The sequence below is a fragment of the Sulfitobacter sp. SK025 genome (genome assembly GCF_003352105.1).
GTDB lineage: Bacteria > Pseudomonadota > Alphaproteobacteria > Rhodobacterales > Rhodobacteraceae > Sulfitobacter > Sulfitobacter pontiacus.
Genome location: NZ_CP025808.1, coordinates 1842550 through 1956995 on the forward strand (window position 1 = coordinate 1842550; position 114446 = coordinate 1956995).

Here is a 114446-nt window from a genome sequence, read left to right on the forward strand (position 1 = left end):
TGGGCGCGGCGCAGAGCACCGGGCACGACGGCCTGAACGATGCGGATGATGGCCCAGAGAAAACACAGGAAAACGATCGACAGGATAAGCTGCGGCAGGACGCTCCAGAACCCGATGGCGTAGCCTTCTAGCTGATTGCGCAAAGGGTCGGGGAGGGTGCCCCAAACGGAGCTTAGTGAGTCTAACATGCGGCACTTTCGGTCGTTGCGTTACACGCTAACGCCTAAAAGCAGCGGCAGGTTCCGAGAAAGCGCGCGTCAGTGGGTCGCACTGTTGGAAAACAGGTGGATGACCAGCACGCCGCCGATGATCATCGACAGGCCCACCACGGCGGCGAGGTCCAGCTTTTGTCCGAACACGATATAGCCGATACCCGCGATGCAGACGATGCCAAGGCCCGACCAGATCGCATAGACGATCCCCACGGGCATCACCTTGAGCGTCAGCCCCATCAGGTAGAAAGAAATCGCATAGCAGACAACGACGCCGACTGATGGCCAAAGCCGCGTAAACTGTTGCGAGGCTTGCAAAGCGCTGGTGCCCAACGTCTCGGTCAGGATCGCGATCATCAACCAAACGTAATGCATATCCTGACGCCCCCGTTGCTGCTTTCCGGCCCAGTCCTGAGGCGGTCACGGGCCGGTGTCAAGAGCGGGGCTGGGTGCTATACGCCTGCGGATCAGGTCGCGATATAGCGGTCGCGGCGGTGGTTGAAGGTGATGATCAGGTTCAGCACCAGTGCGCCAAGCAGCGAATAGCCCACGACGGAGGCTGGAAACAGGAACAATGCGACCGAAAAGATTACGGCGTCAGTAATCAGTTGGACCCATCCGGCTTTGAACCCCGTGGTGTCCTGCACCAGCAGTGCCACCACCCCAAGGCCGCCAAGCGACCCGTTGTGGCGGAACATCGCCAGCAGACCCAGACCCACCAGCGCGCCAAAGATCACCGCCGCGAGGGCAGGGCTGAGCGACTGGATCGCGAAACCATAGGGCAGGAATTCGGTCACGACCGACAGCATGGTCACGGAAATCAGCGACTTGATCGTGAACTCGGCCCCAAGCCGTTTATACGCAAGGAAGTAGAACGGCAGGTTGATCAGGAAGAAGACCGTGCCAAAGGAATAGCCTGTCAGATAGGCGATGATCACCGCCAAGCCCGCCGTCTGCCCGGTGATGAGACCGGCAGAGGTCAGCACGAAAATTCCGATACCGCAGAGAAAGACTCCAAGGCTGAGGCCTTGAACATCATCTAGCGAAGAATGGTGGAGGGGATCAGCATATGTCATATCGCCCAGATAGGGCAGCTATGTTGACCTGTCTAGGGGTGCTGCAGTGCAGAATAATATTTTTCCCAATGACATCACGTCACGCAGGGGATCGTGCACAGAAAAAGGGCCACCCGGTGAGAATGGCCCTTATTTTAAGCATCCGGCTTACTGCGCGCCAAGCGCCTTGTTCAGGTTCTCGTCCACCTTTTCAAGGAAGCCCATTGTCGTCAGCCAGCCTTGGTCAGGGCCGACCAACAGCGCGAGGTCCTTGGTCATGAAGCCCGATTCCACAGTATCCACCACGGTTTTCTCGAGCGTCTCTGCAAAGCGTGTCAGCTCGGCGTTGCCATCCAGCTTGCCGCGGTGCTTCAGCCCGCCGGTCCATGCGTAGATCGACGCGATGGAGTTGGTCGAGGTTTCCTCGCCCTTCTGGTGCTGACGATAGTGGCGGGTGACCGTGCCGTGGGCGGCTTCAGCCTCGACCGTCTGGCCATCGGGGGTCATCAGCACGGATGTCATCAGCCCGAGCGAGCCGAACCCCTGCGCGACGGTGTCTGACTGCACGTCGCCGTCATAGTTCTTGCAGGCCCAGACATAGCCGCCGTTCCACTTCATCGCGCAGGCAACCATGTCGTCGATCAGACGGTGTTCATAGGTAATGCCCGCCGCTTTGAATTTATCTTCGAACTCGGTCTCGTAGATGTGCTGGAACAGCTCAAGGAAGCGGCCGTCATACTGTTTGAGGATCGTGTTCTTGGTGCTCAGATACACCGGCCAGCCAAGGTTCAAACCGTAGTTCAGCGAGGCGCGGGCGAAGTCGATGATGGATTTATCAAGGTTGTACATCCCCATCACGACACCGGCATCGGGGGCGTCGAACAGCTCGCGTTCAATCTCTGTCCCGTCTTCGCCGACGAATTTTAGGGTCAGCTTGCCCTTGCCGGGAAATTTGAAATCGGTCGCTTTATACTGGTCGCCATAGGCATGACGGCCCACGACAATCGGCTTGGTCCAGCCGGGCACAAGGCGGGGGACGTTCTTGCAGATGATCGGCTGACGGAAAATCACGCCGCCCAGAATGTTACGGATCGTCCCGTTGGGGGAGCGCCACATCTCTTTCAGGCCGAATTCCTCGACCCGAGCCTCGTCAGGGGTGATGGTCGCGCATTTGACGCCCACGCCGTATTCCTTGATCGCATGGGCCGCGTCTATGGTGATCTGGTCGTTGGTCTCGTCGCGGACCTCCATCCCCAGATCGTAATATTTCAGATCCACATCGAGATAGGGAAGGATCAGCTTTTTCTTAATGAAATCCCACATGATGCGGGTCATCTCATCACCGTCGAGCTCAACGATCGGGTTTTCCACTTTGATCTTGGTCATCATCTGCGGTCCTTTGAAATGATACTGACACCGGCATAGCCTATTCAGGCGTGAATGCATAGTCGGTATGCAATGGTATACTGAAAAGAGTTGCGCGGCTTAGCCCATAGCATCGCGCTGCGACAGGCGTGTGACACGCGTGGTGGGGGATGATGGGTAGAGGGGGCGGGCGGTTAGCCCCGTGCGGCGAACCAAGCAGAGACACGGGCGCGGGCAAACTCCCAAAGACCCGGCGCGCCGGTCTGGATTTTGCTGCCGACCTTTTCCACGAATTGCGCTTCGGTCACGTTGTATTCAACCCAGCTGCCGCCGCCCGCCGCGAGGTTCTGCATCGGGGGCTGGAAGCGGTCCAGCGATTTCGCAAAGCGGGCTGTGGGGGTCTCATTGGCTTCAAACTCTTCCCACGTCGCGCGAAGATCGTCGCGCAAGTCGTTGGGAAGGAGGCCAAAAATACGATCAGCGGCAAGCTGTTCCTGCGCTTCCATATCGGCAGTGTCGTAGCTGCCAAAGATCGGGTTGTCGCCTGCGTCAATCTCTACCAGATCATGCAGGATCAGCATCTTGATCACGCGGGTGATGTCGACATCGGGGCCCGCCTGATCCGCCAGCACCAGCGCATAAAGCGTCAGGTGCCAGCTATGTTCAGCCGAGTTTTCGGCCCGCGACGCATCGCAAAGCAAGGTCCCGCGTGTGACCGACTTGAGCTTGTCCGCTTCGTTCAGAAAGGCGATCTGCTGCTCAAGTCTGGTGGTCATACGTCAGCTTTCCTTTGCACGGTGCGCGGCAAGCGCCTTGGCCATAAAGTCACGCCCCTGTGCGGCGGCAAGCCGCGTGCGGATCGCCGTGACAAAGGCTTCTTCCATCGTCTGCGACGACGCGCCCAGAACAGCAGCGACTTCCATAAAAAGCCGCTCCTGTCCGGTTTCGCGTTGGACCGCCAGACATTCTTCGGCCATTTGGTTGGCCAGTTCGACGACTGTCGGATCCGCCATTAGCGGGTTGTCTCCGTCAGGCGGCGCTTCACGTAGTCTGTGGTAGAGGTGATCAGCGTCTCCATATGCGGCTCTTCAAAGAAGTGGCCGGCACCCTCGATCTCTTGGTGGGTGATGGTGATGCCTTTCTGCTCGTGCAACTTGTTCACGAGGTTCACGGTATCTGCGGGTGGTGCCACACGGTCAGCGGTCCCGTTGATCACCAGACCGGAGGCCGGGCAGGGTGCGAGGAAGCTGAAGTCATACATATTCGCCGGTGGTGCGACAGAGATGAAGCCCGTGATCTCGGGGCGGCGCATCAGCAGCTGCATCCCGATCCATGCGCCAAACGAGAAACCGGCAACCCAGCAATGCTTGGAGTTGTTGTTCATCGATTGCAGGTAATCCAGCGCCGAGGCCGCATCGGAGAGTTCACCGACGCCCTGATCGTATTCACCCTGGCTCCGGCCCACGCCGCGGAAATTGAAGCGCAGAACGGTGAAACCCATATTGTAGAAGGCATAGTGCATATTATACACGACCTTATGGTTCATCGTCCCGCCGAATTGTGGATGCGGGTGGAGCAGAATGGCGATTGGTGCGTCGCGTTCTTTTTGTGGATGGTAGCGGCCTTCGAGGCGGCCTTCGGGTCCGGGAAAAATAACCTCGGGCATGAGCGTCCCTGCTTGGGGTTCTAAGTGCAGCGGAATAGTTGACGAATTCGCTAGGGCAGTTTAGAACGGTTCTAACTTGTGTGATCCCCGTTTCTGGGGGTCAGACTTTGCGTTTAGGCATTTCAGGCGTCGTCGTCAATCAAACAGGCGCTTATGGGGAAGGGAACACTGCGATGAAGCTGTCAACCAAGGGGCGGTATGCGATGGTCGCTTTGGCCGATATAGCGCTTCAGCCTGCGGATCGTCTGGTCAATCTGGGCGATATCGCGGCGCGTCAGTCCATTTCCCTGCCGTACCTAGAGCAGCTTTTCGTCAAGCTACGCCGGGCCGAACTGGTGTCTTCGGTGCGTGGTCCGGGCGGCGGCTACCGCTTGGGGCGGCCTGCGTCGGACATTCGCGTTGTCGATATTCTGGCGGCGGTCGACGAGAAGGTCGATGCGATGCATGTGGGGGCCGGTGCCTCTGGCGGGTCATCGGGCAGCCGGGCGCAGTCGCTGACCAACCGTTTGTGGGAGGGGTTGAGCGCACAGGTCTATGTCTTTCTGCACCAGACGCGGCTGTCAGATGTTGTCGCGAACGAGCTTGCCCCCTGTCCGGCGGTGCCGAACCTCTTTGCCATCGTGGACGAGGCGGATGCGGAATGAGGGACGCTGTCCCTCACACTCCCTGGGATTTAGGACCATTTGGAAGCTGATGTGAGAGTATATCTTGATCATAACGCGACCACGCCCCTGCGGGCAGAGGCGCGCGCGGCCATGCTGGCGGCGATGGATGTGGCGGGCAACCCGTCCAGCGTCCATGCCGAAGGGCGTGCGGCCAAGATGATGGTCGAGAAGGCACGCGGACAGGTGGCGGCTTTGGTCGGCTGCGATGTGTCGGAGGTGATTTTCACGAGCGGTGCCACCGAGGCGATTGCGGGGGTGGTGCAGGACGCGGGCAATGTGGCCGGCGCAGCCGTGGAGCATGAAGCGGTACGCATCTGGTGCCCGGAGGCCGAGCAATTGCCTGTGGATCGCAATGGTCACGTGGATTTGAACGCGCTGCCGGATGGAGCCTTGGCGGGTAAAACGCTCTTTTTGCAACGTGCCAATAGCGAGACAGGGGTGTTGCAGCCGGAAAGCCTGTTGGCCGAGCTGGCGCGTTTGGGCACGTCGCCCGCAAGCGTGTTCCGTGACGCGGTGCAAGCGGCGGGTAAGTTGCCGGATCTGGGGCGCTGGCGCTCGGATGTGGGGCGTCATGCGTCATTGGCTGTCTCGGCGCATAAGCTGGGCGGTCCCAAGGGCATCGGTGCGCTGATCGCGGGGCCCGAATATACGCCCGGATTGATGCAGCCGATGTTGCGCGGGGGCGGGCAGGAATTGGGCCGTCGTGCGGGGACAGAGAACGTCATCGGCATCGCCGGTTTCGGGGCTGCATGCGCTGCCGCAGCGCAGGATTTGGCGGATGGCGTATGGGAACGGGTTGCAGAACTTAGAAATGTTCTAGAGAAGGCTCTTGAGGCTGCGTCAAAGAAGACTATTTTTGTTGGGAAAGACGTGGCGCGTTTGCCGAACACCTCTTGCTTTATCACGCCCGGATGGCGCGGTGAGACGCAGGTGATGCAGATGGACCTTGCGGGCTTTGCGATCAGCGCCGGGTCTGCGTGCTCTAGCGGTAAGGTGGCGACAAGCCGGGTGTTGACGGCGATGGGGTTTGACGACGCTGAGGCATCCTGTGCCGTGCGCGTATCGCTTGGGCCGGACACCACAGAAGAACAGGTCTTGCGTTTTGCAGACGCCTGGACCGCGAAATTGAAGAAACACGAGGCGCGGGCCGCTTGATGCGCGCCGCCAGTTGAAGGATGAAAAGCATGGATAGCACTTTGGTCAAGGACGACCCGAACACCGGCGTTAAAGAGGGCGTTGATCAGGAAACCGTGGATGCCGTGCGCGAAGTCGGCGGTGCCTATAAATACGGGTGGTCCACAGATATCGAGATGGACTATGCCCCCTTGGGTCTGAACGCCGATATCGTCAAGCTGATCTCGGAGAAGAACGAAGAGCCCGAGTGGATGCTGGAATGGCGTCTGGCGGCCTATGAACGCTGGCTGACCAAGAAAGAGCCGAACTGGGCGATGGTCGACTATCCGGAAATCGACTTTCAACAGCAGTATTACTATGCGCGCCCGAAATCGATGGCGGAAAAGCCCAAGAGCCTGGATGATGTAGATCCCAAGCTGCTGGAAACCTACAAGAAGCTGGGTATCCCGTTGAAAGAGCAGGCGATTCTGGCAGGCGTCGAAGGCGCAGAGAAGATGGGCGACGAGCCCCGCAAGGTGGCTGTGGATGCGGTTTTTGACTCTGTTTCGGTCGGGACCACCTTCCAGGACGAGCTGAAAAAGGCGGGCGTGATCTTCTGCTCTATCTCCGAGGCGATCCGCGAGCACCCCGAGTTGGTCAAGAAATACCTTGGTTCGGTCGTGCCGGTGAATGACAACTTCTATGCGACGCTGAACTCGGCCGTCTTCTCTGACGGGTCGTTCGTCTACGTGCCGCCGGGCGTGCGCTGCCCGATGGAGCTGTCGACCTATTTCCGTATCAACGCGGAAAACACCGGCCAATTTGAACGCACGCTGATCATTGCCGACAAGGGGTCCTATGTGTCCTACCTTGAAGGCTGTACCGCGCCGCAGCGCGACGAGAGCCAGTTGCACGCCGCGGTGGTTGAAATCATCATCGAGGAAGACGCCGAGGTGAAATACTCGACCGTTCAGAACTGGTATCCCGGTGATGAAGACGGCAAGGGCGGGATCTACAACTTTGTGACCAAGCGTGCAGATTGCCGCGGCGACCGTGCCAAGGTGATGTGGACGCAGGTCGAAACCGGCTCTGCCGTGACATGGAAATATCCGTCCTGCATCCTGCGCGGCGACGACAGCCAGGGTGAGTTCTATTCCATCGCCATCGCCAACAACATGCAGCAGGCCGACACCGGCACCAAGATGATCCACCTGGGCAAGCGCACCAAATCGCGCATCGTGTCCAAGGGGATTTCGGCGGGCAAGGCGCAGAACACCTATCGCGGCTTGGTGACCATGCACCCCAAAGCCAAGGAATCGCGCAATTATACCCAGTGCGACAGCTTGTTGATCGGCGACAAATGCGGGGCCCACACGGTGCCTTACATCGAGGTCAAGAATAACAGCAGCCGGGTGGAGCATGAGGCGACCACATCTAAGGTAGACGACGATCAGCTGTTCTACTGCCGTTCGCGCGGCATGGACGAGGAAGAGGCGGTTGCCCTGGTCGTGAACGGATTCTGTAAAGACGTGCTTCAGGCGTTGCCGATGGAGTTCGCGATGGAAGCGCAAGCGCTGGTTGCGATCTCGCTTGAAGGGTCCGTGGGGTAATCACGATGATGCGCAAGCTGACATGGAACGTGACCATTGCCGCGCTCGTTTTCTGGGTGCTGATGGCGCTGTTTCGCGGGGGCGGGCTGACGCTCGTCGCCTTCGAGAACACGTTCTTCCAGATGCTGATCTTTGCGATGATCTATGCCGCGATCCGAGTGGCCCTGTTGGTGCTGCGCAAGGGGGATGGCGAATGATCACCGTAGGGACCAAAGGCGCAGCGCTCTGATGCAGGCATCGGCGGACACCACTCCCTTGGGCCTGCACTGGTGGAAGGCGGTCCCGAATTTCGGGGACGCCCTCAGCCCTGTGGTGCTCGCCCATGTCGCGGGTCGGCCGGTGGCGCATGCCGGTGTGCGCAAGGCGGAGGTCTGGGCCATCGGGTCGCTTTTGCAGGTGGTCAAGCGCAACTTTAGCGAGGCACAGGACCACCGTCCGGTGATCTGGGGGGCGGGTCTGTTGCATCCGGTGCAGGGGACGGGGTTTGTCGATCATGTCGATATCGCCTTGGTCCGTGGGCCGATCACTGCCGCGCTGCTGGGGTTGGAACTGTCGGAGTTCGGTGATCCCGGTCTGTTGATCAACGCCGTGTGGCCGCAGGAGCGCGCGCCCAATGGCAAGATAGGCATCGTGCCGCATCATTCGTTGGTGGAGGACCCTGTGTTGCAGGCTCTGATCGCCAGTGACACGCGGTATCAGCTGATTGACCCCCGCGGCGAGGCGCAGGATGTCTGCGCGGCGATTGCTGCGTGTGATCACGTGTTTGCGTCTTCGCTGCACGGGTTGATCGTGGCCGATGCCTATGGTGTGCCCAACAGCTGGCTGGCCCCGATCGGGCAGTCGCGCTTGAAATATCTGGATTATGCGGCCTCGGTCGGCCGGCCCCTGCGGGCCCCTATCAACGTCGAGGACATCCCGACGGCGGTTCTGCCCGACCCGCTGTCACCGCTTTCCTATCAGGCGGGCATAGATGCCTGCCGCACCGCTCTTTATGCCCGTTTTCCCAAAGCCTTACAGGCGGGGAGGGCGGCATGAAATCTTACACCGATGACGGCCCCACGACGGGGTTTTCATTCACTCAATTCACTGTCATTGCAGCGCCAAAGCGCAAGAAAAGGAACCCATCATGCTGAGCATCAAAGGCCTGAAGGTCAAACTGGAAGAAGAAGACAAGCAAATCCTGAAGGGTGTCGATCTGGAAGTCGAAGCCGGTAAGGTCCACGCGATCATGGGGCCGAACGGGTCCGGTAAATCCACGCTGTCCTATGTGCTGTCGGGCAAAGACGGCTACGAGGTCACCGAAGGCTCCGCCCATCTGGGTGACATCGACCTGCTGGACCTTGAGCCGGAAGAGCGTGCCGCCGCTGGCCTGTTCCTCGCCTTTCAGTATCCCGTTGAAATTCCCGGCGTTGGCAACATGACTTTCCTGCGCACCGCTGTGAATGCGCAGCGCAAGGCCCGTGGCGAAGAAGAGATGTCTGCTGCGGAATTCCTCAAGGTTGTGCGCGCCCGCGCCAAAGAGCTGAAGATCGACGCCGACATGCTGAAGCGCCCCGTGAACATGGGCTTCTCGGGTGGTGAGAAGAAGCGTAACGAGATCTTGCAGATGGCGATGCTTGAGCCAAAAATGTGCATCCTCGACGAAACGGACTCCGGTCTGGATGTTGACGCAATGAAACTGGTTGCTGATGGCGTGAACGCGCTGCGCACCGAAGGCCGCGGTTTCCTTGTGATCACCCACTACCAGCGTCTGCTGGACCACATCAAACCCGATGTGGTGCACATCATGGCTGATGGCCGCATCATCAAGACCGGCGGCCCCGAGCTGGCGCTGGAAGTCGAGAACAACGGGTATGCCGACATCCTGTCCGAGGTGGCGTAATGGCCGAAGCAGCGACACAACAAACCCCGACCGAGGCGTTGATCGCCACGTTGGACCTGCCCCAAGGGGGCTGGTCCGATGCGGCGCGCAAGGATGCGTTGTCCCGTCTGCAACAGGCAGGTCTGCCCGAGCGTCGTGACGAATACTGGAAATACACCCGTCCCGATACGCTGACCCAGCCGCAGGCCGTCTCTGCCGCGGTGCACGCGTCCGAAGACGTGGCCCTGTTTGATCAGATCGACCGGCTGAAGCTGGTGTTCGTCGACGGTGTGTTCGATGCCGATGCGTCGGACGATCTGGCGCTTGAAGGCATCACCATCGAACGGCTGGCCCAAGCGGATGCCGATCTGCATTGGGCGCGTGATCTTTATGGGACGCTGGAAAAGAACGGCCAGACACCTGTGGCACGCCCCTTGGCGGCGCTGAACACGGCTTTTGCCGCGGATGGCGTGCTGATCCATGTGACGGGCAAAATCTCCAAGCCGGTGAATATCGTCTATCGCCGGACCTCCGAGACAGCGGATGTCATGCTGCACCACGTCGTCAAGCTGGACGCCGGCGCTGAATTCACGCTGCTGGAGAACGGCCCCGTCGCCGCGCGCTTTAACGGTGTGCTTGAGGTTGAGGTCGCGGATAACGCGTCTTTCCACCATGTGCGCGCCCAAGGCCGCGATCACGAACAACGTGCCGCGACGCATATCTTTACCCGTTTGGGGACTGAGTCCGCGTTCAAATCCTTTACCCTGACCGCCAATGGCGTGATGACGCGCAACGATTGCGTGATCGAGCTGACGGGTGACGATGCTGCCGCCCATGTGGCGGGGGCCTGTGTGGGCGACGGGGGGGATTTCCACCACGACGACACGGTGTTCATCACCCATGATGCGGTGAACTGCGAAAGCCGTCAGGTGTTCAAGAAGGTGCTGCGCAACGGGGCGACCGGTGTGTTCCAAGGGAAGATTCTGGTCAAGGCCGACGCGCAAAAGACCGATGGCTACCAGATCAGCCAGTCGTTGCTGTTGGACGAAGACAGCCAGTTCCTTGCCAAGCCAGAGCTTGAGATCTACGCCGATGACGTGGCCTGTTCGCACGGCTCCACGTCGGGGGCGATCGACGAGGACGCGCTGTTCTATCTACGCTCGCGCGGTGTGCCGCATAACGTCGCGACGGATCTGCTGACCTTGTCCTTCCTGGCCGAGGCCGTGGAAGAGATCGAGGATGAGACCCTGCGCGAAGAGATCACCGCACGGCTTGCCGCGTGGCTTGAGCGGCACGCAGCCTGATGGCGGCGACACGCGATATCGTGGCCAGCTACCGCAACCCCGCCGCCGTTGTGCGGCGGTTGTTGGGGCAGGGCCCGCGGGAGGATCGCAACCTGGTCTATCTGATGGTCGCGTGTCTCATCTTTTTCGTGGCCCAGACCCCGCGTCTGGCCCGCGAAGCCCACGTCAACGGCACCGAGCTTGACATGCTGCTGGGGGCGACCCTGCTGGCATGGCTGTTCATCGCGCCGTTGATTTTCTACATGCTGGCGGCGGGGACGCAGATCATCCTCAAGGTGATGCGCGGCCGCCCCAGCGGCTATAGCACGCGTCTGGCGCTGTTCTGGGCCTTGCTGGCGTCCAGCCCGCTTGTGCTGTTGCACGGTCTGACGGCGGGATTCGTCGGCGAAGGGATCGAATTGCGCATCGTCGGGCTGATCTGGCTTTGCGTATTTTTGTGGTTCTGGATCAGCGGGTTGCTGGTCGCATATCGGACACGCTCATGAATGCCCCTGATATAAGATCGGTTCTGACCGAGCTGGTCGTGCTTAGCCTGCGTGACCCGCGTGCTGCCGCGAACCAGATCATGGGGTGGCGGCTGGGGCGGGACGTGCTGTGGACCGCGCTGGCGCTGGCGGCGGCGATCAATACGTTGATCTTTTCGGTCAGTCTGGTGCTGCAACCGACGCCCGCGATGCCTGCGTTCTTTACCAGCCCGCTGGCGATGTTTGTCCTGCTCTCGGGCGTTTTGGTGATCACGACCCACGGGCTTTACTGGGCCGGGCGTGCGCTTGGAGGCGAAGGCGACTTTGGCGATGTGCTGGCACTGGTGGTGTTCTTGCAGGTCCTGCGCATCATCGCGCAGGTGGCGATTTTCCTGCTGATGTTCATCTCTCCGGGGGTGTCGGTGCTGGCATCCTTGGCGACGGGCCTCATCGGGCTTTGGATATTGGTCAACTTCATCGCCGCCGCCTTTAACTTTACCGGACTGGGCAAGGCTGTCGGCGTTTTGCTGATTTCTATGGCGGCCATCGTTCTGGGGCTCAGCCTGCTTCTCTCTATCGTGGGCGTTGCCGCCCAAGGAGTGCTTCTTGATGTATGACGTAAACACCATCCGCAGCGACTTTCCGATCCTGTCGCGCGAGGTGAACGGCAAGCCGCTGGTCTATCTCGACAATGGGGCCTCGGCCCAAAAGCCGCAGGTCGTGATTGATACGATCAGCCGCTCGTACAGCCATGAATATTCCAATGTTCACCGCGGCTTGCACTATCTTTCTAATCTGGCGACCGATCAGTATGAATCCGTGCGCGGCACTGTGGCACGGTTCCTGAATGCCGGAAACGAGGATCACATCGTCTTTACCTCTGGCACGACAGAGGGGATCAATCTGGTCGCTTACGGTTGGGCCATGCCGAACCTGCAGGCGGGGGACGAGATCATCCTTTCGGTGATGGAGCATCACGCCAATATCGTGCCGTGGCATTTCCTGCGCGAGCGTCAGGGCGTCGTGATCAAATGGGTCGATGTGGACGCCTCTGGCGCGCTTGATCCGCAAGCCGTGATCGACGCCATCACCCCCAAGACCAAGCTCATTGCCGTGACGCAGGTGTCGAATGTTCTGGGCACGGTAGTGGACGTCAAGGCGATCACCGCAGGGGCCCACGCCAAAGGCGTGCCCGTCTTGGTTGACGGGTCGCAGGCGGCGGTGCACATGCCTGTGGACGTGCAGGATATCGGCTGCGATTTCTACGCGATCACGGGTCACAAGCTTTATGGCCCCTCGGGGTCCGGCGCGATCTATATCAACCCCGATCGCATGGCCGAGATGCGCCCGTTTCTGGGCGGCGGCGATATGATCCGCGAGGTCACCAAAGACGGCATCACCTATAACGATGCCCCGATGAAGTTCGAGGCGGGCACCCCCGGCATCGTACAGACCATCGGCATGGGCGTGGCGCTGGATTATATGATGAACATCGGGATGCAGAATATCGCCGCTCATGAAGCATCCTTGCGCGATTATGCCGTGTCGCGCCTGTCGGGGCTGAATTGGGTGCAGGTGCAGGGCACCACGCCGGACAAGGCCGCGATCTTCAGCTTTACGCTGGACGGGGCGGCGCATGCGCATGATATCTCTACCATTCTTGATAAAAAGGGCGTGGCGGTACGTGCGGGTCAGCATTGTTGCGGGCCGCTGATGCAGCACTTGGGCCAGACCGCCACCTGCCGCGCGTCCTTCGGGATGTACAACACCAATGCCGAGATCGACACGCTGATCGAGGCGCTTGAACTGGCGCATGATTTGTTTGCGTGACCCAAGGCTGATTTTGTAATTGCAGGGGGCGGGTAGTCTGGCTATACCGCCCCTAGATGGACCCTTAGCTCAGCTGGATAGAGCGCTGCCCTCCGAAGGCAGAGGCCAGAGGTTCGAATCCTCTAGGGTCCGCCATCTTCCCTTGAAGTAGATATGTTTATGTGGGGCTTCGCCCTCAGGCCTGCACGGCTTCTGGCGTGTCGCCGGTCGTTGCGGAGGTAGGGGTGTCGTCCGTGTTGTCAGCGGCTGACAGGATCACGGCGGGCTGCTGTGCGGCGACGGTGGTGAATTCCATGTGGAAGGTCGTGCCTTCGCCGACTACGCTGTCGTAGAACAATTTTCCCGACATCTGCCGGGCCAGCTGTTGCGAGATATGGAGCCCCAGACCGGACCCCTGTGTCGCATATTGCCCGCCGTTCTTGACCTGTTCAAAGCGGCCAAAGACCTGCCCCTCCATCCCGTCGGGGATGCCGCGGCCGCTGTCCTTGATCGACAGGCGCACATGGCCGTTGCGGATGGATAGGCTGCCTTCAACGGTGCTGCCTTGTTCGGAGAATTTGATGGCGTTGGACACGAGGTTGTCGATGATCTGGCGGAGGGCAAAGGCGTCACCGGTGATCGTCGCGGTTTGATCCCCTTTCGGCAGCACGAGGTCGATCTTCTGCTCGGCGGCGAACATCTTGTTCTCTTCCAGGCTTTCTTTCAGTAGCGCCCCCAGATCGACCGGCAGCGCGTCAAGCGACAGCGCGTCCACGTCGATCTTTTGCGCCAGCAGAATGTTATCGACCAGACGGGACAGGCGCATGCCGTTGCGCTGTGCGATTTCGAGGGGGGAGCGGATGCGCGCGTCGATCTCGCCCAAACGCCCGCTAAGCGCCAACGCCAGCCCGCCCTTGAGCGAGGTAAGCGGCGTGCGCAGCTCGTGGCTGACGACAGAGATAAATTCATCCTTGGCGCGGTTGGCCTCGTCGGCGCGCAGCAGCGCATCTTCGAGGGCGCGGGTGATGACGATACGGTCGGTGATATCGACCAGGGTGATGCTCCACCCCAGAATGGCGCCGTTCGGGTCTAGCGGGCTTTCGATTTCCTGAATACGCGGGTCATAGATGCGCTGTTCGATGGTCAGGGAAGCGTCCGTCGTGCGGGGGCTGCGGGTATCGATCTTGGCCAACAGGGCATCGGCTTCGGCTTTGGACAGGTTGCACAACCCGCTGCGTTTCGCGGCAGAGTTCATCAACGTGACACGGCGGTTGTTGTCGATCAGGATCACCGGTTCGCTGGTCGTGTTGAACAGGATCGACTGCCCGATCGACGCCATATCCATCGTCTTGTTCGTCAGCAGCATGAAGGTAAAGGCCAGGATACCGACGGTGAACATAAAGGCCGTCGGGTCCAGTCCGAAGACGGTGAAGCCGAAAATAACGTAAGCCGCATTGGCAGACAGCGGGGTGATCGTGACCACCGCCAGCATTGCCAGCAGAGGCCAGGCAGAACGGCGGGCGCGGGCAAAGGCCTTGATCAGCGCATAGAAGGTCGCGGCGACGAAAGTATACAGCACGGCCGTGATCGCGAAGAATCCCGGCCCGTGGATATAGGTGATCTGCCGGTCACCGGGCAGGATTGCAGTCTCGGCGGTATAGACCAGCTGGTGCATGCTATTGGTTGCAGCAAAGACAAAGCAGCCCACAGGCACTAGCACCAGCGCGGCCACCACACGCTTTTTCGACAGCCATTCGGCCTGATGCACATAGGCGAAGACAAAGAAGCACCATGCCACAGGTACCAGCGCATTGCCCAGCCACGCGACGATGGCCATGTCAAACTGACAGGCAAAGGAGGGGTTGGAGGCTTCGGCCCCGACGGTGATCAGGGTCCAGATCATGGCGATGAAGGTCAGGCCGTAGAACCGCTTGCCGTGGAAGTGCTGATATTTCAGCATGCAGACCATAACGACCGCGGCGACAGCGCTCACGCTTGCGGCAGCCCAGAACACGGGCTGCATAGCTACACCTTCAAAGCACGTTGTCATTCATTCACCCACGGGCTGCGTCGTTGCAAAGCGATCTAGGCATACGGATGTGTTGAAACTTTGACAGAAGTTAGACAGCAGGCCCGTGCGTTCGGGGCCGTCGTTCTTTGTCAAAGACAATACAAGGCATAGTAAAGCTTTGTGCCGTGATCATGCGTGTGTGGGATGTGGGGTCAAGCGCTGGACGGGTTAAACACTGGCCCGAACGCAAAAGAAATCCCCGCAAAACCGTGGTTTGCGGGGATTTTGATCTTGGGGGTAGGGAGAATCCCCATTACCGGCGGCGGCCACCCTTGCGGCCAGCGCGGCCACGCCCCTCTTGACCGGCCTTGGGCGCGACCTTGTTGAACTTGATCCATTCGGTGCCGTGAGGGTCGCGGTCGAACAGGAAGTTGGCGGCGCGGATCGCCTCCATCTCTTTGCCGGGGGTGGGCTTGGTCGATCCCATCCCGAAGAGCGTTACAAAGGTTTCGTCGTCGATCTCGTCCGGCAGGATGATGCCCGCCGTCACCAGTTCGGCCTTCTTCTCGGCAATCTTGGTCTGGTTCACGGGCAGGGTGATCGGGTTCATGATCGCCGAGGTCATGCCAGCGCCCATTGCCATCGGCAGGAAAGCGTTGTTGATGCCGTGACGGTTGGGCAGGCCAAAACTGATGTTGGAGGCACCACAGGTCGTGTTCACGCCCAGTTCCTCGCGCAGACGGCGCACAAGGGTAAAGACCTGATGCCCCGCCGTCGCCATTGCGCCGATGGGCATGACCAGCGGGTCGACCACGATATCATGGGCCGGAATACCGAAGTCGGCGGCGCGCTCTACGATCTTCTTGGCAACGTCGAAACGCACGTCGGGATCTTCGGAAATGCCCGTGTCGTCGTTCGAGATCGCAACCACCGGCACGTTGTATTTCTTGACCAGTGGCAGCACGAGCTCCAGCCGCTCTTCCTCGCCGGTGACCGAGTTCAGCAGCGGGCGGCCCTCGCAGGCCTCAAGACCCGCTTCCAGCGCACCGGGGACCGAGCTGTCGATGCACAGCGGGATGTCGACGACGTTTTGCACGACGCGGATCAGTTCGGGCATCAGCATCGGTTCGACAAAGTTATTATCCGCATAGCGGGGGTCTTCGGCCATCTTGTTCGAGAAAACGGCACCCGAGTTCACGTCCAGAATATTCGCGCCCGCCGCGGCTTGCGCAATGGCATCCGCCTCGACGCGGCTGAAATCGCCACGCTCCAGCTCTTCGGCGAGGATCTTGCGGCCGGTGGGGTTGATACGTTCCCCGATCACGCAGAAGGGCTCGTCAAAGCCGATGATCGCTGTTTTTGTCTTGGATTCGACGACAGTTCTGGTCATGGTGTTCAGTCTTTCCTTAGACGGAGTTGGCTGGTTGCGCAGCGGGTCCGCCATTTTCAATGGCCCAATTGGCATTCGTCTTGATCCCACCCAGCGGGAAGAAATGCACATGGGTAATGTTGAAATCTGGGTTGGCGGCTTTGTGGGCGGCTTTGTGGGCGGCCAGTTCGGTGATCACATCTGTCGGCTCGTAGGGCAACAGCAGTTTGGTGACATCCATCGCGCGCTTTTGCAGCACCTTCAGCGAAGGGCCGACCCCGCAGGCGATGGCGAATTTGATCAGGGTTTGCAGCTTGGCGGGGCCTGCAATGCCGATGTGGATCGGCAGGTCGATGCCCGCGTGTTTCAGGCTATCGGCCCATTCGATGATCGGCTGCGCCTCGAAAGCGAATTGTGTGGCGATGGCCATCTTCGCGTCCGTCCGTTCGGAGAAACCCTGCTTCCAGCGCAGCGCATCATCCACCCGTAGACGTGATCCATCGGTGTCGATGTCGCGGTTACCCTCGGGGTGGCCCGCGATGTGCAGCCGTTCAAACCCGTGTTTGTCGAACAATCCGGTGTCCATCAACTGCATGGAGTCGCTGAAATCGCCGTGGGGCGTTGTGACGCCACCGGCCAGAAGCAAGGCTTGGCGTACGTCAGCCTCGCCCTGATACATGGCGATCCAGTTTTCCAGCGTGGCACGATCCTTGATGATGCGGGCGGGAAAGTGCGGCATGACCTTGTAGCCGTCGGCATTGAGCCGCGCGGCAGTGGCGACCATGTCTTCGATCGGGGTGCCATCGATATGCGCGATATAGACCCGTGTCCCCTCGGGCAGCAGATCGCGGAAGTCTTCGACCTTTTCCGCCGTGCGGGGCATCACCTCGATCGAGTAGTCGCGCAAAAAACCCGCGACCTCGGGGGTAGGCAGATCGGACACGGGGGCTTCTTTGCGCCGGAAGTTCAAAAGGGACATGAGCATTTCTTTCATGAAGGGATCAACTTTTGCACCGGCAGCGGGCGGTTAGGCCCAGCCGTCATTGGCAATCAGCGTCTTGATGCGGTCACGGTCGAACTCTGCGTCGATGCGCGCGACCTCTGCATCGGCCACGGCGTCGGGTTCGCCGTCGACCGTATAGGGATCGGCCTTGCGCCATTCGGCCAGATAGGCATCGCTGTCATCCGCGCCGATTTTCATCGCGGCACGGTCGATGGCCTGTTCGAACCGTTCAGGCAGCGGACGCTTGGACCCGCGACGGCCTTTGCCGACGATGACCTGCGCAGGAATATCACGCCAATAGACGATGGTAACTTCGGGCATGATTGATTCCTCTGCTGTGCTTGTTTTTCTTAGCGGCTGTTGATCTGTCCCCGTCGCCGTTTTTCGACATTCAGAACGGCGTCTGCGACGTGGTCACATTACAGCGCGCAACCGCGACAGGCGAGGGGGGCGGGGCGTCATAATTCTCAAGATGGTTGTGAGGGCGACTATAAGCTTACGCTGCCGGATCTCTGGTTTCCCGCTTGCCCCTTGCCCGCAGAAACATTACCTTGGGGGCAACTCAATATGAAAGGCGCAATCATGGCGCCACAGCGTCCCAAAGGTGCGGGCGCGCTCGATGTACCGCCGGCTCTGAGCCCCGCGCCAGTTCCGCCCAGATCGACCGAACTTTATGCGGCCCTTGATCTGGGCACAAATAGTTGTCGCATGCTGATCGCACAGCCAAAAGGCAGCGGTTTCCATGTCGTCGATAGCTTCTCGAAGTCTGTCCAGCTTGGGGCAGGGCTTGAGAAAACCGGGCGATTGTCGCGCGGATCGATGACGCGTACCATTCAGGCATTGCGGATCTGCCAGCAAAAGCTGCGCCGTAACAAGGTGCGGCGGATGCGGCTTGTCGCGACCGAGGCGTGCCGCCGTGCCGCCAACGGTGCGGAATTCATGCAGCGTATCCAGCGCGAGACAGGGCTCAAGCTTGATATCATCAAGCCCGAGGAAGAAGCCCAGCTTGCCGTGATTTCCTGCGCGCCGCTGGTGAACCGCAAGACCCACAACCTGCTGGTGGTCGATATCGGTGGCGGCTCGACCGAGCTGGTCTGGATCGACATCTCCAAGGTGCCCAAAGCCGACCGTGCGCAATCCATCATGCGGCTGCATGGCGGGTTCCATCAGGCGAAAACAGATGTGCCCGCCGCGCGTGTGGTCGACTGGATCAGCGTGCCTCTGGGCGTGGCGACCTTGCGCGATCAATTCTCTGATGTTGAAGACGACGCCGCACGCTTTGCCTTGATGAGCTGGTTCTTCGAGGAGAACTTGACCGACTTCACCCCTTATCAATCGATCCAGTCGCAGGACCATTTCCAGATTGTCGGCACCTCGGGCACGGTCACCACTGTTGCTGCCAGCCATTTGGGGCTAAAGCGCTACGACCGGACCAAGGTAGACGGGCTTCGCATGACCTCGGCGCAGATCGACAAGGTGATCCATTCCTATCTCGCGATGGGGCCGGGGGGGCGGCGTGCCGATCCGCGTATCGGGCTGGACCGTCAGGCGTTGATCATGTCAGGAGCCGCGATTTTGCAGGCGTTGATGCGGTGCTGGCCGACGGATAGATTAAGTGTTGCAGACCGTGGTCTGCGCGAGGGGCTGCTCTATGCCCAGATGAGCGCGGATGGCGTTTTGGAAGAAGGATTAGGCTGATGGCGAAAACTCCGACAGGCAAGACGCCCACGGGCGGTGCGTCGGGCGGGAAAACCCCCACTGGCAAGAATACATCAGGGCGCGGCCAGCGTGACCTCAAGGTTAAGGTCAAGTCGGCCCGCGGGCGCAAGCTAAGCTCGACCCGTTGGTTGCAGCGCCAGTTGAACGATCCATATGTCAAACGCGCCAATGCCGAAGGGTATCGCGGGCGCGCGGCGTACAAGATCATGGAGCTTGACGACAAATACCGCTTTCTGGTGCCCGGTGCGCGGGTGGTCGACCTTGGCGCGGCCCCCGGTGGCTGGTGTCAGGTCGCGGTCAAACGCTGTAACGTTCTTGGCGAGAAAAAGGGCAAGAACGTCGGCACGATTCTGGGGATCGACCTGCAAGAGATGGAGCCGATTGCAGGCTGCGAATTGCACCAGCTTGATTTCATGGAAGACGACGCGGACGAGATCGTCAAAGGCTGGCTGGGGGGCAAGGCCGATGTCGTGATGTCCGACATGGCGGCGTCAAGCTCGGGTCACAAACAGACCGACCACAACCGGATCATCGCGCTGTGCGAAGCTGCGGCCTATTTTGCTTTTGACGTGCTTGAGGATGGCGGCACATTTGTCGCGAAAGTGCTGGCCGGCGGCGCGGAGGGCGACTTGCAACAGCTGCTCAAACGTCGGTTTACCAAGGTCGCCAATATCAAACCCCCCGCCAGCCGGTCCGACAGTTCCGAGAAATTCGTGGTCGCCACCGGTTTCAAAGGGGCGCTACCCGAAGACCAGGAGAATCTGTAGGCCCCGCACCGCCTCAAGGCGCGCGGAATTATCAAATGTGATGCGGCAGTTAGACGACTGCCGCATTTTTTTGTGCGGCGGATGCGGTTGCTCTCTTACATATTCGTGAAATGGACCTAAATTGGATCATCGCGCCGCGGCAAAGTTCAATTGCTGCGATAAGAAGCGCTCATAAATCCGTATTTTTCCATCGCAATTTGCGAAAATAGGGCTGGTCGTTTTGGCGTGGCTCATGACATAGTTGCGGCCATGTCTTTGTTCCTGATTATAGCCCTCCCGTTTCTTGGCGCCTTGCTGCCCGGCCTGATGTATCAGGCAGGCCGTCAAAGCTGCTTTTTGGTGACCTTTCTGGTGACGGCCTGCGCCGCGATCGGCCTTGCGACACATGCACCGGCCGTTCTTGCAGGCGAGGTCGTGACCGCCAGCCTCTCGTGGCTGCCGCAGCTGGGGTTGAACGTGAACCTGTTCCTCGACCCGCTGGGGTTGATGTTCGCCGGTCTGATCCTTGGCATCGGGATGCTGATCATCCTTTATGCGCGGTTCTATCTGTCGCGTGACGACAATATGGGCGCGTTCTTCACCTATCTGCTGCTGTTCCAAGGTGCGATGGTCGGGATTGTTCTGTCGGATAACATCTTGATGTTGCTCATTTTCTGGGAGCTGACGTCGCTGTCGTCCTTCCTGCTGATCGGGTTCTGGAAGCATCTGCCCGAAGGGCGTCAAGGCGCGCGTATGGCCCTGACCGTGACGGGGATGGGCGGTCTGGCGATGATCGGTGGCATGCTGCTGCTTGGGCAGATCGTGGGCAGCTATGACCTGACCGTGATCCTTGAGAACCGCGAACTGATCCAAGCGTCTCCGTTGTATCTGCCTGCGCTGATCCTGATCCTGCTGGGCTGCTTCACCAAATCCGCGCAGTTCCCTTTCCACTTCTGGCTGCCGCACGCGATGGCGGCCCCGACGCCGGTGTCGGCCTATCTGCACTCTGCCACGATGGTGAAGGCGGGGCTGTTCCTGATGGCGCGCATGTGGCCGGTACTGTCGGGTACTGAAATCTGGATCGTGCTGGTCTGCTCTGCCGGGTTGATCACGATGGTGCTTGGCGCGCTAATCGCGATTTTCAAAAACGACCTCAAGGCGCTGCTGGCATTTTCCACCGTGTCGCATCTGGGGCTGATCACCTTCCTGCTGGGCACGGGCACCTCCTTTGGCGCGATGGCGGCGGTGTTCCACATTCTGAACCACGCGAGCTTTAAGGCCGCCTTGTTCATGAGCGCGGGCATCGTGGATCACGCGGTGCACACGCGCGATATGACCCGACTGGGGGGCTTGCGCCGTCTGATGCCGATCACCTTCGCGATTGCCACGTTGGCCGCATTGTCGATGGCGGGTATCCCGTTGCTCAACGGGTTCCTGTCCAAAGAGATGATGCTGGAAGAGGCGCTGCACACCACGCTGTTCGGCTCGCCCTATCTGGTGGCGGCAGTGGCGACGCTCGGCGCGCTTTTCTCGGCCGCGTATAGCTTCCGGTTTATTGCGCATACCTTTCTGGGCAAAGAGCGGAACGATTACCCCGCCAAACCCCACGACCCCGAGTTTGGCCTGTGGATTTCACCGGCCTTGTTGATCATCCCCGTGATCGTGATCGGTGTGGCACCGTTCCTGGCGGAACCCTTTGTGCGCACCGTGACCCAAGCGGTCATCGGCTCTGCCGCCGAGATGCCAAGCGCGCATATCAAGCTGTGGCACGGCTTCGTGCCCGCGCTCGGCATGTCGGCGATTGCTGTGGTGGGTGGCTTGCTGCTGCTCGCCGCCTTCGGCCCGTTGGCGCGTCTTTGGGCCGCCACACCGCGCCCCGAGGCCAAGGACATCTTTGACCGTATCATCGCCGCGGCCGTGGGCCTTGCGGGGCTGGTATCGGAGCGTCTGCACAACGGGTCCTTTACCCGCTACGCCGCCGTCTTCGTGACCGCCGTCGTCGCCATCGGGGCGCATGCGTGGTTTACAGGCACCGATGGCGCCCCCGCGCGCGAGATGCTGCCCATCACGCCCGTCGGCTTTGCCGGTTGGCTGATGCTGATGATCGCAACGGGATTCCTCGTGACGGTGCACCGCAACCGTCTGGCGGTCCTGATCCTGATGGGAATCATCGGCTTGATGGTATCGGTCGGGTTCAACTATTTCTCGGCCCCCGATCTGGCGCTCACGCAGATATCGGTCGAGGTGGTGACGATTGTCCTGTTGCTGCTGGCGCTCAACTTCCTGCCCAACAGCACGCCTAAGGAAAGCACCACTCTGCACCGCAGCCGCGATATCGTGGTATCGGTTGTGGCAGGGCTGGCGGCAGCGGGCCTGATCTATTCGATCCTGATGTCGGATTTCCCGATTGCCTCTATCGCTGACTACCACCTTGCCAATTCCTATAAAGGCGGCGGCGGCACCAATGTGGTCAACGTGATCCTCGTTGATTTCCGTGGCTTCGACACCTTTGGCGAGATCATCGTTCTGGGGATCGCCGCGCTGGTCATCTATGCGCTGACAGAGGCGCTGATGTCCGGTCCTGTGCGCGCGCGTCTGCTGAACCGTGGCTATGAGGAAGAGCGCGCGGGCGATGCGCATCCGCTGATGATGGTGGTGCTGACACGCGTGTTGATGCCCATCGTTCTGCTGGTCGGTGTCTATATCTTCCTGCGCGGTCACAACGAACCGGGCGGTGGTTTTGTCGCCGGTCTGGTGGTCGCGATCGCGGTCGTGATGCAATATATGGCCAGCGGCTTTGCCTGGGCGGACAAGCGCCAGCGCTATCATTACCACGGGATCATCGGGGCAGGGGTGCTTTGCGCTGGTCTGACCGGCATTGGTGCGTGGTTTGCCGGTGCGCCGTTCCTGTCCTCTGCCTTTGGCTATTTCCGCATCCCCCCGATGGAGAAATTCGAGCTCGCCACCGCTATGGGCTTTGACCTTGGGGTCTTCCTCGCCGTCGTCGGCGCGGTGATGCTGTCGCTTGAAAGTTTCTCGCGCTTGGGCCGTCGCGCCGGCATCGAGGAAAGCGAACATGCTATGGATATCGACCCGTCACGGGATGAACCGAAAACCGAGACGGAGACCTGATATGGAGCTTTTAGTCGCGTCCGCCATTGGCGTTCTCACCGCTGCCGGGGTCTATCTGATCCTGCGCCTGCGTACCTTTCCCGTGATCATCGGCACCTCGCTGATCAGCTATGCGGTCAATGTGTTCCTGTTCGCCTCGGGGCGGCTGGCGTTGAACGCCCCGCCGATCCTGCGCGACGGGGTCGAGGTCTATACCGATCCGCTGCCCCAAGCGCTGGTGCTGACGGCGATCGTGATCTCCTTTGGGATGACAGCCGTGGTGGTGATGATCGCGGTCGGGTCCTACCTCAGCGCGGGCGATGATCTGGTCAACGAACCCGACACGCTGGCCGGAGCCGATACCGCAGAACCCTCCCCACGCGGAGGAGGCCCGGCATGACCCATTGGCTTATTCTTCCGATCGTTCTGCCAGCCATGCTGGCGGCGTTCATGGTGCTGGCCGCGCGCTACCACCTGCTGATCCAACGGGTGCTGTCCGTTACGGGCACGCTGGGACTGCTGGCACTGGCGCTTGGGCTGTTCTGGCAGGCCTCTGACGGGACGGTCAGCCTGTACCAGCTTGGCAACTGGGCGGCACCTTTCGGTATCGTGCTGGTCGCGGATCGTCTGTCGACGCTCATGGTCCTGCTGACCTGTGTGCTGGCCGTGCCGGTGCTGCTTTATGCGATCGGGTCGGGCTGGGATACCCGCGGGCGGCATTTCCATCCGCTGTTCCAGTTCCAGCTTATGGGGATATTGGGGGCCTTCCTGACCGGCGACGCCTTCAACCTGTTCGTTTTCTTCGAAGTGTTGTTGATCGCCTCTTACGGGTTGATGATCCACGCGGGCGGGCAACGGCGTCTGCGCGCGGGGACGCAATATGTGCTGTATAACCTGCTGGGCTCGACCCTGTTCCTCTTTGCCCTTGGCACGATCTATGCCGAGACAGGCACGCTGAACATGGCCGATCTGGCGATGCGTGTGGCGACGTTGGATGCGGGTGATGGTGCGGGTATCCGCGTTGCTGCCGTGCTGTTGCTGCTGGTCTTTGCGGTCAAGGCCGCGATCTTGCCGCTGCATTTCTGGCTGCCCGCCAGCTATAGCGAGGCACCGGCTCCTGTGGCGGCGCTCTTCGCGATCATGACCAAGGTCGGGGCCTATTGTATCATCCGGTTCTACACGCTGGTTTTCCCCCCCGATCTTGAGATCACGCAGGGGCTGTTTGATGTCTGGCTGATGCCTGCCGCGCTGCTGACCGTCGCACTTGGTATGGCGGGCGTGTTGGGGGCCAAAAGAGCCGACCGCATGGTCGCGTTCTCGGTGATCGGGTCGATGGGCATGCTGCTGGCTGCCGTGTCGGTCTTTACCCCCGCCGGGATTTCCGCCGCCCTTTATTATGCGATCCATTCCACCTTTGCCGCCGCAGCGCTGTTCTTGCTGATCGACGTGATCCGCAGCCGTCGCGGCGCGGCCGAGGTGTCCTTTGTCGATGCGCCGCCGCTGGCAGGTGGGGCGCTTGTCGCGGGTATGTTCTTTGTCGCGGCGATCGCCATGACCGGTCTGCCGCCGCTCTCGGGCTTTCTGGGCAAACTGCTGATCCTTGACGCGGCCCGCAGCGCTGATCTGATGTGGTGGGTCTGGGGTGTGATCCTTGTCGGGTCGCTGATCGCGGTTGTCGGTTTCTCCCGCGCGGGGAGCCAGATTTTCTGGAAAGCGCACCAGTCCGCCCCAGAACCTGCCGAGGGTGATGAGGCACCGGTTGTTGCCGAGGGACAGGGCGTTTTGCCGATGGTGGCCATTGGTGGGCTGCTGGCCCTGCTTGTCGCACTGACCGTTGCGGCGGGGCCCATGACCCGCGTGCTGAATGCGACCGCTGCCCAGCTGTTTAACCCCGAACGCTATCTTACGGTGGTCCTGACCACGCCGGGTAAAAAGATCACGGACCACCACGCAGAGGATGACCACGGCGATGCCGAGGGATCAGCCGATGCGACAGAGGACCACGGCGCAGAGGATGCCGCCGCACCAGAAAAGGATCACTGATATGTTGTCCCGACTGCTTCCGCACCCGATGCTGACGGCGATCCTCGCGATTGCCTGGTGTCTGCTGGTCAATGAAATCAAGCTTGGCACCATTGTCTTTGGTGTCATTCTGGGGCTGCTGATCCCGATTGCCACCGCGGCCTATTGGCCTGACCGCCCGCCGGTCGCGAAACCGGTCAAGCTTCTGGGCTATCTGATCATGGTCATGTGGGATATTCTGGTCGCCAACGTCGTGGTCGCGATGATCGTCCTGTTCAAGTCCAACAAGAACATGCGCCCCGCCTGGGTCGTCATCCCGCTAGAACTTCGCACCCCCGAGGCGATCACCATGCTGGCGGGGACAATTACCCTCACGCCCGGTACGGTGTCGGCGGATGTGTCTGAAGACGGGAAAGCTTTGCTGGTCCATGCGCTGGATGCTGAAAACCCCGACGAGGTGCGTGACGATATCAAACAGCGCTACGAGCGTCGCCTGAAGGAGATTTTCGAATGATTCTGATTGCATTGAACATCGCCTTTGTCGCTGTCGCGGTCTCGCAGCTTCTGGCGATGCTGCGGTTGTTGAAAGGCCCCAATACCGGCGACCGTATCCTGTCGCTGGATACGATGGTGGTGAATGCGATTGCCCTGATCATCCTGCTGGGGATGCGTTTGGGCACCGACATCTATTTTGAAAGTGCGATGATCTTTGCCATGCTTGGCTTTGTGTCGACCGTGGCCATCGCGCGCTTTGTACTGCGAGGTGATATCATTGAGTGATCTACCCCTAATCCCCGAAATCATCATCTCGGCCCTGCTGATCGTGGGCGGGTTCTTTACCCTTGTCGGTTCCATCGGTCTGATCAAGCTGGACAACTGCATGTCCCGTCTGCACGCACCGACCAAAGCCTCGACACTGGGCGTGGGGTCGCTGCTGATGGCGGCGATGATCTATTCCTTCGTCTCCGGCACGGGGTCCCTGCACGAGATTCTGGTAATGGCGTTCTTGTTCGTCACAGCCCCCATCACCGGCAATTTCATCGCCAAGGTGAATTTGCACAGGCTGCATCAGACCAAGGACATGCCGCCAGCGCCCAGTGATCACGTCTGGGGCACATACTCCGACAAATAAGCCAAGCCCGCGCTCCAAAGCGCGGGTTTTTTCTTGGGCGCAAGGTAGGTCGGGCAGGGCGTCTGACGGCGGATCAAAGAAAATTTCAATTTTCCTGCCGATCCATGCAAAACCCCGCTTGACGCCATCGCGAGCAAACCCTATCACCACCAAACGCTTCGACGGCAACGACGAAGCACGCAGTGGGCGGTTGTAGCTCAGTTGGTTAGAGTACCGGCCTGTCACGCCGGGGGTCGCGGGTTCGAGCCCCGTCAACCGCGCCACCGCTGCATTTTATCAGATATTTTGATAACAAGCACACGCCCTTCGGGGCGTGGTTTGCTTGTGCGTTCAGACCCCTGATTGCCGCCACAAGCAGGGGATTTCCGGTGCTGATTCATGCGCAAAATGCCGTGGTGAAAATTTCCAAAATTCTTTGTAGTTTTCTGCGGTTAATCGCTTGACGCTCTGCGCTGGTTATCTTATTCCGCCCTTACTGCGCGGTTGTAGCTCAGCTGGTTAGAGTACCGGCCTGTCACGCCGGGGGTCGCGGGTTCGAGCCCCGTCAACCGCGCCACTTCTCCCTTTTTAGTTCTCTGATTTACCTCGTCCTAAAAAGGGAAAAGCGGGCCGTTAGGCCCGCCCGTTTGCTTACGTCATCGCATCCAGAATACGTGCCCAGCTTCGGATTCCCTTGTGGAAGCTTTCGAGGTCGTATTTCTCGTTCGGGGAGTGGATGGCGTCGTCGTCTTTGCCGAATCCGATCAGCACCGGCGTGGTATCCAGAATTTTCTGGAAATGCCCCGCAATGGGAATCGATCCGCCACAGCCGACATAGGCGGCGGGAACGTTCCATTCATCGGTCAGCGCTTTGCGGGCATCTTCGAATGCGGGGGCAGTGGTCTCGAAGACCGATCCTTGGCTCGACCCGTGGGCGTGGAAAGTCGCTTCGCAGTCCTCGGGCATCATGTCTGTCACCATCTTGCGAAAGCTTTCGCGGATGACATGAGGGGCCTGGGTGCCCACCAGACGGAAGCTGATCTTGGCGTGAGCCTGCGAGGGCAGCACGGTCTTGAAGCCGGCACCTGTGTATCCGCTCCACATGCCGTTGACCTCGCACGTGGGGCGCGACCAGATCATCTCGATCGGCATGCGGTCCTGTTCGCCGGCGGGTTTCGACAGGCCCACATCGCCAAGGAAACTGTCGTGATCAAAGGCAAGCCCTTGCCACTGCGCCTGAATATCGTCGGGCAGTTCTGGTACGCCGTCATAGAAACCGGGCACCGTGATGCGGCCCGTGTCATCGTGCAGGGAGGCGATGACCTTGGATAGGACGCGCGCGGGGTTCATCGACACGCCGCCGTACATGCCAGAGTGCAGGTCAAGATCAGGGCCGGTGATGGTGACCTCTTCGCCCATCAAGCCGCGCAGCATCGTCACGATCGACGGCACCTTGGACTGGAACATGCCCGTGTCGCAGATCATCGCGTAATCGGCGCGCAGCTCGTCTGCATTCTCTTCCATAAAGGGCACCAGCGACGGGGAGCCTGATTCTTCCTCGCCCTCGAAGAAGAAGGTCATGCGGCAGGGAAAATCGCCCTTGACCGCTTTCCACGCGCGCAGTGCCTCGACAAAGGTCATCAGCTGGCCCTTGTCATCTGCGGCACCGCGTCCGCGGATCACACGGCCTTTTGCCGTGTCCTCGACCGCGGGATCAAAGGGATCGCGGTGCCACAGGTTCAGCGGATCGACAGGCTGGACGTCATAGTGACCGTAGAACAGGATATGCGGCTTGTCGGCGGGGCCGTCTACATGGCCCACCACCATCGGGTGACCGGGGGTGGGGCGTTTGGTGGTCTTGATACCGATGCTGTTCAGATCTTCGACCAGCCAATCGGCGGCGCGGTCGCAGTCTTCCTTGAACGCGGGGTCAGTCGAGATGGAGGGGATGCGCAGCAGATCGAGCAGCCGGTCGGTGGCCGCATCCAGATCATGATCGATCCGTGCCAATACGTCGGATAGGGACATGGGGGTAAACCTTTCTGTCAGGGTGAAGATTGCCGCGACCGTATCAGCGCGCTTGGCCGTGTCCAGTGGTCCGCCCGAGCTGGCCGCAGCTTGCGCGCCATACCGCGTGAGAATCGCTTGAGAATCAGGCCTTTGACGCAAGCGGGACAGCGTGCAGGTTTCCGATGCGCGACACCCGAGCGCGATGCGATGCGCCCCGGGCCGGCACCTGCGACAATCGGTTCCTATTAAGGCATTGAATTGAATGGCTCTAAACTATATTCATTCTAAAGCACGAATATGGCGAATGATCCGGTTGCCTTTGCTGGTCCCGCCACCGACGAAGGAGCAAGGCGCAATGGACTATACCAAACAGCTTGATCAGGCGATTGACCGGCTGCACGAGGAAGGTCGCTACCGCACCTTCATCGACATTGAACGCCGCAATGGTCAATTCCCCCACGCTGTCTGGACCCAACCCGACGGGCAAGAGAAGAATATCACCGTCTGGTGCGGGAATGATTACCTCGGGATGGGGCAAAACCCTGTCGTTCTGGCCGCGATGCACGAAGCACTTGATGCGACGGGTGCAGGGTCGGGCGGGACGCGCAATATCTCGGGCACCACGATTTACCACAAACGTCTCGAGGAAGAGCTGTCGGACCTGCACGGCAAGGAAGCCGCCTTGCTGTTCACCAGTGCCTATATCGCCAATGACGCGACGCTCAGCACGCTGCCCAAGTTGTTTCCCGGCCTGATCATCTATTCCGACGAGCTGAACCACGCGTCGATGATCGAAGGGGTCCGCCGCAATGGCGGGGCCAAGCGTATCTTCCGGCATAACGACGTGGACCACCTGCGTGCGCTTATGGCCGCTGATGATCCCGCCGCACCCAAGCTGATCGCCTTTGAATCGATTTACTCGATGGATGGCGATTTCGGCCCGATCGAGGCGATTTGCGACATTGCCGATGAATTCGGCGCGCTGACCTATATCGACGAGGTCCACGCCGTGGGGATGTATGGCCCGCGTGGGGCAGGGGTCGCCGAGCGTGATCGCCTGATGCACCGGCTGGATATCATCAACGGAACGCTTGCCAAGGCCTACGGCGTGATGGGGGGCTATATCGCCGCCTCGGCCAAGATGTGCGACGCCATCCGGTCTTACGCGCCGGGTTTCATCTTTACCACGTCCCTGCCGCCAGCGGTTGCCGCCGGTGCTGCGGCCTCGGTCGCCTACCTCAAGACCGCGCCCGAACTGCGCGAGAAGCACCAGCAGCAGGCCAAAGTGCTGAAACTGCGGCTCAAGGGCTTGGGTCTGCCTATCATTGATCACGGCAGCCATATCGTCCCTGTGATTGTCGGAAACCCCGTACATACCAAGATTTTGTCGGATCGCCTGCTGGAGGATCACGGTATCTATGTGCAGCCGATCAACTTCCCCACCGTGCCCCGCGGGACAGAGCGTTTGCGCTTTACCCCGTCGCCCGTACATGGCCCGTTGGAAATCGAAGGGCTGGTCCACGCGATGGACGCTTTGTGGTCCCATTGTGCGCTGAATCGTGCCGAAATGGCGGGGTGACCCCGAATATTTCGTATAGTCCGTTGATTTATGCTACCGATATCGAAAGAAAAGCTTAATCTCGAATCAACATGTTGTTTCGATTAAGGGCAGCGGGCATAGCTACGGGACATTTTTATGATTGGGCGGTGGTCTTCCAAGTCGGCAGATAACGAGCAAGTTGAAGCCAAAGGTTTCGACGCGTTCGACTTGCGCCTTGGTGACCTGATGCGCGGTGAGCGCGCTACGCTTGGTAAGTCGCTGCTGGATGTCCAACGCGAGCTTCGGATCAAAGCCTCCTACATTGCCGCGATCGAAAACGCCGACCCGGAAGCCTTTGATACACCTGGATTTATTGCCGGTTACGTGCGGTCTTATGCGCGCTATCTGAACATGGACCCGGACAAGGCGTTCGCAGCCTTCTGTGCTGAATCCGGTTTTGCCGTGGCGCATGGCATGTCCTCCAAAGCGTCCGTCGTCAAAAAACCGACCCGCGAAGAGCGTATGACCCGCAATGGCGAGAGCGATATTTTTGCCCGCCCTGCGACGCCCTTCACCCCCGTCGGTGATTCCCTTCTGGCGCGCATAGAGCCCGGTGCTTTGGGTTCGCTACTGGTGCTCGTCGCTTTGATCGGCGGGATTGGCTATGGCGGGTGGAGCGTTCTGCAAGAAGTGCAGCGCGTGCAGGTCTCTCCGGTGGATGAAACGCCTGTTGTGCTGTCTGACCTTGATCCGCTTCAAGGCGCGCTTGCCTCCGCCCCCGAAACGACAGAAGACCCCGATGCGCCGACCGCGATGGCTGTGCCACGTTCCGACGCGCTGGACCGGCTTTATCGCCCTGCCGCACTGGATGTGCCTGTTCTGGTCGCGCGGGATGCGCCGATTTCCTCGATTGATCCGCGCAGTATCGGTAGCTTTGCCTCGACCTCGCCTTCGCCTTCCGTCGGGGATGCGCTGCGCACCGCAGAGAATACCGTGGTCCAACGGGATACGCCCGAGGTACTGCCGGGTGCCGTGCCGCAGGTGGTCGAAGGGCCCGCGCCGCAGTTGCGTATGGTTGCAGCCTATCCATCCTGGGTGCGTGTACGCGCCGCAGATGGCAAGGTTATCTTTGAAGGCATCATGAACAAGGGCGACAGCTGGGATATCCCCGCCACCGAAGAACCCCCGACGCTGCGCACCGGCGAATCCGGCGCGCTGTATTTCGCGATGGACGGACAATACTTCGGGCCTGTTGGCGATCGTGGGGCTGTGACGTCGAACCTGCCGCTGCACCGTCAGGCGCTGGCGGAGCTTTACGAGCCAGCCGTACTGGAAGAGAATTCCGCGCTCGCGACAATGGTGGCCGAGCTGAAGAATGCGGCGACTTCGCCGACGGAATAAGCCGGATACCATTGCAACAACGCGACGGGCTGAATAGGTGTAGGGCGAACCGAACCTGACAGACCCTTCGACTGTTTCATTGCCAAAGGTAGCTTTGCATGTCCCTCAATCACATTCGCCCGTGGCGCAACATTTACCGCCGGAAGTCCCGTCAGATCATGGTGGGGAATGTGCCGGTCGGGGGCGATGCGCCGATCACGGTGCAGACGATGACGAACACGCTGACGACGGATGTCAAAGCGACGATTGCGCAGATTCAGGCTGCTGCCGATGTGGGGGCCGATATCGTGCGTGTGTCGGTGCCGGATGTCGAAAGCTCCAAGGCGCTGAAAGAGATCGTGCGCGAGGTATCGGTGCCGATCGTGGCGGATATCCATTTCCACTACAAACGCGGAATCGAAGCCGCCGAGGCGGGGGCCGCCTGTCTGCGGATCAACCCCGGCAATATCGGCGACGAAAAGCGCGTCAAAGAGGTGATCAAGGCCGCGCGGGACAATAATTGTTCGATCCGCATCGGCGTCAACGCAGGGTCGCTGGAACGCCACCTGCTTGAGAAATACGGCGAGCCATGCCCCGATGCGATGGTCGAAAGCGGGATGGACCACATCAAGATCCTGCAAGACAATGATTTCCACGAATTCAAGATCAGCTGCAAAGCCTCTGACGTCTTTATGGCCGCCGCGGCCTACCAGCAGTTGGCCGAGGCGACGGATGCGCCGATCCACCTTGGCATCACCGAGGCGGGGGGGCTGACCTCTGGCACGATCAAATCGGCCATTGGCCTGGGCAATCTATTGTGGATGGGTATCGGTGACACGATCCGAGTGTCCCTGTCTGCGGACCCCGTGGAAGAGGTCAAGGTTGGCTACGAGATCCTGAAATCCCTTGGCCTGCGTCACCGCGGTGTGAACATCATCAGCTGTCCCAGCTGCGCGCGGCAGGGCTTTGACGTGATCAAGACCGTCGAGGCGCTGGAACAACGGTTGGAGCATATCAAAACCCCGATGAGCCTGAGCATCATCGGTTGCGTCGTCAATGGCCCCGGTGAGGCGCTGATGACGGATGTGGGCTTTACCGGCGGGGGCAACGGGGCGGGCATGGTCTATCTTGCGGGCAAACAAAGCCACAAGCTGGGCAATGACGCGATGATCGATCACATCGTCGAACAGGTTGAAGCTCGCGCCGCCGCCATCGAAGCGGAGACCCAAGCGGCAGAGCAAGCAGCCGAGTGACTTTGCCCCAAGCGGCGCATTTGCCATCGACAGATATTTGCGTATTCCATATCAATAGATATGCCTGATCACGCCGCCAAGACCCCGACATACGCCGAGTTTTTCTGCGGTGGTGGCATGGTGCGCGCGGCCTTGCAGGACCGGTGGGATTGCGTGCTGGCCAATGATATCGATGCGATGAAATGCAAGGTCTATGCCCAGAATTGGGGGCAGGCGGCATTGCATCAGGGCGATATCGCGGCCATGCCCGATGACCTGCTGGCGCGTCAGATCGATATGTATTGGGCGTCGAGCCCTTGTCAGGATTTCAGCCTTGCGGGCAAGGGGCGGGGCCTGGGCGGCGCGCGCAGCGGTGTCTTTGCCCATTGGGCCGACAAGATCGCCACGGCCATAAAAGCAGGCTTTGCGCCGCGTATCATCGCCTTTGAAAACGTCGTCGGGTTGGTGTCGCGCAATGGTGGGGCGGATATGAACACCGTACTCGCGACCTTTGTGCGGCTTGGCTATAAGGTCGGCGCGCTCGAGATCGACGCGCGGCGGTTCCTGCCGCAAAGCCGGCCGCGCCTGTTCGTTGTGTGCGTGCGCGAGGATATCGATATCTCGGGGCTGACGGTGCCAAAACCGTCCCATGTCTTTCACGGCAAGAAGTTGCAGAAGTTCCTGGCCTCTGCGTCGCGTCCTGTGCGGTCGAACTGGGTCTGGTGGAAGCTGGGGGATGCCCCCGCCGACGAACAGGTGCTTGAGCGTGTGCTTGAACGGCGTGCCACCATGCCGTGGTTTAGCGCTGCGGATACCGACCGTCTGCTGACGCTGATGTCGCCCCCCAGCCTTGAACGGTTGCGCGTGGCGCGCAAGGCGGGGCGCACCGTGGTGGGCACGATCTATAAACGCGGGCGCCCCGATGCGGATGGGAATGTGCGCCAACGGGCAGAGCTGCGCACCGACGGGATTGCGGGCTGCTTGCGGACCCCTGCGGGCGGGTCCTCACGGCAGATCCTGATGTTTATCAAGGGCAACCAGACCAAGGCCCGGCTTGTCTCCTCGCGCGAGGTGGCGCGGCTGATGGGGTTGCCGGACAGCTACAAGATGCCCGACACCTACAACAACGCCTACCGCGTGGCGGGGGATGGGGTCGCCGTGCCTGTCGTGCGCTATCTTGACGAGGTGTTGTTCGCGCCCCTACTTGAGCGTCAGTCACTGGGGGCAGTCGCGTGAACGCGGCGCAGGCGTTTCGGGGCAAGGCACTGGCGGCGCTGACCAATCAGATCGGCGTCTATGCGCTTTGTGATCTGGACGGCAATCCGATTTATGTGGGTCAGTCGGTCGATGGAATCCGCACGCGGGTGCGCCGGCATCTGACATCGGCGCGGTCCGACGTGATTGCCAACCGTCAGATCGACGTGTGGGAGATCGCCTTTGTCTGGGCCTGGCCGGTGTCGACGAAGGCAGAGGTCGAACCGCTGGAACGCGCGATCTTTGCCCATTACGACGCTGAATTGCCGCTGATGAACGGCAAGGCGATGGTGGCGGATGCGCCGCTGTTCGACTGGCCGGAAAAGCAAGTGGTGCAGGTCATCGACGAAGAGGAACGACAGTCGCGGTTGACCCCGTCAAACCGGCTGCCGCGCCAGATCAAACAGTATGACTTGCTGGTCGATTATATCCTCAACGTGAAAGAGGCCCCGCATCTCAAGCGGTCGCTTGATGCGCATTTCAAACGCATGGTGCGCTATCATCAGCGGTTTCTTTAAGCGCTACGGGGCCAGATACCGCCGCAGCACGATGTCGGGCATGTGGCCACGCAAGATGCGGTCTGCCATCACGTAGAAGGGAGGATCGGTCATGCCAAGCTGTGCCGCAAGGGCGGCGCTGGCAGGATCGGACATCATGTGATGCGTGAAGATGATGCCATATGCATCTGTTATTGCTTCCAATTCCGCCAGCGCACCGTCACAGTCTGCGCAGTCGTCGCCGGTAAACAACGCAATCGGCGCTCCGGCCAATACTTGATCTGTCAGGGATGCGATAAGCGCGAGATCCGCCTGCGCCTTCTCTTGATAGGCTTCGGCAGCATAGTTGCGGGGGGCCACAGCGGGTGCTGCAAGCTCCGGCTCTGCCAGAAGCAACGCCCGCACTTCTTCCCCCAAGGCGCGCCGTTCTGCATGGGTCAACGCGCCAAAGTCGGTCTGCGCGGCCACCGGGAAGGCCGCCACGCAACAAGCTAATGCCAGTCGCATCTTAACCGCGTTTTTCTTCCAGAATGGCTTTCATCTGGTCGTAAGGCAGATAGCCGCGCAGCAGTTCGTCCTGCATCACAAAGGTCGGTGTGCCGGAAATCTGCAGCGTCTGTGCCAGCGCGCGGGTCTTTTCGATCTCGGCGGTGACTTCGGCACTGTCCATCTTTTCCTGAATGGCCTCGGCATCCAGATCGAAGCTGCTGGCCAAGCGTCCCAGCGACGTCGGGGTGATGTCGCCGTTAAAGCTCATCAAGGCATCATGCACGGATTTATAGGCCTCGTCCCCCGCAACGATCTTGGTTGCGATGGCAAAGCGCGAGGCGACCATGGATTGTTCGCCCAGAATCGGCAGTTCTTTCACGATAAAGCGGATGTTGCCGTCGCCATTGACCAGTTTTTCAACCTCGGAGAACGCTTTTTTGCAGTAGCCGCAGCGGTAGTCCATAAACTCTACGATGGTCATGTCGCCTTCGGGATTGCCACCGACATAGGAATAGCCGTCGTCGAAGATCGCAGCCGCATTGTCGGACACCAGCGTGAAATCCGCCTGCGCCTGTGCTTCGGCCTGACGGGCCTGCAACTGGTTCACCGCTTCCATGATCACTTCGGGGTTTTCCATCAGATAGGCGCGGACCTCGGCGCGGAATTGCGCGCGTTCGGCATCGGTCAGTTCGGTCAGGTCCATCGCATGGGCGGGGGCTGTCAGGGAAAGGGCCACTAGGGCGGGGGCGATCAGCTTTTTCATCAGGGTCACTCGCTTGTTGTTACGCAGGGGTGCAGGCACCGGTTGCAAGGGTGGTGCGCGATTTTGCCAGCGCGCACAAGGGTTGACGGCACCGGCGGGGTGCGGTGAAAGGTCCGGGCTCAACAGTAGGATCAAGCCCATGCGTATTTCAACCCGATCTCAGGTCGATCCCTTTATCGTGATGGATGTGATGCAGGCCGCCGCCGCCGCCGAGGCGGAGGGCCGCCACATCATTCATATGGAGGTCGGCCAACCCGGCACGGGTGCGCCCAAAGGGGCCAGCACCGCATTGACCGCCGCGATGGAGCAGGGCGCGCTTGGTTATACCGTCGCATTGGGGTTGCCTGCGCTGCGCCAGCGGATCGCGCGGATGTACGGGGAATGGTACAATGTCGATCTGGACCCGAACCGCGTGGTCATCACCTCTGGCTCTTCGGGCGGGTTCATCCTGACGTTTACCTCGCTCTTTGACACCGGGGACCGTGTGGGCATCGGGGCACCGGGGTATCCCAGCTACCGCCAGATCCTCAAGGCGCTGGGCCTTGCCCCCGTCGATCTGCCCACCTCGCTTGACAACCGCCTGCAGCCGGTGTCTGCGGATTTCGCGGGCATGGACCTGCAGGGGTTGCTGGTCGCGTCTCCGGGCAACCCGACGGGCACGATGCTGGATCACGCTGCCATGTCCGCGCTGATCGACGCGACGCAAGCGCAGGGGGCATCTTTTATCTCGGACGAGATTTACCACGGCATCGAATACGAGAAAAAGGCCGTGACCGCGCTTGAGATCACCGATGATGTCTATGTCATCAATTCGTTTTCCAAGTATTTCTCTATGACCGGTTGGCGTGTCGGCTGGATGGTTGTGCCAGAGGATCACGTGCGCGTGGTCGAACGGATCGCGCAAAACATGTTCATCTGCGCCCCCCACGCCAGTCAGGTCGCCGCGCTTGCCGCTATGGATTGCACCGATGAGCTTGAGGCGAATATGGATGTCTACCGCGCCAACCGCGCGATGATGATCACCGGCCTGCGCGAGGCGGGCTTCACCCGTTTCGCGCCCCCCGACGGGGCCTTCTATGTCTACGCCGATGTGTCCGAGCTGACGGATGACAGCCGCGCATTGGCGCGGGATATTCTGGACAAGGCGGGTGTGGCCGTGACCCCGGGGCTCGATTTCGATCCGGTGCGCGGGCATCACTGGCTGCGGTTTTCCTATGCGCGCAGCACCCAGGATATTGCCGAAGGGCTGGGGCGGCTCAAGACCTATATGGCGGCCCGCTGAAAGGCTGGCTCGGGTCGCGGCGGGGTGCTATACCTGCCGCAACCACCCCGAGCAGAACGGTGACAGGCATGCGTATTCTTCCCATTATCGCAACGGTTTGCGCGCTGTCCTTGCCAGCGTCCGCGCAGGATCTGACCGCGCTGGCGCGGGTGGACCCTGCCAAAAGCGCCATCTCGGATGGCTGGTTCGGGGGCACGACGCTGACGCTTGGGCTGAGCCAAGGGGTGCCGTTTCGGGTGTTCTTGCTGGATGATCCGGCGCGGCTGGTGGTCGATTTCCGCGAGGCCGACTGGAGCGGTGTGAACACCAAAGACCTGCTGCCTGAACCCGGACGGATTACCGGTCTGCGCTTTGGCCCGTTCCAGCCCGGTTGGTCGCGGCTTGTCGCAGATCTGGCCGAACCGATGATTCCGCGCGAGATCGGGATGCCGGTCAACAAGGGGTCCGGTCACGCCACGCTTGAGATCGCGTTGACATCCGCCAGCCCCGAGGAATTTGCCGCCGCCGCCGGTGCGCCCGTTGATCCGGCGTGGACCATGGCGCTGGCCGCACCGCCCAAGGCGGTTGCCGACCTGAAAGAGGTGCCGTTTCGCGTGGTGCTGGACCCCGGTCACGGGGGCGTTGATCCGGGGGCAGAGACAGATGGTATTCTGGAAAAAGACCTGATGCTGTCCTTTGCCCAAGCCCTGCGCGACACATTGGTCCGCGACGGGATCGATGTGGTGATGACGCGCGACACGGATCATTTCGTCGCGCTTGAAACCCGCGTCGCCATTGCGCATCAGGCCGAAGGCGATCTGTTTATCTCGCTCCATGCGGACAGTTTGCAGCACGGCGGCGCAAAGGGGGCGACGGTCTATACGCTGTCGGACGACGCCAGCGATACTGCCACCGACCATCTGGCGGCACGCCACAACCGCGCCGATATTATCGCAGGGGCCGACCTGACCGGATCGGATGACGAGGTCGCCAGCGTGCTGCTTGATCTTGCCCGCCAAGAGACAGAGCCACGGTCGGTTGCCGCCGCTAAAGTGCTGGTTGAAGGCATGAAAGCCGCCGGCGGTCCGATGAATCGCCACCCGCTGCGCAACGCGGGCTTTTCGGTGTTGAAATCGGCTGACATCCCGTCTGTCCTGATCGAAATCGGCTTCCTCAGCTCGAAGCGTGATCTTGCCAATCTGCGAGACCCGATCTGGCGGGCGGTCATGGTGTCGGCGATTGCGGATTCCATCGCCAAATGGCGCGACGCGGATGCCGCGCTCAAGCCCTTGATTCGCCAATAAACCGCACCCGAACGCCCCTCTAGGTGTTGCGCGGGTTACCGCACAGGGCCACTGCATCGTGTTTTGACGATTCCCGCAGGGTTGCGTATAGACGGGTCACCAACCCTCCTTGCAAGGAACTGCCAGCCGTGTTTCGTTTGATCCTGTCTTTCTTCGGGGGTATTTTTACCACCCTCACCATGAGCATCGGTATGGTCGCGCTGACCATCGGCGCGGTGTTCTGGATGTATGGCCGCGATCTGCCCAGCCACGAATCCCTTGCGCAATACACGCCCCCGACGATCAGCCGGATTTATTCAGGGCAGGGGCGGTTGATCGACGAATTCGCCAAGGAACGCCGCCTGTTCGCGCCGGCCAACACGATCCCGCCGCTGATCAAACAGGCCTTCATCTCGGCCGAGGACAAGAACTTTTATACTCACGAAGGCTATGACCTGCGCGGCATCGGGGCGGCGGCCATAGATGCGGTGCGCACAAGGGGCAAGGACGTGCGCGGTGCATCGACCATCACGCAGCAGGTGATGAAGAACTTTCTTCTGTCCGGCGACCGTCGGGCTGAACGGAAGATCAAGGAAATCATCCTCGCCGCACGGCTTGAGGAAACGCTGCCCAAGGAAAAGATCCTTGAACTTTATCTGAACGAGATCTTCTTGGGCCAGAACTCCTACGGTGTGGCCGCCGCGTCGCAGACCTATTTCAACAAGACATTGGGGGAACTCGCCCCACACGAGGCTGCGTTCCTTGCCTCGCTGCCCAAAGCGCCGTCCGATTATCACCCCGTGCGCCGCAAGGACCGGTTGCTGGCACGCCGGAACTTCGTGCTGCGCGAGATGAAGGAAAACGGCTATATCACCCCCGCCGTCTACGAGACCGAGGTAGCACAGCCGTTACGGTCGGTGCAGAACGGAGACTTTGAAAGCTTCAAGGCCGAACTGCCGCCACGCGATTACTTTACCGATGAAATCCGCCGCCAACTGTCCGAGAACTTTGGCGAGGGCGAATTCTTTACCGGCGGTCTGACCGTCCGTGCCACCATCGACAACGAGATGCAGCCCATTGCCGCACAATCCTTGCAGCAGCAGCTTGAGGAATATGACCGCGGCATCGGTATCTACCGCGGCACCGGCAAGAAGATCGCGCCCGAAAAGCTGACCACCGAGGCGGATTGGCGCGAAGCCCTGTCTGACACCCGCGTGCCCCGCGACGTCGATCTGGAAAACCCGTGGTATCCCGCCGTGGTGCTGAGCCTGACCAATGACGCCGCCCGCATCGGGATCGAAGGCGTGGACGAGGACGCAGACGGTCATTTCATCCCCGCCAAGGATGTCCAGTGGGCGCGCAAACGTCTTGAGAATGGCAAGCTCGGCAACCGTGCCCAGGTGCCCGCTGACCTGCTTGAGGTCGGCGACGTGGTGCTGGTGCGCCGCATGACGGCGGATAGTGACGGGTCGTTCATCCGCTGGACTTTGCGTCAGATTCCGGAAGTGCAGGGCGGCTTTGTCGCGATGGACGTGAACACAGGGCGCGTGATCGCGATGCAGGGCGGGTTCTCCTATCAGGCGTCGGTGTTCAACCGTGCGACGCAGGCGAAACGCCAGCCGGGGTCGAGCTTCAAGCCCTTTGTCTATGCTGCGGCATTGGACAGCGGCTATACCCCTGCGACCATCGTTGTAGACGCCCCGATCGAGATCAACACACCCCAAGGCATGTGGCGGCCGCGAAACTCGTCGAACAAGTTCTACGGGCCGACGCCGCTGCGGACGGGTATCGAACAGTCGCGGAACCTCATGACCATCCGTCTGGCGCAAGAGGTCGGGATGAACACCGTTGGCAACTATGCCGAACGGTTCGGGGTCTATGACAACCTGTCGCCAGTGCTTGCCAACGCGCTTGGTTCGCAGGAAACGACGCTTTACCAGATGGTGTCGGCCTATGCGATGTTCGCCAATGGCGGCGAGCGAGTGCAGCCGACGCTGGTGGACCGTGTGCAGGACCGCTACGGCCGCACTGTCTACAAACATGATCAGCGGATCTGTAACGATTGCCAGCTTGAAACGCTGGCCCCCGGTGTGGGGCCGCGCATCATCTCTAACCGCGAACGGGTGATGGACCCGATCACGGCCTATCAGCTGACATCGATGATGAAGGGCGTCGTGGATCGCGGTACGGCGCGTGGGGCGGTGAACCTGCCCGTGCCAATCGCGGGCAAGACCGGCACCACCAACGATGCCAAAGACGTCTGGTTCGTCGGCTTCTCAAGCAACATCGTGGCGGGCTGCTATATCGGTTTTGACAATCCGCGCTCGCTGGGGCGTCGTGCCTATGGGGCGGGGATGTGTGGTCCTGTGTTCCAGCGGTTCATGAGCGAAGCGATCAAGAAATACGGCGGCGGCCCCTTCGAAGTGCCCCCCGGCGGTCACTTCATCAAGATCGACCGCTTCACCGGTGCGCGTCTGTCTGACAGCGCCGCAGGCCCCAACGTTGTGGCCGAATACTTCCGCGACGGCGAAGAGCCACTGTTCGGGATCACCTTTGATGGCGGCTTTGCGATGGGTGCGGATCTGCCTCTGGTCGAGGAAGCCGGCGGCGGCGCGCGCGAGGTCACAACCTCTACCGGCAAGAAGGCGCGTGTCGGGCCCAAGGCAAGCTTTGGCAGCATCAACTCTGGTGGGTTGTACTAGGCTCGGCCCCATTCTACAGCGCTTGCCCAAGTTGCGGCGCTGGTCTATTTGAAACGCGGCCCCGGCTATTCGGGGCCGCGATCTATTTAAAGGCAGGATACCATGCGCGCAGATGCACAAAATACAGCGGATAAGATCAGCAAATCGCTGGAGCTGTTGGCACAGCGTCTGGACGTCGAAACCGCGCCATACCGTCTGGAAGAATTCAATGCCCGTGTCGAAGACCCCAATCTGTGGGATGATCCCGATGCTGCGCAAAAACTGATGCGCGACCGTCAGGCGCTGGTCGATTCCATCGCCACCTACGAGGGCATCAAACAAGAGCTGGCCGATAACATCGAACTGATCGAATTGGGCGAGATGGAAGGCGACGACGAAGTCATCGCAGAGGCCGAGACCGCGTTGAAAAAGCTGGCCGAGACAGCCGCCCAGAAAGAGCTGGAAGCGCTGTTGAACGGCGAGGCCGACGGGAATGACACCTTCCTTGAAATCAACGCAGGGGCGGGCGGCACCGAAAGCTGTGACTGGGCCAATATCCTGTCGCGCATGTATGTCCGGTGGGCCGAGAAAAAGGGCTATAAGGTCGAGCTACAGTCCGAAAGCCCCGGCGAAGAGGCGGGGATCAAATCGGCGACCTACAAGATCAGCGGCCCGAATGCCTATGGCTGGCTCAAGTCGGAATCCGGTGTGCACCGTCTGGTGCGGATCAGCCCCTTTGACAGCGCCGCCAAACGGCACACGTCCTTTACCTCTATCTGGGTGTATCCGGTGGTGGACGACAACATTGAAATCGACATCAACCCCAGCGACATCCGCATCGACACCTATCGGTCCTCGGGCGCCGGTGGTCAGCACGTGAACACCACCGACTCGGCCGTGCGGATCACGCACCATCCTACCGGCATCGTCGTGACCAGCTCTGAGAAATCGCAGCACCAGAACCGCGACATCGCGATGAAGGCGCTGAAATCGCGGCTGTATCAGATGGAGCTGGACCGCCGCAACGCGGCCATCAACGAAGCCCATGAAAACAAGGGCGATGCGGGTTGGGGCAACCAGATCCGGTCCTACGTCTTGCAGCCGTACCAGATGGTCAAAGATCTGCGCACCAACTTTGAAACCTCGGATACCAAAGGGGTGCTGGATGGCGACCTTGACGGGTTGATGGGCGCCGCGCTGGCGCTTGCCGTGTCGGGCAAGACCCGCGCCGAGGCGCAAGAAGGCTAAGGCCAAATATCAGGCAACGACGCGCGGGTGGCCTTGTCTCGTGCAGCAGTTTTGCCGGTGCCTCTTGCATACCCCTGCCGCCTTCCGTTCTATGACCCCGAACGGAGGGCTCGGCCATGAACATACTAGACATCGGGGCCTTGGCCCAAGCGGAGGCTTTGGCGAACGGCAGCCTTACGGCGCGTGCTTTGATGGAGGCCACGCTAGAGCGTATCGACGCCGTGAACGGCGCGGTCAATGCCATCGTCGCGCTGCGCCCGCGCGCGGAGCTTCTGGCCGAAGCCGATAGGGCCGATGCCACACCTCGGGTCGGATGGCTGCACGGTATTCCCATTGCGATCAAGGATTTATCTGATGCCAAGGGCTTGCCAACAGCCAAGGGATCACCGTTGTTTGCCGGTACGATTGCCCAGAAGGACAGCGTCTTTGTCGCCCGCATCCGCGCGGCTGGGGCAATCATCATCGGTAAAACCAACACGCCTGAATTCGGCTTGGGCAGCCATACGTTTAATCCCGTCTATGGCCCGACGCGGAACCCCTATGACCACACACGTTCGGCTGGCGGGTCTTCGGGCGGGGCGGCGGCTGCCTTGGCGACGGGGATGCTGAGCATCGCGGACGGGTCCGACATGATGGGCAGCCTGCGCAACCCCGCGGGCTGGAACAACGTCTACGGCATGCGCCCCAGCTGGGGCACAGTACCGGCAGAGCCAGAGGGCGATTTGTTCCTGCATCAGCTGAGCATGGCAGGCCCGATGGCGCGCTGCCCCCGTGATCTGGCGGCCTTACTGGACACGATGACCGGAGAGGACCCCAAACAACCCCTCGGCCTGTCACCCGCGCCGAGCTTGCCGCAGATGGACACCCCGTCGCCCGCGCGCCGTATCGGGTGGCTGGGCGATTGGGGCGGGGCCTTTGCCTATGAAGACGGGATCGAGGACGTGAGCAAAGCGGCCCTGGATCAACTGGCCGCACTGGGGCATCAGGTGACCGCTGTGCCAGCCCCCTTTGACGCAGACGCGATGTGGGACAGCTGGACCACGCTGCGGTCTTTTGCCGTTGCTGCCGGTTTGGGCGCGCTTTACCGCGATCCGGAAACCCGCGACAAGCTCAAGCCCGCCGCCCAATGGGAGATCGAGCGCGGGCTCGGGTTCACGGGGCAGGAGGTGCAGCGCGCCAGCCTGACGCGGTCGGACTGGTATCGCCGTGTCACCGCGCTGTTTGACGAGGTTGACGTGCTGGTGCTGCCTTCGGCGCAGCTTTGGCCCTTTGACGTGGATCAGGTGCATCCGACACAGATCGCCGGACGGGACATGGATACCTATCACCGCTGGATGCAGGTCGTGGTGCCTGCCGGTCTGGTGGGGCTGCCGGTTGTCAATATCCCCGCCGGTTTCGGCGCAGAGGGGCTGCCTGCGGGGCTACAGATGATCGGACCGCGGGGCAGCGATACGGCGCTGCTTCAACTGGCGCAGCAATGGCACGCGGCAACGCAGTGGCCCCAGATGCGCCCGCCGCCGCTGGCGTAGCGGTCATTCAAAGGCGAATTCGGTGCGCAGAAGGTGGCGGTGAAAGGGTTCAAGATCGCTTGCCTCGCACAGCCCCTTTGACCGGGCGGTCCGCAACACGGCCGACGGGGTTTGCGGCAGGTATTCATAGACCAGCCGCGTCGCCCGCAACCCGATCGAATTTTCCGGCACCGTGCGGGTGATGTATCCGACCCAGAAATTATTGTTGAATGACGCGATCCGCCCCAGATAGTTGAACGAAGAGGTCATCGCGCCGCGCCGCGAGGCGATAATGGCGATGCCTTCTTCCTGCTGCAACACCACGCCGCGATATTCGCGCAATTCCGAATGGGTGGGCAGGCTTTGGATGCGCATGGCGTGAGGGGCCTCGTAGCCGCGCAGATAGGTATGGCGGCCACTGCGAAACACCATAACCAATCCCAAGGCGAATTTCTCGGGGTAAAGAAAACTGCGGCGTGAAAACCGGTAGAAACCACTGGGAAACGTGGCTTCGGGCAGGTCCAGCGCGCCCGAAACGATGAAGTCGCCCATGAAATCCGGGGGGGTGGGTTCGATCTTCTTGATCTCTTCCAAGGGCTCTAGAAGGACACGCGCATCAACGTCGAAAAACTTGCACATCCGGTCCAGAATATCTGGGCGCGGAAAGCTTTCACCCGATAGATATCGATTGAACTGCGTGCGATTGATCCCCAGTTCCTGCGCGAGGTAAGTGATGGAGGGGTAACCTACTGAAAGTTTTTTTAAATTTGACCCGAAAATTGTCCTGATATCGGCGGGGTTCGTCATGAAATCAGTCCGTTAAAATTAATTGAACTAAACTTCACAACCTTTGAACGAATTTGCAAGGAGATTTGCACTATATGGCTGTTTAATGACGCTATTCAGCGTCAAATTCCGGTGCGCGCGACACAAATTGATTTCGTAAAGAAATCGACAATTTGTAAAAATGACATGATTATCTCTCATGTCTGCAAGCATCTGGAAGGAACAGTTAAATGTACGGTGTGGTACTTTGGAGCGATGCCCGATCCAACAAAGCTGTGTTCTGGTGCGAGGATCACGGCGACCTTGCATATTTCCAGGGTGACCCCGCGACAGTGAACCAGACGACAAGCTGTTTCGATGCCGGTGATCTTGTCCAGTTCGAGGTCTACCACGAGGCCAAGTTGCGCAAGGCGCTCAACCCCAAGGTCGTGCGATCCAAGGCGGACGCTGATTTGCCGAACAAACTGCTGCGCCATTCCGCCGGCATTACGCGAAAGCAAACAGGCGGCGAGGTGCTTCCATTCCGCCCAAAAGCCGCCCCGCCGGTAGAATTCCGCCATCGCGGTCAGGCCTAGTCCGGCCGGAGCTGGCCAGACCTCAACCTGCCACCTTAGCGTATCAGTCGCCGCGCGACAGGGCTGCCACGCCCGTCCGTGCCACGGACACCAGCCCCAAGGGGCGCATCAATTCGGCAAATGCGTCAATCTTCTCGGGCGCGCCGGTGATCTCGAATACGAATGTTTCCAAGGTGCTATCGACAACGTTGGCGCGGAAGATATCCGCAAGACGCAGGGCTTCGACCCGTTTGTCGCCGGTGCCATTCACCTTGAACATCGCAAGCTCACGCTCGACCACGGGGCCTTCGACGGTCAGGTCATGCACCTCGTGTACCGGCACAATCCGCCCCAGCTGCGCCTTGATCTGCTCGATCACCTGCGGCGTGCCCGAAGTGACGATTGTGATGCGGCTAAGGTGGCCTGTGTGGTCAACCTCTGCCACGGTAAGGCTGTCGATGTTGTATCCACGGCCCGAAAACAGACCGATGACGCGCGCCAGCACGCCGGGTTCGTTCTCGACCAGTACGGCCAGCGTGTGGCGTTCGATCACATCCGAGAAATTGGGACGTAGGTTATAGGCGGAATGGCTGTTGGAGCCTTTTTTGATCTTTAGGGCTGACATGACACTGTCCTTCTAAGATTTGTTCAAACTCGGCGCGCGACCCCGCGCCGATGTGTTTCCTTGTGCCGTTGGCGGCTTAGACCAACACCGATCCTTTGGCGTCGATCACACCTTGCGTGTCGACACCGGCCAGCATCATGTCGTTATGCGCTTTGCCCGACGGGATCATCGGGAAACAGTTTTCGTGTTTTTCCACCAGACAGTCAAAGATCACCGGACCGTCATAATCGAGCATCTCCATGATCGCGTCGTCCAGATCGTCGGGGTCCGAACAGATGATCCCCTTGGCCCCGAAGGCTTCGGCCAGCTTGACGAAATCGGGGAGGGATTCAGACCAGCTTTGGGAATAGCGCTCGCCGTGCAGCAGCTCTTGCCACTGGCGGACCATGCCGAGGCGTTCGTTGTTCAGGATGAACTGTTTCACCGGCAGGCCGTATTGCATGGCGGTACCCATTTCCTGCATGTTCATCAGCCAAGACGCTTCGCCCGCAACGTTGATGACCAACGCGTCAGGATGCGCCATCTGCACGCCGATGGACGCAGGGAAGCCATAGCCCATGGTCCCCAGCCCACCAGAGGTCATCCAGCGGTTCGGATCCTCGAAACCAAGGTATTGCGCGGCCCACATCTGGTGCTGGCCCACTTCGGTGGTGACATAGCGGTCACGCCCCTTGGTCAGCGCCTCAAGTCGCGAGAGCGCGTATTGCGGTTTGATGATCTTGCCTTTTTGCTCGAACTTTAGGCAGTCAACGTTGCGCCATTCCTCGATCTTCTTCCACCATTTGCCAACGGCTTCGGTGTTTGTCTTGCGGCCGCGCGATTTCCAGACCTTCAGCAGGTCTTCCAGCACATGGCCCACGTCGCCGACGATAGGGATGTCCACGCGGATGATCTTGTTGATCGACGAGGGGTCGATGTCGATATGCGCTTTCTTGGATTTCGGGCTGAACATGTCGACAACGCCGGTGATCCGGTCGTCGAAGCGCGCGCCGATGTTGATCATCAGATCGCAGTCGTGCATCGCCATATTGGCCTCGTAAAGACCATGCATCCCGAGCATCCCCAACCATTTGTCACCCGACGCCGGATAGCTGCCAAGCCCCATCAAGGTGGAGGTGATGGGAAAGCCTGTCGCCTCGACCAATTCGCGCAGCAGTTGCGACGCCGCAGGGCCGGAGTTGATGACGCCGCCGCCGGTATAGAAAATCGGGCGCTTGGCGGTTTCGATGGCGGCCACCAGTTCGGTGATCTCGGTCATGTCGCCTTTGACGGGCGGCTGGTAATGCGAGGTGGATGGCTTCTTGGGCGTGTATTCCCCCGTGGCGAATTGCACGTCTTTCGGGATGTCGACCAGAACGGGGCCGGGGCGCCCGCTGGTGGCCACGTGGAACGCCTCGTGCAGGACGCCGCCCAGCTTGTCGGTCTCTTTCACCAGCCAGTTGTGCTTGGTGCAGGGGCGGGTGATGCCCACGGTATCGGCCTCTTGAAACGCGTCAGAGCCGATCATGAAGGTCGGCACCTGACCTGTCAGGACAACCAGTGGAATGGAATCGAGCAAGGCATCCGTCAGGCCGGTCACCGCATTGGTGGCACCGGGGCCCGAGGTTACAAGCACAACGCCCGGTTTTCCGGTCGAGCGCGCATAGCCTTCGGCGGCATGCACCGCCCCTTGTTCGTGACGCACCAGCACGTGTTTGATGCTGTTTTGTTGGAACACCTCGTCATAGATCGGTAGGACAGCGCCGCCGGGATAGCCAAATACGGTATCGACACCCTGATCAATCAGGGCTTGAACGATCATTTTCGCTCCGGTCATTTTACGTGTCATCTTGGTGCTCCGTCAGGCGGTGGTTTATCAAAAAATACGTTGCGCAAAAAAAAGCCCCCGATTTTGACGGGGGCGCATGGTGACTATTATGGTCTGCCGTTACCGGCCCATGCGCGTGTGTCTTAGAATGACGACGATATCTGTCAAAGCTAGATCTGTCATAGCCAAAGGCCCCTCATTGCGTGCATGGACATTATGAGCGCCACAAAGGGGCGTCAATGCCCTATTGTCGATAAAAGTGTCGCTAGATGCGAATAATCTTTTCATTTATTGCGCGAAATCCTGAATTTTCTAATTTTTGCAAAATCGAAGGCATTTCTTGGGCCGATATCAGCTAGAGTCGCACTCCGGTTCCTTGCAGCACGCCGTGTTCCATCGCGTAGCGCGTCAGCCCTGCGGTGGAAGAGATGCCAAGCTTGCGCTTGATATTCTTGCGGTGGGTTTCGACGGTGCGCACAGAGATATCCAAGGTTTGCGCGACCTCTTTGTTGGATTTCCCCTGTGCCAGTTGCAGCAGGATCGTCTGTTCGCGTTCGGTCAGGGATTCACGCGCGGCGTCCTTGGGTTCAAGCGAGCCTTGCGCGCCGGTGCATAGATACCGTTCGCCGCGCATCACCGTATCGATCGCCAGCTTGATCTCGTCCGTCGGCACATCCTTGAGGATATACCCCATGGCGCCGTGGCTCAGCGCCGAAGAGATATATTCGGGGTTATCATGCATCGACAGGATCACGATGCGGGTGTCGGGCTGGCGTTCCAGCAAGATCTCGGTCGCGGACAGCCCGCCGATCTCTGGCATGTTGAGGTCCATGAGGATCACATCGGGGTCCAGTTCCACGACGCTCTCGATCGCGGCGCGGCCATTGGGCAGACAGCCGACCACATTGATATCGTCATAGCTTTCAAGAATGGACTGGATGCCTTCGGCGACCATCGGGTGATCGTCCACGATCATCACTTTGATCAACTCGGGCGGCTGGGTGTCTGAAAGGGTCATGGGGCAGCTTTCGGGAAGGGGCATATCAGGGCTTAGGGCAGGGCGGTTGGCGGCGGGCGCAGCATATGGGTAAGCGGGACGGTGGCGGTAATCTCGGTGCCGCCTTGGGCAGAGCTTTGCATGGTCAGCGTACCGTCTAGCTGTTCTATCCTCTCTTGCATATTGCGCAGGCCCAACCCTCCGGCGGTGGAGCGTGTCTTGGCCAGCCCCAGCCCGTTGTCAGAGATCGACAGCGTCGCGCCCTGTCGGTGACCGCGCAGATCGACGATAACTTCGGTGGCGCGTGCGTGGCGTTCGATATTGGTCAGCGCCTCTTGCGCGATCCGGTAGAGCGCGATCTTGGCCTCGTCGTCCAGGCGGTTGCGGAATACCACGGTATCGAAGCGGCATTGAATACCGGTGCGTAGGGCGAATTGTTCGACCAGCGTTTTCAGCGCGGGACCAAGGCCGAGATCATCCAGAATACTGGGGCGCAGGTCGCGGCTGATGCGGCGCACTTCGGCGATGGACTGTGCAAGGCTGTCGATCCCCTTTGCCAAAGGCTCTGCCGCGCGGGCGTCGCCCCTTTCCAGCCGGCGTCGCGCGTTGTCGAGCGCATAGCGCACCCCCACCAGGATCTGGCTGATACCATCATGCAGTTCGCGCGCCACGCGGCCGCGCTCTTCCTCTTGGGCGTCAAATACCCGCTGCGTCAGCTTTTTGAGCTTTGCATCCGCAAGCCGCCGTTCACGCAGGTTGACCAGCATGCCCGTGCCAAACACCAGCAGCAGAGCGGTCACCGTAATAACGCCGATATAGAAGAACGTGCGCTGCACCCGCGCCTGCACATCGGATCGCGCCGCGGCCCCGCTGGCAAGCACGTCGTCGATGAACACACCCGTCCCCACGGCCCACTGCCAACTGGGGAAAGAGGTGACATAGGTAATCATCTGCGCATCCTCTCCGGTAGAGGGTTTGGGCCACATATAGGTGTGATACCCGCCGCCACTGCGTGCGATGCGGATCAGCTCGTCCACCACGGGCGTGCCGTTGCTATCCGTCTCGCCAGCAAAGTTGCGGTTGATCCGGTCGGTCTGGCGCGGGCTGACAAGGGCGGTGCCGTCGTAGTCATAGACAAAGAACTGACCTTCCTCGCCGTAGATCATCGCCGCGAGGATCTGCGCCACCTGCGATTTCGCCGCCCCGTCATCAGGAGAGGCGGACCCGTAAACAAAGTAGAACCCGTTGCGCGCCTGTGTCACATAATTGCGCAGCTCTACCTTCTTGGCGTCCAGCAACTGCTGTTCGAGCGTTGAAATCTCGCGGTCGGCCACCGCGCGCGCCTGCAGTGCCACGACAAAGGCAATCGCCGTCACCGCCAGCACAAGCGGCACAGAGGCGATGAGCGTCAGCTTTTGGGCGTAGGTGGGGGCGATGAGGAAAGACGGGCGGCGCATGCAGCGCTGATACTGGGAAATCCACGCGAATCAAAGTGCTAGATGCAGTCACAATTCACCCGCTATACGCGTGTATGCACAACATATGGCAGGTGCGGCGGGACATTTGCCGCATATTTGGGCGGTAAATATATGTGCTCTACGTAGTAGTTGGTATTTTCAACGTCCCGCTTTTGCGTAGAGTAAATGACACTTGAAATGACCCGCGCGCATAAAATGAAGCGCGGGCACCCTCATATAACTCGGGAGGAGTATCCAATATGGACCGTCGTTCATTTCTGAAGACATCCGCGCTTGGCGGGTCTGCCGCCGCTGCATCGACACTGGCCGCACCGCTTTACGCCCAAGGCAAACGCACGCTGACAATGGTCACCGCATGGCCCCGTGGCTTTGCCGTGCTTGATGACGCCGCGACCTACCTCAACAACATGGTTAACGAGATGTCTGACGGCACGTTGACCATCGAAAAGAAAGCCCCGGGCGAACTCGTCGGCGCGTTCGAGGTCTTTGACGCTGTTTCCTCCGGTCAGGCGGATATGTATCACGCGGCTGACTACTACTTCATCGGCCAGCACCCCGGTCTGGCGTATTTCACCGCCGTGCCATTCGGTGCCACAGCACAAGAGCTGACCAACTGGTATCTGCACGGTGGCGGCCATGACCTGCACAATCAGATCGGTGAAATCTTCAACATGAAGATGTTCCTCGCCGGTAACTCCGGTTCGCAGTCCGGTGGCTGGTTCCGCAAGGAAATCAACTCTGCCGCGGACTTCAACGGCCTGAAATTCCGTATGCCCGGTCTGGGTGGCAAGGTGCTGGGTAAACTGGGCGCGTCTGTTCAGAACATCCCCGGTGGCGAACTGTATCAGGCGCTGTCCTCCGGCGCGCTTGACGGGCTCGAGTGGGTTGGCCCCTTCGCGGATGAGCGCGCGGGCTTCCAGGAAGTCGCCAAGATCTACTATACCGCTGGTTTCCACGAGCCAGGGTCGGGCCTGACTGCATCGGTCAACCTCGACGTGTTCAACGACCTGACACCGGCGCAGCAGAAGATCATCGAATATGCATCGATGGCGACCACGCACACCGGTCTGGCCGAAACACTGGCCAACAACGGTGCCGCCTTGGCGCGTCTGCAGCAGCAGGGCGTGAAAACCATGCAGTTCCCCGATGATGTCTGGGATGCATTCGGTGCGGCCTCCAAAGAGGTTATGGACGAGAACATGGACGACTCCCTGTTCGCCGACATCCGCAACAGCTTTGAATCCTCGCTGTCCGCATCGGCTGAATGGCTGTCCAAATCCGACGCCTACTATGTCGAACAGCGCCAGCGCGTTCTGGGCAAAATGTAAGCCATCCCCACGGGATGACAGGGGGGCTGCCTTTGGGCGGCCCCACACGCGACTTTGCGATCCGGAACACGGGCGCGCAAAGCGAGGATAATTTTCGCACCAAGCCCACACTGAAACCGGGCGGGCGAAGGGGGGATATCAATGGCAGAAGATGCAGTATGCGCTGGATTTTTCCGCGCGGCGGAAGGGGCCAAGATCAGCTGCTTGGATCAGTTCCAAGAAGGCAACCTGATCAGCTTCATTCTGGGCAACCTACTTGAAGCGTTCTACAATTTCTTTGCAGCGGTGCTGAACCCGTCCATGTGGCTGGACTGGTCCAACAGCGAAGCCTTGATGCGGTTCATCTATTACGGTGCCTCGGTAGAGCTGTTCTTTGTCTTGCTCGTCGGACTGCTAATTGTCACGGCTGTCGGCATCTGGAAACGCAGCTTTATGTGGGCCTGTGTGCGCGGGCTTGAAGGCTTCGCCAATGTCACCGGGCGTTTCTTTGCTTGGGCCGGGCTTTTGATGGTGCTGCAACAGATCATCATCGTCTTCATGCAACGTATTTTCACCCGGCCTGATATCTCTATCGGCTTTGGTATTCCGCTGCAATTCGACATCAGCTGGTTTGCGGAAGAGTTGAAGCTTTTCAACGCGTTGGTCGTCTGTCTTTGTGTGTCCTACACCTTTGTACAAGGCGGGCACGTGCGCGTTGACCTTTTCTATGCCGGCGCAAAATTCCGCACCAAGCGCGTGATCGACATGTTCGGCGCGCTGTTCTTCATGATCCCCTTTGCGATTGTCACATGGCTTTATGGCTGGTTCTTCCTGTGGCGCCATCTGGTGACACCGAACCCATCGGCCTCTGACCGGTTGGAGCTGCTGCTGCGCAAGGCGCGCTTGCTCAAGTGGAACGTGGAAACCATCGGCTTTTCGCCCAACGGGTTCAACGGCTACTTCTTGTTCAAGATCCTGCTGTGCGCCTTCTGCGCAATGGTGATCTTGCAAGCAATATCAGTGTTTTATCGCGCTTTGTTGGAGTTCCGTGAAGGGCCTGAAAGCGAAGATAAATATCTCGACCGCGATACGTTGGGCGAGGGCGAAGAAGCCTATGAGGGCACACATTAATTCAAGGGGCGTCCCATGCTATTTGGTCTCGACGGGGTCGAAATTGGCCTGATCATTGTTTTTGCCTGCCTCTTTGGCGGCATCCTGTCCGGTTTCCCGGTGGCCTTTGCCATCGGCGGTGCTGGCATCATCTCTTTCGGTATCATCGCCGCACTCGATAGTGCGGGTCTGATGGTGCATCAGGCGATTGACCAATCGTCGCAAGCCTATCGCGATCTGGTGAACTCGGGCGTTCCCAATGACGCGGTATCGAAATTCCGCTATCCGGAGTTGCCGCTGATCGGTGAATCGGTCTTCCCCCAAGGCTGGGAAGTCGCGCTGGACCGGAACGTCAGCTTTATCGTGAACCGTATGAACGAACGCGTTCTGGCGGGGCAGTCGATCGAGACCTTGCTGGCGGTTCTGATGTTCGTTCTGATGGGCATCACGCTTGAACGATCGAAGATCGCGAACGACCTGTTGACCACGATGGCGCGCGTCTTTGGCCCGCTGCCCGGTGGTTTGGCGGTGTCGATTGTGGTTGTGGGCGCGTTTCTTGCGGCGTCCACCGGGATCGTGGGCGCGACGGTTGTCACCATGGGGCTGCTGGCGCTGCCGACCATGTTGCGCAACAACTATTCGCCTGAAATCGCGACAGGTGTCATCGCAGCCTCCGGTACTTTGGGCCAGATCATTCCGCCGTCCATCGTTATCGTTCTTCTGGGCACTTTGGCTGGCGATCTATACTCCGCCGCCCAGGAAGCGCGTGCCACGGCTGTAGGCTGTACCGATGCGCTGACCTACCTTGGCCAGCCTGCGGTTGTTTCTGTGGGGACGCTGTTTCAGGCCGCGCTGCTGCCGGGGATCATGCTGGCGCTGCTTTATGCGCTTTACGCCTTTGTCTATGCGCTGCTGAACCCTGAAAAGGCTCCCGCCGTGCCGATGGGGGCAACCAACGCCGAACCCATCACGCGGGGCGAAGGCTTTACCTGGTTCCTTGGCATGCCAGCCCTGCTGATCGTGGGCACGATTGTTCTGGGCAACCTTGGCATCGTGGGCAGCCAGTCGACTGTTGTGTCCAGCTTTAGCGACATCGGGCAGGGAGCGAGCTTGCGCACCAACGTAGGCGAGGCCTGTCAGGCCGCGATGATCGAACTGCACGGGCAAAGCGCATGGGATCAAGCGGTGACCGAGCAAGCCGCGATCGAGGCGGCGGGCGGTCAACAGGCCAGCGAAAAGCTGACCGAAGAAGCGCTGGCCGCCAAGCAGGCTGAAAAGATCGCCAATGCCGCCCCGATCGGGACCGGTGTTGCGATCATCCTGATCCTGATGGCACTGGTCATGACGACCGCGCGCGGTGTCGCCCCATCGGCGGACAAACGGCCGCTGATCATCGGTGGCATCGGTCTGGTGTTGACACTGCTGGTCGATATCCTGCTGGTCGGTCCGGCCACGTCCTCGGGCACGATGGTGCTGCTGATGGCGCTGCCTTTCGTGGCTGTCATGTATGGCGTGGTCTATGCGCTGAAGCTTTGCGCCGGTAACGAGCTGATCCGCGTGGTCTTCCCGCCGCTGGTCCTGATCGTTGCGGTACTGGGGTCAATCCTTGGCGGGATCACCAACCCGACGCCCGCTGCGGCCTTGGGGGCAGGTGGCGCGATCATGCTGGCCGCCTATCGCAAGCTCAAGGATATGGACCGGTCGCCCAAGGTGATCCTCTGGTCAACCCTGGCCATCCTGATCGCGATCCTTGTCGGCGTGAACTTTGACCTGCGCATCAACCAAGAGGGCGTGAGCGTCGAAAGCTGGTTTGCCTTCTTCGTCGCCTATGGCGCGTATCTATACGCGGTGTTCGGTTTGCTGTTCTCGTGCTGGATCCTCTATACTTCGGGCGTGCTGAGCCCCGTGGTCCGCGAGACGGCCAAGGTGACCTCGATGGTGTTTACCATCCTGATCGGGTCGCAGTTGCTGAACCTTGTGGTGATCTCCTTTGGTGGCGAACACTACATCCAGCAGTGGCTGAAAAGCTTCGACAACGAGCTGACGGTCTTCCTGATCGTGATGCTGGTGCTCTTTGTGCTGGGCTTCGTGCTCGACTTTCTCGAGATCATCTACATCGTGATCCCGATCGTCGGGCCGGTGATCTACGGCGGCACCTTCGACCCGAAGTGGGTGACGATCATGATTGCGGTGAACCTGCAAACGTCGTTCCTGACACCGCCCTTCGGCTTCGCGCTCTTCTACCTGCGCGGCGTGGCCCCGGCGAGCGTCACCACCTCGCATATCTACCGCGGGATCATTCCTTTCGTCTTGATCCAGGTCGGAGCACTGGCGCTGTTGTGGATGTTCCCGGTCATCGTGACCATCGTGCCGGACCTGATCCCCAACTGATCGGGGGTCAGGCCTCCACAAAAACAAAAGGCACCCCCGCGGGGTGCCTTTTTCGTTTCAGCGGATGACAGCGGTTCAATACGCCGCAGCGCTACGGTTTACCCTTTGGTCGGGCTCAGATCGGGGAGGGCGATATTGGCCACCTGTTCGGCAATCGGGTCCGTGTTCAGCGGATGCTGTTCGGGTTCGAAATCATCGGGGTTGCGCATCTTCTGCCACGCGCCGCCCATATAGACCTCAAGCCCCGAGAACTTGGCCTTATAGCCCATCTTGGGGCTGCCGGGCACCCAATAGCCCAGATATACATAAGGCAGACCCGCCGCACGGGCGATTTCGATGTGGTCAAGGATGATGTAATTGCCCAACCCGTCACGGGGCCGGTCAGGGCTGTAGAACGAATAGACCATGCTCACCCCGTCATCGAGCACATCCGTCAGGCAGACGCCAATCAACTCGCGGGTTTGGGTATCGGTATATTCGATCACACGGCTGCGGATCGGGGTTTCCTCGATCATCGCGGCGAATTCGAAGACATCCATATCGGCCATGCCACCGTCTGCATGGCGGCTGTCAAGATAGGTGCGGAAGAGGTCATATTGCTCTTCCGTAGCCCAAGGCGACGTCGCCCGCCGCGTCAGTCCCGCGTTGCGCTTGATCGTGCGCTTCTGGCTTTTGCTGGGGGTAAAGTCGGCCACGTTGATGCGCGCCGACAGACAGGCCGCACAATCCGTGCAAGACGGGCGATACAGTACATTCTGCGACCGCCGGAAGCCTTGCCCCGACAAGCTGTTGTTCAGCTTGGTCGCGGAGTCGCCCTGCAGCGCGGTGAACAGTTTACGTTCCATCCGGCCGTCGAGATACGGGCAGGGCTGGGGCGCAGTCACATAGAACTGCGGAGCGATGGGAAGTGTATGGCGCATGAAAATCCGTTGTTGTTCGGAGGAAATTCTAACAACTGGTCCGAAGCGCGCCAAGCACAAGTTTGGGTCAGTTCACGCTTTCGACACGACGGTTCAGCGGGACTGTGCCGAGGATCACGTCGCTCAGGCTCTGATGGCGCGAGGTGGCGCAGATCAGAATGATCGAAATCACCTGCAAAGGCATCATGGCAACGCTGACCGTATAGCCCGAAGTATGCAAGAACGCAGAGGCCAGATCCAGCGGTTCATCGCGCGCCGTGCGCAATTCCATGCCGAACAGACGCATGCCCCAGGTGGCCGACCCGCTGGCAAGCGTCGCGACACGGTAGGTAAAGCCCACCATCAGCATCAGCAGCGGGAAAAAGAACAGGCCGGTGAAGGCGGTGAACGGCAGGATCAACACGCTGGCGATCAACACCAGCAGGGCGTCAACAACCCAAGCCATGAACCGCTTGGTCGGAATACCGCTATAGAATTCAGGCTGGTCGAATGGATCGGGGGTGGTGGGGGTCATCATGTCCTGTCCCTTGTGAATATCGGCCCCCCGCTAAGGCGGAGGGGGTGTTGATTGAACGCGCAGGCTTTAGGCCTTTTGCGCATCATCGTCGTTTTTGGAGCCTTCGGCCATGAACTGGTCGAACTCTGCCTTGTCCTTGGCTTCGCGCAGACGGCTCAGGAAGGCTTCAAAATTGGTTTGCTCTTCCTCCAGACGGGCCAGGGTGTCGGCCTTATAGGCATCAAAGGCGGCGTTTCCGGTTGAACGTCCGGTGATAGACCCACGGCGGGCGCGTTTGCTGCAAGACGAAGATTTAAACATGCGTTTGCTCCAGATCATATAGGCAAGAAGGGCAAGGCCAAGCGGCCAGAAAAGAATGAAACCGACAACCATGGCGGCGATCCAGGCACCTTTGCCCTTGTCGTCAAGAAAGTCCTCGGTACGGCCCAGCCAACTGCGTTGTGCGGTGTAGGTGGGTGCATAGGTCTGTGTCATCAAGTTCCCTTTCGGTCAGAGTGTGGTGGCCCTGAACGCTGCGGGCCGGTGCGGTGGCGGGCAATGTAAATGCCTTTCACATTACAATAGATCGGGGTGCGTCCTGTGGTTTGCAAGGGATAATGTAAATCTTTTTTACATTATTTGGATTTGCACGTGTTTGTTGGGGGTTAGCAGGTGCCACGGCGCCATTGACGACGGGCATAGAACCAGCGAATGCTTGGCGTATGAGAACACTTGCCAGTCAGATCACCCGCTGTCCCCGCATCTTTACGGCCGATCAGGCGCAGGATGCGCGCGCGCTCTTTCCCGATGCGCCGCCCGAAATTGCCGCGCTTGTGGCGGGGGCGGGATCGACGTCGCCCTATCTTCTGGGGTTGATGCAAAAGGAAACCGACTGGTGTCATGCGGCCTTCGATGATCCCGCAGGGGCGGTGCAGCAGGTGATCGACAGCGCGGGCGCAGTGCCCCCGGACCAGTTGTCCAGTCATCTACGGCAGGGCAAGCGGCGCGTGGCGCTGATGACGGGGCTGGCTGATCTGGCGGGGGCTTGGTCGCTGGAGGAGGTGACCGGCGCGCTGACCGATTTCGCCGACGCCGCCGCCCAAGCCGCGCTGACCGCAGGGCTGAAAGCGCAGATCAAACGCGGCAAGCTGCCCGGCATGACGGAAGAGGACGCCGACAGCGGCGCAGGCATGGTCGTGCTGGCCATGGGCAAGATGGGCGCGCGCGAGCTGAATTATTCGTCCGATATCGATCTGATCTGCCTGTTCGACGAAACACGCTTTGACGCCAGCGATTTTCACGATGCCCGCACCGCCTTTGTCCGCGCCACCCGCGCGATGAGCGGGACGCTCAATGATCTCACGGGCGAGGGCTATGTCTTTCGCACAGACCTGCGGCTACGGCCTGATTCCGGTGTGACGCCCGTGTGCATCGCGATGGAAGCGGCAGAACGGTATTACGAAAGTCTGGGCCGCACATGGGAACGCGCCGCCTATATCAAGGCACGCCCGGCAGCGGGCGATCTGGCGGCGGGTGATCAGTTCCTCTCGGTGCTGCGGCCCTTCGTCTGGCGCAAGCATCTGGATTTTGCCGCGATTCAGGACGCCCATGACATGCGCCTTGCGATCCGCGAGCACAAAGGGTTGGGGGGCAGTGTCTCGCTTTCGGGGCACAATATGAAGCTGGGGCGCGGCGGCATCCGCGAGATCGAATTTTTCACCCAGACCCGTCAGCTGATCGCCGGCGGGCGCGACGCAGATCTGCGCGTGCGCGGCACTTGCGAAGGCATGGCCGTGCTGGCGGAAAAGGAATGGATCCCCGCAGAAGTGGCCGAGACGCTGTGCGATCACTACCGCGCGCATCGCACCGTAGAACACCGCGTCCAGATGATCCGTGATGCCCAGACCCATACGTTGCCCCAAACGGAAGAGGGGTTCGACCGGCTGGCCGCGATGATGGATATGGATGTCCCCGCGCTGCGCAGTGACCTTGAACGGCGGCTGGAAGAGGTTCACCAACTGACCGAAGGGTTCTTTGCGGGCTCGACCTCGCGCCCTGAAGCGGCCGCCGCGCCCGACGAACATGTCTTTGACGCCGCGATCGTGGACCGTTGGCTGAACTACCCCGCCTTGCGCAGCGCCCGGGGTGCGGAGCTTTTTGCAGAGCTGAAACCCGGATTGCTGGCGCGTCTCGCACGGGCCACCAAACCGGACGAGGCATTGCTGGCCTTTGACGGCTTTCTTGGCGGGCTGCCCGCAGGGGTGCAGTTATTCTCTTTGTTGAAGATCAACCCGCAACTCTCTGATTTGCTTGTCGATATCGTCAGCGCGTCGCCCGCGCTCGCTGCCTATCTGTCGCGCAATGCGCAGGTGTTCGACGCGGTGATAGGTGGGGATTTCTTCAGCGAATGGCCGGCAGAGGACGCTTTGGTCGACAGTCTGACAGAGGTGCTGGAGGCCGAAGAGGATTATGAGGCGCGGCTGGATACCTGTCGTCGATGGGCCAAGGAGTGGCATTTCCGGATCGGGGTGCATCACCTGCGCGGGCTGATTGATGCCGCGACGGTGGGCGCGCAATATGCCGATCTGGCGCGGGCGGTGTTGCGCGGGCTCTGGCCGGTGGTGATCGACGAATTTTCGCGCCGTCACGGGCCGCCGCCCGGGCGCGGTGCGGTGCTGGTCGGGATGGGGTCGCTTGGCGCGCGCCGCCTGACCGCTGCCTCTGATCTTGATATGATCGTGGTCTACGATTCCGCTGGCGTCGAAAGCTCTGACGGCAAGCGGCCGCTGGCCTCGCGGCTGTATTATGCGCGGCTGACGCAGGCGATGATCACCGCGATGACCGCGCCGATGGCCCAAGGCAAGCTGTACGAAGTGGACATGCGCTTGCGCCCATCGGGCACGCAGGGGCCGGTGGCGACGAGTTTAGCGAGTTTTGAAAGCTATCAGATGGGGCAGGCCTGGGTGTGGGAGCATCTGGCCCTGACCCGCGCCGATTGTGTGACCGGCCCCGATGAGTTGATGCAGGATGTTGCGCGCCTGTGCGACAAGGTGCTCGCCCGTTCACGCGACCGTGCCGATACCCTGCACGAGGTCGCGGCGATGCGCGCACGTCTGGCAACGGCCAAGGTGGCGGGCGGCATCTGGGATGCCAAGAACGGGCCGGGGCGCTTGCAGGATATCGAATTGCTGGCGCAGGCCGGGGCCTTGCTGGCGGGCACCACGGCGCGGGATATCGCCTCTGCGCTTGGGGATGCGGAGGCGCAGAGCGTCATTACCGCCGATCAGGCAGAGGTGCTGCGCCGCGTCTACCGCACCTGCTGGGCGCTGCAATCCGCGACGCGGCTGCTGTCATCCTCTGTCCTGCGCGAGGATTCTCTGGGGCAGGCGGGTTTGCGGTTTCTGTGCCGCTCCCTCGATGTGGACACGCCCGAAGAACTGCACGCGCATCTCGCGCAAAGCTACGATCAGGCCGCGACGATCATCGCCGATGCACTGGCCGCTTACGTAGATAAAGCGGACGGGGGCCAGGCATGAGCAAAGGGGACCCCAACGATCCCAAAGGGCTGATCTTTGAATCCTACCGCATAGAGGGGATCACCCAGGCGGAGTGTCGGTCAATCTTTCTGGATTGGGCGCTCAGCCTGCCAGCGGAAGCGGATACCAAAGCCGCCCTGCGCGCCTTGTTGGACAGCGTGGCAGCAGAGAAGCAAGACCATCCCATGACCGAAGTGATGCAAGAGGGGTTAATCGACATGGCCACGCCTCGGCGGCGCGGCGGCTGGCGCACCCGACCGCGCAGCTAGACAGGCCGACATTAAGGCGCAAACGTGCCGAAATACCCTAATGATGCCTTAGGTTTTGAACATTCTTGCCCCATTCCTGCCTTAATTGAGCAGCATTACCGTTACATGGCTGCACAATCCGTATCGTCAGCAGCTTTTGGAGGGGTAAATGAAACATCATAAACTGTTGATCGCTTTGGCCTGTGCCGCTGCCGTGTCCGGTTGTGCGCCGGCGGATATTGCCAGCCGGAATGCGATGTATGACACATCCTCGACCCGCATGTCCTTGCTGGACAATCTGAACGCCTACCAGCCCGATACGTTGCTGGACGCGGTGCATATCCAACACACCAACGTCTCTGTGCCCGATCACCTGCGGGTCGCACAAGCGCCAAGCCTGCTGCAATCGGCCGACATCGTCTGGCATGGCGAAGCAGACACGGACCGCCGCGATCAGGTGCGCGCGATCTTCGAGGCCGCGATCCGCCAGGGGGCGGTGACCGCCTATGGTCCCGTGCCCGCCGCGCTGGAGGTCGAGGTCTTGCGGTTCTACAACCCCGCCTCGGAAGCCCCGTCGGCAGAGTTTATCCTGACCGTCGTCGATGCGCGCAATGGCAACCCGTTGGCCGAACCCCGTCAGGTCGCGGTAGAGCTGAGCAGCTTTGCGCCCCCCGTCGCAGAGGCGCAGCCGGACAATGCGGTGATGATCCATGATCTGGCCCGTGCGATCGAACAGCAGCTCGCCACACCGGGCAGCTATAAACGCACGAAACTTGCCGCCTATTAAGGCAGCAATCGAACTCTGCGCTTCCCCAAACGCGCGGAACCGACTAATGGGGGCGGTATGACAACGCCCCTTTCCCCTCCCGCTTCGACCGACCCTTCCGATTTGCCTGTGGTGCGCCTGCTGCCCAAGGCGAATGCCCGCGCCATCCGGCACGGGTTTCCCTGGGTTTATGCCAATGAAATGGTCACCGACCGCCGCACCAAGGCGCTTGCGCCCGGCAGTCTCGCGCTGCTGGAAGACAGTGCCCGTCAGGTGATGGGGGTGGTCGCGGTGAACCCGGCCTCCAAGATCTTCTGCCGGATGCTGGACCAGAACGCGCAAGCCGTGGTGAACCAGAACTGGTTCGAGGCCCATATCAACCGCGCCGTGCAGCTGCGGGACCAGATGTATGACGCGCCCTATTACCGGTTGATCCACGCCGAAGCCGATGGGTTGCCCGGTGTGGTGATCGACCGCTTTGGCGATACGGCCGTCATTCAGGCCAACGCCGCATGGGCCGATGTGCATATCGATGCGCTGACAGCAGCGCTGGTGGAACAAACCGGCGTGCGCCACGTCCTCAAGAACGCGTCGGGCCGGACCCGCAGCCTTGAAGGGCTGGACGACGTAAGCGGTGTGCTGCATGGCGAGGCACCAAGCGCGCCTGTGCAAGTGCCGATGAATGGTGCTATCTATATGGCTGACCTCACCGGCGGCCAGAAAACCGGCCTGTTCTACGACCAACGCCCCAACCATGCCTTCGCGGCGAACCTGTCCAAAGGCAAACGCGTGCTGGATGTCTTTGCCCATGTTGGCGGATTCTCTCTCGCCGCGCTGGCAAATGGCGCGTCCTCTGCGGTTGCTGTAGATGGATCGGCACCCGCGCTTGAGCTGGCCCAGCAGGGCGCGGAGGCTATGGGCGTTTCGGACCGTTTTGCCACGCGCCAAGGCGACGCCTTCGACATCCTGACAGCCCTGCGGGCCGAGGGCGAAGAGTTCGACGTGGTGATCTGCGATCCGCCCGCCTTTGCCCCCGGCAAACCCGCGCTTGAAGCCGGACTGCGCGCCTATGAACGTGTGGCGCGTCTGGCGGCGCAACTGGTGGCCGAAAACGGCGTGCTGGGTCTGTGTTCCTGTTCCCATGCGGCGGATCTGACGCAGTTCCGCACCGCATCCGTGCGCGGTATCGGTCGTGCGGGGCGGCGCGCAGCGCTGCTGCATACCGGTTTCGCCGGACCTGACCACCCGCAGCTGCCGCAACTGGCCGAGACGGGATACCTCAAGTCGTTGTTCTTCCGCCTGTAATGGCGCTGCGCATCCTGATCGACGCCTGCGTGCTCTATCCCACCGTCATGCGCGAGATGGTGATGGGCGCGGCGCGGGCGGGGGTGTTTGAGCCGCTGTGGTCCGCGCGCCTGTTGGAAGAATGGGCGCGCGCCGCGATCAAGCTTGGCCCCGAGGGCGAGGCACAGGCCCGCGCAGAGATCGCGTTGCTGCGCGCCGCCTGGCCCAAGGCGGAAGTGCCCCCGAGCCCCGGTGTGGCGGCACGGCTGTACCTGCCGGATGAAAACGACGTGCACGTTCTGGCCGCCGCGATCACTGGCCATGCCGATATTATCATGACGCTGAATGCCAAGGATTTCCCCCGTGGCACCTTGGCTGAAGAGGGGTTGGCGCGGGTCGATCCCGACAGCTATCTGCACGGCGTCTGGCTGGCGCAGCCGCAGGTCATGGAAGCGGTCGCCGCACATATTCTGGAAGAGGCACGCCGCCTGTCAGGCCATCCGTGGGAGATGCGACCGTTGCTCAAGAAAGCACGGCTGCCGCGGCTGGCAAAGGCGCTTGGCTAACGGTCCCAGGCGGTTTGCAGCGCAGTAAGCGCGCCGATCCTGTCTGCGGTCTTCGGGTGGCTCAGCAGCCAGGCGGGGGCGGTGCCATGGTTGCTTTGGGTCAGCGCCTCCAGCTTCTCGAACAAGGAAATCTGTGGCGCGATGCCGATACCCGCTTTGGTCAGCAGGGCGGCGGCATATGCGTCCGCCTCGTATTCATCGCTGCGCGACAGGCGTGCGGCCAGTAGCGTCGCCAGCATATTGGCGATCCAGATGCCAACACCGGGGAGGATACGCCCCAAGATCATCCCAAGCGCCGCGCGCATGGCGTTCTGGCCGGAAAAATCGATCATCCGTCGCCGTGAATGCCCCAAGGCCACATGGCCGAGCTCATGTGCAATCACGCTCGCGAGCTCCTCGGCGGTGACGGCACCTGATTTGAATTTCTCGTAAAAACCACGGGTAATGAAGATACGCCCATCGGGGGCGGCAAGACCATTGACGGGGGCGACTTCGTAGATATGGACTTTGATCCGCGGCAGATCGAGGGCGCTGGCCAGTTTCGATGTCATCTCGCGCAGGGCAGGGTCGAGCAGTTCTGTCGATTTCTCGTCCAGCTCCTTCGCGGTGCGCCAAGCGGAAAAGCGATACATGGCAAGCCCGTAGAGCACGGCGAGAAGTATGGGGAGGATGCGGATCATGCACCCAATATGGACGCAGGTACGCGGGGTGCAAGTGTGGAATGAGTATTTGGGAAAAGGGTGAAGGGGTCGTGGTAGGGGCCGCGAGCGGGCGCGGCCCCTAGGGTAGGGTCATGACAGTTTTGCGTCCATCGTGATTTCGGCGGTCATCAGTTTGGAGATGGGGCAATTCTCCTTGGCGGTTTTAGTCGCCTCTTCGAACTGCTCTTGTGTGGCGTTGGGGATGACACATTCCACATCAAGGTGAATCTTCGGCACATGGAAGCCGCCGTCTTTTTGTTCAAGAAAGACCGTGGCCTTGGTTTCGATGCTATCGGCGACCAGATCGTAGTCTTCAAGGATCATTGACAGCGCCATGGAGAAACAGGACGCATGGGCCGCGCCGATCAGCTCTTCGGGGTTGGTACCGTCTTTGCCTTCGAAACGGGTGTTAAATCCGTAGGGCTGGTCGCTGATCACGCCGGTCTGGGTGGAGACATGGCCTTTGCCTTCTTTGAGGTTGCCTGTCCATTTGGCGGAGCCTGATTTCTTGATCATGGGAATTCCTTTCACCATTTGGGTCCATGGTGAAAACGCGGGGGCGCGGTGGAATGTTCCGATCTGTGGTGGGGTGGCGGCTGATTACCGGGTCAGCGTCTTCATCCCGCGGCTCAGCCCTTCGAGGGTCATGGGCACCATTGCCTCTGCGCCAAAGATTTCCTGCACCATTTTGATGGATTGGGTGTAGGGCCAGTATTTCTCGGGGATCGGGTTGATCCAGAGGTTGCTGTTCCATTGTTCGCGCGCCCGAGAGAGCCAGACCGATCCGGCCTCGGCGTTCCAGTGTTCATTGGCGCCACCGGGGTAGGCGATTTCGTAAGGGGACATGGACGCGTCGCCCACGAAAATGCATTTGTAATCCGGCCCGTAGGTGCGCAGCACTTCCATCGTGTCCAGCTGTTCCGTCCAGCGGCGACGATTGTCGCGCCAGACGCCTTCATACAGGCAGTTGTGGAAGTAGAAGTGTTCGAGGTGTTTGAATTCCGACTTGGCAGCGCTGAACAGTTCTTCGACGGTTTTGATATGCGGGTCCATCGAACCACCCACATCCAGGAACAGCAGCACTTTGACCGCGTTACGCCGCTCGGGTCGGGTTTTGACATCGAGGTAGCCATGTTCCGCGGTCGCACGGATGGTGCCGCCCAGATCAAGTTCGTCATTCGCGCCGTCACGGGCCCACCGGCGCAGACGTTTCAGCGCGACCTTGATGTTGCGGGTGCCCAGTTCGACCGTGTCGTCGAGGTTCTTGAACTCGCGTTTGTCCCAGACCTTGACCGCGCGCTGGTGGCGCGATTCATTCTGGCCGATGCGCACGCCTTCGGGGTTGTAGCCATAGGCCCCGAAGGGCGAGGTGCCTGCGGTGCCGACCCATTTATTGCCCCCCTGATGGCGACCTTTCTGTTCCTCGAGCCGTTTGCGCAGCGTCTCCATCAGCTTGTCAAAACCGCCTGCGGCTTCGATCTCGGCCTTTTCCTCGGGGGTGAGGTGCTTTTCGGCCATTTTTTCCAGCCACTCGTGCGGGATGTCCACGGCCTCCATCACATCGTCGAGGCTGATGTTTTCAAGGCCCGAGAAGGCGGCCGCAAAGGCGCGGTCGAATTTGTCGATGTTGCGTTCGTCTTTGACCATGCTGGTGCGCGCGAGATAGTAGAAGGCATCGACATCATAGGTCGCGAGCCCGGCTGCCATCCCGTCGAGAAAGGCGAGAAACTCGCGCATGGACACCGGCACCTTGTGTTGGCGCAGTTGGTCAAAGAACGGCAGAAACATGAATTACGCTCCGGTTAGGACTCGGTCCAGAACGACTGTAAGGATCATGCCGACGATGATAAAGGCCATCGCAAACCCGGCCGCGTATTGTGCGATATCCTTGCGGTTGCCGTTGCGTTTACGGGCGGTCAGCCCCCCGATAACAGCGCCGATCACGGCGAGAAGTATGACGATCATTTTAACCCGTTTCGCTAGTTATTTGAGCGGGTTAAGCGACGCGATCTCGCGCATTTTGGCCCGCACAGCCCAGTCAGAGCCAAATCCGTACCGTGCCCAGCCCAAACTGTCCAGCCTGACCGCCTGTGCCTCGGCCGCGCGGTTCTCAAGCTCGAGCGCTTCGGCGCGCAGCAACAGCAGGGTGCTGAGCAGGGCGGCGTTCTCGCGGCGGCGTGCGGTGTCGATATGCGGCGCGATCAGACGTAGCGCTTCGGCACCCTGACCCTTTGAGACCGAATAGGCCCCCAGTTGCGTCGCCACATAGGCGCGGTGCAGATCGGTGCCGGGGGTGCGGGCGTAGAAGAGGTCGGACATCTTGTATTGTTCATGCGCGGCTTCGGCATCACCTGATTGCAACGCGCGCCCCATGGCGTAATGGGCAAACGCGCGGCGGTGATCCTGCCAGCCCAGGCTTTGTGCGATCTTGATAGCGCTATAGGCCGCGTCCTGGCGTTGTCCGCTGGAGCGTCCGGGCCCGAGCGCGCCCTGAACGGCGGCATTCCAGGCGCGGGGGGTGCGGGTCAGAAAGCGTGCTTTGGTCGATGTGCCGCCCGGATTGATCCGTGCCAGAATACCCGGCAGGGCGTTTGCCACCTGGCCCCGTGTCATGCCCGACCGCAGCGCCGGATCGTAGTAGGCGCGCAGGATCATCATATCAAATCCGGTTAGTACCGTATGCACGTTGTCGTCGTTAAAGACAGAATCCGGCAGGCGATACAGATCGTTGAGAGGGCCAAGCGCTTGGGCCAGTTCTTCGTGCAAACAATCGCGGACCTCTTGCGGGCTGGCGTCATTCGGGATGAAGATCGACACGCGGCTGCGGGTTTTCAGCAAGGACCAGTTGGTCTGCGCGGTGCGGCGGACTTTCTTGTATTCATCAAGGCTGCTGACATTCGGGGCCACAAAACATGCGGCCTGGGGCAGCACCTTGCTGATGGTGCGACGGCTGACAGCTTCGACGGTGATATTGGCATTCGGACCGCTGGTGGGGCTGATGTCGATCCGGGCCTCTTGCCGCAAGCGATTGAGCAGCGCGGTCAGATCGGGACCAAGGGTCGGAGGCGGTGCACCGATGACGCGCACGGTGACCGGACCTTCGAAACGGGTGAAAACAGGGAGCTCCTTGCCGCTTTCCATGCGGAACGACAGTTCGATAAAATCGAGGCTGAGGTCGTTGTTGGATCGTGGTGCCGGCAGCGATTGATGCACAGTGAACCGTTTCATCGCGGGCAAAGAAGAGGTTGAGGCGGGTTCCATCGCGGCGCGGGTCACCACACCGGGATGCGAGGCCGGAACGCAGGCGCTGATCGCCAGCATCAAGGGCAGCAAAAGGTATTTCTTCATGGATGCGACCCCGTTGTGGCAGGTGCAGGGACCGCAAGGACAACTTTAACAGTCTCCAACACGCGGCGCACGAACGGTGCAAAAATCATATCCATCATCTACCTGACTGCCCTTTTGAGCTGATTACAGGTGTTTTTCGCCCGCCATCCAGACCATTCTAGGGAGCAACCATGTCAAAACAGAGAAAAATGTTAACAAATAAGGCAGGCTTATGACCATCGTTGCTTAGACGTCACAAATAGGACGGGCGCGTTTGCTGCCGTGAAATAGCGCGCGGGCGGTTGGATATTCCCTTTATGCGGGATCAGGGCGCGGCGCACCGCGCCCCTTTGGGGTCACTTTTGCGCGCGTGCCATGAAGGCAAGCCGTTCGAACAGATGCACGTCCTGTTCGTTTTTCAGCAGCGCACCGTGCAACTTTGGCAGGGCGGACTTGCCGTCTTTTTTCAGATCGGCGGCATCCATATCTTCGGCCAGCAACAGCTTGAGCCAATCCAGCACTTCCGACGTGGATGGTTTTTTCTTCAGCCCTTGCTGTTCGCGGATTTCGTAGAATTGGGTCAGCGCCGTGGTCAACAGGGTTTCCTTGATGCCGGGGTGGTGGACCTCGACGATCTTGCGCAGCGTGTCCATCTCGGGGAACTGGATGTAATGGAAGAAGCAGCGGCGTAAAAAGGCGTCGGGCAGCTCTTTTTCATTGTTCGAGGTGATGATGACGATGGGACGGTTTTCGGCTTTGATCGTCTCGCCTGTCTCGTAGACGAAGAACTCCATCTTATCGAGCTCTTGCAAAAGGTCGTTGGGAAATTCGATGTCGGCCTTGTCGATCTCGTCGATCAGCAACACGGTTTTGCCTTCGGCCTCAAATGCCTGCCACAGTTTGCCCTTGCGGATGTAGTTTTTCACATCATGCACACGCTCTTCGCCAAGCTGGCTGTCGCGCAGGCGGCTGACGGCGTCATATTCGTACAGACCCTGTTGCGCACGGGTGGTCGATTTGATGTTCCATTCGATCATGGGCAGGCCAAGGGCGGCTGACACTTGTCGGGCAAGTTCCGTTTTACCTGTGCCGGGCTCACCTTTTACAAGCAGAGGTCGTTCCAGCGTTACAGCCGCATTCACCGCAATCGTGAGGTCATCTGTGGCGACGTAATCTTGAGTACCTTGGAATTTCATCTTGTTTTCAACCTTCTTCAACGCGCTATTCTTGGTCCTTAAACCAACAAACATAAGCATTGTGTAGTGACAATCCGCTAACGCTGCGTTAGATGCACGCCACGGGAGTGATGTCGGGAGACGCGCCTTCATGACAGGATTTAAGACCGCGATGGGGAATGATATGAAGCAGGAAGTTTTTTTGGCGGATGGTTATACACCTGCCGAAGACGAGCCGTTCATGAATGATCGGCAAGTCGAATACTTCAGACGCAAACTACTGAACTGGAAAGCCGAGCTGCTGGCGGGAAGCCGGGACACGATCGAGGGCTTGCAAGACGGGACACGCAACATCCCCGATGTGAACGATCGCGCCTCCGAGGAAACGGACCGCGCGCTGGAACTGCGCACACGGGACCGCGCCCGCAAATTGGTCAGCAAGATCGACGGGGCGCTGCGCCGCATCGATGAGGGTGAATTCGGCTACTGCTCTGTCACCGGAGAGCCGATTTCGCTGAAGCGTCTGGATGCGCGTCCAATCGCCACGATGAGCCTTGAGGCGCAAGAGCGTCACGAGCGCCGCGAGAAAGTCCACCGCGACGATTGATCGTCCGGTAACGGGCCGCAAATGACGGCATTTGCGCGAGAATGATAATGAAAGCGCCGCGGTGAGAGCCCGGCGCTTTTGTGTATGAAGCTGGCAAGACAGGCTAAAGCGAAATGGGCATCAGCAACGCAATCGTTATTGGTGGGGGTATCGGCGGCCTGGCCGCCGCAGCGGCTTTATCGCGCCGCGGCATGGCTGTCACGCTGCTGGAGCAGGCTCCGGCGATCACCGAGGTCGGTGCCGGCCTCCAGATCAGCCCCAACGGTATCGCGGTGTTGCGTGCGATGGGGCTCGACGCCAAGCTGACCGAACGCGCGGCGGTGCGCGGGCAGGCGGTGGTCTTGCAGGATTACAAGGCCGGCGCGCGTGTGGCGCGGTTGGACCTGATGCGCGGGCAGGGCGCATATCCCTATATGTTCGTGCATCGCGCCGATCTGGTGGACATCCTGCTGGGCGCGGCCAAACGGGGCAATGTGACGGTAGAACTCGGGGCCGAGGTGGCAGAGGTGACCCCCGGAGCCACACCGCAACTGCGCCTGACCGATGGGTCGCGCCGACGGGCAGAGCTGATCGTTGATGCCTGCGGGATCCACAGCCGGGCGCGTGCGGTGTTGAATGGCGCGGATCAGGCAAAGTTCACCGGTCAGGTCGCGTGGCGCGCGGTTGTGCGCAATGATTTCAACCACCCAGCCGAGGCCCATGTTACCATGGGGCCGGGCCGGCATCTGGTCAGCTACCCTTTGCGCGGCGGGCGGCTGGTCAATCTGGTCGCGGTGGAAGAGCGTGACAGTTGGGCCGCCGAAGGCTGGAACCATGCGGACGATCCGGCAAACCTGCGAAAGGCTTTTGCGGGTTTTGGCGGGCGGGCTGCCGCGATGATCAATGCGGTTGAGGTCTGCACGCTTTGGGGGCTCCACCTGCATCCGGTTGCGCAGACGTGGCATCAGGGCGGGGTTGCTTTGCTGGGGGATGCCGCGCATCCGACGCTGCCGTTCCTAGCGCAGGGCGCCAATATGGCGCTTGAAGATGCATGGGTGCTGGCCGACAGCGTGCTGAACCACCCCGCAGAACAAGCGCTCGCCCGCTATCAAAGCCTGCGCCAAGCCCGTGTTACCCGTGTCGTCAAAGCGGCGGCAGGCAATGCCGCGCGCTATCACTTGCGCCCCGGGCCTTTGCGGTCGGCCGCGCATCTGGGGCTGAAACTGGGCAGCACCCTTGCACCCTGGGCGATGGTCGGCGCGTTCAACTGGCTGTACCACCATGATGTGACCGCGCCGAAATAGGCTCCCGTCGCCGTTACTTGGCCCGTTGCAACATGCCGAACAGATCCCGCGGATCTTCGGGGTCGGCCAGAAGGTCAAGCGGGTCGAACAGATCGGTCGCCTTGATCTGGTCGCGCACATAGCGCAGCGCCGAGAAATCCTCGATCGCGAAGCCGACGCTGTCGAACAGGGTGATCTGCTTGTCATCGGTGCGCCCCTGCGCCTGACCGGTCAGCACCTGCCAGATTTCGGTCACAGGGTGATCCGGTTCAAGCTGCTGTATCTCTCCCTCGATCCGGGTCTGTTCGGGGTATTCCACAAAAATCCCCGCGCGGTGCAGGATCGCGGGGGCAAGCTCGGTCTTGCCCGGACAGTCGCCGCCGATGGCGTTGATGTGGATGCCGCTGCCGACCATATTATCTGTCAGGATGGTGGCATATTGCTTGTCCGCCGTGCATGTGGTGACGATCTGCGCGCCCAGCATCGCTTCTTCCGCGGTGTCGCAGGGCACGACCTTGATGCCCAGACCTTGCAGGTTGGCGGCGCATTTGGCGGTGGCGTCTTTGTCGATATCATACAGCCGCACCTCGTCGATGCCGACAATGGCCTTCATGGCGAGGGTCTGGAATTCGGACTGCGCCCCGTTGCCGATCATCGCCATGACATGCGCGCCCTTGGGGGCCAGCAACCGCGCCACCACGGCAGAGGTCGCCGCCGTGCGCAGCGCCGTCAGCATCGTCATCTCGGACAGCAACACCGGATAACCGTTGGCCACATTCGCCAGCAAGCCAAAGGCGGTCACGGTCTGCAAACCGTCTGCGGTGTTCGAGGGGTGGCCGTTCACATATTTGAACCCGTAGACCTCGCCGTCCGAGGTCGGCATCAGCTCGATCACGCCCTGTTCCGAATGGCTGGCCACACGCGGGGTCTTGTCAAACAGCTCCCACCGTTTGAAATCCGCCTCGATATACTCCCCAAGTCCGATCAGCATGGGTTCAATCCCGATGTGGTGGATAAGCTTCATCATATTGTCGACGGAAACGAAGGGCACCAGCGCCTTGTCAGAGGGGGTCAGATTGGTCATGGTCGTGGTCCTTTACTCAAATCAATAGGCGCGGGTGGGGCGGTCGAATACGCGGCGGCCAAAGGCAGAGGCGGCTAGATCGACCATCAGCTGCGCGGTGCGGCCCCGTTCATCCAGGAAGGGGTTCAGCTCTACCAGATCAAGCGAGGTCATCAGCCCGCTGTCATGCAGCATTTCCATCACCAGATGGCCTTCGCGCACGGTTGCACCGCCGGGGACGGTCGTGCCAACCGCGGGGGCAACGGACGGATCAAGGAAATCCACATCGAGCGAGACATGCAGCATCCCGTTCGCCGCCGCGACCTTTTCAAGGAAAGTGTTCAGCGGCGTGGCGATGCCCGTCTCGTCGATCTCGCGCATGTCGACGCGCTGGATGGTGGTTTCCTGCAGGGCTGCACGCTCTGCCGCGTCGACAGAGCGCAGGCCGATGATGGCGATATTATCGTGCGGCAGCGGATAGGGCAGATCGGGGAAGGCATCAAAGCCCTCGCGCCCTGTCACATAGCCCAAAGGGGTGCCGTGCAGGTTGCCGCTGTCGGTGCTTTCGGGCGTGTGGAAATCGCTATGCGCGTCCAGCCACAGCACAAACAGGGGGCGTTCTTCCGCCTGCGCATGGCGCATCGCGCCCAGAACGGTGCCGGAGGCAAGCGCATGATCGCCGCCCATGATGATCGGGGTACCGTCCTGCAAGGCGGCTTGGGTGGCCTCGGCCAGACTGTGAGTCCAGGCGATGGTTTCCTCAAGCGCGTGCAGTTTCGGGTGCTGGCCGGGCGTGAAGGGCGCAGGCGCGACATTGCCACGGTCCGTGACGCTATGACCCAGATCGGTCAGCGCGCCCGCCAATCCAGCGGTGCGATAGGCATCGGGGCCCATCAGACAGCCCAACCGGCGCTTGCCGCTATCCAGCGGAGCCCCCAGAAGAATACAGTTTTGTCCAGACATGGGTGAGATCCTTTCGTCAGCGTTTCAGCGACGATATCTAGCTGGTCTGGTCAGAAACAATCATCTAAAGTGACCAAATCGGAGATTATTTGACCAAACTGGACAGCCAAAATGGACACAACGGACGAAGCAATTCTGGCCGCGCTGCGCGACGACGCGCGGGCGTCTCTGTCTGATCTGGCGGCGGCCTTGCGGCTGTCACGTACCACCGTGCGTGCGCGTCTCGCCCGTTTGCAACAAAGCGGAGAGATCCTGGGCTTTACCGTCGTAACGCGCTCGGACGTGCGTGCCGATCCGGTGCGCGGATTGATGATGATCGAGATCGAGGGCCGTGGCGCTGACCGCATCACCCGCACGCTGGCCGGTATGGCGGCGTTGCGTGCCGTGCATTCAACTAATGGCAGATGGGATGTGATCGTCGAGATCGGCACCAAAACGCTTGAGGAGTTCGACGAGGTTCTGGCCCGCATCCGCAAGCTCGACGGGGTGGTCGCGAGCGAGACGAGCCTTTTGCTCAAGACGCGCAAGGCAGGGCAGGCCGCACCTTAAGGCTGCGGCCTGCGAGATGGTTCAGCGCGGAGTGCGCGCGGCAGAGACCCAGAACGCCAGCAGGACGGCACAAATGACAGCGTTCCAACCCGCCATGGACAGACCGAAAAGCTGCCATACGATGTCATCACACATGACCAGACCGGACGGCGCGCTGGTGGACAGAAGATCGCTGCCGCTCATCGCGCCAAGGTCCATGCCGCCGCCTGTGCAGGACGACGGACCAGGCCAGAATTTCCATTCCACCCCCGCATGATAAACCCCGATCAGCCCCGTGATCGCCACCGACAGCGCGCCCAGCCAGATCAACGCCTGCGGCGCACCAAAGAGAACGATCACCCCGATGGCAATCGCCGCCGCATGGGGCCACCGCTGCCATAGGCACATTTGGCAAGGCGCATAGCCGCCGATGTGTTGGAACCCGAAGGCCCCCAACAGCAGCGCAGCAGACCCCAGCGTAGCAATCAGGACATAGGTGTTTCGCGTCATCACAGGTACCTCAGCAAGAAAAAGCTGCCGAACAGCAGCACGACAAATACCGTAAATACCAAAGGCAGACGGCGTTCAATAAAGTCGCGGATAGGTGCGCCAAATTTCCACAGCAGTGCCGCCACGATGAAGAACCGCAGCGCGCGCGCAAGGATCGAGGTCACGATAAAGGTCGCCAGCGGCATCCCCGTCCACCCCGACATGATTGTGATCACCTTGTAGGGGAAGGGCGTGACGCCTGCGGTCAGCACAGCCCAGAAGCCGACGCCGTTGAACCGGTCCGAGAATGCCGCCATCGCGTCGCCTTTGCCAAGGCTGGCAAGGATCGGTTGGCCCAGTTGTTCAAATGCAAGTGCGCCAATGGCGTATCCCAGCAGACCCCCCAAGACCGACGCGACCAGCGCGATCCCCGCGATCAGCCATGCGCGGTTCGGGCGCGCAAGGATCATCGGGATCATCAGCACATCCGGCGGAATGGGAAAAACAGAGCTTTCGAGGAATGCCACAACCGCAAGGGCCCAAAGCGCGTGCGGGTGGTTTGCCAGGCCCAGAACCCAGTCATATAGCCGTCGGATCATACTGCGGTCTCCGGTATTGTTTTCTGTTCAATGGCAACACCAGAACAATCGGACGAGGTCAAGCAAAAGCGGTAAAATTGCTCTTGCCGTGGGGCGCGTGGCACGGTAACAGACCCCCATTGTGCCCAAGTGGCGGAATGGTAGACGCAGGGGATTCAAAATCCCCCGCCGCGAGGCGTGCCGGTTCGAGTCCGGCCTTGGGTACCACCTTGTTCTTGCAAGGCTTTCCGTAAAATTCAGTTTTGATCGTCGATAGGTGTGAAGGTTGCTTTTGCAGCCTTGGCAATGTCGCGTCCTCTTGTCCGTTGCATATCAAAAGCCGCGCAGGGAATTGCTGCACGGCTTTGCGAAAGGATCCGTCTGGGGGTGTGGTCTGCGTTAAAGCTCGTTCGCCCAAGGCGGGTTGGCACCGGCGCGTGACACGGTGATGGCGGCAACGCGGGCGCCATATGTCATTGCGTCGCGCAAAGCGTCGGGATCAAGCGTGCTAAGGGCTTCAGGCGTCAGCAGGTCCAGTTCCGACAGCTTCGCCAGAAATCCCGCATTGAACGTATCACCGGCACCGATTGTATCGACGACGTTGGTCTTTACCGCAGGCACCGTGATGGATGTACCGTCTGCCAGCGTTGCTATGGCACCCTCGGCCCCTTGGGTGACAATCACAACCGACGGACCGGTGTCGAGCATTGCGCTGATCTTTTCGGCCTGCGTCAACGGGGCGGGGTTTAGCCAGTTAAGATCCTCGTCCGAGACTTTGACGATATCCGCCTGGCTGATCATCGCCGCCATCCGGCGGCGGTAGCCCTCCGCGTCGGTGATAAACAGCGGGCGGATGTTGGGGTCGATCATCACCGCCCGCGACCCGCCCTGACGTTCCAGCAAGGCAGCATAGGCGCTGGCACTGGGGTCGCTGGCAAGGCTGATACCGCCAAAGAAAAGCGCGGTGATATCGCTTGGCAGCGCTGGCATATCCTCGGCGCGGATCATCCGACCGGCGGAGTTTTCGTCGAAGAATGAATAGCTTGCCTGCCCATCTTCAAGTTTCACAAAAGCCAATGTGCTAGGACGGTCAGAGCGGATGATATGCGTGGTATCCACGTCACTGGCCTTCAGCGCATCGGCCAGCTGGTCGCCAAACATATCGCGCGACAATCCGGTCAGCATGCCCGCGCGGGCGCCCAAGCGGCCAAGCGCGATAGCGGTGTTAAAGACCGCGCCGCCCGAATGAGGCACAAACCCGTCCGGCCCGTCGAGCGACGGGGCAGCGACCATATCGATCAATGCCTCCCCGCAACACAGGATCATTGCCCCATCCCCGCGCGGTCACCGGCCAATGCGGCGGCCACATCCGGCTGATCGGTATAGACCGCAAGCGCGGCCTTGCAGCCTTCTGCCCAGATGAGCGAGAGCCAGTGTTCAAACGCCTCGGCAAAGGCCTGATGCTCGGCCAGATCGCCATAGATATGACGCTGCGCAAGCCAGAGCTGCGGCGCTTCGCGCGCGGCCAGGGCCACAGCGTTGAGGCGCGCCCACTGCGGGTCGTTCGGCTCGATCTCTGTCCCGTCCATGCGGGTGCCTGCACACATGCGAGCCCATAGCGCCTCTACCAGGGCCAGACCGGAGCAACTGCCCTTGGCCGCCAAGGCGTCGCGCAGGACCGGCAGGACAAACCCCGGATGCCGTGATGACCCGTCAAAAGCCACGCGCCGTGTGGTGTCGCGGATCGCGGGGTTGGCGAAACGTTTGGCAATCAGTTCGACATAGGCCGCCGGGTCTTGACCGGGCACGGCGGCGACGTAGGGGGCGATTTCCTCTGCCTCGATCTTGCGGAACATGGCAGAGGTCAAGGGGTGCGCCATGCAATCGGCGATGGTTTCCAGGCCCAGCAACTCTCCGGCGTTGGCCAAGACCTGATGTCCTGCGTTGAGGATGCGGATCTTCATCGCCTCGTAGTCATGCACAGCATCGGTAAAGATCGCCCCCGCCTTGTCCCAGTCGGGGCGTCCGGCGCAGAAGTCGTCTTCGATCACCCATTGGCGGTAGTTCTCGTGGGTCACCGGTGCCGCGTCATCGACGCCAAGGCTTTGCGCCAGCGCGATTTCGTCAGGGCCCGTGGCGGGCACGATGCAATCCACCATAGAGTTCGGGAAGCTGCAGTTTTGCTCGATCCACTGGGCAAGCGCCGCGTCACTTTGGCGGGCGAGGGTCACGACGGCTTGGCGCGTCGCGGTGCCATTGCCGCGCAGGTTGTCGCAGCTTTGGACCGTGAAAGGACCGTGGCCCGCATCGCGCCGCAGCTTGAGCGCGGCAATAATCGCGCCGAAAACCGTCTTGGGCTGATCGGGCTGCGCGCGGTCATGCTGGATATCGGCATGGGTCAGATCAAGCCCGCCGGTTTCGGGGTCTATGAAATAGCCGCCCTCGGTCACGGTCAGCGACACGATGCGGATCGCGGGATCCGCCATCGCGGCAATCAGCGGCGCGTTGTCTTCGGCGATGGGGGTGTAGTCGATCATCGAGCCGACGACCTCTGCCGTGACACGACCGGGGGCCAGTTCGATCAAAGTGGTCAGATAATCCTGCGCCTGAAGCTTGTCGCGCATCGCGCTGTCATAGGCCCGCACGCCGGCCCCGATCAGCGCCCAATCCTGCGCCAGACCCTGTTGCATCAGCTTGTGCAGATACCACGCCTGATGGGCGCGATGGAAGTTGCCCAGGCCGATATGGATGATCCCCGCCGAGAGCGAGCCGCGATCGTAGTCGGGCGTACCGATACGGGCGGGCAGGTCACCAAGGCGATCCAGAGACAGCGGCACCGGAGGCGGCGCGTCTGTGTTTGTTGTGGTCGGTTCATTCATGAGACCGCTTTCGTAGAAATCAAAATTAAAGGGCAGGGGCACGCGGCGCTTCATGCGATGCGTAGGCCGTTGGCGTCGAAGCGGTGAAGCGAGTCCTCGCGCGGGGTCAGGAACACTCGGTCACCGTGGCGCAAGCCCACTTCGCCGCGGGCACGGACGGTCATCATCTCGGTCAGGCCGGTGTCATAGACGTGGAAGAACGTGTCCGACCCCAGATGCTCCGACACTTTGACGACGCCGCTCCAGGTGCCTTCGGTTGTCGATACGTCGATGTGTTCAGGGCGGATGCCGATGGTATGCGCCCCGTGTTTGGCCGCCTCGGGGCCCGAGATCAGGTTCATCTTGGGCGAGCCGATAAAGCCCGCGACAAAGGTGTTGCGGGGTGTGTGGTAAAGCTCGAGCGGGGAGCCGACCTGTTCGATCACACCGGCCTGAAGCACCACGATCTTGTCGGCCATGGTCATCGCTTCGACCTGATCATGGGTTACATAGATCATTGTCGTCTCAAGCCGTTTATGCAGCTCGGAGATTTCAAGCCGCATGCCCACGCGCAAGGCCGCATCAAGGTTGGACAGCGGTTCGTCGAACAGGAAGGCCGCGGGTTCACGGACAATCGCCCGACCAATCGCGACACGCTGGCGTTGCCCGCCCGACAGCTGGCCGGGTTTGCGGTCCAGATAATCGGTCAGGTTCAGCGCCTTGGCCGCGGCATCGATGCGGCGGTTCTGTTCGTCCACGGGGATGCCCGCCATGCGCATCGGAAAAGCGATGTTCTTGCGCACGGACATATGCGGATACAGCGCGTAGGACTGGAACACCATTGCCAGACCGCGCTTGGCGGGGGGCACATGGGTGGCGTCCTGCTTGTCGATGCGGATTTGTCCGCCCGAGGTATCTTCGAGCCCCGCGATCAGGCGCAGCAGGGTGGATTTACCGCAGCCCGAGGGGCCGACAAAGACGGTGAATTCGCCGTCTTCGATGGTCAGGTCCAGCGGTGGGATGACTTCGACGTCACCGAAGCGCTTGGAAACCTTGTCTAATGTGATGCGTCCCATGGTTTTGTTTCCTTATTTCACTGCGCCAAAGGTCAGGCCGCTGACAAGTTGTTTCTGGCTGAACCAGCCAAGGATGAGGATCGGCGCGATGGCCATGGTCGAGGCCGCGCTAAGCTTGGCGTAGAACAAGCCCTCGGGGCTGGAATAGCTGGCGATAAAGGCCGTCAAAGGGGCAGCCTTGGCGGCGGCGAGGTTGAGGGTCCAGAAGGCTTCATTCCAGGCGAGGATCACGTTCAGAAGCAGCGTGGAGGCGATGCCGGGGATCGCCATCGGCGTGAGGATATACAGCACCTCTTCGCGCAGGCTGGCACCATCCATACGGGCTGCCTCCAGGATCTCGCCGGGGATTTCCTTGAAGTAGGTGTAAAGCATCCAGATGATGATCGGCAGGTTGATCAGCATCAGCACCACGACCAGCCCCAGCTTGCTGTCCAGCAGACCCATTTTGATAAAGATGAGGTAGATCGGATACAGCACCCCGACCGCTGGCAGCATCTTTGTCGACAGCATCCACAGCAGGATATCTTTGGTCCGGTTGGAGGGGACAAAGGCCATTGACCACGCGGCGGGAACGGCGATCAGGATGCCCAGAATGGTAGAGCCCCCCGCGATCACCACCGAATTCCACAAGAAGCGGCCGTAGTTCGAACGTTCCTGCACCGCGGCGTAGTTTTCCAGTGTCCAGTCAAAGAACAGGAACACCGGCGGGTCTGCAATCGCCTGGGCTTCGGTCTTGAAGCTGGTCAGGATGGTCCAGAGGATCGGGAAGAAAATCAGCAGCCCGACGCCCCATGCGAGTGCGGTGTTCAGAGCCTTGCGTTGTGTGGTCGTTGCACGTGCCATGACGGGCTCCTTATGCGTCGAGGTTCTTGCCAACCATGCGCATCAGGAAGATGGCAACGATATTGGCGAGGATGATGGCATAGACACCGCCGGCAGAGCCGAGCCCGATGTTCTGGCTTTCCAGCACACGCTGGAAGATCAGATAGGTCAGGGTTTTGGTGCCAAAGGCGCCTTGGGTGGTCACGAAAATTTCGGCGAAGATAGAGAGCAAAAAGATCGTCTGGATCAGCACCACCACCGTGATCGCCCGCGACAGGTGGGGCAGGGTGATAAAGCCAAAGCGTTTGACGGGCGATGCGCCGTCCATCTCGGCGGCCTCCAATTGTTCACTGTCCAGCGACTGGATCGCGGTCAGCAGGATCAGCGTCGCAAAGGGCAGCCACTGCCAGCTGACAATCAGAATAATGGATTGGGTCGAGGCTTCGGTCAGCCACACCAGCGGTTCAGCCCCGAACAGGCCCCACAGGTGGGCGAGCAGGCCGTTGACCGGATCCATGAACATGTTTTTCCAGACCAGCGCCGATACGGTCGGCATTACGAAGAACGGGGCAATCACGAGGATCCGAACGATCCCTTGACCCCACATCGGCTGGTTCAGCAAGACGGCGAGCAACACACCCAGAACGACGGTGATGAACAGGACGCCGCCCACGATCACCAGTGTCGCCTGAACCGACGGCCAGAAGGCGCTGGACGATACAAAGCGGACGTAGTTGTCAAAGCCGACCCACCCCAGATCACCGCCGCGCAGGGGCAGGTATTTGCGAAAGGAAAAATACAGCGTCATCGTCAGGGGGACGAGCATCCATCCCAGAAGCAGCACGACAGCGGGGGCCATCATCAGACGGGCGGCCGATCGTGAATGTTGCGTTGCCATTGAATATACCTCCTCCGTTGACGGGCTAGGGCCGTCCCGGACGATCATGCACGTGTTGGAAAAAAGGGGCCAGTCAGCAAGGGGGAGCTTTGCTGACTGACCCCGAGGGCGATCAGATCAGTAGCCGGCGGCTTCCATCTCATCGGTGGTCAACGCTTGGGCGTTGGCCAGGGCTTCATCGACGGACTGCTGTCCTGCCAGCGCGGCAGAGAACTCTTGACCGACCTGTGTGGCGATGCCTGCAAACTCCGGGATAGCTGCAAACTGCACACCGACGTAGGGCACCGGATCCACGGTTGGCGCGGTGGGATCAGCCGACAGGATGCTGTCCAGTGTCATCTGCGCGAAAGGCACCTTTTTGTATTCGGCGTTTTCGTACAGCGATGTCCGCGTGCCGGGAGGAACATTTGCCCAACCGTCTTTCTCGGCGACCAGCTCAAGATACTCTTTGGACGTGGCCCATTCGATGAATTCTTTCGCGGCGGCTTCGTTATCGGTGCCGGCAGGGATGCCAAGCGCCCAAGCCCACAGCCAGTTGCCGCGTTTGCCTTTGCCGGTGTCAGGTGCCAGCGCAAAGCCGACCTGATCCGCGACGGTGGAATCTGTCGGGTTGGTCACAAAGGACGCCGCAACAGTCGCGTCGATCCACATGCCGCATTTGCCCTGTTGGAACAGCGACAGGTTTTCGTTGAACCCGTTGTTCGCCGCACCCGGAGGGCCCGCGTCGTTCATCAGGTTCACATAGAACTCAAGCGTTTCTTTCCATGCGGGCTGGTCAAACTGCGCAGTCCAGCTTTCGTCGAACCAGCGTGCCCCAAAGGCGTTTGCTGTCGCGGTGAGGAACGCCATGTTCTCGCCCCAACCGGCCTTGCCGCGCAGACAGATGCCGTTGATGCCGGCGTCACGGTCGGTCATGGCGCGGGCGGCTTCAGCGACGAATTCCCATGTGGGCGCGTCGGGCATCTCCAGTCCGGCTTTCTCCATCAGGTCCTTGCGGTACATGATCATGGAGCTTTCGCCGTAGAAAGGGGCCGCATAAAGCGTGCCGTCGACGCTCAGACCGCCGCGCATCGCGGGCAGGATGTCGTCGGTGTCATATTCCGCCGACAGATCGTCCAGCGGCACCAGCCAGCCTTGCTTGCCCCAGATCGGGGTCTCGTACATGCCGATGGTCATGATGTCGAACTGCCCACCTTTGGTGGTGATGTCCGTGGTCACACGTTGACGCAGGACGTTCTCCTCCAGCGTGACCCATTCGACTTCGTGGCCGGTTTTGGCAGTAAAATCATCGGTAAAACCCTGCATCCGGATCATGTCGCCGTTATTGACTGTAGCGATTGTGATCGTATCCGCAGAAGCAGCGGCTGCCGTCAAAAGTGAAATGGCGGTCGCCGTTCGAAAAGCGTTCAAAACAAACATCTTCTACCTCCCTGATGAGATGTTAGCGACAAGCTTAGGGCTATTGGTGAACTCGCGTCAATTTGAATTTTACGCGCGTCTAGTTTTGCGATTTAGGCGCGTGTTTTCAATTCTTTAGGCAGAGCCCCTGAGCACGAGCTTGCCGTCAAACAGCGTCTCTGTACGCGAATCAAGAGAATCATCTGCCTCGATCAGGGCAAGCAGGGTGGTCGCGCTTTTCTCGGCAATGGCTTCGTAGTCTTGGGACACGGTGGTTAGACGCGGGCAGGTGAAGCGCGAGAAAGGATGGTCGTCATGGCCCGCGACGCGGAAGTCGTGGCCGGCCTCGATCCCGACGCTCATCCCCGCCTCGAAAATGGCGGACAACAGCCCGATGGCCAAACGGTCGTTGCTGCACAGTATTGTTTTCGACGGCAGGCTCCGGTCGCGGATCACGCGGGTGCCTTCGCGAAACCCGATCTCTTCGAATTCCCATCCCTCGCCACCGACCTGGATCAGATGCGGCGTCTGCCCCAGACGTTCCATCGCCCTGACATAGGCCGCGCGCCGTTTGTAGGCGTTGGGGTTCATCGGGTCTTTCATCTCGAAAAAGGCAGGCGGCTCGCCCGTGCGGCACAGATAGTCGACGATCAGATCAACGCTTTGTTCATTGTTGGAGCCTATGAACGCCTTGCCGACCTTATCGATGTTCGCATCGAACAGGACGGTAGGGACCTCTTCGGTAAAGGTCTGGATCTGCGCGTGATCAGAACTGCGCCCGAAAGCGGCCAGCAATACGCCCGCCGGTTTCAACATGCGCAGGTTTTCGAGGTTCTCCAGCTCCATCTCGGGGCTGCCGTGCGACCCGAGCAGAACGGGCCGGAAGCCCTGCCGCAAGATGTGTTCTTCGATCGTGCGGGCAATCTTGGCAAAGAAAGGGTCGGCCAGATGCGGCACCACGACGCCGATGTTCTTGGTCAAACGGCGGTTCTGGTTCATGGCGTAAAGATTGGGCCGATAGTCATATCGGTCCAGCGCTGCCTCAACCCGTTTGCGGGTGCTGCTACGCACGCTGGTGGGGTCGTTGAAGAACTTGGAAAGCGTCGGACGGGAGATCCCGCTGACGGCGGCAAACTCTTCCATATTCTTGATTTTCCGACTGCTCATCAAACGCTTCTTCTGGTGGTGGCAGAGGCCAAGTGACGACGCCATGTTCCTGTATCTGTTGGATCAGCATACTTGTCGCGCGGTAAATATCACCCCCTAACATCATGAGACAGTGGGATTTTGCTGCGAATTTGACCAAAATACCCTCTTGCGGTTGTAGCGGCAGATGTTCGCTCAAACGCATGTCCTCGTGTCAAACTTGTGGTGTCGGGCCTAAATAATCGGCATATGGCACCCCACCTGAGGTGCCGAAGAGTATCCTTTAGGTGGTATTGCGATTCGGTTTCGTGCTAGAAAACTGGCTGCGTTTTCGAAAAAATGGGCGCGGTCGCAAGCTATTGGTTCCAAATCGCGAATTCACGCCCCGCCACAGTCCCGCCACGCCGAATTTAATCGCAAAGATGGTTTATTGTGTCTGGCTGCGAAACAGTGCCGAGGGCTGGGTTTGAGAAATCATTAAAATTAGGTGAAAAACCCCGAAAAGCATCCGCTCCATCGAAATTCGCGCCCTGAGATGGGAAACAATGCGCTACCTATGCGTGCATATTCCGCGCCGCCGTCGAGTCAAAAAAGGCGGAAAAGAGGCGCGTCTGCGAATTCTTGCCATTTTTTCCTTCCAGCAACGTCAACGGGTAGGTAATAAGAACGTGCCCAACTGGGGGGCAAAGTTTTTTAGGTTTCGGGGGCGACCGCATCGAACGCACATGTTGTGCGGGGAAGATGTGTTCGCTTGGCTCATAAGAGCCGATGAATATACCACTGCCGGTTGCGCGGCAGCGGGCAGCTGTCTGCGGCTGATCCTCCCTTCAGGACGGTAGAGTTCTTTGTGTGTCGTCTGTGACCGCGGAGCTTTGTTAGGGGTATTGTGCGCCGTTTTTTAACGGCCCGCCACGTTGGCGGAAGGAGGAGAAACTGATGGGAAACTGTATCTACAGACCACGACTGCCGGACCGTTCGGGTATGGGTGATGTTGCAACTCTGCGTTGCTCCGCCGCTACCGACACCGTCTTGATTTCTTCCCCGAAGCGCCGTTTTCGGATCACATCAAGAACACAAATGACCCGTATCCAAACGGCTGCAGATTTGGGCGTGTCTCGCGATGCACCCGTCCGCGCGCCGTATGTTTCATTGCAGCAGCGTCGCGGGCAGGGCGTTGCTTTGTCCCGCCTTAGTACCCCGGCACAGAATTGGTGCCATGTGAATTAATAAGCCTCGCCCATGACTGGGCACCCTAGTTTTACGGCTGACGGTACAACCGTAGCGTGCCTGACCTGATTTTGGAGACGACCGATATGACCATCTTTTTGAATAAACTGTGGCTCTTTGGAAAAACCTCGACCGCCGAAGCCGAGAAAACCGCGACCGAGGCTCCGGCCGACGGACCGAACGGGATCGTGGACGGTAACCAGCAGGGCAACAAGATCGACGCCAGCTATAATGATGACCCAAGCGGTGACCGTGTTGACGGTAACGACGCGGTATTTGGCAACGTCGGGTCCAATGATGACATCATCCTCGCACGTGGCGGCAATGATACGGTCAACGCGGGTTTGGGGAATGATACGGTCGTCGCAGGGTCGGGCAATGATTATGTTGACGGGGGCAAGGGCAACGACATCCTGATCGGTGATGGCGCGACCAAGGGCAACTACGGCGACACCCGCGAAAGCTTTGAATGGTCCAAGGCACCCGACCCATCGGGCGACGGTTCCGCGATCGACGACAATGACAACCTCAAGGGCGGGTTCACGCAGAATACCGGCACCGTCAACGTCACGTTCGAGCTCAAGAGCTTTTCGCCGCGCAACAATGCGGATCAGGAATTCAGCGACAGCAAGCAGTTCACCGGCAATATCGAGGGCGATGCCCACGGCGTGAACGACAACAGCTCGTTTGAATCGCTGGCCAACTGCACCGGTGAAACCAAGTTCGAACTGCGGTTTGACGAGGCCGTTGGCAATGTGTCCTTCAACGTGAACGACATCGACAACAGAGGCGCTGTGAAAGTGCTGGCCTACGACGCATCCGGCAAGATGATCGACGTCGATATGATCGCCAACAGCAGCTCCAGCAAAGTGAAGCTGACAGACAGTGACGGCAAGTTCGGCGTGGACACGGCCACCAGCGAGGGCGGCGACGATTCCCCCTCGTCGAGCAAGTATTCCGTCAACGTGTCCATCGACGGTCCCGTATCGCGGATCGAGTTCATCCACACCGGTGCCACAAGCGGCAACTCGGGCGTCAACGTTACAGACGTGTTCTTTGACAACCCAGCGGCTTTGCTGGCGGATGACGACGGCACTGTCGGCAACGACACGCTGCACGGCGGCGAAGGGGATGACATCATCTTTGGCGACAGCGCTGGCCTGACCAAGGCGGAGCCTGTGTCGAAGACTGTTGAGCCTGTATCGGGTGCGGATCATACCGTTCTGACATGGGATCTGGCAAATGTGACGGTGGCTGGCGGTTCAAGCCCCTTCCAGAACAGCGATGTGGGCTCCGGCGATCTGTCTGGCAAGTCGTTCACCATCAACGAAAATTCCGCACCTGTTGCGGTTGGCATCAATGATGACGACGATAAGTTGAATGACAACGACAACTCGCAAACCTTGGCGAAAACCACCAAATTGGATGACAATACCGAAAAGTCCGGCGACAAGATCATCCCCGAGTATTCCTATATTGTGCGCCCCGAAGGCGCAGTAGATTCCTCGCAGGATGTGACAGTCTACGTCGTGAACTTTGACGGCGACGATGCCGTCGGTTTCGTGACAGACAAACCGCTGGAAGTCGGCAAATCCTACGATTTCGTCAGCCACAACTCTAACCTGCCATCGATCAAATACGACCACATCGCCAAGACCTACACCACGAGTGATGACAGCACGTCCCCAACCGATGGCACCGTTGGTGGCGACGATGTGCTGACCGGCGGGAATGGCAACGACACGATCTTTGGTGAAGGCGGTAACGACAGCATCGAAGGCAATGCGGGCCACGATTCGATCGAGGGCAACCACGGCGATGACACCATTTCCGGTGGCGGCGGCAAAGATACGATCTATGGCGACAACAACACCGGCGGTGCTTCTACGCCCGGCGGCACGACAGAGCGCGAGAGCTTTGAGTGGGACAAGGCACCTGACCCCCACGATACCTCTGCTGTCGACAATAATGACAATCTGGGCGGTGGCTTTGTTCAGGACACGGGCAACGTCAATGTGACCTTCTCGGTCACGGGCAGCAATGAAACACCCGAGACGACATTCTCGACGGACCAGCAAAAGGTGCATTCGATCACTGGCGACGGTCAGGCGACCAATGCAAACAGCTCTTTGGCCTCGCTGGCGAACCAGGATGGCGAAAGCGCGACCTATCGTTTGGACTTCTCGAAGGATGTGACCAACATCAGCTTCCGCATCAATGACATTGATAACGCGTCGAAAGTCGTCATCGTGGCGGTTGGTCCCGATGGGACACGGACGCCGATCAAGGTCGATGCAGGCAGCGGCATCAATGCCCACAACCAAGACGGCGTTGGCGGTTACGAAACCCTGATCAGCGGCGGGGGTAATGGCCCCGATACCGATCCCTACCACTCTGCCCTAGTGGACATCGAAGGCCCGGTCGAATACCTCGAGATTACCCACACGATGGATCAAAGCCTGTCGCCCGGGAACCACGCGGGCATCAACATCACCGACGTCTATTTCGACGCGCCCGTGGGCGGCGTTGACGGTGGTGCCGGCAATGACCTGCTGATGGGCGACGACGGCGACGACTTTATCGACGGTGGCGCAGGCGACGACATGCTGTTTGGCGGCGATGATGACGATACGCTGATCGGCGGTGACGGGGATGACCAGCTCACTGGTGGCGAAGGCAAAGACAACATCAGCGGCGGTGCGGGCAAGGATACCATCTTTGGCGGCACCGATGGCGATGAGGTTGACGGTGGTGCAGGCGGCTTCAATGCCGACCCTGCGCTGAACACCGACGATGACACGCTTGATCTGACTGGCCTCAATTTCCGCTTGCGTGATCTGGAACCAGATAGCAACGGCAATGGTCAGAACGGTACGGTTGATCTGTACAACGCCGACGGCACATCCGCGGGCTCGTTCAAATTCACCGAGATCGAAAACATCATCGGCGAAGAGATGGCCGGTCCGGTTGATGGTCTGGACAGTGGCGAGGATATGGCCCCGGGCTACACCGACGCCCAAGGCGACCAGATCGACGGCACAGACGGGATCAACGATACGATCTTTGGCAACGGTGGCGACGACACGATCGACAGCGGGTTGGGCGACGATACCGTTGACGGCGGCGCGGGCGACGACACGTTCACACTGACCGATGGCGTCGACAATGACGTTATCATCGGCGGCGAAAGCGGCGAAACCGACGGCGATGTGATCGACAGTACGGCTGTGGATGACGACCTGACAGTCACTTTCACCGACAAAGAGGAAGGGACACTGACCAACGGGTCCGGCACCACCGAATTCTCGGAGATCGAGAGACTCGAACTGGGTGGCGGTGACGATACGGTCACAGGTTCCGGCGGTGATGAAAATGTCATGACCGGTGACGGCAACGACGTGGTGAACGCCGGCGGTGGTGATGATACCATCGATGGCCAGGGCGGCAATGATACCATCGACGGTGGTAAATATGATGACAGCCTGATCGGTGGTGACGGCAACGACTCCCTCGTCGGTGGTGAGGGTGACGACGTACTGATTGGCAACAAGCCCGGTGCGATTGGCGTGCCCGACACAGACGTTCCACTGGTCTCCACACCCTTTGATCAGGATACCAACCCCAACGACGACAAAGATACGCTGATCGGCGGCGCGGGGAATGATACGATCGATGGCGGCGATGATGCCGACTATATCGACGGTGGCGACGATGATGATGTCATCGAAGGCGGCATCGACAACGACACCATCTATGGCGGCAGCGGCAACGACACCATCACCGATGTCCAAGGCGCGGACGAAATCTATGGCGGTGACGGTGACGATCTGATCGAAGCGGGTATCGACACCTTCTCTGATTATGCGAATGATCAGCCGACCGTCGGTGGGCGACCCAACCCATTCTTCAACTCCGGCGATCCGAACAAGGACGATGGTCGTGATTTCGTCGATGGCGGCAGCGGTAACGATACGATCCGCACCGGCGACGATTCTGACACCATCTACGGCGGTACGGGCGACGATTCGATCAACGCGGGTATCGATGACGATGAGGTCTACGGCGACGACGGCGACGACAGCATCATCGGCAGCCACGGGTCCGACAGCCTGTATGGCGGCGACGGCAATGACACCATCTATGGTGGCTTTGGCAACGAACCGATCGCCGGCTACGAGGGCGAGGAAGTCGACGCCACCGATCCGCAGCCGAACAACGGCAAGGACTATATCGAAGGCGGTGCCGGCAATGACGTGCTGTACGGTGAAGACGATAACGACACCATCCTGGGTGGTGCCGATGACGACTACATCGACGGTGGCATTGACGACGACAGCCTGGATGGCGGTCAGGGCGACGATACGATCTTGGGCGGTCAAGGCAACGACACCATCCGCGGCGCACAGGGCCATGATGAGATCGATGGGGGGGACGGTGACGACTCCATCCTCGCGGGCAATGGCAACGACGACGTTAAAGGCGGTGCCGGGAACGACACCATCGACGGTGGTCAGGGCAACGACACCATCGACGGCGGTGACGGCGATGACTCCATCCTTGGGGGCTTTGGCGACGACTCCATCCTCGGGGGGGCCGGAAACGACACGATCATCGCGGCCGGTGACAATGATACCGTAGACGGTGGGACCGGTGACGACTCCATCAGCGGTGTGCGCGGCGACGACATCTTGTTCGGTGGCGAGGGTGACGACACCATCGACGGCGGTGAAGACAACGACAGCATCGACGGCGGCGACGGCGACGACAGCCTGCTTGGTGGCTTTGGCGACGACACCATCGAAGGCGGTGAAGGCGACGATACCATCAGCGCAGGTGGCGGCGACGACATCATCAGCGGTGGCGCGGGCAATGATAGCCTGCAAGGTAACGACGGGCGCGATACCTTCACCAACGTCAACGGTGGCGACACCATCGACGGCGGTGCCGGCACAGATGCCTCCGACTACGACATCATCGATCTGAGGGGCGCGCTGAGCCCCGGCGGCGGTTATCGTCTTGAAAACGTCACGCCGGATAATGATGCCGGTGACACCATCGACGGCGATAGCCCCAACGATGGCATCGACGGTACGATCGTCTTTACGGATGCGTCCGGCACTGAAACCGGTCGTCTCGACTTCACCAATATCGAAGAGATCATTCCCTGCTTCACGCCGGGCACCTTGATCGCTACGCCGAAAGGGGAACGTCGGGTCGAAGATCTGGTGGTGGGCGACCGTGTCATCACCCGTGACAACGGTATCCAGGAAATCCGCTGGGTCGGTGCCCGCGAGATGACCGGACAAGAGCTGGCGCATAAGGCGCATCTGCTGCCGGTGCTGATCCGTCAGGGCGCTTTGGGCAACAACCTGCCCGAGCGTGACATGCTGGTCAGCCCCAACCACCGCGTTCTGGTGGCCAACGACAAGACAGCGCTCTACTTCGAAGAGCGCGAGGTTCTGGTCGCGGCGAAACACCTGACTGGTCTGGAAGGTGTTGATATCGTTGAAACCTCTGGCACGACCTACATCCACGTGATGTTCGACCAGCACGAGGTGATCCTGTCTGACGGCACATGGACCGAAAGCTTCCAGCCGGGCGATATGAGCCTTGCAGGTGTCGGCAACGCGCAGCGCAACGAGATCCTGGAGCTTTTCCCGGAACTGGCAACGCGCGAAGGGGTGGACGGCTATGTCGCCGCGCGCCGCACACTGAAAAAGCACGAGGCGAAACTTCTGACGAAGTAAGCGCCACATTATATGCAGCAACAGGCCTGCATCCCCTAGAGGGGGTGCAGGGCGAAGAACGGGGCAGGCGACTGTCTCGTTCTTTCGTGTTCAGGGCTATGCAGTTAGGGGCCGGTCAGCGCGCCGCGCGCCATGCGGCCCATGCTTCGGGCGTATCAAGGTCCAGTCGCGCGCGGTTCTCCGGCAGGGGGATCAGCAGCGTCTGGTCCTGAGCCTGTGCGATGATCTCTTTCCCGCCGGTGTCACCTTGCATCCGGGCAAAATGATCAAAATGGCAGGCGGCAAAAACCGTGGGGTGACCCGGCTTTCCATCCGTCGTCGCACCGCGCCATACCGTGTAATTTGATTTAATATCAACGGCATGAAAGACGGTGTTCAAGTCATCTTCAGTCAGTTCTGGCAGGTCGGCAAGCAGCACCATCGCGGCAGGCGTACCGGTGGGAAGCACTGAAAACCCCGCGCGGAGCGAGGCGTTCATCCCCTCTGCCGCATCGGGAACGGGGAGCGCTTCAACCTCCATATCAGACACAAGCGCGTAGCGCGGGTGGGGCGCAGGTGGCAGGGCTACGATGACCGCGCCCCGCGTCGCCGCCCGCGCAATCCGTGCCTGTCGGCGCAGCAGCGCTTCGCCCTCCACGATCTCAAGCAGTTTGTCGCGCCCCCGCATCCGCGAGGATTGCCCCGCGGCCAGCAGGATGATGGGGATGTCATGGCTCATAAACCGACCATAGCCAGATTGTTCAACCACCGTAAGACCATAGCATCAGTCCTACCCGCTGATTTAGCCCGGCATTTTTGAACCGTCGGGCGGAATAGGGCGTTGGGCTTGTAAGCCAAGTGATCTCCGCGCAAGCTTGTTGAACATGGCACTTCATGACGCGGACTTACCCTATGAATCTTGACTTCCTTTTGCCATCGACACTGATCCGCAAGGGCCGTGAATACAGCCGCAAGCTTTGGGTGCGGGTGCTGATCATGGGGTTGTTGGCGGTCTTGTCGCTGCTGCTGAGCATGTTGATCGAACGCTGGATCCCGCAATCTCTCGCGACCTATCTGACCGGCAGTGCGGCGGACCGGTTGCTATCGATCATCGCCAACGCGATGCTTGCGGTCACCACCTTTTCGCTTAGCGTCATGGTCACAGTATATCGCAGCACCTCGACCCAATGGACGCCGCGCATTCATCGCTTGATCGTGCAGGACCGCACCACCCAGAATACGCTGGCCGTCTTTATCGGGGCTTATGTGTATGCGCTGATCGCCATCATCCTGCGCGAACTTGGGGTGTTCGACGACAAGCGGTCTTTCGTGTTGTTCGTGATGACGGTGATCGTGCTGACGGTGATCGTGTTCAGCCTGATCCGCTGGGTGCTGCATCTGCAGACCTTTGGCAGCCTGATCGATACCTCGCGACAGGTGGAGGATCAGACACGCCGCACCTTCAAGGAACGTCTGCGTAACCCCTGCCTCGGGGCCAACCCGCTGACGGGCGATATCCCCGACAGTGCAAAGCCGTTCACCGCGGATGAAAATGGCTATATCCAGCATATCTACCCCGAAGCGTTGAACACCGTGGCGGAAAACCACGGGGTGAAGATCTATCTCAAGCGCAACATCGGCAGCTTTGTTTTCGTCAACGAACCTTTGATGATGATCGACCGCGTGGGGCAGCCCAAGGACGACGAACACACCGATGAAACGCTGCACGCCGGGATCAATGCCAGCATCATCATCGGCGATTTGCGTACCTATGATCAGGATCCGCGCTTTGGCCTCATCGTGATGGGAGAGGTCGCGTCAAAGGCGCTGTCGCCCGGCGTAAACGACCCCGGCACCGCGATTGATGTGATCACCCGCATTGGCCGCATCCTGAGTTTTTACGAGGACGAGACCGAAAGGGACCGCGACGAGGTGCTGGACCACATCTATGTCGCACCGCTGGACCCGTCTGACCTGATGCAGGACGCTTTTGGCGCGTTGGCGCGGGACGGGTGTACGGTGGTCGAGGTGCAGCAGCGGCTTCAAGCCACGCTGAACGGCCTGATGCGGCACCCTGACGAGGGGCTGCGCATCGCCGCGCGCAGGGCTGCCGAACGTCACCTCAGACGCGCGCTTGCCAAGATCGACTTTGAACCCGACCGGGCGCAGTTGATGGAAAGCGCCAGCCAAGACGTGCGCGATGCAGTGCGTGACGCGGTAAAGCACAGCGATACAGAGGATGACGCGCCAAAGATGGACAATGACACCGACACCGACACCACCTGAGGGTGGCTTTTACAGGGGGCGGATTTTCAGCTGTGTGATCCGGTTGCCATCGCGGGCGATGACCTCGAACCGGAACCCGTGGAAAGAGAACACCTGATTGGGCGTCGGGATCATCTGCGCTTCGTGGATCACCAGACCGGCGACGGTATTGGCCTCTTCATCCGGCAAATCCCATTCCGTAGCGCGGTTCAGGTCGCGGATCGTCATGGCCCCATCGACGAAATATTGCCCGTCCTCGGCCTTGGTCACGCCGTGGTCCGCATCTGGGTCGAATTCATCGGTGATCTCGCCCACAATCTCTTCAAGGATATCCTCGAGCGTGATCAACCCCTGAAGCGAGCCATATTCATCCACCACCAGCGCAAAATGGGTGCGGCGCCGTAGGAACTGGCGCATCTGTTCGTCCAGCGTAGATGTCTCGGGCACGAAATAGGGTTTCATCGCGATATCGGCGATTTTGAACGTCTTGAACGGTTTGTCATCCTCGGCACCGCTGATGTGCTTGTACATGGCACGCAGCAGGTCTTTGGCATGGATCACACCGATGATGTTCTCGGGATCATCGCGGTAGACGGGCAGGCGGGTGTGGTTGCTTTCCAGGATCTGTTCAAGGATCTGCGAAGGGTCATTGGCGGCATCGATCATCTCGATCCCTGACCGGTGGAGCATGACCTCTTCCACCATACGTTCGCGCAGGTCGAGCGCGCCTAGAATACGGTCGCGGTCTTCCTTCTCTACCACGCCTTCAGAGCGGCCGATTTGCAGCGCCCCCGCAATTTCCTCGCGTACGGCAAGGATGTTGCTGTCAGGGTCGATGGTCACGCCGAACAGGCGCAGGATGCCGCGGACCAGAAACCGCACGGCCGACACCACGGGACTGAAGATCAGCACGACCAGCGCAATGGGCCGCGACACGGCTGCGGCGGCGGTTTCAGCATTGGTGATCGCATAGGTCTTGGGCAGAACCTCGGCAAAGATCAGGACCAGCAGCGTCATCACCAGCGTCGCCAGCGCCACACCGGATTCGCCAAAGACCCGCGTGAACAGCGCCGTCGCAAGCGAGGCTGCAAGAATGTTCACAAGATTGTTGCCCAGCAGGACAGAGCCTATCAGCCGCTCGTTATCCTCGGTGATCTTGAGCGCACGTTCCGCCCCCTTGGACCCTTTATCCGCCTGACCCCGCAGCTTGCCCCGCGATGCCGCTGTCAGCGCCGTTTCAGACCCCGAGAAGAAGCCGGAAAGCACCAGAAGAAACAGGATGATACCGCTGCTGATCCAAAATGCGCCGTCTAGGATTGCGGGGGCCGTGTCCATTTGTGAGTATACCTTATCCGTTTGCTCATAGGGTTATGGGCGTGTGTGCGGTTTCATTCAAGGGATGAGCAGGGTGAACCATCAAGATTTGGGACAATTGAACGGGCCGATTGTGCTGTTCGGCGGTCCGTATTCCAACCTGCAGGCGCTTGACGCGCTGTTTGACCGCGCGCGCGCCTTAGGGGTGGGGCCGGACCGGATGATTTGCACCGGCGACGTCGTGGCCTATTGCGCCGATGCCCATGCCGTCAGCGGCAGGATGCAGGACAGTGGCATCGCGGTGGTGGCGGGGAATTGTGAAAAGCAGCTTGCCGCAGGTGCGATGGACTGCGGCTGCGGGTTCGAGGATGGCAGCGCCTGTGATCTGCTGTCGGTCGGCTGGTACGGCTACGCCAGCGCGCAGATCACCCAAGCGCAGCGGGACTGGATGGGGCAGGTGCCGGATATCCTCAGCTTTCACCACGCCGGAAAGCGCTATGCCGTGATCCACGGGGGGCACCATGATATCGCCCGCTTCATCTGGCCCGTCTCGCCCGAGGCCGTGTTTGACGCGGAATGGCAGGCGGTAGAGCACAGCATCGGTCCGGTGGACGGGATCATCGCAGGGCATTGCGGGGTGGCTTTTGAGCGGCAGACAGCGCGGGGGATGTGGATCAACGCCGGTGTCATCGGCATGCCGCCCAACGACGGCGCACCGCAGACCCGTTTTGCGGTGCTTGATGCAGGGCAGGTGTCGTTTCACCGGCTTGACTATGACCATGCCGCCGCCGCCCGCGCGATGGTGCAGGCGGGGCTGACCCAAGGCTACCATAAAGCGCTAGAGACCGGTCACTGGCCGTCAGAGGATGTCTTGCCGCCGGAACTGCGCCGCGCCGCCTTGGCCAGTGGATGATTATCGAGCACCAGTTCGGACAGACGTGCTTCTAGGACATGGGTGTAGATCTCGGTCGTGGCGACATCGGCGTGCCCCAACATCGTCTGGATCGCCCGCAGATCGGCCCCATTTGCCAGCAGGTGCGTGGCAAAGGCGTGGCGCAACGTGTGGGGGGTGACCTTGGACGGATCAACACCGGCGGTCAGGGCAAATTCCTTGATCAGCAAATAGAAGCGGTGGCGCGTCAGATATCCGGCACTGCCGCGGCTGGGGAAGAGGTAGATCGACGCCGGTTTGCCCTTGGCCTGTGCGGCCTCATCCGTGTTATCGCGCTGCACCAGCCATGCCGCCAGCGCCTCGCGCGACGGGTCAGACAGGGGCACCAGACGTTCCTTGCCGCCTTTGCCCATGATCAACAGCAAACGCGGGTCGCCGCGGGCCGCGTTGACCCTAAGGCTCACCAGCTCGCTCACCCGCATGCCGGTGGCGTAGAGCAGCTCCATCAAACAGGTGTTGCGCAGCTGGTCCGAGGTGTTGCGCCCCGAGTGGCGCGCCGCGTCGAGCAGCTGGTCGACCTCGTCTTCTGACAGCACCTTGGGCAGACGTTTGTCCTGCCCCGGACCGGCAATCTGGATCGCGGGGTTATCGGTGCGCCACCCTTCTTCAAAGGCGAAACGGTACAGCTGTTTGATCGCCGACAGCCGCCGTGCGCGGGTGGATTTGGCAAGCCCCTGCGCGTCGCACCAGACCAGATAGGCTTCGATATCCTTGCGACCGACCGTGACGAAATCCAAGGCGCGGCGGGCGAGGAAACTGTCAAAATCCTTCAGGTCGCGCCCATAGGCGAGTTGCGTGTTCGTGGCCGCGCCCAGTTCCGCCGCCTGCGCCTCTAGGAAGGTCGAAATCCAGTGCAGCAACTCGGTCTGCATCAGTCACGCTCCAGCAAAGACGTCTGCAGGGCAGCCCGCCGCGCGGCATCTTCCAGCCCCAAGGCCCGCAGGGTAGAGATCGCATCGCGCAGGGCAGCCGTGTCGCCGCGGGCACCGTCCTCTAGCAGGGCAATTGTATGCAGGATGGCGCTGCCCAACTGACCGTTTTGCGCCATTTCAACCAGCCCCTCACGTGGTGTTGGCGTCGTGAACGCGCTGGCAATCCCCTGTGCGTGGGGGATGTCGGGCGTGGTTTTCGGGGCCTCGCCGCGCGCGATCTGCGACAGGAATATAATCTCTGCCGGTGTCGTATCGGCGCTGGTAACCTGCTCGTAGAGCGGTGACAGCAGCAGGATACGGTCGCGCAGGGCGGCACTGGCACCGGTAAGGTCGGTGCTCTGCAAATCCTCGGCATAGAGGGTGGCGAAAGTCACTTCGGTCTCGGCCTGCTGCATGGCGCGCCATGCGGGGCGCAGGGCTTTGGCGATGGCCTCTGTATTGCCGCTGGACATGGCCGTGTCGAACCGCTGGAGCGCTTCGACACGGTCCCACACCCCGCCAGAGGCCGCAGGCTCACGGTCTGTATAAATGCCCAGAAACCGGTTGTCGGGCAGGGCGCCGATACGGGTCAGACGCTCCGCCGCATCTAGCTGCGCTTTCCAGCCCGCGATATCGCGCAGATCGGCCACAGCATAGGCGGCGGGCAGGTTCCGCGTGGGCTGCGGCTCTCCGATCGCTTCGAGAAGCCGGAACTTGAGTGGCGTCATCTCGCGCGGGCCGGGCAGGGGCGCGGCCCCTTCGTAAAGGTCAGGGTTGAGGAACCGGTCCAGCAGCGACAGATCGCTTTCGGGCAGCAGCGCCAGCGCTTGGGCAGACCCCAACGTCAGCGCCGCCGTGTCCCATTCCCCCGACCGCGCAGCGCACAGGATGCGCACGCCATAATCCGTGGTCAGGAAGGGCTTGTCCTTCAGCCGCAGGCAGGCACGATCTTCTGTGCCCAAAAGCAGGCTCACCTCCATCCAGAGGCCAAAGTGATCCGGCGAAGTCTCGACACCCGCCTGTTCGATCAGCGACATCGCAGGGTCAAGCGCCGCAGCATCCATCAAGGTGCGCACACGGGCGAGGGCAAGCGCATCGCCCTGTTTCGCATCCCCCTGCGGCGCGGTTGCTTGCGCCAGCAGCAGGGTAAACAGCAGCGAATGGGCCACGGGCAGGTGAAGCTCTGGCAGACGGTCAAGCTGATGGGCGATGTCTTCCGCGGTGCTGCCCGTCCATAAATCCTGCGGCAGCCCTGTCACCTTGGTTGGCACCAACCCGATGGCGCGCGGCCCGCCTTTGCCCAAGGGGGCCACGGTCACGACAGGGGGCAGCGCGGTCCGCGCAACGGGAGCCTCGTCCGGCTTTACGGGGGCCTTGCGCGTCGGTTGCGGCGTCTTGGGACGTTCGCCGAGCCAGTCGATCACCGACAAAGGCGCGTTCCGGTCATTCTGCGCTGCGGTTTGCGCGGCGACACCAAGGGGGAGGGCAATCAGGCAAAAAACGCTTAGCTGCCTGACAAATCGGATCATTGCTGCTCCAACGTCACGGATTCGCGGATTTCGACTTGGGGTGGTGCAAAGTCCGCCCCGAAGAACGGCCCCACATAGGCATAGACCGCAAGGCCGATGAACCCGATAATTGCGAGGTAAATCAGAAACTTGATCAGCTTGCCCATGGAATCCGCCTGCTTTCTTCTGCATCTTTTGACTATTCTATATATGGCCTTTTGGGCAAGATCACGTCATTCACACAAGAATGAGCGAAATTCAGCAATCCCCAGCCGATACGGCCCAAAACACCCCTCGGTACCATCTTAAGAAGACGGTTGTCATGGTGGGTATGATGGGCGCAGGTAAAACCGCCGTGGGTCGCGCTTTGGCCGCGAAACTTGGCGTGCCCTTTGTGGACAGCGACCACGAGATAGAGGCCGCTGCCAATCTGACCGTGCCCGAAATTTTTGAGCGAGACGGCGAACCCTTCTTTCGCAAGCGCGAGACCGAAGTGATCTCGCGTCTGCTGGATAAAGAGCCCGGCATCCTGTCGACCGGCGGCGGTGCCTTTCTGGCGGAAGCCAACCGTGAGAATATCTCGGCCCGCGGGGTGTCGGTGTGGTTGGATGCGGATCTTGATCTGCTGTGGAACCGTGTCCGGTACAAGACCTCGCGCCCGTTGCTGCGCACCGCTGACCCGCGCGGCACCCTGACCGAGCTTTACGAAAAACGTGTGCCGATCTACCGGCTTGCGGATATGACGGTTGCCAGCACGCCGGCGCTGTCGATTGACGCGATGGCGCAGCGCGTGGTGGATGCGCTGGCGGATCGCCCAGATGTACTTGAGGTGCTGTGATGCGAGAAACGGTTCATGTCGGTCTTGAGGGCCGCGCCTATGATGTGGTGATCGGCCCCGATCTGTTGGCCGAAGCAGGCGCGTTGGTTGCCCCGCTGTTGCGCCGCAAACGTGTTGTGGTGGTCAGTGATGAAACGGTTGCGGCGCACCATCTGGACGGTTTACGCGCCGGACTGGACGCCGCTGACATCAGCGTCGAGGCGCTGGCATTGCCGCCGGGCGAGGCGACGAAATGCTGGGCAGAGCTGACCCGCACGGTCGATTGGCTGATGGATCAGAAGGTCGAACGCAACGATATCGTGATTGCCTTTGGCGGCGGTGTCATCGGTGATCTGGTGGGCTTTGCCGCCGCGATCCTGCGCCGTGGCGTGCGCTTTGTGCAAATCCCGACCTCGCTTCTGGCGCAGGTCGACAGTTCGGTCGGGGGCAAGACGGGGATCAACGTATCGCAGGGCAAGAACCTTGTCGGCGCGTTTCATCAGCCGTCCCTTGTATTGGCCGATACGGCCGTGCTTGGCACATTGCAGGCGCGCGATTTCCTCGCCGGATATGGCGAAGTCGTCAAATACGGGCTGCTGGGGGATGCGGCCTTCTTTGACTGGCTCGAGGTGAACGCCCCCGCGATGGCCGCCGGCGATATGGCGCTGCGCGTAGAGGCGGTGCGCCGGTCTGTCCAGATGAAGGCCGATATTGTTCTGCGCGACGAAAAAGAGCACGGCGACCGCGCGCTGTTGAACCTTGGCCATACCTTCTGCCACGCGCTTGAGGCGGCGACGGGCTATTCCGACCGGCTGCTGCATGGCGAAGGTGTGGCGATCGGCTGTGCGATGGCGTTTGAATTGTCCGCCCGTTTGGGGCTTTGCGCGCAAGAGGACCCCAGCCGCGTCCGCGCGCATCTGCGGGCCATGGGGATGAAAACCGACCTGCGCGACATCGACGGAGATCTACCGGACGCCGCCTATCTGCTTGATCTGATGGGGCAGGATAAAAAGGTCATCGACGGCAAGCTGCGCTTTATTCTGGCCCGTAGCATTGGCGATGCTTTTGTCACCGCCGATGTCCCCAAGGACGCGGTGCTGCAGCTGCTGGATGACGCGCTGGCCGAACGCCGCTAGGGCGCGACGCCCACCCGTCTTGAGTCACGACAAAGAAAAAGGCGGGAAATTCCCCGCCTTAACTATGTTTGGTATCACATTGATATCAAAATGGAATTTCATCATCCAGATCGCGCGAGGAACCGCGACCACCGTCGTTGCCACCGCCCGAGGGGCCACTGTCATAGCCGCCGCCGTAGCCGCCCTGATCCGACGGGCCACTGTCGTAGCCGCCACCGCCGCCGCCGTAGTTGCCACCACCACCGGAACCACCACCGTCGCGGCCATCGAGCATGGTCAGCGTGCCGCCAAAGCCCTGCAGGACAACTTCTGTGCTGTATTTGTCTTGACCGGACTGGTCTTGCCATTTGCGGGTTTGCAACTGGCCTTCGATATATACTTTGGAACCCTTCTTCAGGTATTGCTCTGCGATGCGCACAAGCCCTTCCTGAAAGATCGCCACCGAATGCCATTCGGTCTTTTCGCGGCGCTCGCCGGTGTTGCGGTCTTTCCATGTCTCGGATGTCGCGATGCGCAGGTTGCACACTTTGCCGCCGTTCTGGAACGAACGCACTTCGGGATCGCGCCCCAGATTCCCGATTAGGATCACTTTATTCACTGAGCCGGCCATGATGCCCCCATTTGCTGCAAGTTTACGGGCCACGCGCGAATCCCGCACGCGCCTTGGATTGGCCGACGTTATACCCAGCAGGGTTCGCGATAAACAGGGGGGGGGCGGGATTATCGCCGTTGCGACCCACGCAGATGTGACAGGGGGCAATAAAGGGTGGCACCAACGGGTCAGTTTGATATGGTCTGCGGGAATTGAGACTGCGTGGGGCAGGGACAATATGCGAATTGTATTAACGGCGGCGCTGTGCTGCCTTTCTGTGGGCGCAGCACCGGTTGCCGCCGATGTGTTTTCATCCAAGAACCGGACCAAGCTTTTTGCGTCCCAGACTAAGATTCTGGACACACGGGCATCAAAACAATATGCGGCCTCTGTCCGGTTGCAGCCACAACGCGTGGTCACCCCGACAAAATGGGACACACCCAAATATCGCGGCAAGTACAAGGGCGTCTATCTTGGCATGGCGCGCGAAGCCGCGATGCGCCACGGCATTCCGGCGGATCTCTTCTTGCGTCTCGTGCAGCAGGAAAGCGGCTGGAACCCTGCGGCGCGGTCGCACAAAGGCGCGCTTGGTCTGGCGCAGCTTATGCCGGAAACGGCGCGGATCCTGCGCGTGGATCCGACCGACCCCTACGAGAATCTTGATGGCGGTGCACGCTACCTCAAGCGCCAATATCAGGCATTCGGGTCATGGAACCTCGCGCTTGCGGCCTATAACGCGGGGCCGGGGGCGGTGAAGAAATACGGTGGCATCCCGCCCTACGCCGAAACCAAGAACTATGTGAAGGTGATCGCGGGTCTGTGATGCACCCCGATAAGTGGCTCTGAATAAAGTATATTTCGCCGCAGTATGCTGATTTCCGCTTGCCGTTTTGCGCGGCGATGGAACCATATCGCCACGGCTGATGTTCCCTTTCCACAGCGTCAGCAGGTCGTCTTCTACGGTCTGCGCGCATCAGGAAGATAAGGAGCATTCGCATGTTCAACTCAGTTAAATCGATCGCCTTGGCCACAGGTGTAAGCTTGGCCGCATTGTCCTCTGCCGCATTTGCGGACGAAAAGGTCGCCTTCTCCGCGATTGACGTAAGCTCGTCGATCAACGCCGCGCAGGACGCTAACGCGATGGAATATTACCCCCAGATCACAGAGGATCTGAAAGCCGCCGTGGCCGCCCGCGTCTTGGGCAGCGATGACGCCAGCGATCCGACGATCAACATCGACATCCGCAAGATCTCGCTGGATGGGGATACGATGCTGAGCGATAGTCAGGAATTTAACGAGATCGAAGGTGTGGTGGACATCACATCGCCCAATGAATCGATCGGCGCGCGTAGCTTCCCTGTGAATGTCGCCGCCTATTCGGTCGATCAGGTCGTGCCCGAGGGCTATGTCGCCGTGGCCCCGACCGAGGGTGTTTTTTACGAAGTGATGATCGACGGTTTTGCCGATGAGGTGGCCGAACAGGTCGGCAATCTGAACACCGCAGGTAGCGGCGTCAGCAAATAAGCCACCCTGCCTCGATCAGGCAGAAACGGCCATCGCACATGCGGTGGCCGTTTTTTTGATGCGTAGCCAAGGGTTCAGCGCGCCGGAACGTCCATCTCGATCACCGGCTCCATCGCCGCAAGCTGCGCGTCATCCAGATGACATTTCACCGTATGTCCCGCCGCCAGCGCCCGTAGCTCTGGCACTTGCGTCTCGCAAAGATTTCCCGGCACCCGAGATTTCCATCGGCAGCGCGTCTGAAAGGGGCAACCGGGCGGCGGGTTCATCGCCGAGGGGACATCGCCTTCCAGTACAATATGTTTTTTCTTCACCCGCGTGTCGGCAATCGGCACCGCCGACAGCAGGGCTTCGGTATAGGGGTGGTAGGGCGGAGAGAACACCTGATCCGTCGTGCCCAATTCGACCACATGGCCCAGATACATCACCATCACCCGGTCGCTGAGATAACGCACGATGCTCAGGTCATGGCTGATGAACAACAGACAGGTCTGTTGGGCCTGCTGGATCTCCATCAAAAGATCCGTCACCGCCGCCTGAACCGAGACATCAAGCGCCGACACGGGTTCATCCGCCACCACGATCCGCGCGTCTCCGGCAAAGGCACGGGCAATCCCCACGCGCTGTTTCTGCCCGCCCGACAGTTGGCGCGGCATGCGGCTGGCGAATTCCCGCGGCAGTTTGACCAGATCCAGCAGCTCCAGCATACGCGCCTTACGGTCACGCGCGGAGGTGCCCACGCCAAACACTTCAAGCGCGCGGATGATCTGGCGGCCCACGGTCATTGACGGGTTCAATGTGTCGAAAGGGTTCTGAAATACCATCTGGATATCAGCGACAGTCTGTGTCCCCCGATCCTCGATCGCGGTGGTGCCGATATCACGGCCATCCAGCAGCAGATGACCGGCTGTGGCCGTCTCCAGCCCCATAAGTACCTTGGCAAAAGTGGACTTGCCGCAACCGGATTCCCCAACGATGGCAAGGGTTTCACCCGCACGCGCTTCAAAGCTCAGCTCTTCGTTTGCTTTAACCACTTTGGTACCGGTGCCGCCAAACATCGAATGCGCCGCCACCTGATAGTATTTCTTAAGCTTGTCCATTTTCAGAACGACGTCGCCAACCTCGCCCTTCGACTTGGTCGCCGCTTGCGCCATCGGCGCGGACCAGTCGATTTCATCGTGGCGGATACAGCGGGTCGCGTGACGCGTGTTTTCGGGCACGTCCAGCATCGGAATGGCACCCTGATCGCAGCGCCCCGCGACAAAGTAATCACAGCGCGGGCCAAAGTTGCAACCCTCGGGGCGTTTATGGGGCAGGGGGAAATTGCCGGGGATAGCGATCAGCGGGCGCGCGGTCTTGTCGGCACCGGGCAGCGGAATCGACCGGAACAGAGCCTGTGTATAGGGGTGGCGCATGCCGTCGAATACATCTGCAATCGACCCGCGCTCGACCGCCTCGCCGGAGTACATGACACAGATGCGATCGCAGGTGTCCAGCACCAGCCCGAGGTTGTGGCTGATGAACAGCATAGAGGTGCCGTATTTGCGCCCCAGATCTTTGACCAGATCAATGATCGCTGCCTCGACCGTGACATCCAATGCTGTGGTCGGCTCGTCCAGGATCAGCAAGGATGGCTCTGACATCAGGGCCATAGCGATGACGATGCGCTGCTGTTGCCCGCCTGACAGCTGATGCGGATAGGCCTTGAGGATACGTTCGGGGTCCGGCAGCTTGACATCGGTCACCAGTTGCAAGGCGCGGGCATGGGCCTCGCGTTTCGACATGCCACCGTGGATTATCGGCACTTCCATCAGCTGCTGCCCGATCCGCATGGCGGGGTTCAAAGAGGCCATAGGCTCTTGATAGATCATCGCGATCTCGCTGCCCCTGATCTGACGCAACTCAGCGGCGCTCATCTGGGACAGATCGCGCCCCTTGAACTTGATGGACCCGCCCACGACACGCCCGTTCACCCCAAGGTCCTGCATTACGCCCAAGGCGACCGTTGATTTACCACAACCGGATTCACCAACCAGCCCCACAGCCTCGCCCGGTTTGACCGAGACCGAAAAATCCATCACCGCCGGAATTTCGCGCAGCCGTGTGAAGAAAGAGATCGACAGCCCGTCGATCTCCAGAATTGGCCCGTCATATGCCTCGCCCATGTCCAACTCCCTTACCTTCAACCGCAACCTTATATTTCATTTTGCCAAGTAAACTCCGGGGGTGCGGGGGCTGGCCCCCGCGGCGGTTCCCCCAAATCAATCCCGCAAACTCTCTTCGCGCAGCCCATCCGCGAGCAGGTTCAACCCCAGCACAAGGCTGAGCAAGGCTAGCGCCGGCGCGATTGCCGCATGGGGGTAGAGCGCCAGCAGGCGGCGCCCTGCGTTGATCGTGGTGCCCCAATCGGGGCTTTCGGATTCCAGTCCCAGCCCAAAGAACCCCAGCGTGCCAAGCAGGATCGTTGTATAGCCGATGCGCAGGCAGAAATCGACGATCAAGGGGCCGCGGGCATTGGGCAGGATCTCCCATAGCATGATGTACCACGGTCCTTCGCCGCGGGTCTGCGCGGCCGCCACATAGTCGCGTGTCTTGATGTCCAGTGCGAGCCCGCGCACGATGCGGAATACTGTGGGCGCATTGACGAAAACCACCGCGACAAAGACCACCAGCAACCCCGGCCCGATGTCGAGGAAATCCAGAAACGCAGGCAGGCCCGGGATCTCGTAGGTCTGGGTGCGCACCAAGGCTCCATCGTCCGAGATCATCGCGAGGTAAAGCCAGCCCACCAGGCCCAGTACCACGACCAGCACCGGCGTGCGGGTGCCTGGCTGCGTGCGCAGACGTGTGTTGAGCAGCACCCCTAGGAACACCAGCGGAAAGATGAACAGCACAATTGCCATGTAATTCGGCAGTCCGGTCAGCACGATCTCGGGGGTGACCAGAAGATAAAAGATCAAGATCACCGGAAAGGCGAGGATCAGATTGGCAAGAAAGCTCAGGAATACGTCCAGTTTGCCGCCATAATAGCCCGCAGGCAGCCCCAGCGTGATCCCCACCATAAAGGCAAAGACCGTCGCCATCGGCGCGATCTGGATCACCACCCAAGCCCCCTTGATCAGGCGGCTGAACACATCGCGGGCAAGGTTATCGCCGCCCAGCAGGAACCACGGGTAGTCGCCGTCCTCAGCGCGGGCCAGCGGTGTGCCGGGAAGCTTGTTCTTCATGCCCGAGGTCTGGCTGAGGCTGTCATGGGTCACGATCATGTCGAACACCCCGCCGAACAGCCCCGTATAGACCCAGAACATCACTAGCCCAAAGCCGATCATGCCAACGGTGCTGTCAAACAGTTTGCCATAAAGCCCCAGCCGGCGTTTGAAGGTGATCGACAGGGCAAAGGTCACGATCAGCGCAATCCAGACCGGCAGCAGACGTTGCGACATGCCGCCAAAGATGCCGGCCTCGGCGCCCATGAAAATGCCCCCGACGACATAGACCATCAGCAGCGCGGTCGCCGCCGCGATACCCGCGGTGGTGAGCTGCCCCAATCGGCGCGTTCCCGTAGGGGAAGTGGGCAGCAGGGGCCAGACCATCTGCATCGCGATGCCAAGCAGCACGACCAACACCGCGCCCCCCAGCAATGGGTTCACCCAGTCCAGCGCACCTGTCCATGTCAATGGGTCCATCTGCATTGTCTCCTCAGGTGATCCGGATGCGCGGGTTCAGCACGACATAGCCGATGTCCGAGATCAGCTGCGTTGTCAGCACCACGATCACCGACACGACCGACACGGCCAGCAACAGCTCGATGTCATTATTCGACGCGGCGCGGACCAACAGCCAGCCGAAGCCCTTGTAGTTAAAGAGGGTCTCGACGATGACGACTCCGTTCAGAAGCCACGGGATTTGCAGCATGATCACCGTGAACGGCGCGATCAGTGCGTTGCGCAGGGCGTGTTTCAGGACGATGTTGCCAAAGCTCACCCCCTTCAGCCGCGCCGTGCGGATGTATTGCGCGGTCATCACCTCGGTCATCGAGGCACGGGTCATGCGCGCGATATAGCCCATCCCGTAAAGCGAGATGGTCAGCACCGGCAAAAAGAAATTCCAGAAGGTCGCGTCTTTCATCGCACTGGCAGCGGAGCCCAGAAACAGCGTTTTGCTGTCGATCCAGCCCCAGTCGGCCAGCAGGGGCGACAGCCCAAACCGCGACGAGGCGAGCAAGGCGATGAACACGACACCAGAGACATATTCAGGCGTCGCGGTTGTCAGGATTGAAAAGGTCGACAGGGTCCGGTCCGTCCGCGACCCTTCGCGCATCCCAGCCAGCACGCCCACAATCAGCGCCATCGGCACCATCAGCAGGATCACGCAGCCCATCAACTTGCCAGTCAGCGCCAATCGCGTCAGGACAGTGGGGCCGACATCCTCTTGGAAAACAGTCGAAAATCCCCAATCCCCTTGCAAGATACCGCAAAAGCTGCGGCGGTCGCCCTCGGGCGTGTCCTTGGTAAAGCAGCGCCCGAAACGGGTGCCGTCCTCCTCTTGCGTCACCCATCCGGGCATGACGCCCAGCCATTGGCCGAATTTGACCGGCAGCGGGTCAAGATAGCCGCGATCCCCCAGATAGCTTGCGACCGCTTCGTCCGACATGCGGAAGTTGCCTTGGGTCTTGGCGAGCTTTTCGAGGTTCGGATAGAGGTTGGTCAGCCAGAACACGATAAAGGTCAGGCATAGCGCTGTTACCACCATCACGCCCAAACGGCGCAATATGAAAATACCCATGTGATGACCCTGTTGCGCGGCGGTACGGCGACACCTTGAAGGCGCGCGGCTGCGTTTGAATTTGTCGCAGCGCGGTCCGGCTTTTGCCGATACGTTGCGCGCTGCGCGGCTCCCTTATTGTCCGCTTTCCACCATGACATGGGCGGTGCGGATGTGTTTTTCTCGAATGCCAGTCAGCCACAGGTCGCGGTGGCAGGTCAACTCGGTACTTTGGAAAAGGCGCTAACCCGAGCGTCCTTGTGGCCACTGGTCCTGACGCGTCAGGCCGCCGTTGCCCGCAGGCGCGAGGGTGTGAGGCCCGTGTGTTGCTGCATGAACCGTGTGAAATAGGCGGCGGAGCCAAAGCCAAGGTGGCGCGCGATATCCTGTGCGGAATGCTCTGTCGTGCCAAGCAGGTGCCGTGCCTCATGCACCACCCGTTCGGTCAGGATATCCGCCGCAGTCTTGCCGGTGGCGGATTTTACGGCCCGTGACAGATGCGTCGGCGTGACCTCCAGGCTTTCGGCGTATTGCGCCATCGGCGCGCCGCTGCTGTAGCGTTCACAGACCATCTGGCAAAACCGCGCGCTGAGCCGTGCGGCGGCGTTGCGCCGGTTGGGCACATGTTCGTCCTGCATGATCTGGCGCCGCAGCCAGACCGACATCAGCGCCGCGTGCCCCTCTAACGCGTCATGATACAGCGGGCGCTTGGCCTGTTGTTCGCGCTGCGCGGCTTCGATCAGGCCGGTCAGTTCGGTCTGGGCCTGTACATCCCGAATACGCAGGTGGCGCGGCATTTGGGGCAGGCGCAGCTCGGTGCCGTCGGGGATCACCACCGCTTGCCCGATGCCCTGCCGCCCCATATCAAGGGCAAAGAGCGCACGGGCAGGGATAAACACCGCGTTATGCGCCCCCAAGCCGCGCCGCTGGCCGTCAAGCTGCAGCAACCCCTGACCGCGGGTGATCCAGATCAGCATATGCACAGGCCGGTCATGACAAAGCTGCACGCGCCAGTCCTGCCCTTGCGACAGTTGCGCCAGCGTCAGCAATTCGATCGTGTTCTCTGTCATTGCATGACCCTATCAGCAAAAGACAAGTGAACACTATCGTTATACAGAGATATGGAAAGATAAAGGCAGTAAAAGATAATTTCGCCGTTTTGGCAGCCGCGTGCTAGCCCGGCACATATTGCAGCCAATCGGCGGTGTTCTTGCGCATCCACGTGCGCTGCCGTTTGGCATATTGCCGTGTCGCGATGATGGCATCCTGTCGTGCCACGTCAAGCGGTGTTGCGCCGTCAAGGTAGCGCATCAGCTCGGGTACGCCGATGGCACGGTGCGCGGGCAGGGCGGGGTCGTAATCGGGGCGCACGGCGGCGACTTCGTCCAGCGCGCCTTGGTCCAGCATCTGGTCAAAGCGACGAATGATCCTGTCGTTCAGCCAGTCCTTTGACGCGGCAACGGCGACGGCCTGACAGCGCTCCATCGGCAGGACGGGCGGCGGCGTATCATCTTGCCACGCGGCCAGCCCGCGCCGTGTGGCTTGCTGCACCTCCCACGCTCGCTGGACGCGCATGGGGTTATAAAGATCGATGCGGCGCGCCGTCTCTGCGTCAAGCGCGTCGATCATCGCCGCGCGGGTCATGGTGTTGCCCACGGCGCGCACCGCATCGGGGGTCGGAGGAATGTCCACCAGCCCCTTGGTCAGCGCCGCGAAATAAAGGCCCGTGCCACCGACAATGATCGGGCGTGCGGGCTGGCGCAGCACCTCGGTCACCTCGCGCAGCCAGTGGCCGACCGAATAGGGGGCGTGCGCCGCGACATGGCCATACAGCAGATGCGGTGCCAAGGCCTCTTCCTCGGCCGGGGGGCGGGCCGAGATCACGCGCCAGCAGCCGTAGACCTGACTGGCATCCGCGTTCACAATCACCCCGCCCTGAGCCTGCGCAATCGCCAGCGCCAGCGCCGATTTACCCGACGCCGTGGGCCCCGCAATCAGGACAGGCGCGGCAGGGTCGATAGAGGAAACCACGTCAGAGACGCGGGACAGCGGGGCATCTGGCATTTCTTTGCGTGAACCTCTGACGGAGCATTGAATGTTTGCGCTATTTGCGACATTTTACGGCGCAATGAAAACCCCTCCCACACCCTGAAAGGTGCCCCCATGCCCGAGAGCCAGTCAAAAGTAACATTCAACCGGGTCATGCTAAAGATTTCAGGCGAAGCATTGATGGGCGATCAGGGGTTCGGGCTGAACCCGCCAACCGTGCAACGCATCGCGAACGAGGTCAAATCGGTTCACGATCTTGGCGTCGAAATCTGCATGGTCATCGGGGGCGGCAATATCTTCCGTGGGCTGCAAGGGTCGGCTCAGGGGATGGAACGCACCACCGCCGATTATATGGGGATGCTGGCCACCGTGATGAACGCGCTGGCGATGCAATCCGCGCTAGAGGAACTGGGCATCCACACGCGGGTAATTTCCGCGATCACAATGAACGAGGTCGCCGAACCCTACATCCGCCGCCGCGCCGTGCGCCACCTTGAGAAAAAGCGCGTGTGCATCTTTGCCGCGGGTACCGGCAACCCCTATTTCACCACTGATACCGCCGCGACGCTGCGCGCCAATGAAATGGCCTGCGAAGCGATCTTCAAGGGCACCAAGGTCGATGGTGTCTATGACAAAGACCCCGCCAAATTCGATGATGCCGTTCGCTATGATGCCGTCAGCTATGACGATGTGCTGCAAAAGCGCTTGGGGGTCATGGATGCCTCTGCCATCGCCTTGGCGCGCGACAACAACCTGCCGATCATCGTCTTCTCTCTGGACGAACCGGGCGGCTTCAAGGGGATTCTCGCGGGCGAGGGCACATACACACGGGTTCAGGGCTAGGCCCCAACCTACGATAGATGCGGGGCTCCCTATACAAGGGGGGCTTGATCGCGTTATATCGGTTCAAATCTAGATAGTTACAAAACCACCGGGGACATCATGTCAGACGATTTTATGCTGGACACAGACGATCTTGAGCGGCGCATGAATGGCGCGATCACATCGTTGCGCACCGAATTTGCCTCTTTGCGCACAGGCCGTGCCTCCGCCTCTATGCTGGAGCCTGTGATGGTCGACGCCTATGGCAGCAGCACGCCGATCAACCAGGTGGGCACCGTCAACGTGCCCGAGCCGCGGATGGTTACCATCAACGTCTGGGACAAGGCGCTGGTCGGCAAGGTCGAGAAAGCGATCCGTGAATCCGGTCTGGGCATCAACCCGCAGCTGAACGGCACGATCATCATGCTGCCGATCCCCGAGCTGAACGAGGAACGCCGCACCCAGCTGACCAAGGTCGCGGGGCAATATGCCGAAAGCGCCCGTGTCTCCATCCGCAACATCCGCCGCGACGGTATGGACCAGATCAAGAAAGCCAAGGCCGACGGCATGTCGGAAGACGATCAGAAAGTCTGGGAGGGTGAGGTTCAGGACATGACCAACAAGTTCATCGCCCAGATCGACGAGCAGCTTGAAAGCAAACAAGCCGAGATCATGCAGGTTTAAGTACCTTATTCGATGCGCGCGACCCCAAGGTCCGCGCATCGGCCTGCAGTTCGATAAGGATAGATGATGCCTGCTGCGACCGACCAGACCTTCCAGCTTGTCCCAGGGGCACCGCGCCATGTTGCGATCATCATGGACGGAAACGGCCGTTGGGCAACCCAGCGAGGGCGTCCGCGTCTGTTCGGGCATCATGCCGGTGCCAAGCGTGTGCGCGAAATCGTCGAGGCATGCCCCGATTTTGGCGTCGAGTATCTGACGATCTTTGCCTTCTCGACCGAGAACTGGAAACGTACTCAGGTCGAGGTGGCGGGACTCATGAGCCTGTTCCGCCGCTATATCACCAAAGAGACCAAGGCGCTGAAAGCCAAGGGCGTGCGCGTCCGGTTTATCGGTGACCGTGTCCGGCTGGATGCGAAACTGGTCAAGTTGATGAATGTGCTAGAGGCAGAGACGGCGGAAAACACCCGGACCCATCTGACGATTGCGCTGAACTACGGCGGTCGCGACGAGGTCGCGCGCGCGACGCAGCGGCTGGCACAGGACGTCGCAGCGGGTCTGCTCAGCCCTGAGGACGTCGACGAAGAAACCCTGCCGCGCTATCTGGATACCCATGTTTTGCCGGACCCCGATCTGGTGATCCGCACCAGTGGCGAGGCGCGGATATCGAACTTTCTGCTGTGGCAATCAGCCTATGCCGAATATGAATTCATTGATACGCTCTGGCCCGACTTCACCAAGGCCGAGTTTGGCAATCTTTGTGCGGCCTTTGGCAATCGCGACCGGCGCTTTGGTGCCGTGTCCTCCTGATCGTACGACGAAAGGAAAGCACTATGACACCTTCTTCGGAACGCTGGTCCGACCTCACGGCGCGCGTCGGTTCGGCGCTGGCGATGATTGTGGTCGGTCTGGGCGGCATCTATCTGGGCGGGCCCGTGTTCCACGTTCTCGTCGCAATCATTTGCGGCGTCATGGCGTGGGAACTGGTGGGGATGTTGAACCCGTCAAACCGCAGCGCGCGGATGCAGATGGGCTTGCTGGTGGGCGCGGCGACGCTCGCCGCGATCTACCTGCCCGTGGGCTTTGCCCTGCCGGTGCTGCTGGCCCCTGCGTTGGTGGGCTTTGGCCAGCTGGAAAAGCACCGCACCATTTTCATGTGTTTCACCGTGATGATCATGCTGGCCGGTTTCGGGCTGACGCAGGTTCGCGATGATTTCGGCTTTGGCTGGCTGATGTGGCTGGTGCTGGTTGTGGTGATAACCGATGTCGTTGGCTATTTCGCCGGACGTGCCATCGGGGGGCCGAAATTCTGGCCCAAGGTCAGCCCCAAGAAAACATGGTCCGGCACGGCTGCGGGCTGGATCGGGGCGGCGGCTGTCGGTTTCCTGTTCTCGATCAATACCGGTGTGGGCTTGCAGCTGGTCGGTGTCTCTGTCGCCATGTCGATGGCGTCGCAGATGGGGGATATGGCGGAATCCGGGATGAAGCGTCGCTTGGGGGTCAAGGACAGCTCTAACCTGATCCCCGGTCATGGCGGCTTGCTGGATCGGTTCGACGGTATGCTGGGGGCGGCGCTGTTCCTGCTGATCATTGGTCGTTTCCTGACCATCACCCCCGCGCTAAGCTGATCTTCACCCCATGAAGAAAGTCAGTATTTTCGGGGCCACGGGCTCTATCGGGCAGAACACCATTGATCTAATCTCGCGCGCGCCCGACGCCTATGATGTCGTCGCGCTGACCGGTGCCAGCAATATCGCGCAGCTGGCCGAAGATGCGCAACGTTTGAATGCGCAGCTTGCCGTCACGGCCCATGAGCACCTGCTGGACGACCTGCGCGACGCGCTATCGGGCACGGGGGTAGAGGCGGCCGCCGGACCCCAGGCCATCAACGAGGCCGCCGCACGCCCCGCCGATTGGGTCATGTCCGCCATCATCGGGGCCGCGGGTCTGGCACCGGGGGTGGAGGCGTTGAAACAAGGCGCGACGCTAGCCCTTGCCAATAAAGAGTCGCTGGTCTGCGCCGGTCAGCTGATGCTGGACACCGCTGCGGCACATGGGGCCACCATGCTGCCGGTCGATAGCGAGCATTCCGCCGTGTTTCAGGCCCTGATCGGCGAGGATATCTCGGCAGTCGAACGGATCATCATCACCGCCAGCGGCGGGGCGTTTCGCGATTGGCCGCTCGAAAAGCTCGCCGATGCCACGCTAGAGCAGGCGTCGAGCCATCCGAACTGGGACATGGGTCAGCGCATCACTATCGATAGTGCGTCGATGTTCAACAAGGCGATGGAAGTCATTGAAACGCGTGAATATTTTCGCGTGGACCCCGACCAGATCGAGGTGTTGGTGCATCCGCAATCTATGATCCATGCGCTGGTGGGCTTCAATGACGGTGCCTTGATGGCGCATATCGGCCCGCCTGACATGCGCCACGCCATCGGCTTTGCCCTGCATCACCCCGACCGTACGCATTTGCCGGTAGAGCGGCTGGATCTGGCAAAGATCGGCAGCTTTGACTTCCGCGCCCCCGATGACATCCGTTGGCCCGCCCTGCGCCTCGCGCGCGAGGTGATGGCGCGTGGTGGCATGGCCGGTGCGGTGTTCAACGCCGCCAAAGAGGTCGCGCTGGACGGGTTTATCGGCGGCAAGCTGCGCTTTCCCCAGATGGCCGAGATCGTCGAAGACACGATGGAAGCGCTTTTCCCTGACAATGGGGTGATCGATGCGGCCATCACACTTGATAACGTCGCACAGGTGGACCATCTGGCAAGGCAGGCCGCATGGGCCGCAATAACAAAGAGGGCAGGGTAGAGTTTTGGATATTATGGCATTGATCCCGCAGTTTGGCGGGCTGATCTGGACGCTTCTGGCTTTTGTGATTGCGCTGTCGGTGATCGTCGCGATCCATGAATACGGTCATTATATCGTCGGACGCTGGTCCGGCATCCATGCCGATGTCTTCTCTCTCGGGTTTGGCCCTGTGATCTACAGCCGCTTCGACAAACGCGGCACCAAGTGGCAGATCGCCGCGCTGCCCTTTGGCGGCTACGTGAAATTCGCGGGCGATGCGGATGCGGCCTCGGGCAAGGATGTGGCCGCGATGGAAGCGGCCGAGGCAGACCCCAAGCGGTTGCGTGCCACCATGCACGGTGCGCCGCTTTGGGCGCGTGCAGCCACGGTCGCTGCGGGGCCGGTGTTCAACTTTGCCCTGTCCATTCTGGTTTTCGCGGCCATCGGCCTGTCGGTCGGCGTGCCGCGTGATCCGATGACCGTCGGGGAATTGTACCCCCTGCCGTTTGAACAGAATGAACTGGTGGAAGGGGACGAGATCGTCTCTATCGGCGGGGTGACCCTGCCGCCGGTGTCCGATGCCACCGCCTATGCCGACGCCTTCGCCAGCATCCCGCTGGACCAGCCGCTGCCCTATGAGGTGAACCGTGGCGGGGAGGTCGTGACCGTGGATGGGCCTTACGTCATGCCATCGCTGGTCAAGCAGGTGATGCCGCAATCCGCGGCCTATGAGGCCGGTCTGAAAAGCGGCGATGTGATCACCGCGGTTGACGGGGCAGAGATCTTCGCCTTCCGCCAGTTGAAGACCGCTGTTGAAGCGTCTGAAGGCACACCGCTTGAACTTGATATCTGGCGCGACGGGGAAACGCTGGACATCACCCTGCGCCCCAAAGTGACGGACGAACCGCAGCCAGACGGCAGCTTCAGGTCGCAGATGCGCATTGGCATCGTGGGCGGCACCGCCTTTGACACCGCCACGACGAACCCTGGCGTACTGACAGCGCTCTGGGGTGGGGTAGAGAACACAGGCCGGATCATCAGCGGGTCGCTATCGGGTCTCAAGCATATGATCGTCGGCAATATCAGCACCTGTAACCTGAGCGGTCCGGTGGGGATCGCGCAAACCTCTGGCGCGATGGCGTCGCAGGGCGCGCAAAGCTTCATCTATTTTATCGCGGTGCTGTCGACGGCGGTCGGTCTGCTGAACCTCTTCCCGATTCCGGCGCTGGATGGCGGGCATCTGGTGTTCTACGCCTATGAAGCCGTGACCGGCAAACCACCCAGCGATGGCGCGTTGCGCATCCTGATGACCATTGGTCTGACCTTGGTACTGGGGTTAATGGTCTTTGCCTTGGGTAACGATTTATTCTGCCCTTAGGCGATATTTTGCCGCCTAAAGGGGGGTAAAAAGTTACAAAAGTCTTATTGCTGCCTTAATTGGTCAAACGAGCGCCGCAATCGCCTGCGATATTCGATCCAAGTTACAAAGGATACGAGTATGCAGACGTTCAAGACAAGTTATCGCGGTTTGAGCCTTTTGGTTGATCTGAACTGGGACCGCGCTTTGTACTTCGGCTTCCTGATCGTCGCGCTGACCGCCGGCGCGTGGATCGGCGCATAACGCCGTTCTCTCTCCCTATCCAGGTGCCCTCCCGCACTCTATCGTGATCCAACTGGCCGTCATACACACTATATAGGTGTATGGCGGTCTCTTCGTTTTGACAAAGGCCGCTAACCTGTCTAGTCAGGACGAAAGAGTTTTTTGACAGCGGGTAGGGCAAATGATGCACAACGACAGGTGGAATAAGCCCACCGAAACAGCGGTTTTCACTCCTTTTGCGAAATCCTTGCGCAGCGCTTCTTTTTGCGTAATGTTATCAGTCGCTTGGCTGGTTCCAGCGCCACATGCTGACGCGCAAAGCTATCAGTTCAACACAGTTCAGATCGACGGCAACGAACGGATCGGCGACAGCGCCATTCTAAGCCGCGCAGGAATCGCGCGTGGTCGGGCGATCAGCGCGGGCGAATTGAACGATGCTTACCAGAACCTTCAGGCGTCCGGCCTGTTTGAAAGCGTCGCACTTGAACCGCGCGGCGGGACATTGGTGATCACGGTCGTAGAATTCCCCACGATCAACCGCATCAGCTTTGAAGGCAACGCGCGCATCGACGACGAAGCGCTGGCTTCGGTCGTTGATTCAGACGAACGCCGCGTCTTCAACCCGACCCAAGCCGAAAAAGACGCCAATGCCATCGCGCAGGCCTATAGCAATGACGGCCGTATCGCCGCCCGCGTCCAGCCCAAGGTCATCCGCCGCGACCAGAACCGTGTTGATCTGGTGTTTGAAGTCTTCGAAGGCGACAACGTCGAGATTGAACGCCTGAGCTTTGTCGGCAACCGCCAATATTCGGACCGTCGTCTGCGCCGCGTGCTGGGAACCAAGCAAGCGGGGCTGTTCCGCCGGCTGATCAAACGCGACACCTTTGTGCCCGAACGCATCGAGGCCGACCAGCAGATGCTGCGCGATTTCTACCTGTCGCGCGGCTATGTCGACATGCGCATTTCGGCGGCGAACGCTCAGCTGACCGAAGAACGCGACGGCTATTTTGTGCAGTTCAACGTGCAAGAGGGGCAACAGTTCAAGTTCGGCGAACTGACCGTGACCTCGACCATCAACGGGGTGAACGCTGAAGATTATCGTGGCGTAATCAAGACCAAATCCGGTGCCGTCTATTCGCCGTCGCTGGTCGAGACGGATATCGCCCGGATGGAACGCAAAGCCATCCGTGACGGCGTAGACTTTCTGCGGGTCGAACCGGTTGTCACGCGCAATGATCGCGACCTGACGCTGAACGTCGAATATCGTATCTCTCGTGGTCCACGTGTCTTTGTTGAACGGATCGACATCGAAGGCAACACCACCACGCTTGACCGCGTTGTGCGCCGCCAGTTCGACAGCGTAGAGGGTGACCCGTTCAACCCGCGCGAGATCCGTGAAAGCGCCGAGCGCATCCGCGCCCTTGGTTATTTTGAAAGCGCCGAAGTCAACGCCCGCGAGGGGTCTTCCCCCGAGCAGGTCGTCGTTGACGTGAATGTTGTGGAACAGCCGACAGGCTCGCTCAACTTCGGTGGGTCGTTCTCGTCCAGTGACGGGATCGGCGTCGCGGTCAGCTTTGCCGAGGATAACTTCCTGGGACGCGGCCAAAAGCTCAAGCTGACGGTCAGCACGGCTGAATATGCACAGCGCTATGGCTTCAACTTTATCGAGCCGAGCCTCTTGGGGCGTGATGTGGCGTTCGGCCTGAACCTCGATTATGCCGAAACAAGCTCGTCCTATAATTCCTTCGATACCAAACGTATCGTTTTCCAGCCGACCCTGTCGTTCCCTGTCAGCGAAAACGGGCGGTTGAGCCTCAACTATACCTATGACGACCTTGAGATGTCAGAGCGGGACGATACCACAACCGGTTTCGTCGTCGCAAATGACATTGCCGCGGGCCGTCAGGTGACCTCTTCGATCGGGTATAATTACAGCTACGACACCCGTCGCGCCGGCCTTGACCCGACATCGGGTGTGCTGCTGCAATTCGGGCAGGATTTCGCAGGTCTAGGGGGGGACACCAAGTTCGTGAAAACCACCGCCAAAGCCATCGGCGAAAAGCGTATCTTCAACGAGGAAGTCACCCTGCGTGCCACCTTGCAAGGTGGGGCATTGGCATGGAGCGAGGGCAACAACCGCGTTTCCGACCGCTTCTTGATCGGCCCGTCGATCATGCGCGGCTTTGAAACCGGCGGCATCGGCCCGCGCGATCAAAGCAACAGCTCTGACGACTCCCTTGGGGGTAACCTCTTTGTGGTTGGTAGTCTTGAGGCGGAATTCCCGCTGGGCCTGCCCGAAGAATACGGCATCAGCGGCGGCGTCTTCTATGATGTCGGCAACGTCTGGAACCTCGACGATGTAGTGATCCCCGCGGGCTCGTCTATCGTTGGTGAATCCGGTTCGTTCCGCCACGTGATCGGTGTCTCGCTCTTCTGGGATACGCCTGTTGGTCCCTTGCAGTTCAACGTCTCTAAAGCCTTGAAAAAAGAGGACTATGACCAAGAACAGAAGTTCGAAGTGACCCTGCGGACCGATTTCTGAGGCCGTTATGAAACTGCGGGCACTCTTGATTTGCCTTCTGCCGGTACTGCCCCTCGCGGCGGTGCCGGTTTTTGCACAACAGCAGTCTGAACGGCGGGTGGTGCA

106 protein-coding genes and 4 tRNA genes (2 of these 110 only partly in view) are annotated in these 114446 nt (G+C 60.3%); 60 read left to right on the top strand and 50 right to left on the bottom strand.

Features of this window, described 5'->3' with window-relative positions; genetic code table 11:
- The 7 genes from C1J04_RS08955 to C1J04_RS08985 form a co-directional block, all read right to left on the bottom strand.
- Window positions 1-143, bottom strand: partial view of a mechanosensitive ion channel family protein gene (locus C1J04_RS08955; protein WP_009826909.1) — the 5' portion only. Its footprint begins 730 nt before the window's first position; 143 of the gene's 873 nt are visible here — the first part of the coding sequence; its start codon is at window positions 141-143; the stop codon falls past the left edge of the window.
- 114 nt (window positions 144-257) lie between these two features.
- Complete coding sequence (locus C1J04_RS08960; protein ID WP_037954404.1) at window positions 258-587, bottom strand: DMT family transporter; 330 nt, start codon at window positions 585-587, stop codon at window positions 258-260.
- Window positions 588-679: 92 nt separating this feature from the next.
- A complete protein-coding gene (locus C1J04_RS08965; protein ID WP_005853215.1) occupies window positions 680-1288 on the bottom strand; it encodes a YitT family protein in 609 nt (202 codons plus the stop codon).
- 147 nt (window positions 1289-1435) lie between these two features.
- The gene (locus tag C1J04_RS08970) at window positions 1436-2653 is read right to left on the bottom strand and encodes an NADP-dependent isocitrate dehydrogenase (protein ID WP_009826912.1); all 1218 of its coding nucleotides are present in this window, start codon (window positions 2651-2653) and stop codon (window positions 1436-1438) included.
- Between the two features lie 173 nt (window positions 2654-2826).
- Window positions 2827-3408 carry an HD domain-containing protein gene (locus C1J04_RS08975; protein WP_009826913.1) on the bottom strand — a complete coding sequence of 194 codons (582 nt, stop codon included), beginning with the start codon at window positions 3406-3408 and terminating at the stop codon, window positions 2827-2829.
- 3 nt (window positions 3409-3411) lie between these two features.
- The gene (locus C1J04_RS08980) at window positions 3412-3645 is read right to left on the bottom strand and encodes a hypothetical protein (protein WP_005853222.1); all 234 of its coding nucleotides are present in this window, start codon (window positions 3643-3645) and stop codon (window positions 3412-3414) included.
- Complete coding sequence (locus C1J04_RS08985; RefSeq protein WP_005853224.1) at window positions 3645-4298, bottom strand: alpha/beta hydrolase; 654 nt, start codon at window positions 4296-4298, stop codon at window positions 3645-3647. The genes C1J04_RS08980 and C1J04_RS08985 overlap by 1 nt, the downstream gene beginning before the upstream one ends.
- Window positions 4299-4471: 173 nt before the next feature.
- Between C1J04_RS08985 and C1J04_RS08990 the strand changes: the two genes are divergently transcribed.
- The 11 genes from C1J04_RS08990 to C1J04_RS09040 all read left to right on the top strand — a co-directional run bounded on the left by C1J04_RS08990 (window position 4472) and on the right by C1J04_RS09040 (window position 13280).
- Window positions 4472-4942, top strand: coding sequence for an Rrf2 family transcriptional regulator (locus C1J04_RS08990; RefSeq protein WP_009826914.1), 471 nt, complete (start codon window positions 4472-4474; stop codon window positions 4940-4942).
- A 111-nt stretch (window positions 4943-5053) separates the two neighbouring features.
- Window positions 5054-6118, top strand: coding sequence for a cysteine desulfurase family protein (locus C1J04_RS08995; protein WP_009826915.1), 1065 nt, complete (start codon window positions 5054-5056; stop codon window positions 6116-6118).
- 29 nt (window positions 6119-6147) lie between these two features.
- On the top strand, window positions 6148-7686 hold the full coding sequence (gene sufB, locus C1J04_RS09000) for a Fe-S cluster assembly protein SufB (RefSeq protein WP_114865346.1): 1539 nt from the start codon (window positions 6148-6150) through the stop codon (window positions 7684-7686).
- Window positions 7687-7691: 5 nt separating this feature from the next.
- On the top strand, window positions 7692-7883 hold the full coding sequence (locus C1J04_RS09005; protein ID WP_009826917.1) for a hypothetical protein: 192 nt from the start codon (window positions 7692-7694) through the stop codon (window positions 7881-7883).
- 31 nt (window positions 7884-7914) lie between these two features.
- Window positions 7915-8721 (top strand): polysaccharide pyruvyl transferase family protein, encoded by an 807-nt coding sequence (locus C1J04_RS09010; RefSeq protein WP_009826918.1) that lies wholly within the window; start codon window positions 7915-7917, stop codon window positions 8719-8721.
- A gap of 91 nt (window positions 8722-8812) precedes the next feature.
- Window positions 8813-9568: a Fe-S cluster assembly ATPase SufC gene (gene sufC / locus C1J04_RS09015; RefSeq protein ID WP_005853235.1), complete on the top strand. Its 756-nt coding sequence runs from the start codon at window positions 8813-8815 to the stop codon at window positions 9566-9568.
- On the top strand, window positions 9568-10851 hold the full coding sequence (locus tag C1J04_RS09020) for a SufB/SufD family protein (protein ID WP_009826919.1): 1284 nt from the start codon (window positions 9568-9570) through the stop codon (window positions 10849-10851). Before sufC ends, C1J04_RS09020 begins: the two co-directional genes overlap by 1 nt.
- A complete protein-coding gene (locus C1J04_RS09025; RefSeq protein ID WP_009826920.1) occupies window positions 10851-11336 on the top strand; it encodes a hypothetical protein in 486 nt (161 codons plus the stop codon). The genes C1J04_RS09020 and C1J04_RS09025 overlap by 1 nt, the downstream gene beginning before the upstream one ends.
- Window positions 11333-11932 carry a Yip1 family protein gene (locus C1J04_RS09030; RefSeq protein WP_009826921.1) on the top strand — a complete coding sequence of 200 codons (600 nt, stop codon included), beginning with the start codon at window positions 11333-11335 and terminating at the stop codon, window positions 11930-11932. The genes C1J04_RS09025 and C1J04_RS09030 overlap by 4 nt, the downstream gene beginning before the upstream one ends.
- Window positions 11925-13145: a cysteine desulfurase gene (locus tag C1J04_RS09035; RefSeq protein WP_009826922.1), complete on the top strand. Its 1221-nt coding sequence runs from the start codon at window positions 11925-11927 to the stop codon at window positions 13143-13145. Before C1J04_RS09030 ends, C1J04_RS09035 begins: the two co-directional genes overlap by 8 nt.
- 58 nt (window positions 13146-13203) lie before the next feature.
- Window positions 13204-13280: transfer RNA gene (locus C1J04_RS09040), tRNA-Arg, on the top strand.
- Between the two features lie 40 nt (window positions 13281-13320).
- On the opposite strand, the gene C1J04_RS09045 is transcribed toward C1J04_RS09040, so the two are convergent.
- The 4 genes from C1J04_RS09045 to C1J04_RS09060 form a co-directional block, all read right to left on the bottom strand.
- A complete protein-coding gene (locus C1J04_RS09045; protein ID WP_009826923.1) occupies window positions 13321-15147 on the bottom strand; it encodes a sensor histidine kinase in 1827 nt (608 codons plus the stop codon).
- Window positions 15148-15448: 301 nt separating this feature from the next.
- Entirely contained in the window at window positions 15449-16525 is a 1077-nt protein-coding gene (locus C1J04_RS09050) for a methyltetrahydrofolate--corrinoid methyltransferase (protein ID WP_005853246.1), read from the bottom strand.
- A 16-nt stretch (window positions 16526-16541) separates the two neighbouring features.
- The gene (locus C1J04_RS09055) at window positions 16542-17483 is read right to left on the bottom strand and encodes a methylenetetrahydrofolate reductase (RefSeq protein WP_037954711.1); all 942 of its coding nucleotides are present in this window, start codon (window positions 17481-17483) and stop codon (window positions 16542-16544) included.
- 48 nt (window positions 17484-17531) lie between these two features.
- Window positions 17532-17828: a virulence factor gene (locus C1J04_RS09060; RefSeq protein ID WP_005853250.1), complete on the bottom strand. Its 297-nt coding sequence runs from the start codon at window positions 17826-17828 to the stop codon at window positions 17532-17534.
- A 261-nt stretch (window positions 17829-18089) separates the two neighbouring features.
- On the opposite strand from C1J04_RS09060, the gene C1J04_RS09065 reads away from it, so the two are divergent.
- The 10 genes from C1J04_RS09065 to C1J04_RS09110 all read left to right on the top strand — a co-directional run bounded on the left by C1J04_RS09065 (window position 18090) and on the right by C1J04_RS09110 (window position 26793).
- On the top strand, window positions 18090-19205 hold the full coding sequence (locus C1J04_RS09065; protein ID WP_005853251.1) for a Ppx/GppA phosphatase family protein: 1116 nt from the start codon (window positions 18090-18092) through the stop codon (window positions 19203-19205).
- A complete protein-coding gene (locus C1J04_RS09070) occupies window positions 19205-19993 on the top strand; it encodes an RlmE family RNA methyltransferase (RefSeq protein WP_005853253.1) in 789 nt (262 codons plus the stop codon). The genes C1J04_RS09065 and C1J04_RS09070 overlap by 1 nt, the downstream gene beginning before the upstream one ends.
- A 249-nt stretch (window positions 19994-20242) precedes the next feature.
- Window positions 20243-23104, top strand: a complete 2862-nt coding sequence (locus tag C1J04_RS09075; protein WP_009826927.1) for a monovalent cation/H+ antiporter subunit A — start codon at window positions 20243-20245, stop codon at window positions 23102-23104.
- Window position 23105: 1 nt separating this feature from the next.
- Window positions 23106-23483 carry a Na+/H+ antiporter subunit C gene (locus C1J04_RS09080; RefSeq protein WP_009826928.1) on the top strand — a complete coding sequence of 126 codons (378 nt, stop codon included), beginning with the start codon at window positions 23106-23108 and terminating at the stop codon, window positions 23481-23483.
- Window positions 23480-25126 carry a monovalent cation/H+ antiporter subunit D gene (locus tag C1J04_RS09085; RefSeq protein ID WP_037954406.1) on the top strand — a complete coding sequence of 549 codons (1647 nt, stop codon included), beginning with the start codon at window positions 23480-23482 and terminating at the stop codon, window positions 25124-25126. Before C1J04_RS09080 ends, C1J04_RS09085 begins: the two co-directional genes overlap by 4 nt.
- A gap of 1 nt (window position 25127) precedes the next feature.
- Window positions 25128-25619: a Na+/H+ antiporter subunit E gene (locus tag C1J04_RS09090; protein ID WP_037944161.1), complete on the top strand. Its 492-nt coding sequence runs from the start codon at window positions 25128-25130 to the stop codon at window positions 25617-25619.
- A complete protein-coding gene (locus C1J04_RS09095; RefSeq protein WP_005853262.1) occupies window positions 25616-25885 on the top strand; it encodes a K+/H+ antiporter subunit F in 270 nt (89 codons plus the stop codon). Before C1J04_RS09090 ends, C1J04_RS09095 begins: the two co-directional genes overlap by 4 nt.
- The gene (locus tag C1J04_RS09100) at window positions 25878-26237 is read left to right on the top strand and encodes a Na+/H+ antiporter subunit G (RefSeq protein ID WP_005853264.1); all 360 of its coding nucleotides are present in this window, start codon (window positions 25878-25880) and stop codon (window positions 26235-26237) included. The genes C1J04_RS09095 and C1J04_RS09100 overlap by 8 nt, the downstream gene beginning before the upstream one ends.
- A 186-nt stretch (window positions 26238-26423) precedes the next feature.
- Window positions 26424-26500, top strand: a tRNA-Asp gene (locus tag C1J04_RS09105).
- A 216-nt stretch (window positions 26501-26716) separates the two neighbouring features.
- Window positions 26717-26793: transfer RNA gene (locus C1J04_RS09110), tRNA-Asp, on the top strand.
- 74 nt (window positions 26794-26867) lie between these two features.
- Here the strand turns inward: C1J04_RS09110 and C1J04_RS09115 are convergent.
- Window positions 26868-28244 (bottom strand): M20/M25/M40 family metallo-hydrolase, encoded by a 1377-nt coding sequence (locus tag C1J04_RS09115; RefSeq protein ID WP_009826931.1) that lies wholly within the window; start codon window positions 28242-28244, stop codon window positions 26868-26870.
- A gap of 337 nt (window positions 28245-28581) precedes the next feature.
- On the opposite strand from C1J04_RS09115, the gene hemA reads away from it, so the two are divergent.
- From hemA to C1J04_RS09140, 5 genes are all read left to right on the top strand, one after another.
- Window positions 28582-29805 carry a 5-aminolevulinate synthase gene (hemA, locus tag C1J04_RS09120; RefSeq protein ID WP_037944163.1) on the top strand — a complete coding sequence of 408 codons (1224 nt, stop codon included), beginning with the start codon at window positions 28582-28584 and terminating at the stop codon, window positions 29803-29805.
- Window positions 29806-29922: 117 nt separating this feature from the next.
- Window positions 29923-31167, top strand: a complete 1245-nt coding sequence (locus C1J04_RS09125) for a helix-turn-helix domain-containing protein (protein ID WP_009826933.1) — start codon at window positions 29923-29925, stop codon at window positions 31165-31167.
- Window positions 31168-31265: 98 nt separating this feature from the next.
- Entirely contained in the window at window positions 31266-32399 is a 1134-nt protein-coding gene (gene ispG, locus C1J04_RS09130; protein WP_037954409.1) for a flavodoxin-dependent (E)-4-hydroxy-3-methylbut-2-enyl-diphosphate synthase, read from the top strand.
- Window positions 32400-32459: 60 nt separating this feature from the next.
- Window positions 32460-33614 (top strand): DNA cytosine methyltransferase, encoded by a 1155-nt coding sequence (locus C1J04_RS09135; RefSeq protein WP_009826935.1) that lies wholly within the window; start codon window positions 32460-32462, stop codon window positions 33612-33614.
- The gene (locus tag C1J04_RS09140; RefSeq protein WP_009826936.1) at window positions 33611-34150 is read left to right on the top strand and encodes a GIY-YIG nuclease family protein; all 540 of its coding nucleotides are present in this window, start codon (window positions 33611-33613) and stop codon (window positions 34148-34150) included. The genes C1J04_RS09135 and C1J04_RS09140 overlap by 4 nt, the downstream gene beginning before the upstream one ends.
- A gap of 3 nt (window positions 34151-34153) precedes the next feature.
- Here C1J04_RS09140 and C1J04_RS09145 read toward each other — a convergent pair whose 3' ends face one another.
- Window positions 34154-34636 (bottom strand): hypothetical protein, encoded by a 483-nt coding sequence (locus tag C1J04_RS09145; protein WP_037954412.1) that lies wholly within the window; start codon window positions 34634-34636, stop codon window positions 34154-34156.
- Window position 34637: 1 nt separating this feature from the next.
- Complete coding sequence (locus C1J04_RS09150) at window positions 34638-35381, bottom strand: DsbA family protein (protein WP_009826938.1); 744 nt, start codon at window positions 35379-35381, stop codon at window positions 34638-34640.
- A gap of 139 nt (window positions 35382-35520) precedes the next feature.
- Here C1J04_RS09150 and C1J04_RS09155 point away from each other — a divergent pair, with 139 nt between their 5' ends.
- The 5 genes from C1J04_RS09155 to C1J04_RS09175 all read left to right on the top strand — a co-directional run bounded on the left by C1J04_RS09155 (window position 35521) and on the right by C1J04_RS09175 (window position 43383).
- Window positions 35521-36663: a pyridoxal phosphate-dependent aminotransferase gene (locus C1J04_RS09155; protein ID WP_037954414.1), complete on the top strand. Its 1143-nt coding sequence runs from the start codon at window positions 35521-35523 to the stop codon at window positions 36661-36663.
- Window positions 36664-36731: 68 nt separating this feature from the next.
- Window positions 36732-37946 (top strand): N-acetylmuramoyl-L-alanine amidase, encoded by a 1215-nt coding sequence (locus C1J04_RS09160; protein ID WP_009826940.1) that lies wholly within the window; start codon window positions 36732-36734, stop codon window positions 37944-37946.
- A 128-nt stretch (window positions 37947-38074) separates the two neighbouring features.
- Window positions 38075-40627, top strand: a complete 2553-nt coding sequence (locus tag C1J04_RS09165) for a penicillin-binding protein 1A (RefSeq protein WP_114865347.1) — start codon at window positions 38075-38077, stop codon at window positions 40625-40627.
- Between the two features lie 102 nt (window positions 40628-40729).
- Complete coding sequence (gene prfB, locus C1J04_RS09170; RefSeq protein ID WP_009826942.1) at window positions 40730-41854, top strand: peptide chain release factor 2; 1125 nt, start codon at window positions 40730-40732, stop codon at window positions 41852-41854.
- A gap of 116 nt (window positions 41855-41970) precedes the next feature.
- Window positions 41971-43383, top strand: a complete 1413-nt coding sequence (locus C1J04_RS09175) for an amidase (RefSeq protein WP_009826943.1) — start codon at window positions 41971-41973, stop codon at window positions 43381-43383.
- A gap of 3 nt (window positions 43384-43386) precedes the next feature.
- Here the strand turns inward: C1J04_RS09175 and C1J04_RS09180 are convergent, their stop codons facing one another.
- On the bottom strand, window positions 43387-44169 hold the full coding sequence (locus tag C1J04_RS09180; RefSeq protein WP_009826944.1) for a helix-turn-helix domain-containing protein: 783 nt from the start codon (window positions 44167-44169) through the stop codon (window positions 43387-43389).
- A gap of 209 nt (window positions 44170-44378) precedes the next feature.
- Between C1J04_RS09180 and C1J04_RS09185 the strand changes: the two genes are divergently transcribed.
- Window positions 44379-44723: a hypothetical protein gene (locus tag C1J04_RS09185; RefSeq protein WP_009826945.1), complete on the top strand. Its 345-nt coding sequence runs from the start codon at window positions 44379-44381 to the stop codon at window positions 44721-44723.
- A 43-nt stretch (window positions 44724-44766) separates the two neighbouring features.
- On the opposite strand, the gene ilvN is transcribed toward C1J04_RS09185, so the two are convergent.
- The 4 genes from ilvN to C1J04_RS09205 all read right to left on the bottom strand — a co-directional run bounded on the left by ilvN (window position 44767) and on the right by C1J04_RS09205 (window position 49588).
- The gene (gene ilvN, locus C1J04_RS09190) at window positions 44767-45327 is read right to left on the bottom strand and encodes an acetolactate synthase small subunit (RefSeq protein ID WP_009826946.1); all 561 of its coding nucleotides are present in this window, start codon (window positions 45325-45327) and stop codon (window positions 44767-44769) included.
- A 76-nt stretch (window positions 45328-45403) separates the two neighbouring features.
- Window positions 45404-47155 carry an acetolactate synthase 3 large subunit gene (locus C1J04_RS09195; protein ID WP_037944177.1) on the bottom strand — a complete coding sequence of 584 codons (1752 nt, stop codon included), beginning with the start codon at window positions 47153-47155 and terminating at the stop codon, window positions 45404-45406.
- Window positions 47156-47489: 334 nt separating this feature from the next.
- A complete protein-coding gene (locus tag C1J04_RS09200) occupies window positions 47490-48152 on the bottom strand; it encodes a response regulator transcription factor (RefSeq protein ID WP_009826948.1) in 663 nt (220 codons plus the stop codon).
- Window positions 48153-48184: 32 nt separating this feature from the next.
- Window positions 48185-49588, bottom strand: coding sequence for a cache domain-containing protein (locus tag C1J04_RS09205; RefSeq protein ID WP_009826949.1), 1404 nt, complete (start codon window positions 49586-49588; stop codon window positions 48185-48187).
- A gap of 260 nt (window positions 49589-49848) precedes the next feature.
- Here C1J04_RS09205 and C1J04_RS09210 point away from each other — a divergent pair, with 260 nt between their 5' ends.
- From C1J04_RS09210 to C1J04_RS09220, 3 genes are all read left to right on the top strand, one after another.
- A complete protein-coding gene (locus tag C1J04_RS09210; protein ID WP_005853304.1) occupies window positions 49849-50937 on the top strand; it encodes a TRAP transporter substrate-binding protein in 1089 nt (362 codons plus the stop codon).
- Window positions 50938-51078: 141 nt separating this feature from the next.
- Entirely contained in the window at window positions 51079-52047 is a 969-nt protein-coding gene (locus C1J04_RS09215) for a TRAP transporter small permease subunit (protein ID WP_009826950.1), read from the top strand.
- 15 nt (window positions 52048-52062) lie between these two features.
- The gene (locus C1J04_RS09220) at window positions 52063-54417 is read left to right on the top strand and encodes a TRAP transporter large permease (RefSeq protein ID WP_009826951.1); all 2355 of its coding nucleotides are present in this window, start codon (window positions 52063-52065) and stop codon (window positions 54415-54417) included.
- A 98-nt stretch (window positions 54418-54515) separates the two neighbouring features.
- Here the strand turns inward: C1J04_RS09220 and C1J04_RS09225 are convergent, their stop codons facing one another.
- The 3 genes from C1J04_RS09225 to C1J04_RS09235 all read right to left on the bottom strand — a co-directional run bounded on the left by C1J04_RS09225 (window position 54516) and on the right by C1J04_RS09235 (window position 56328).
- Complete coding sequence (locus C1J04_RS09225) at window positions 54516-55337, bottom strand: arginyltransferase (protein ID WP_005853310.1); 822 nt, start codon at window positions 55335-55337, stop codon at window positions 54516-54518.
- 67 nt (window positions 55338-55404) lie between these two features.
- Complete coding sequence (locus tag C1J04_RS09230; protein ID WP_005853312.1) at window positions 55405-55851, bottom strand: RDD family protein; 447 nt, start codon at window positions 55849-55851, stop codon at window positions 55405-55407.
- Between the two features lie 69 nt (window positions 55852-55920).
- Window positions 55921-56328 carry a DUF2852 domain-containing protein gene (locus C1J04_RS09235; protein ID WP_009826953.1) on the bottom strand — a complete coding sequence of 136 codons (408 nt, stop codon included), beginning with the start codon at window positions 56326-56328 and terminating at the stop codon, window positions 55921-55923.
- Window positions 56329-56555: 227 nt separating this feature from the next.
- Here C1J04_RS09235 and C1J04_RS09240 point away from each other — a divergent pair, with 227 nt between their 5' ends.
- From C1J04_RS09240 to C1J04_RS09260, 5 genes are all read left to right on the top strand, one after another.
- Window positions 56556-59369: a bifunctional [glutamine synthetase] adenylyltransferase/[glutamine synthetase]-adenylyl-L-tyrosine phosphorylase gene (locus C1J04_RS09240; protein ID WP_009826954.1), complete on the top strand. Its 2814-nt coding sequence runs from the start codon at window positions 56556-56558 to the stop codon at window positions 59367-59369.
- Entirely contained in the window at window positions 59366-59638 is a 273-nt protein-coding gene (locus C1J04_RS09245) for a hypothetical protein (protein ID WP_009826955.1), read from the top strand. The genes C1J04_RS09240 and C1J04_RS09245 overlap by 4 nt, the downstream gene beginning before the upstream one ends.
- A gap of 148 nt (window positions 59639-59786) precedes the next feature.
- Complete coding sequence (locus C1J04_RS09250; RefSeq protein WP_005853320.1) at window positions 59787-60404, top strand: DUF6778 family protein; 618 nt, start codon at window positions 59787-59789, stop codon at window positions 60402-60404.
- A gap of 57 nt (window positions 60405-60461) precedes the next feature.
- Window positions 60462-61688, top strand: a complete 1227-nt coding sequence (locus tag C1J04_RS09255; protein WP_050766229.1) for an RSP_2647 family RNA methyltransferase — start codon at window positions 60462-60464, stop codon at window positions 61686-61688.
- Window positions 61688-62233 carry an RSP_2648 family PIN domain-containing protein gene (locus C1J04_RS09260; RefSeq protein ID WP_009826957.1) on the top strand — a complete coding sequence of 182 codons (546 nt, stop codon included), beginning with the start codon at window positions 61688-61690 and terminating at the stop codon, window positions 62231-62233. Before C1J04_RS09255 ends, C1J04_RS09260 begins: the two co-directional genes overlap by 1 nt.
- Here the strand turns inward: C1J04_RS09260 and C1J04_RS09265 are convergent.
- From C1J04_RS09265 to C1J04_RS09290, 6 genes are all read right to left on the bottom strand, one after another.
- Window positions 62230-62913 carry a M48 family metalloprotease gene (locus C1J04_RS09265; protein ID WP_009826958.1) on the bottom strand — a complete coding sequence of 228 codons (684 nt, stop codon included), beginning with the start codon at window positions 62911-62913 and terminating at the stop codon, window positions 62230-62232. The genes C1J04_RS09260 and C1J04_RS09265 overlap by 4 nt on opposite strands.
- 111 nt (window positions 62914-63024) lie before the next feature.
- Window positions 63025-63450, bottom strand: coding sequence for an OsmC family protein (locus tag C1J04_RS09270; protein ID WP_009826959.1), 426 nt, complete (start codon window positions 63448-63450; stop codon window positions 63025-63027).
- Between the two features lie 84 nt (window positions 63451-63534).
- Window positions 63535-64722, bottom strand: a complete 1188-nt coding sequence (locus C1J04_RS09275) for a vWA domain-containing protein (protein WP_009826960.1) — start codon at window positions 64720-64722, stop codon at window positions 63535-63537.
- A 3-nt stretch (window positions 64723-64725) separates the two neighbouring features.
- A complete protein-coding gene (locus tag C1J04_RS09280) occupies window positions 64726-64899 on the bottom strand; it encodes a hypothetical protein (RefSeq protein WP_005853331.1) in 174 nt (57 codons plus the stop codon).
- 18 nt (window positions 64900-64917) lie between these two features.
- A complete protein-coding gene (locus tag C1J04_RS09285; RefSeq protein WP_005853333.1) occupies window positions 64918-66282 on the bottom strand; it encodes a DUF2927 domain-containing protein in 1365 nt (454 codons plus the stop codon).
- A 335-nt stretch (window positions 66283-66617) separates the two neighbouring features.
- Window positions 66618-67457, bottom strand: coding sequence for an AAA family ATPase (locus C1J04_RS09290; protein ID WP_009826961.1), 840 nt, complete (start codon window positions 67455-67457; stop codon window positions 66618-66620).
- Window positions 67458-67620: 163 nt separating this feature from the next.
- Between C1J04_RS09290 and dksA the strand changes: the two genes are divergently transcribed.
- Together dksA and C1J04_RS09300 are read left to right on the top strand one after the other, a co-directional pair.
- Complete coding sequence (gene dksA, locus C1J04_RS09295) at window positions 67621-68043, top strand: RNA polymerase-binding protein DksA (RefSeq protein WP_037945012.1); 423 nt, start codon at window positions 67621-67623, stop codon at window positions 68041-68043.
- 113 nt (window positions 68044-68156) lie between these two features.
- Window positions 68157-69326, top strand: a complete 1170-nt coding sequence (locus C1J04_RS09300) for an FAD-dependent monooxygenase (RefSeq protein ID WP_009826962.1) — start codon at window positions 68157-68159, stop codon at window positions 69324-69326.
- Between the two features lie 13 nt (window positions 69327-69339).
- On the opposite strand, the gene C1J04_RS09305 is transcribed toward C1J04_RS09300, so the two are convergent.
- Both C1J04_RS09305 and rocF read right to left on the bottom strand, forming a co-directional pair.
- Entirely contained in the window at window positions 69340-70389 is a 1050-nt protein-coding gene (locus tag C1J04_RS09305; RefSeq protein ID WP_009826963.1) for an ornithine cyclodeaminase, read from the bottom strand.
- A gap of 21 nt (window positions 70390-70410) precedes the next feature.
- Window positions 70411-71331 carry an arginase gene (gene rocF / locus C1J04_RS09310; protein ID WP_009826964.1) on the bottom strand — a complete coding sequence of 307 codons (921 nt, stop codon included), beginning with the start codon at window positions 71329-71331 and terminating at the stop codon, window positions 70411-70413.
- Window positions 71332-71442: 111 nt separating this feature from the next.
- Here rocF and C1J04_RS09315 point away from each other — a divergent pair, with 111 nt between their 5' ends.
- Entirely contained in the window at window positions 71443-71880 is a 438-nt protein-coding gene (locus C1J04_RS09315; protein ID WP_005853345.1) for an Lrp/AsnC family transcriptional regulator, read from the top strand.
- Between the two features lie 21 nt (window positions 71881-71901).
- Here the strand turns inward: C1J04_RS09315 and C1J04_RS09320 are convergent, their stop codons facing one another.
- Both C1J04_RS09320 and C1J04_RS09325 read right to left on the bottom strand, forming a co-directional pair.
- On the bottom strand, window positions 71902-72369 hold the full coding sequence (locus C1J04_RS09320) for a disulfide bond formation protein B (RefSeq protein WP_114865348.1): 468 nt from the start codon (window positions 72367-72369) through the stop codon (window positions 71902-71904).
- Complete coding sequence (locus tag C1J04_RS09325; RefSeq protein WP_009826966.1) at window positions 72369-72947, bottom strand: YqaA family protein; 579 nt, start codon at window positions 72945-72947, stop codon at window positions 72369-72371. Before C1J04_RS09325 ends, C1J04_RS09320 begins: the two co-directional genes overlap by 1 nt.
- Before the next feature lie 123 nt (window positions 72948-73070).
- Between C1J04_RS09325 and C1J04_RS09330 the strand changes: the two genes are divergently transcribed.
- Window positions 73071-73154: transfer RNA gene (locus C1J04_RS09330), tRNA-Leu, on the top strand.
- A gap of 171 nt (window positions 73155-73325) precedes the next feature.
- On the opposite strand, the gene C1J04_RS09335 is transcribed toward C1J04_RS09330, so the two are convergent.
- The 7 genes from C1J04_RS09335 to C1J04_RS09365 all read right to left on the bottom strand — a co-directional run bounded on the left by C1J04_RS09335 (window position 73326) and on the right by C1J04_RS09365 (window position 81145).
- On the bottom strand, window positions 73326-74252 hold the full coding sequence (locus tag C1J04_RS09335; RefSeq protein ID WP_009826967.1) for a carbohydrate kinase family protein: 927 nt from the start codon (window positions 74250-74252) through the stop codon (window positions 73326-73328).
- Complete coding sequence (locus C1J04_RS09340; RefSeq protein WP_254655182.1) at window positions 74249-75805, bottom strand: mannitol dehydrogenase family protein; 1557 nt, start codon at window positions 75803-75805, stop codon at window positions 74249-74251. Before C1J04_RS09340 ends, C1J04_RS09335 begins: the two co-directional genes overlap by 4 nt.
- Before the next feature lie 50 nt (window positions 75806-75855).
- A complete protein-coding gene (locus tag C1J04_RS09345) occupies window positions 75856-76860 on the bottom strand; it encodes an ABC transporter ATP-binding protein (protein ID WP_009826969.1) in 1005 nt (334 codons plus the stop codon).
- A gap of 12 nt (window positions 76861-76872) precedes the next feature.
- Entirely contained in the window at window positions 76873-77703 is an 831-nt protein-coding gene (locus C1J04_RS09350) for a carbohydrate ABC transporter permease (RefSeq protein ID WP_009826970.1), read from the bottom strand.
- A gap of 10 nt (window positions 77704-77713) precedes the next feature.
- Window positions 77714-78580 carry a carbohydrate ABC transporter permease gene (locus C1J04_RS09355; RefSeq protein ID WP_005853360.1) on the bottom strand — a complete coding sequence of 289 codons (867 nt, stop codon included), beginning with the start codon at window positions 78578-78580 and terminating at the stop codon, window positions 77714-77716.
- 117 nt (window positions 78581-78697) lie between these two features.
- On the bottom strand, window positions 78698-79999 hold the full coding sequence (locus tag C1J04_RS09360) for an ABC transporter substrate-binding protein (RefSeq protein WP_037944212.1): 1302 nt from the start codon (window positions 79997-79999) through the stop codon (window positions 78698-78700).
- Between the two features lie 114 nt (window positions 80000-80113).
- A complete protein-coding gene (locus tag C1J04_RS09365; RefSeq protein ID WP_037944213.1) occupies window positions 80114-81145 on the bottom strand; it encodes a LacI family DNA-binding transcriptional regulator in 1032 nt (343 codons plus the stop codon).
- 1262 nt (window positions 81146-82407) lie between these two features.
- Between C1J04_RS09365 and C1J04_RS19685 the strand changes: the two genes are divergently transcribed.
- Entirely contained in the window at window positions 82408-88098 is a 5691-nt protein-coding gene (locus C1J04_RS19685) for a Hint domain-containing protein (protein WP_009826975.1), read from the top strand.
- A 115-nt stretch (window positions 88099-88213) separates the two neighbouring features.
- Here the strand turns inward: C1J04_RS19685 and C1J04_RS09375 are convergent, their stop codons facing one another.
- Window positions 88214-88816 carry a nucleotidyltransferase family protein gene (locus C1J04_RS09375; protein WP_009826976.1) on the bottom strand — a complete coding sequence of 201 codons (603 nt, stop codon included), beginning with the start codon at window positions 88814-88816 and terminating at the stop codon, window positions 88214-88216.
- A 173-nt stretch (window positions 88817-88989) separates the two neighbouring features.
- On the opposite strand from C1J04_RS09375, the gene C1J04_RS09380 reads away from it, so the two are divergent.
- Window positions 88990-90363 (top strand): DUF2254 domain-containing protein, encoded by a 1374-nt coding sequence (locus C1J04_RS09380; protein ID WP_009826977.1) that lies wholly within the window; start codon window positions 88990-88992, stop codon window positions 90361-90363.
- 9 nt (window positions 90364-90372) lie between these two features.
- On the opposite strand, the gene C1J04_RS09385 is transcribed toward C1J04_RS09380, so the two are convergent.
- Window positions 90373-91677, bottom strand: a complete 1305-nt coding sequence (locus C1J04_RS09385) for an HlyC/CorC family transporter (RefSeq protein WP_005853373.1) — start codon at window positions 91675-91677, stop codon at window positions 90373-90375.
- 64 nt (window positions 91678-91741) lie between these two features.
- On the opposite strand from C1J04_RS09385, the gene C1J04_RS09390 reads away from it, so the two are divergent.
- On the top strand, window positions 91742-92569 hold the full coding sequence (locus tag C1J04_RS09390) for a metallophosphoesterase family protein (RefSeq protein ID WP_009826978.1): 828 nt from the start codon (window positions 91742-91744) through the stop codon (window positions 92567-92569).
- On the opposite strand, the gene C1J04_RS09395 is transcribed toward C1J04_RS09390, so the two are convergent.
- Genes C1J04_RS09395 through C1J04_RS19450 form a run of 3 tightly spaced genes read right to left on the bottom strand, consistent with a single transcriptional unit; the run spans window position 92506 to window position 95194 of the window.
- Window positions 92506-93480 (bottom strand): site-specific tyrosine recombinase XerD, encoded by a 975-nt coding sequence (locus C1J04_RS09395; RefSeq protein WP_009826979.1) that lies wholly within the window; start codon window positions 93478-93480, stop codon window positions 92506-92508. The two genes, C1J04_RS09390 and C1J04_RS09395, sit on opposite strands and share 64 nt — an antisense overlap.
- Complete coding sequence (locus C1J04_RS09400; protein WP_009826980.1) at window positions 93480-95048, bottom strand: hypothetical protein; 1569 nt, start codon at window positions 95046-95048, stop codon at window positions 93480-93482. Before C1J04_RS09400 ends, C1J04_RS09395 begins: the two co-directional genes overlap by 1 nt.
- Window positions 95045-95194 carry a hypothetical protein gene (locus C1J04_RS19450; RefSeq protein WP_005853380.1) on the bottom strand — a complete coding sequence of 50 codons (150 nt, stop codon included), beginning with the start codon at window positions 95192-95194 and terminating at the stop codon, window positions 95045-95047. Before C1J04_RS19450 ends, C1J04_RS09400 begins: the two co-directional genes overlap by 4 nt.
- Window positions 95195-95274: 80 nt before the next feature.
- On the opposite strand from C1J04_RS19450, the gene C1J04_RS09405 reads away from it, so the two are divergent.
- Window positions 95275-95865, top strand: coding sequence for a shikimate kinase (locus C1J04_RS09405; protein ID WP_009826981.1), 591 nt, complete (start codon window positions 95275-95277; stop codon window positions 95863-95865).
- Window positions 95865-96980 carry a 3-dehydroquinate synthase gene (gene aroB / locus C1J04_RS09410; RefSeq protein WP_009826982.1) on the top strand — a complete coding sequence of 372 codons (1116 nt, stop codon included), beginning with the start codon at window positions 95865-95867 and terminating at the stop codon, window positions 96978-96980. Before C1J04_RS09405 ends, aroB begins: the two co-directional genes overlap by 1 nt.
- Window positions 96981-97065: 85 nt before the next feature.
- Here the strand turns inward: aroB and C1J04_RS09415 are convergent, their stop codons facing one another.
- On the bottom strand, window positions 97066-97590 hold the full coding sequence (locus C1J04_RS09415) for a single-stranded DNA-binding protein (RefSeq protein ID WP_005853386.1): 525 nt from the start codon (window positions 97588-97590) through the stop codon (window positions 97066-97068).
- Window positions 97591-97810: 220 nt separating this feature from the next.
- Here C1J04_RS09415 and C1J04_RS09420 point away from each other — a divergent pair, with 220 nt between their 5' ends.
- Together C1J04_RS09420 and C1J04_RS09425 are read left to right on the top strand one after the other, a co-directional pair.
- A complete protein-coding gene (locus tag C1J04_RS09420) occupies window positions 97811-98395 on the top strand; it encodes a lytic transglycosylase domain-containing protein (protein ID WP_050766230.1) in 585 nt (194 codons plus the stop codon).
- 173 nt (window positions 98396-98568) lie between these two features.
- Window positions 98569-99096 carry a hypothetical protein gene (locus tag C1J04_RS09425; RefSeq protein WP_009826984.1) on the top strand — a complete coding sequence of 176 codons (528 nt, stop codon included), beginning with the start codon at window positions 98569-98571 and terminating at the stop codon, window positions 99094-99096.
- Window positions 99097-99170: 74 nt separating this feature from the next.
- Here the strand turns inward: C1J04_RS09425 and C1J04_RS09430 are convergent, their stop codons facing one another.
- From C1J04_RS09430 to miaA, 5 genes are all read right to left on the bottom strand, one after another.
- Window positions 99171-101258, bottom strand: coding sequence for a dipeptide ABC transporter ATP-binding protein (locus C1J04_RS09430; protein WP_009826985.1), 2088 nt, complete (start codon window positions 101256-101258; stop codon window positions 99171-99173).
- A 96-nt stretch (window positions 101259-101354) separates the two neighbouring features.
- Window positions 101355-102779, bottom strand: a complete 1425-nt coding sequence (locus C1J04_RS09435) for an ABC transporter permease (protein ID WP_037954718.1) — start codon at window positions 102777-102779, stop codon at window positions 101355-101357.
- Between the two features lie 13 nt (window positions 102780-102792).
- The gene (locus C1J04_RS09440) at window positions 102793-103878 is read right to left on the bottom strand and encodes an ABC transporter permease (protein ID WP_037954420.1); all 1086 of its coding nucleotides are present in this window, start codon (window positions 103876-103878) and stop codon (window positions 102793-102795) included.
- A 260-nt stretch (window positions 103879-104138) separates the two neighbouring features.
- On the bottom strand, window positions 104139-104927 hold the full coding sequence (locus C1J04_RS09445; RefSeq protein ID WP_009826988.1) for an AraC family transcriptional regulator: 789 nt from the start codon (window positions 104925-104927) through the stop codon (window positions 104139-104141).
- Between the two features lie 103 nt (window positions 104928-105030).
- Window positions 105031-105921 carry a tRNA (adenosine(37)-N6)-dimethylallyltransferase MiaA gene (gene miaA / locus C1J04_RS09450; RefSeq protein ID WP_009826989.1) on the bottom strand — a complete coding sequence of 297 codons (891 nt, stop codon included), beginning with the start codon at window positions 105919-105921 and terminating at the stop codon, window positions 105031-105033.
- Window positions 105922-106020: 99 nt separating this feature from the next.
- On the opposite strand from miaA, the gene pyrH reads away from it, so the two are divergent.
- The 9 genes from pyrH to C1J04_RS09490 form a co-directional block, all read left to right on the top strand.
- Window positions 106021-106749 carry a UMP kinase gene (gene pyrH / locus C1J04_RS09455; RefSeq protein ID WP_009826990.1) on the top strand — a complete coding sequence of 243 codons (729 nt, stop codon included), beginning with the start codon at window positions 106021-106023 and terminating at the stop codon, window positions 106747-106749.
- A gap of 99 nt (window positions 106750-106848) precedes the next feature.
- Window positions 106849-107412 (top strand): ribosome recycling factor, encoded by a 564-nt coding sequence (gene frr, locus C1J04_RS09460; RefSeq protein ID WP_009826991.1) that lies wholly within the window; start codon window positions 106849-106851, stop codon window positions 107410-107412.
- A 63-nt stretch (window positions 107413-107475) separates the two neighbouring features.
- The gene (uppS, locus tag C1J04_RS09465) at window positions 107476-108219 is read left to right on the top strand and encodes a polyprenyl diphosphate synthase (protein WP_005853406.1); all 744 of its coding nucleotides are present in this window, start codon (window positions 107476-107478) and stop codon (window positions 108217-108219) included.
- Window positions 108220-108242: 23 nt separating this feature from the next.
- Window positions 108243-109037, top strand: coding sequence for a phosphatidate cytidylyltransferase (locus C1J04_RS09470; protein ID WP_009826992.1), 795 nt, complete (start codon window positions 108243-108245; stop codon window positions 109035-109037).
- A gap of 10 nt (window positions 109038-109047) precedes the next feature.
- Window positions 109048-110220: a 1-deoxy-D-xylulose-5-phosphate reductoisomerase gene (dxr, locus tag C1J04_RS09475; RefSeq protein ID WP_009826993.1), complete on the top strand. Its 1173-nt coding sequence runs from the start codon at window positions 109048-109050 to the stop codon at window positions 110218-110220.
- Between the two features lie 13 nt (window positions 110221-110233).
- Window positions 110234-111577, top strand: a complete 1344-nt coding sequence (gene rseP / locus C1J04_RS09480; protein ID WP_254693834.1) for an RIP metalloprotease RseP — start codon at window positions 110234-110236, stop codon at window positions 111575-111577.
- Between the two features lie 120 nt (window positions 111578-111697).
- Entirely contained in the window at window positions 111698-111820 is a 123-nt protein-coding gene (locus C1J04_RS19690) for a hypothetical protein (protein ID WP_302667114.1), read from the top strand.
- 250 nt (window positions 111821-112070) lie between these two features.
- On the top strand, window positions 112071-114341 hold the full coding sequence (gene bamA, locus C1J04_RS09485) for an outer membrane protein assembly factor BamA (RefSeq protein WP_009824557.1): 2271 nt from the start codon (window positions 112071-112073) through the stop codon (window positions 114339-114341).
- Window positions 114342-114348: 7 nt separating this feature from the next.
- Window positions 114349-114446, top strand: partial view of an OmpH family outer membrane protein gene (locus tag C1J04_RS09490; RefSeq protein WP_114865351.1) — the 5' portion only. The gene runs 454 nt beyond the window's last position; only the first 98 of its 552 coding nucleotides appear in the window; the start codon lies at window positions 114349-114351; its stop codon lies beyond the right edge, outside the window.

Coding starts and splice junctions, on each gene's coding strand:
- C1J04_RS08960 (WP_037954404.1), bottom strand. CDS start 587: ATGCATTACGTTTGGTTGATGATCGCGATCCTGACCGAGACGTTGGGC.
- C1J04_RS08965 (WP_005853215.1), bottom strand. CDS start 1,288: ATGACATATGCTGATCCCCTCCACCATTCTTCGCTAGATGATGTTCAA.
- C1J04_RS08970 (WP_009826912.1), bottom strand. CDS start 2,653: ATGACCAAGATCAAAGTGGAAAACCCGATCGTTGAGCTCGACGGTGAT.
- C1J04_RS08975 (WP_009826913.1), bottom strand. CDS start 3,408: ATGACCACCAGACTTGAGCAGCAGATCGCCTTTCTGAACGAAGCGGAC.
- C1J04_RS08980 (WP_005853222.1), bottom strand. CDS start 3,645: ATGGCGGATCCGACAGTCGTCGAACTGGCCAACCAAATGGCCGAAGAA.
- C1J04_RS08985 (WP_005853224.1), bottom strand. CDS start 4,298: ATGCCCGAGGTTATTTTTCCCGGACCCGAAGGCCGCCTCGAAGGCCGC.
- C1J04_RS08990 (WP_009826914.1), top strand. CDS start 4,472: ATGAAGCTGTCAACCAAGGGGCGGTATGCGATGGTCGCTTTGGCCGAT.
- C1J04_RS08995 (WP_009826915.1), top strand. CDS start 5,054: ATGCTGGCGGCGATGGATGTGGCGGGCAACCCGTCCAGCGTCCATGCC.
- sufB (WP_114865346.1), top strand. CDS start 6,148: ATGGATAGCACTTTGGTCAAGGACGACCCGAACACCGGCGTTAAAGAG.
- C1J04_RS09005 (WP_009826917.1), top strand. CDS start 7,692: ATGATGCGCAAGCTGACATGGAACGTGACCATTGCCGCGCTCGTTTTC.
- C1J04_RS09010 (WP_009826918.1), top strand. CDS start 7,915: ATGCAGGCATCGGCGGACACCACTCCCTTGGGCCTGCACTGGTGGAAG.
- sufC (WP_005853235.1), top strand. CDS start 8,813: ATGCTGAGCATCAAAGGCCTGAAGGTCAAACTGGAAGAAGAAGACAAG.
- C1J04_RS09020 (WP_009826919.1), top strand. CDS start 9,568: ATGGCCGAAGCAGCGACACAACAAACCCCGACCGAGGCGTTGATCGCC.
- C1J04_RS09025 (WP_009826920.1), top strand. CDS start 10,851: ATGGCGGCGACACGCGATATCGTGGCCAGCTACCGCAACCCCGCCGCC.
- C1J04_RS09030 (WP_009826921.1), top strand. CDS start 11,333: ATGAATGCCCCTGATATAAGATCGGTTCTGACCGAGCTGGTCGTGCTT.
- C1J04_RS09035 (WP_009826922.1), top strand. CDS start 11,925: ATGTATGACGTAAACACCATCCGCAGCGACTTTCCGATCCTGTCGCGC.
- C1J04_RS09045 (WP_009826923.1), bottom strand. CDS start 15,147: ATGCAGCCCGTGTTCTGGGCTGCCGCAAGCGTGAGCGCTGTCGCCGCG.
- C1J04_RS09050 (WP_005853246.1), bottom strand. CDS start 16,525: ATGACCAGAACTGTCGTCGAATCCAAGACAAAAACAGCGATCATCGGC.
- C1J04_RS09055 (WP_037954711.1), bottom strand. CDS start 17,483: ATGTCCCTTTTGAACTTCCGGCGCAAAGAAGCCCCCGTGTCCGATCTG.
- C1J04_RS09060 (WP_005853250.1), bottom strand. CDS start 17,828: ATGCCCGAAGTTACCATCGTCTATTGGCGTGATATTCCTGCGCAGGTC.
- C1J04_RS09065 (WP_005853251.1), top strand. CDS start 18,090: ATGGCGCCACAGCGTCCCAAAGGTGCGGGCGCGCTCGATGTACCGCCG.
- C1J04_RS09070 (WP_005853253.1), top strand. CDS start 19,205: ATGGCGAAAACTCCGACAGGCAAGACGCCCACGGGCGGTGCGTCGGGC.
- C1J04_RS09075 (WP_009826927.1), top strand. CDS start 20,243: ATGTCTTTGTTCCTGATTATAGCCCTCCCGTTTCTTGGCGCCTTGCTG.
- C1J04_RS09080 (WP_009826928.1), top strand. CDS start 23,106: ATGGAGCTTTTAGTCGCGTCCGCCATTGGCGTTCTCACCGCTGCCGGG.
- C1J04_RS09085 (WP_037954406.1), top strand. CDS start 23,480: ATGACCCATTGGCTTATTCTTCCGATCGTTCTGCCAGCCATGCTGGCG.
- C1J04_RS09090 (WP_037944161.1), top strand. CDS start 25,128: ATGTTGTCCCGACTGCTTCCGCACCCGATGCTGACGGCGATCCTCGCG.
- C1J04_RS09095 (WP_005853262.1), top strand. CDS start 25,616: ATGATTCTGATTGCATTGAACATCGCCTTTGTCGCTGTCGCGGTCTCG.
- C1J04_RS09115 (WP_009826931.1), bottom strand. CDS start 28,244: ATGTCCCTATCCGACGTATTGGCACGGATCGATCATGATCTGGATGCG.
- hemA (WP_037944163.1), top strand. CDS start 28,582: ATGGACTATACCAAACAGCTTGATCAGGCGATTGACCGGCTGCACGAG.
- C1J04_RS09125 (WP_009826933.1), top strand. CDS start 29,923: ATGATTGGGCGGTGGTCTTCCAAGTCGGCAGATAACGAGCAAGTTGAA.
- ispG (WP_037954409.1), top strand. CDS start 31,266: ATGTCCCTCAATCACATTCGCCCGTGGCGCAACATTTACCGCCGGAAG.
- C1J04_RS09135 (WP_009826935.1), top strand. CDS start 32,460: ATGCCTGATCACGCCGCCAAGACCCCGACATACGCCGAGTTTTTCTGC.
- C1J04_RS09145 (WP_037954412.1), bottom strand. CDS start 34,636: ATGCGACTGGCATTAGCTTGTTGCGTGGCGGCCTTCCCGGTGGCCGCG.
- C1J04_RS09150 (WP_009826938.1), bottom strand. CDS start 35,381: ATGAAAAAGCTGATCGCCCCCGCCCTAGTGGCCCTTTCCCTGACAGCC.
- C1J04_RS09155 (WP_037954414.1), top strand. CDS start 35,521: ATGCGTATTTCAACCCGATCTCAGGTCGATCCCTTTATCGTGATGGAT.
- C1J04_RS09160 (WP_009826940.1), top strand. CDS start 36,732: ATGCGTATTCTTCCCATTATCGCAACGGTTTGCGCGCTGTCCTTGCCA.
- prfB (WP_009826942.1), top strand. CDS start 40,730: ATGCGCGCAGATGCACAAAATACAGCGGATAAGATCAGCAAATCGCTG.
- C1J04_RS09175 (WP_009826943.1), top strand. CDS start 41,971: ATGAACATACTAGACATCGGGGCCTTGGCCCAAGCGGAGGCTTTGGCG.
- C1J04_RS09180 (WP_009826944.1), bottom strand. CDS start 44,169: ATGACGAACCCCGCCGATATCAGGACAATTTTCGGGTCAAATTTAAAA.
- C1J04_RS09185 (WP_009826945.1), top strand. CDS start 44,379: ATGTACGGTGTGGTACTTTGGAGCGATGCCCGATCCAACAAAGCTGTG.
- ilvN (WP_009826946.1), bottom strand. CDS start 45,327: ATGTCAGCCCTAAAGATCAAAAAAGGCTCCAACAGCCATTCCGCCTAT.
- C1J04_RS09195 (WP_037944177.1), bottom strand. CDS start 47,155: ATGACACGTAAAATGACCGGAGCGAAAATGATCGTTCAAGCCCTGATT.
- C1J04_RS09200 (WP_009826948.1), bottom strand. CDS start 48,152: ATGACCCTTTCAGACACCCAGCCGCCCGAGTTGATCAAAGTGATGATC.
- C1J04_RS09205 (WP_009826949.1), bottom strand. CDS start 49,588: ATGCGCCGCCCGTCTTTCCTCATCGCCCCCACCTACGCCCAAAAGCTG.
- C1J04_RS09210 (WP_005853304.1), top strand. CDS start 49,849: ATGGACCGTCGTTCATTTCTGAAGACATCCGCGCTTGGCGGGTCTGCC.
- C1J04_RS09215 (WP_009826950.1), top strand. CDS start 51,079: ATGGCAGAAGATGCAGTATGCGCTGGATTTTTCCGCGCGGCGGAAGGG.
- C1J04_RS09220 (WP_009826951.1), top strand. CDS start 52,063: ATGCTATTTGGTCTCGACGGGGTCGAAATTGGCCTGATCATTGTTTTT.
- C1J04_RS09225 (WP_005853310.1), bottom strand. CDS start 55,337: ATGCGCCATACACTTCCCATCGCTCCGCAGTTCTATGTGACTGCGCCC.
- C1J04_RS09230 (WP_005853312.1), bottom strand. CDS start 55,851: ATGACCCCCACCACCCCCGATCCATTCGACCAGCCTGAATTCTATAGC.
- C1J04_RS09235 (WP_009826953.1), bottom strand. CDS start 56,328: ATGACACAGACCTATGCACCCACCTACACCGCACAACGCAGTTGGCTG.
- C1J04_RS09240 (WP_009826954.1), top strand. CDS start 56,556: ATGAGAACACTTGCCAGTCAGATCACCCGCTGTCCCCGCATCTTTACG.
- C1J04_RS09245 (WP_009826955.1), top strand. CDS start 59,366: ATGAGCAAAGGGGACCCCAACGATCCCAAAGGGCTGATCTTTGAATCC.
- C1J04_RS09250 (WP_005853320.1), top strand. CDS start 59,787: ATGAAACATCATAAACTGTTGATCGCTTTGGCCTGTGCCGCTGCCGTG.
- C1J04_RS09255 (WP_050766229.1), top strand. CDS start 60,462: ATGACAACGCCCCTTTCCCCTCCCGCTTCGACCGACCCTTCCGATTTG.
- C1J04_RS09260 (WP_009826957.1), top strand. CDS start 61,688: ATGGCGCTGCGCATCCTGATCGACGCCTGCGTGCTCTATCCCACCGTC.
- C1J04_RS09265 (WP_009826958.1), bottom strand. CDS start 62,913: ATGATCCGCATCCTCCCCATACTTCTCGCCGTGCTCTACGGGCTTGCC.
- C1J04_RS09270 (WP_009826959.1), bottom strand. CDS start 63,450: ATGATCAAGAAATCAGGCTCCGCCAAATGGACAGGCAACCTCAAAGAA.
- C1J04_RS09275 (WP_009826960.1), bottom strand. CDS start 64,722: ATGTTTCTGCCGTTCTTTGACCAACTGCGCCAACACAAGGTGCCGGTG.
- C1J04_RS09280 (WP_005853331.1), bottom strand. CDS start 64,899: ATGATCGTCATACTTCTCGCCGTGATCGGCGCTGTTATCGGGGGGCTG.
- C1J04_RS09285 (WP_005853333.1), bottom strand. CDS start 66,282: ATGAAGAAATACCTTTTGCTGCCCTTGATGCTGGCGATCAGCGCCTGC.
- C1J04_RS09290 (WP_009826961.1), bottom strand. CDS start 67,457: ATGAAATTCCAAGGTACTCAAGATTACGTCGCCACAGATGACCTCACG.
- dksA (WP_037945012.1), top strand. CDS start 67,621: ATGAAGCAGGAAGTTTTTTTGGCGGATGGTTATACACCTGCCGAAGAC.
- C1J04_RS09300 (WP_009826962.1), top strand. CDS start 68,157: ATGGGCATCAGCAACGCAATCGTTATTGGTGGGGGTATCGGCGGCCTG.
- C1J04_RS09305 (WP_009826963.1), bottom strand. CDS start 70,389: ATGACCAATCTGACCCCCTCTGACAAGGCGCTGGTGCCCTTCGTTTCC.
- rocF (WP_009826964.1), bottom strand. CDS start 71,331: ATGTCTGGACAAAACTGTATTCTTCTGGGGGCTCCGCTGGATAGCGGC.
- C1J04_RS09315 (WP_005853345.1), top strand. CDS start 71,443: ATGGACACAACGGACGAAGCAATTCTGGCCGCGCTGCGCGACGACGCG.
- C1J04_RS09320 (WP_114865348.1), bottom strand. CDS start 72,369: ATGACGCGAAACACCTATGTCCTGATTGCTACGCTGGGGTCTGCTGCG.
- C1J04_RS09325 (WP_009826966.1), bottom strand. CDS start 72,947: ATGATCCGACGGCTATATGACTGGGTTCTGGGCCTGGCAAACCACCCG.
- C1J04_RS09335 (WP_009826967.1), bottom strand. CDS start 74,252: ATGATCCTGTGTTGCGGGGAGGCATTGATCGATATGGTCGCTGCCCCG.
- C1J04_RS09340 (WP_254655182.1), bottom strand. CDS start 75,805: ATGAATGAACCGACCACAACAAACACAGACGCGCCGCCTCCGGTGCCG.
- C1J04_RS09345 (WP_009826969.1), bottom strand. CDS start 76,860: ATGGGACGCATCACATTAGACAAGGTTTCCAAGCGCTTCGGTGACGTC.
- C1J04_RS09350 (WP_009826970.1), bottom strand. CDS start 77,703: ATGGCACGTGCAACGACCACACAACGCAAGGCTCTGAACACCGCACTC.
- C1J04_RS09355 (WP_005853360.1), bottom strand. CDS start 78,580: ATGGCAACGCAACATTCACGATCGGCCGCCCGTCTGATGATGGCCCCC.
- C1J04_RS09360 (WP_037944212.1), bottom strand. CDS start 79,999: ATGTTTGTTTTGAACGCTTTTCGAACGGCGACCGCCATTTCACTTTTG.
- C1J04_RS09365 (WP_037944213.1), bottom strand. CDS start 81,145: ATGAGCAGTCGGAAAATCAAGAATATGGAAGAGTTTGCCGCCGTCAGC.
- C1J04_RS09375 (WP_009826976.1), bottom strand. CDS start 88,816: ATGAGCCATGACATCCCCATCATCCTGCTGGCCGCGGGGCAATCCTCG.
- C1J04_RS09380 (WP_009826977.1), top strand. CDS start 88,990: ATGAATCTTGACTTCCTTTTGCCATCGACACTGATCCGCAAGGGCCGT.
- C1J04_RS09385 (WP_005853373.1), bottom strand. CDS start 91,677: ATGGACACGGCCCCCGCAATCCTAGACGGCGCATTTTGGATCAGCAGC.
- C1J04_RS09390 (WP_009826978.1), top strand. CDS start 91,742: ATGAGCAGGGTGAACCATCAAGATTTGGGACAATTGAACGGGCCGATT.
- C1J04_RS09395 (WP_009826979.1), bottom strand. CDS start 93,480: ATGCAGACCGAGTTGCTGCACTGGATTTCGACCTTCCTAGAGGCGCAG.
- C1J04_RS09400 (WP_009826980.1), bottom strand. CDS start 95,048: ATGATCCGATTTGTCAGGCAGCTAAGCGTTTTTTGCCTGATTGCCCTC.
- C1J04_RS19450 (WP_005853380.1), bottom strand. CDS start 95,194: ATGGGCAAGCTGATCAAGTTTCTGATTTACCTCGCAATTATCGGGTTC.
- C1J04_RS09405 (WP_009826981.1), top strand. CDS start 95,275: ATGAGCGAAATTCAGCAATCCCCAGCCGATACGGCCCAAAACACCCCT.
- aroB (WP_009826982.1), top strand. CDS start 95,865: ATGCGAGAAACGGTTCATGTCGGTCTTGAGGGCCGCGCCTATGATGTG.
- C1J04_RS09415 (WP_005853386.1), bottom strand. CDS start 97,590: ATGGCCGGCTCAGTGAATAAAGTGATCCTAATCGGGAATCTGGGGCGC.
- C1J04_RS09420 (WP_050766230.1), top strand. CDS start 97,811: ATGCGAATTGTATTAACGGCGGCGCTGTGCTGCCTTTCTGTGGGCGCA.
- C1J04_RS09425 (WP_009826984.1), top strand. CDS start 98,569: ATGTTCAACTCAGTTAAATCGATCGCCTTGGCCACAGGTGTAAGCTTG.
- C1J04_RS09430 (WP_009826985.1), bottom strand. CDS start 101,258: ATGGGCGAGGCATATGACGGGCCAATTCTGGAGATCGACGGGCTGTCG.
- C1J04_RS09435 (WP_037954718.1), bottom strand. CDS start 102,779: ATGGACCCATTGACATGGACAGGTGCGCTGGACTGGGTGAACCCATTG.
- C1J04_RS09440 (WP_037954420.1), bottom strand. CDS start 103,878: ATGGGTATTTTCATATTGCGCCGTTTGGGCGTGATGGTGGTAACAGCG.
- C1J04_RS09445 (WP_009826988.1), bottom strand. CDS start 104,927: ATGACAGAGAACACGATCGAATTGCTGACGCTGGCGCAACTGTCGCAA.
- miaA (WP_009826989.1), bottom strand. CDS start 105,921: ATGCCAGATGCCCCGCTGTCCCGCGTCTCTGACGTGGTTTCCTCTATC.
- pyrH (WP_009826990.1), top strand. CDS start 106,021: ATGCCCGAGAGCCAGTCAAAAGTAACATTCAACCGGGTCATGCTAAAG.
- frr (WP_009826991.1), top strand. CDS start 106,849: ATGTCAGACGATTTTATGCTGGACACAGACGATCTTGAGCGGCGCATG.
- uppS (WP_005853406.1), top strand. CDS start 107,476: ATGATGCCTGCTGCGACCGACCAGACCTTCCAGCTTGTCCCAGGGGCA.
- C1J04_RS09470 (WP_009826992.1), top strand. CDS start 108,243: ATGACACCTTCTTCGGAACGCTGGTCCGACCTCACGGCGCGCGTCGGT.
- dxr (WP_009826993.1), top strand. CDS start 109,048: ATGAAGAAAGTCAGTATTTTCGGGGCCACGGGCTCTATCGGGCAGAAC.
- rseP (WP_254693834.1), top strand. CDS start 110,234: ATGGCATTGATCCCGCAGTTTGGCGGGCTGATCTGGACGCTTCTGGCT.
- C1J04_RS19690 (WP_302667114.1), top strand. CDS start 111,698: ATGCAGACGTTCAAGACAAGTTATCGCGGTTTGAGCCTTTTGGTTGAT.
- bamA (WP_009824557.1), top strand. CDS start 112,071: ATGTTATCAGTCGCTTGGCTGGTTCCAGCGCCACATGCTGACGCGCAA.